Source organism: Bdellovibrionales bacterium (assembly GCA_016716765.1).
In the GTDB taxonomy this organism is placed as follows: Bacteria; Bdellovibrionota; Bdellovibrionia; order Bdellovibrionales; family UBA1609; genus JADJVA01.
Map to the genome: position 1 here is coordinate 1 of JADJVA010000009.1, position 115,343 is coordinate 115,343.

General features: G+C 43.2%; 91 protein-coding genes (1 of these 91 running past the window's edge). 43 read left to right on the plus strand and 48 right to left on the minus strand.

Going from position 1 to position 115,343, the window contains the following annotated elements; translation table 11 throughout:
* Positions 1 to 404: efflux RND transporter permease subunit (locus IPL83_06495; protein MBK9038791.1), on the plus strand; the 404-nt coding region annotated here is incomplete at its 5' end.
* A 19-nt stretch (positions 405 to 423) separates the two neighbouring features.
* Here IPL83_06495 and IPL83_06500 read toward each other — a convergent pair.
* The gene (locus IPL83_06500) at positions 424 to 1,434 is read right to left on the minus strand and encodes a hypothetical protein (GenBank protein ID MBK9038792.1); all 1,011 of its coding nucleotides are present in this window, start codon (positions 1,432 to 1,434) and stop codon (positions 424 to 426) included.
* A 451-nt stretch (positions 1,435 to 1,885) separates the two neighbouring features.
* On the opposite strand from IPL83_06500, the gene IPL83_06505 reads away from it, so the two are divergent.
* Both IPL83_06505 and IPL83_06510 read left to right on the plus strand, forming a co-directional pair.
* Positions 1,886 to 2,263 carry a hypothetical protein gene (locus IPL83_06505; GenBank protein MBK9038793.1) on the plus strand — a complete coding sequence of 126 codons (378 nt, stop codon included), beginning with the start codon at positions 1,886 to 1,888 and terminating at the stop codon, positions 2,261 to 2,263.
* Positions 2,232 to 2,879, plus strand: coding sequence for an ankyrin repeat domain-containing protein (locus tag IPL83_06510; protein ID MBK9038794.1), 648 nt, complete (start codon positions 2,232 to 2,234; stop codon positions 2,877 to 2,879). The genes IPL83_06505 and IPL83_06510 overlap by 32 nt, the downstream gene beginning before the upstream one ends.
* Before the next feature lie 110 nt (positions 2,880 to 2,989).
* Here IPL83_06510 and IPL83_06515 read toward each other — a convergent pair whose 3' ends face one another.
* Complete coding sequence (locus tag IPL83_06515) at positions 2,990 to 4,219, minus strand: hypothetical protein (GenBank protein ID MBK9038795.1); 1,230 nt, start codon at positions 4,217 to 4,219, stop codon at positions 2,990 to 2,992.
* A 180-nt stretch (positions 4,220 to 4,399) separates the two neighbouring features.
* Between IPL83_06515 and selD the strand changes: the two genes are divergently transcribed.
* The 4 genes from selD (at position 4,400) to IPL83_06535 (ending at position 10,729) form a co-directional block, all read left to right on the plus strand.
* On the plus strand, positions 4,400 to 5,458 hold the full coding sequence (selD, locus tag IPL83_06520; GenBank protein MBK9038796.1) for a selenide, water dikinase SelD: 1,059 nt from the start codon (positions 4,400 to 4,402) through the stop codon (positions 5,456 to 5,458).
* 167 nt (positions 5,459 to 5,625) lie between these two features.
* Positions 5,626 to 6,114, plus strand: coding sequence for a hypothetical protein (locus IPL83_06525; protein ID MBK9038797.1), 489 nt, complete (start codon positions 5,626 to 5,628; stop codon positions 6,112 to 6,114).
* Positions 6,115 to 6,159: 45 nt separating this feature from the next.
* Positions 6,160 to 10,284, plus strand: a complete 4,125-nt coding sequence (locus IPL83_06530; protein ID MBK9038798.1) for a hypothetical protein — start codon at positions 6,160 to 6,162, stop codon at positions 10,282 to 10,284.
* A gap of 112 nt (positions 10,285 to 10,396) precedes the next feature.
* Positions 10,397 to 10,729 carry a hypothetical protein gene (locus tag IPL83_06535; GenBank protein MBK9038799.1) on the plus strand — a complete coding sequence of 111 codons (333 nt, stop codon included), beginning with the start codon at positions 10,397 to 10,399 and terminating at the stop codon, positions 10,727 to 10,729.
* A 45-nt stretch (positions 10,730 to 10,774) separates the two neighbouring features.
* Here IPL83_06535 and IPL83_06540 read toward each other — a convergent pair whose 3' ends face one another.
* Both IPL83_06540 and IPL83_06545 read right to left on the minus strand, forming a co-directional pair.
* The gene (locus tag IPL83_06540; protein ID MBK9038800.1) at positions 10,775 to 11,515 is read right to left on the minus strand and encodes a VTT domain-containing protein; all 741 of its coding nucleotides are present in this window, start codon (positions 11,513 to 11,515) and stop codon (positions 10,775 to 10,777) included.
* A complete protein-coding gene (locus IPL83_06545) occupies positions 11,502 to 12,563 on the minus strand; it encodes a cupin-like domain-containing protein (GenBank protein MBK9038801.1) in 1,062 nt (353 codons plus the stop codon). The genes IPL83_06540 and IPL83_06545 overlap by 14 nt, the downstream gene beginning before the upstream one ends.
* Before the next feature lie 109 nt (positions 12,564 to 12,672).
* Here IPL83_06545 and IPL83_06550 point away from each other — a divergent pair, with 109 nt between their 5' ends.
* Both IPL83_06550 and IPL83_06555 read left to right on the plus strand, forming a co-directional pair.
* Positions 12,673 to 14,271 (plus strand): B12-binding domain-containing radical SAM protein, encoded by a 1,599-nt coding sequence (locus IPL83_06550; GenBank protein ID MBK9038802.1) that lies wholly within the window; start codon positions 12,673 to 12,675, stop codon positions 14,269 to 14,271.
* A gap of 48 nt (positions 14,272 to 14,319) precedes the next feature.
* Positions 14,320 to 17,097: a hypothetical protein gene (locus tag IPL83_06555; protein MBK9038803.1), complete on the plus strand. Its 2,778-nt coding sequence runs from the start codon at positions 14,320 to 14,322 to the stop codon at positions 17,095 to 17,097.
* Between the two features lie 26 nt (positions 17,098 to 17,123).
* Here the strand turns inward: IPL83_06555 and IPL83_06560 are convergent, their stop codons facing one another.
* Positions 17,124 to 18,644, minus strand: a complete 1,521-nt coding sequence (locus tag IPL83_06560; GenBank protein MBK9038804.1) for an alpha/beta hydrolase — start codon at positions 18,642 to 18,644, stop codon at positions 17,124 to 17,126.
* 191 nt (positions 18,645 to 18,835) lie between these two features.
* Between IPL83_06560 and IPL83_06565 the strand changes: the two genes are divergently transcribed.
* Positions 18,836 to 19,381 carry a metal-dependent hydrolase gene (locus tag IPL83_06565; protein MBK9038805.1) on the plus strand — a complete coding sequence of 182 codons (546 nt, stop codon included), beginning with the start codon at positions 18,836 to 18,838 and terminating at the stop codon, positions 19,379 to 19,381.
* Between the two features lie 66 nt (positions 19,382 to 19,447).
* On the opposite strand, the gene IPL83_06570 is transcribed toward IPL83_06565, so the two are convergent.
* Genes IPL83_06570 through IPL83_06580 form a run of 3 tightly spaced genes read right to left on the minus strand, consistent with a single transcriptional unit; the run spans position 19,448 to position 25,125 of the window.
* Positions 19,448 to 20,449 carry a hypothetical protein gene (locus IPL83_06570; GenBank protein ID MBK9038806.1) on the minus strand — a complete coding sequence of 334 codons (1,002 nt, stop codon included), beginning with the start codon at positions 20,447 to 20,449 and terminating at the stop codon, positions 19,448 to 19,450.
* Complete coding sequence (locus IPL83_06575; GenBank protein ID MBK9038807.1) at positions 20,446 to 22,701, minus strand: hypothetical protein; 2,256 nt, start codon at positions 22,699 to 22,701, stop codon at positions 20,446 to 20,448. Before IPL83_06575 ends, IPL83_06570 begins: the two co-directional genes overlap by 4 nt.
* Positions 22,702 to 22,743: 42 nt before the next feature.
* Entirely contained in the window at positions 22,744 to 25,125 is a 2,382-nt protein-coding gene (locus IPL83_06580) for a hypothetical protein (GenBank protein ID MBK9038808.1), read from the minus strand.
* 175 nt (positions 25,126 to 25,300) lie between these two features.
* Here IPL83_06580 and IPL83_06585 point away from each other — a divergent pair, with 175 nt between their 5' ends.
* On the plus strand, positions 25,301 to 26,341 hold the full coding sequence (locus tag IPL83_06585) for a hypothetical protein (protein ID MBK9038809.1): 1,041 nt from the start codon (positions 25,301 to 25,303) through the stop codon (positions 26,339 to 26,341).
* A gap of 52 nt (positions 26,342 to 26,393) precedes the next feature.
* Positions 26,394 to 27,653, plus strand: a complete 1,260-nt coding sequence (locus IPL83_06590; protein MBK9038810.1) for a hypothetical protein — start codon at positions 26,394 to 26,396, stop codon at positions 27,651 to 27,653.
* Between the two features lie 19 nt (positions 27,654 to 27,672).
* On the opposite strand, the gene IPL83_06595 is transcribed toward IPL83_06590, so the two are convergent.
* Both IPL83_06595 and IPL83_06600 read right to left on the minus strand, forming a co-directional pair.
* A complete protein-coding gene (locus IPL83_06595) occupies positions 27,673 to 28,917 on the minus strand; it encodes a hypothetical protein (GenBank protein ID MBK9038811.1) in 1,245 nt (414 codons plus the stop codon).
* Positions 28,918 to 29,137: 220 nt separating this feature from the next.
* Positions 29,138 to 30,217 carry a hypothetical protein gene (locus IPL83_06600; protein MBK9038812.1) on the minus strand — a complete coding sequence of 360 codons (1,080 nt, stop codon included), beginning with the start codon at positions 30,215 to 30,217 and terminating at the stop codon, positions 29,138 to 29,140.
* A gap of 404 nt (positions 30,218 to 30,621) precedes the next feature.
* Between IPL83_06600 and IPL83_06605 the strand changes: the two genes are divergently transcribed.
* Together IPL83_06605 and IPL83_06610 are read left to right on the plus strand one after the other, a co-directional pair.
* Positions 30,622 to 32,319 carry a hypothetical protein gene (locus IPL83_06605; GenBank protein MBK9038813.1) on the plus strand — a complete coding sequence of 566 codons (1,698 nt, stop codon included), beginning with the start codon at positions 30,622 to 30,624 and terminating at the stop codon, positions 32,317 to 32,319.
* The gene (locus IPL83_06610) at positions 32,309 to 34,282 is read left to right on the plus strand and encodes a hypothetical protein (GenBank protein ID MBK9038814.1); all 1,974 of its coding nucleotides are present in this window, start codon (positions 32,309 to 32,311) and stop codon (positions 34,280 to 34,282) included. Before IPL83_06605 ends, IPL83_06610 begins: the two co-directional genes overlap by 11 nt.
* Before the next feature lie 3 nt (positions 34,283 to 34,285).
* On the opposite strand, the gene IPL83_06615 is transcribed toward IPL83_06610, so the two are convergent.
* Together IPL83_06615 and IPL83_06620 are read right to left on the minus strand one after the other, a co-directional pair.
* Positions 34,286 to 34,996 (minus strand): RNA pseudouridine synthase, encoded by a 711-nt coding sequence (locus tag IPL83_06615; protein ID MBK9038815.1) that lies wholly within the window; start codon positions 34,994 to 34,996, stop codon positions 34,286 to 34,288.
* A gap of 91 nt (positions 34,997 to 35,087) precedes the next feature.
* Entirely contained in the window at positions 35,088 to 35,591 is a 504-nt protein-coding gene (locus tag IPL83_06620; protein ID MBK9038816.1) for a hypothetical protein, read from the minus strand.
* A gap of 408 nt (positions 35,592 to 35,999) precedes the next feature.
* Between IPL83_06620 and IPL83_06625 the strand changes: the two genes are divergently transcribed.
* The 3 genes from IPL83_06625 to IPL83_06635 all read left to right on the plus strand — a co-directional run bounded on the left by IPL83_06625 (position 36,000) and on the right by IPL83_06635 (position 40,821).
* On the plus strand, positions 36,000 to 36,599 hold the full coding sequence (locus IPL83_06625) for a hypothetical protein (GenBank protein ID MBK9038817.1): 600 nt from the start codon (positions 36,000 to 36,002) through the stop codon (positions 36,597 to 36,599).
* A 406-nt stretch (positions 36,600 to 37,005) separates the two neighbouring features.
* Positions 37,006 to 39,438, plus strand: a complete 2,433-nt coding sequence (locus IPL83_06630; GenBank protein ID MBK9038818.1) for a beta-galactosidase — start codon at positions 37,006 to 37,008, stop codon at positions 39,436 to 39,438.
* Between the two features lie 39 nt (positions 39,439 to 39,477).
* On the plus strand, positions 39,478 to 40,821 hold the full coding sequence (locus IPL83_06635; GenBank protein MBK9038819.1) for a hypothetical protein: 1,344 nt from the start codon (positions 39,478 to 39,480) through the stop codon (positions 40,819 to 40,821).
* A gap of 36 nt (positions 40,822 to 40,857) precedes the next feature.
* On the opposite strand, the gene IPL83_06640 is transcribed toward IPL83_06635, so the two are convergent.
* Positions 40,858 to 41,853 (minus strand): DUF1028 domain-containing protein, encoded by a 996-nt coding sequence (locus IPL83_06640; GenBank protein ID MBK9038820.1) that lies wholly within the window; start codon positions 41,851 to 41,853, stop codon positions 40,858 to 40,860.
* Positions 41,854 to 42,042: 189 nt separating this feature from the next.
* On the opposite strand from IPL83_06640, the gene IPL83_06645 reads away from it, so the two are divergent.
* On the plus strand, positions 42,043 to 43,191 hold the full coding sequence (locus IPL83_06645) for an endo-1,4-beta-xylanase (GenBank protein ID MBK9038821.1): 1,149 nt from the start codon (positions 42,043 to 42,045) through the stop codon (positions 43,189 to 43,191).
* 38 nt (positions 43,192 to 43,229) lie between these two features.
* Here the strand turns inward: IPL83_06645 and IPL83_06650 are convergent, their stop codons facing one another.
* The 5 genes from IPL83_06650 to IPL83_06670 form a co-directional block, all read right to left on the minus strand.
* Entirely contained in the window at positions 43,230 to 44,822 is a 1,593-nt protein-coding gene (locus IPL83_06650; GenBank protein MBK9038822.1) for a hypothetical protein, read from the minus strand.
* 84 nt (positions 44,823 to 44,906) lie between these two features.
* Positions 44,907 to 46,895: an alkaline phosphatase family protein gene (locus IPL83_06655; protein ID MBK9038823.1), complete on the minus strand. Its 1,989-nt coding sequence runs from the start codon at positions 46,893 to 46,895 to the stop codon at positions 44,907 to 44,909.
* 116 nt (positions 46,896 to 47,011) lie between these two features.
* Positions 47,012 to 48,271: a hypothetical protein gene (locus tag IPL83_06660; protein MBK9038824.1), complete on the minus strand. Its 1,260-nt coding sequence runs from the start codon at positions 48,269 to 48,271 to the stop codon at positions 47,012 to 47,014.
* Positions 48,255 to 49,274, minus strand: a complete 1,020-nt coding sequence (locus IPL83_06665; GenBank protein MBK9038825.1) for a tyrosine-type recombinase/integrase — start codon at positions 49,272 to 49,274, stop codon at positions 48,255 to 48,257. The genes IPL83_06660 and IPL83_06665 overlap by 17 nt, the downstream gene beginning before the upstream one ends.
* Entirely contained in the window at positions 49,271 to 50,026 is a 756-nt protein-coding gene (locus IPL83_06670) for a VTT domain-containing protein (GenBank protein MBK9038826.1), read from the minus strand. Before IPL83_06670 ends, IPL83_06665 begins: the two co-directional genes overlap by 4 nt.
* Positions 50,027 to 50,676: 650 nt before the next feature.
* Here IPL83_06670 and mgtE point away from each other — a divergent pair.
* The 5 genes from mgtE to IPL83_06695 all read left to right on the plus strand — a co-directional run bounded on the left by mgtE (position 50,677) and on the right by IPL83_06695 (position 57,451).
* Complete coding sequence (gene mgtE / locus IPL83_06675) at positions 50,677 to 52,005, plus strand: magnesium transporter (GenBank protein ID MBK9038827.1); 1,329 nt, start codon at positions 50,677 to 50,679, stop codon at positions 52,003 to 52,005.
* A 125-nt stretch (positions 52,006 to 52,130) separates the two neighbouring features.
* Positions 52,131 to 54,029, plus strand: a complete 1,899-nt coding sequence (locus IPL83_06680; protein MBK9038828.1) for a hypothetical protein — start codon at positions 52,131 to 52,133, stop codon at positions 54,027 to 54,029.
* Between the two features lie 145 nt (positions 54,030 to 54,174).
* A complete protein-coding gene (locus IPL83_06685; protein MBK9038829.1) occupies positions 54,175 to 55,278 on the plus strand; it encodes a glycosyltransferase in 1,104 nt (367 codons plus the stop codon).
* A 1-nt stretch (position 55,279) separates the two neighbouring features.
* On the plus strand, positions 55,280 to 56,050 hold the full coding sequence (locus tag IPL83_06690) for a glycosyltransferase family 2 protein (protein ID MBK9038830.1): 771 nt from the start codon (positions 55,280 to 55,282) through the stop codon (positions 56,048 to 56,050).
* 27 nt (positions 56,051 to 56,077) lie between these two features.
* Positions 56,078 to 57,451 carry a twitch domain-containing radical SAM protein gene (locus IPL83_06695; protein ID MBK9038831.1) on the plus strand — a complete coding sequence of 458 codons (1,374 nt, stop codon included), beginning with the start codon at positions 56,078 to 56,080 and terminating at the stop codon, positions 57,449 to 57,451.
* Between the two features lie 48 nt (positions 57,452 to 57,499).
* On the opposite strand, the gene IPL83_06700 is transcribed toward IPL83_06695, so the two are convergent.
* Positions 57,500 to 59,716, minus strand: coding sequence for a hypothetical protein (locus IPL83_06700; GenBank protein ID MBK9038832.1), 2,217 nt, complete (start codon positions 59,714 to 59,716; stop codon positions 57,500 to 57,502).
* 169 nt (positions 59,717 to 59,885) lie between these two features.
* Positions 59,886 to 60,158 (minus strand): hypothetical protein, encoded by a 273-nt coding sequence (locus IPL83_06705; GenBank protein ID MBK9038833.1) that lies wholly within the window; start codon positions 60,156 to 60,158, stop codon positions 59,886 to 59,888.
* Between the two features lie 219 nt (positions 60,159 to 60,377).
* On the opposite strand from IPL83_06705, the gene IPL83_06710 reads away from it, so the two are divergent.
* Positions 60,378 to 61,340, plus strand: coding sequence for a cytochrome P460 family protein (locus IPL83_06710; GenBank protein MBK9038834.1), 963 nt, complete (start codon positions 60,378 to 60,380; stop codon positions 61,338 to 61,340).
* A gap of 58 nt (positions 61,341 to 61,398) precedes the next feature.
* On the opposite strand, the gene IPL83_06715 is transcribed toward IPL83_06710, so the two are convergent.
* The 3 genes from IPL83_06715 to IPL83_06725 form a co-directional block, all read right to left on the minus strand.
* The gene (locus IPL83_06715) at positions 61,399 to 61,929 is read right to left on the minus strand and encodes a DUF1003 domain-containing protein (protein MBK9038835.1); all 531 of its coding nucleotides are present in this window, start codon (positions 61,927 to 61,929) and stop codon (positions 61,399 to 61,401) included.
* A 70-nt stretch (positions 61,930 to 61,999) separates the two neighbouring features.
* Positions 62,000 to 63,184: a hypothetical protein gene (locus IPL83_06720; protein ID MBK9038836.1), complete on the minus strand. Its 1,185-nt coding sequence runs from the start codon at positions 63,182 to 63,184 to the stop codon at positions 62,000 to 62,002.
* Positions 63,185 to 63,245: 61 nt separating this feature from the next.
* Entirely contained in the window at positions 63,246 to 63,980 is a 735-nt protein-coding gene (locus tag IPL83_06725; GenBank protein ID MBK9038837.1) for a hypothetical protein, read from the minus strand.
* 214 nt (positions 63,981 to 64,194) lie between these two features.
* Here IPL83_06725 and IPL83_06730 point away from each other — a divergent pair, with 214 nt between their 5' ends.
* The 5 genes from IPL83_06730 (at position 64,195) to IPL83_06750 (ending at position 70,185) form a co-directional block, all read left to right on the plus strand.
* The gene (locus tag IPL83_06730) at positions 64,195 to 65,700 is read left to right on the plus strand and encodes a hypothetical protein (GenBank protein MBK9038838.1); all 1,506 of its coding nucleotides are present in this window, start codon (positions 64,195 to 64,197) and stop codon (positions 65,698 to 65,700) included.
* Positions 65,701 to 65,832: 132 nt separating this feature from the next.
* Positions 65,833 to 66,690 carry a hypothetical protein gene (locus IPL83_06735; protein MBK9038839.1) on the plus strand — a complete coding sequence of 286 codons (858 nt, stop codon included), beginning with the start codon at positions 65,833 to 65,835 and terminating at the stop codon, positions 66,688 to 66,690.
* A gap of 246 nt (positions 66,691 to 66,936) precedes the next feature.
* The gene (locus IPL83_06740) at positions 66,937 to 68,826 is read left to right on the plus strand and encodes a hypothetical protein (protein ID MBK9038840.1); all 1,890 of its coding nucleotides are present in this window, start codon (positions 66,937 to 66,939) and stop codon (positions 68,824 to 68,826) included.
* Between the two features lie 179 nt (positions 68,827 to 69,005).
* A complete protein-coding gene (locus IPL83_06745; GenBank protein ID MBK9038841.1) occupies positions 69,006 to 69,893 on the plus strand; it encodes a hypothetical protein in 888 nt (295 codons plus the stop codon).
* A gap of 103 nt (positions 69,894 to 69,996) precedes the next feature.
* Positions 69,997 to 70,185: a hypothetical protein gene (locus IPL83_06750; protein MBK9038842.1), complete on the plus strand. Its 189-nt coding sequence runs from the start codon at positions 69,997 to 69,999 to the stop codon at positions 70,183 to 70,185.
* Positions 70,186 to 70,394: 209 nt separating this feature from the next.
* Here the strand turns inward: IPL83_06750 and IPL83_06755 are convergent, their stop codons facing one another.
* From IPL83_06755 to IPL83_06765, 3 genes are all read right to left on the minus strand, one after another.
* A complete protein-coding gene (locus IPL83_06755) occupies positions 70,395 to 71,141 on the minus strand; it encodes an ATP-binding protein (GenBank protein ID MBK9038843.1) in 747 nt (248 codons plus the stop codon).
* Positions 71,142 to 71,187: 46 nt separating this feature from the next.
* Positions 71,188 to 72,684, minus strand: coding sequence for an IS21 family transposase (locus tag IPL83_06760; protein ID MBK9038844.1), 1,497 nt, complete (start codon positions 72,682 to 72,684; stop codon positions 71,188 to 71,190).
* An 80-nt stretch (positions 72,685 to 72,764) separates the two neighbouring features.
* Positions 72,765 to 73,085 (minus strand): hypothetical protein, encoded by a 321-nt coding sequence (locus tag IPL83_06765; protein MBK9038845.1) that lies wholly within the window; start codon positions 73,083 to 73,085, stop codon positions 72,765 to 72,767.
* A 73-nt stretch (positions 73,086 to 73,158) separates the two neighbouring features.
* On the opposite strand from IPL83_06765, the gene IPL83_06770 reads away from it, so the two are divergent.
* The gene (locus IPL83_06770; GenBank protein MBK9038846.1) at positions 73,159 to 73,692 is read left to right on the plus strand and encodes a hypothetical protein; all 534 of its coding nucleotides are present in this window, start codon (positions 73,159 to 73,161) and stop codon (positions 73,690 to 73,692) included.
* Between the two features lie 227 nt (positions 73,693 to 73,919).
* Here IPL83_06770 and IPL83_06775 read toward each other — a convergent pair whose 3' ends face one another.
* Both IPL83_06775 and IPL83_06780 read right to left on the minus strand, forming a co-directional pair.
* The gene (locus tag IPL83_06775) at positions 73,920 to 74,465 is read right to left on the minus strand and encodes a hypothetical protein (protein ID MBK9038847.1); all 546 of its coding nucleotides are present in this window, start codon (positions 74,463 to 74,465) and stop codon (positions 73,920 to 73,922) included.
* 102 nt (positions 74,466 to 74,567) lie between these two features.
* A complete protein-coding gene (locus IPL83_06780) occupies positions 74,568 to 75,269 on the minus strand; it encodes an SOS response-associated peptidase (protein MBK9038848.1) in 702 nt (233 codons plus the stop codon).
* Positions 75,270 to 75,460: 191 nt separating this feature from the next.
* On the opposite strand from IPL83_06780, the gene IPL83_06785 reads away from it, so the two are divergent.
* Genes IPL83_06785 through IPL83_06805 form a run of 5 tightly spaced genes read left to right on the plus strand, consistent with a single transcriptional unit; the run spans position 75,461 to position 80,650 of the window.
* On the plus strand, positions 75,461 to 76,609 hold the full coding sequence (locus IPL83_06785; protein ID MBK9038849.1) for an extracellular solute-binding protein: 1,149 nt from the start codon (positions 75,461 to 75,463) through the stop codon (positions 76,607 to 76,609).
* Complete coding sequence (locus IPL83_06790) at positions 76,609 to 78,084, plus strand: iron ABC transporter permease (protein ID MBK9038850.1); 1,476 nt, start codon at positions 76,609 to 76,611, stop codon at positions 78,082 to 78,084. The genes IPL83_06785 and IPL83_06790 overlap by 1 nt, the downstream gene beginning before the upstream one ends.
* The gene (locus IPL83_06795; protein ID MBK9038851.1) at positions 78,074 to 79,132 is read left to right on the plus strand and encodes an ABC transporter ATP-binding protein; all 1,059 of its coding nucleotides are present in this window, start codon (positions 78,074 to 78,076) and stop codon (positions 79,130 to 79,132) included. Before IPL83_06790 ends, IPL83_06795 begins: the two co-directional genes overlap by 11 nt.
* Positions 79,119 to 79,352: a hypothetical protein gene (locus IPL83_06800; protein MBK9038852.1), complete on the plus strand. Its 234-nt coding sequence runs from the start codon at positions 79,119 to 79,121 to the stop codon at positions 79,350 to 79,352. The genes IPL83_06795 and IPL83_06800 overlap by 14 nt, the downstream gene beginning before the upstream one ends.
* Entirely contained in the window at positions 79,349 to 80,650 is a 1,302-nt protein-coding gene (locus IPL83_06805; protein ID MBK9038853.1) for a radical SAM protein, read from the plus strand. The genes IPL83_06800 and IPL83_06805 overlap by 4 nt, the downstream gene beginning before the upstream one ends.
* A gap of 3 nt (positions 80,651 to 80,653) precedes the next feature.
* Here the strand turns inward: IPL83_06805 and IPL83_06810 are convergent, their stop codons facing one another.
* Together IPL83_06810 and IPL83_06815 are read right to left on the minus strand one after the other, a co-directional pair.
* Positions 80,654 to 81,808, minus strand: a complete 1,155-nt coding sequence (locus IPL83_06810; protein MBK9038854.1) for a hypothetical protein — start codon at positions 81,806 to 81,808, stop codon at positions 80,654 to 80,656.
* Between the two features lie 38 nt (positions 81,809 to 81,846).
* The gene (locus IPL83_06815) at positions 81,847 to 82,839 is read right to left on the minus strand and encodes a hypothetical protein (GenBank protein ID MBK9038855.1); all 993 of its coding nucleotides are present in this window, start codon (positions 82,837 to 82,839) and stop codon (positions 81,847 to 81,849) included.
* Between the two features lie 203 nt (positions 82,840 to 83,042).
* Here IPL83_06815 and IPL83_06820 point away from each other — a divergent pair, with 203 nt between their 5' ends.
* Positions 83,043 to 84,251, plus strand: a complete 1,209-nt coding sequence (locus IPL83_06820; GenBank protein ID MBK9038856.1) for a DUF1513 domain-containing protein — start codon at positions 83,043 to 83,045, stop codon at positions 84,249 to 84,251.
* A gap of 8 nt (positions 84,252 to 84,259) precedes the next feature.
* Here IPL83_06820 and IPL83_06825 read toward each other — a convergent pair whose 3' ends face one another.
* Positions 84,260 to 84,724 carry a YaiI/YqxD family protein gene (locus tag IPL83_06825; protein MBK9038857.1) on the minus strand — a complete coding sequence of 155 codons (465 nt, stop codon included), beginning with the start codon at positions 84,722 to 84,724 and terminating at the stop codon, positions 84,260 to 84,262.
* A gap of 339 nt (positions 84,725 to 85,063) precedes the next feature.
* Between IPL83_06825 and IPL83_06830 the strand changes: the two genes are divergently transcribed.
* Entirely contained in the window at positions 85,064 to 87,166 is a 2,103-nt protein-coding gene (locus IPL83_06830; protein MBK9038858.1) for a hypothetical protein, read from the plus strand.
* Between the two features lie 37 nt (positions 87,167 to 87,203).
* Here the strand turns inward: IPL83_06830 and IPL83_06835 are convergent, their stop codons facing one another.
* Both IPL83_06835 and IPL83_06840 read right to left on the minus strand, forming a co-directional pair.
* Complete coding sequence (locus IPL83_06835; protein ID MBK9038859.1) at positions 87,204 to 88,601, minus strand: tryptophanase; 1,398 nt, start codon at positions 88,599 to 88,601, stop codon at positions 87,204 to 87,206.
* A 6-nt stretch (positions 88,602 to 88,607) separates the two neighbouring features.
* A complete protein-coding gene (locus IPL83_06840) occupies positions 88,608 to 90,026 on the minus strand; it encodes a tyrosine phenol-lyase (GenBank protein ID MBK9038860.1) in 1,419 nt (472 codons plus the stop codon).
* 198 nt (positions 90,027 to 90,224) lie between these two features.
* Here IPL83_06840 and IPL83_06845 point away from each other — a divergent pair, with 198 nt between their 5' ends.
* Entirely contained in the window at positions 90,225 to 93,233 is a 3,009-nt protein-coding gene (locus IPL83_06845) for a discoidin domain-containing protein (GenBank protein MBK9038861.1), read from the plus strand.
* A gap of 96 nt (positions 93,234 to 93,329) precedes the next feature.
* On the opposite strand, the gene IPL83_06850 is transcribed toward IPL83_06845, so the two are convergent.
* On the minus strand, positions 93,330 to 94,985 hold the full coding sequence (locus IPL83_06850; protein ID MBK9038862.1) for an ABC transporter ATP-binding protein/permease: 1,656 nt from the start codon (positions 94,983 to 94,985) through the stop codon (positions 93,330 to 93,332).
* A 222-nt stretch (positions 94,986 to 95,207) separates the two neighbouring features.
* Here IPL83_06850 and IPL83_06855 point away from each other — a divergent pair, with 222 nt between their 5' ends.
* Positions 95,208 to 95,795 (plus strand): TetR/AcrR family transcriptional regulator, encoded by a 588-nt coding sequence (locus IPL83_06855; protein MBK9038863.1) that lies wholly within the window; start codon positions 95,208 to 95,210, stop codon positions 95,793 to 95,795.
* On the opposite strand, the gene IPL83_06860 is transcribed toward IPL83_06855, so the two are convergent.
* The 4 genes from IPL83_06860 to IPL83_06875 form a co-directional block, all read right to left on the minus strand.
* A complete protein-coding gene (locus IPL83_06860) occupies positions 95,781 to 97,136 on the minus strand; it encodes a hypothetical protein (protein ID MBK9038864.1) in 1,356 nt (451 codons plus the stop codon). The two genes, IPL83_06855 and IPL83_06860, sit on opposite strands and share 15 nt — an antisense overlap.
* A 353-nt stretch (positions 97,137 to 97,489) precedes the next feature.
* Positions 97,490 to 98,524 carry a hypothetical protein gene (locus IPL83_06865; protein MBK9038865.1) on the minus strand — a complete coding sequence of 345 codons (1,035 nt, stop codon included), beginning with the start codon at positions 98,522 to 98,524 and terminating at the stop codon, positions 97,490 to 97,492.
* 273 nt (positions 98,525 to 98,797) lie between these two features.
* A complete protein-coding gene (locus IPL83_06870) occupies positions 98,798 to 99,424 on the minus strand; it encodes a hypothetical protein (GenBank protein ID MBK9038866.1) in 627 nt (208 codons plus the stop codon).
* Between the two features lie 121 nt (positions 99,425 to 99,545).
* Complete coding sequence (locus IPL83_06875) at positions 99,546 to 100,232, minus strand: carbonic anhydrase (GenBank protein ID MBK9038867.1); 687 nt, start codon at positions 100,230 to 100,232, stop codon at positions 99,546 to 99,548.
* 316 nt (positions 100,233 to 100,548) lie between these two features.
* Here IPL83_06875 and IPL83_06880 point away from each other — a divergent pair, with 316 nt between their 5' ends.
* Entirely contained in the window at positions 100,549 to 101,508 is a 960-nt protein-coding gene (locus tag IPL83_06880) for a CBS domain-containing protein (GenBank protein ID MBK9038868.1), read from the plus strand.
* Here IPL83_06880 and IPL83_06885 read toward each other — a convergent pair.
* Both IPL83_06885 and IPL83_06890 read right to left on the minus strand, forming a co-directional pair.
* The gene (locus tag IPL83_06885) at positions 101,505 to 102,590 is read right to left on the minus strand and encodes a mechanosensitive ion channel family protein (GenBank protein ID MBK9038869.1); all 1,086 of its coding nucleotides are present in this window, start codon (positions 102,588 to 102,590) and stop codon (positions 101,505 to 101,507) included. The genes IPL83_06880 and IPL83_06885 overlap by 4 nt on opposite strands.
* A 252-nt stretch (positions 102,591 to 102,842) precedes the next feature.
* Entirely contained in the window at positions 102,843 to 103,931 is a 1,089-nt protein-coding gene (locus IPL83_06890) for a hypothetical protein (GenBank protein MBK9038870.1), read from the minus strand.
* A 170-nt stretch (positions 103,932 to 104,101) separates the two neighbouring features.
* Between IPL83_06890 and IPL83_06895 the strand changes: the two genes are divergently transcribed.
* Together IPL83_06895 and IPL83_06900 are read left to right on the plus strand one after the other, a co-directional pair.
* Positions 104,102 to 105,292, plus strand: coding sequence for a hypothetical protein (locus IPL83_06895; GenBank protein MBK9038871.1), 1,191 nt, complete (start codon positions 104,102 to 104,104; stop codon positions 105,290 to 105,292).
* A 12-nt stretch (positions 105,293 to 105,304) separates the two neighbouring features.
* Positions 105,305 to 106,600 carry an aminotransferase class V-fold PLP-dependent enzyme gene (locus IPL83_06900; GenBank protein MBK9038872.1) on the plus strand — a complete coding sequence of 432 codons (1,296 nt, stop codon included), beginning with the start codon at positions 105,305 to 105,307 and terminating at the stop codon, positions 106,598 to 106,600.
* A 90-nt stretch (positions 106,601 to 106,690) separates the two neighbouring features.
* Here the strand turns inward: IPL83_06900 and IPL83_06905 are convergent, their stop codons facing one another.
* Positions 106,691 to 108,022, minus strand: coding sequence for a hypothetical protein (locus tag IPL83_06905; GenBank protein MBK9038873.1), 1,332 nt, complete (start codon positions 108,020 to 108,022; stop codon positions 106,691 to 106,693).
* A 346-nt stretch (positions 108,023 to 108,368) separates the two neighbouring features.
* Between IPL83_06905 and IPL83_06910 the strand changes: the two genes are divergently transcribed.
* The gene (locus IPL83_06910; protein ID MBK9038874.1) at positions 108,369 to 109,121 is read left to right on the plus strand and encodes a hypothetical protein; all 753 of its coding nucleotides are present in this window, start codon (positions 108,369 to 108,371) and stop codon (positions 109,119 to 109,121) included.
* Positions 109,122 to 109,164: 43 nt separating this feature from the next.
* On the opposite strand, the gene IPL83_06915 is transcribed toward IPL83_06910, so the two are convergent.
* The 7 genes in view from IPL83_06915 to aroB are tightly spaced (at most 51 nt apart) and all read right to left on the minus strand, a layout consistent with a single transcriptional unit that may run on beyond the window.
* Positions 109,165 to 110,529, minus strand: a complete 1,365-nt coding sequence (locus IPL83_06915) for a 3-deoxy-7-phosphoheptulonate synthase class II (protein MBK9038875.1) — start codon at positions 110,527 to 110,529, stop codon at positions 109,165 to 109,167.
* 1 nt (position 110,530) lies between these two features.
* Positions 110,531 to 110,908, minus strand: coding sequence for a chorismate mutase (locus tag IPL83_06920; GenBank protein ID MBK9038876.1), 378 nt, complete (start codon positions 110,906 to 110,908; stop codon positions 110,531 to 110,533).
* A complete protein-coding gene (locus tag IPL83_06925; GenBank protein MBK9038877.1) occupies positions 110,905 to 111,780 on the minus strand; it encodes a prephenate dehydrogenase in 876 nt (291 codons plus the stop codon). The genes IPL83_06920 and IPL83_06925 overlap by 4 nt, the downstream gene beginning before the upstream one ends.
* Complete coding sequence (locus IPL83_06930) at positions 111,777 to 112,643, minus strand: prephenate dehydratase (protein ID MBK9038878.1); 867 nt, start codon at positions 112,641 to 112,643, stop codon at positions 111,777 to 111,779. Before IPL83_06930 ends, IPL83_06925 begins: the two co-directional genes overlap by 4 nt.
* Before the next feature lie 41 nt (positions 112,644 to 112,684).
* On the minus strand, positions 112,685 to 113,764 hold the full coding sequence (gene aroC / locus IPL83_06935; protein MBK9038879.1) for a chorismate synthase: 1,080 nt from the start codon (positions 113,762 to 113,764) through the stop codon (positions 112,685 to 112,687).
* Positions 113,765 to 113,815: 51 nt separating this feature from the next.
* Positions 113,816 to 114,313, minus strand: a complete 498-nt coding sequence (aroQ, locus tag IPL83_06940; protein MBK9038880.1) for a type II 3-dehydroquinate dehydratase — start codon at positions 114,311 to 114,313, stop codon at positions 113,816 to 113,818.
* Positions 114,297 to 115,343: the 3' portion of a 3-dehydroquinate synthase gene (aroB, locus tag IPL83_06945; GenBank protein ID MBK9038881.1), read on the minus strand. It continues 108 nt past the right edge of the window; the window shows 1,047 of its 1,155 coding nt (coding positions 109–1,155); the start codon falls outside the window, past its right edge — the gene reads right to left on this strand; the stop codon is at positions 114,297 to 114,299. The genes aroQ and aroB overlap by 17 nt, the downstream gene beginning before the upstream one ends.

Below are 115,343 nucleotides of genomic sequence, written 5' to 3' on the forward strand. Positions count from 1 at the left end.
TTATGAAATCAAGCTTAGATCTGTTTTCAATGATCGGCTGTATCATGTTAATGGGTTTAGCGACGAAAAACTCAGTTATTTCGGTTGATTACATCAATCAAAGGCTTCAGGACGGATTGGATTTGACTGATGCAATCGTGAAAGCGGGAACAACCCGACTAAGGCCAATTGTCATGACATCTCTCGCTCTTATCACGGGTATGATGCCAATCGCCATTGGGTTGAATGAGGCCTCCAGCCAGAGGAGATCTTTAGGGATTGCAGTTGTGGGAGGAGTATTTATTTCTACTCTTTTGACTCTAATCGTAATTCCTGCCGTCTTTAGTTATATTGAGCTTGGTCGTCGGTGGATGATTAATAGGGTCGGTTCGAAAATTGTTAACGCAGATGTTGAGACGAAGTGATTTTTTTCGTTGCTCTCATTTATTCACCAAGATCAACACCAAGTCCAAGCCAAGCGCGAAGCAAACGTCGATAGTAGTCGCTTTCATATTCTGCTGGTTCAGTTGAAAGGCCTGAGTTTTGCGAGCCTGCGAGACGCAATGAATCCAAGCCATTGCCCTGTTGAATGAGGTAATCCATTGTTTGAGTGTATAACTCATCCGGGTCATCTATTGCAGCCAAGACAGAAGTTCTAACCGCACTGACTATTGTGACTTCATTTGGATCAAGATCTCTAAAATGTCGATAGGTTAACATGGCAGCATCACCCAATAGATGCGCAATCTTTGCCCTGTTGCCGGATTGAATCAAGTCGCGAATGACTAAGAGATTAAATTGGAGTGCGCCCCTGAGTGAAAGGATTCGATCCGTTGCGTGTTGTTCTCGCAGAGTGTAGGTCGCTTGAACGACATCAGCTTGTCTTTCTAAACTTTGGTGCTCTGGGCTGATGCTTCCATTTTTCCGGGCTAAGGCAAAAGTTGCCCGCCTTATCCGACTAGATATCGGTTCAAGAAAAGGTGCCAGCAAATTAGCTGTCAGAAGAGAAATTTGACCGAAAACGGCCACGGTGAAAGCTGGAAAAAAATCGATGCCCTTATCGTTAACCAGTGCCAAAGTCCCTGCAGTTAAGGCGGAAGTTCCTGCTATACCAGCAACGAGATAAAAATAGCGCTTGCCTCCTGAAAAATTCAATTTCTCAAATGAAGTTTCGATTGCCTTCGTAAGAGTTCTCTCTAAACATTCGTCTCCTTCATGACACTCTTTCAAAATGCGATCACGAATTGAATTCCGTGCAAACAATTGAATGTACCAAGATTTCAAAACGGGCTGCTGGTCCAGCTGTCGTCTTATTTCAAGTTCAAAAAAATTTGATGCCCTGCCATTGAGAGAGCTAGCGCAAGAAGTCTCTTTACCAAAAGACGAAGATCCAGAAAGAAAAATAGCCGTGAGACAAAATCTGAGAATTGAATTTCTTAACAAGCTGGTGGCCACCGTAAAATGCCTCTAAAAAATTTAGGTTGTCGGGTCTGTTTAAATTTGATTGCGATCAAAGTCAAAATTGAAAAGCTAGTTTGAAAATAGACCAAAAAGAAGAAGGACCGAGAAAGGCAAACTTTGGCCCTGATTTTAAATCAAAACTTAATTAGGATAAAACCGCTTTGGTAGGCGTGATATCATACAAAGAAAGTCCACTAAAATAAGAAGTCTCAGCTGATTTTTATGAAGTCAAAGTCTGCTAAAGTATACCTCAAAAAATTTTCTCACCAAATATTCTGATAACAGAGGCAATCATGTAAGGCCCGATAAAGATTTGATACAATTGTCAAAAAATGCAGATGTTTCTGGAGTGTTGGCGCCTCAAGGCAGGGGCCCGAGTAAATGAAGTTGATGCTGTGACTGGACGAACTGCGCTTCATATTGCGGTTGAAAAAACTGTCTTCCGTTGGTAGGAATCCTTCTCAGGAACAAGGCCCGGAGTGACATTCAAGAAATTTCAAAAAACTATACTCCTCTGATGTTGGCGACCGAACTGAACTTGCAGAGGGCCATTCTAGCCATGATGTCAACAGAGACGAGAGGATTGGATAAAGTGGATCATCTCGGTCGCAATCTTATCAACATCGCACTAGACAGCGAAAAGGATCTTGTCGCCGTCTTTTTTCCGAAAAGGGTAAGCCTTCAGCAAGCATTTATCTGGGCTCTTGAGGAGAAACACACTGAACAAATATCCTGGTTCCTCAAGCGAGGTTGTTCTGCGAACACAGTTATGTCCAATGGATTTTCTCCTGATGCGAGCAATTTTGGAGAAAAATCAGGTTGATGTTATTTATTATTTGAGGAATGGGGCCAATCCTAATCTGATCGGTGGTGGAGGAGACCTGGTTTCGACCCATGGAAAGACTCCCCTCATGGTTGCGATTGAGACTGCGGGTGCTGAGGATATCGTATTGGAAATATTGGAGTCAGATCGGACAGATCTGGAAGTGGCCGATCCCCACGGGGAGACAGCCATTTTTAAAGCTTTGAGGACTTTTAACCTGTCGGCCGTGAGAGTTATGAAAAAGAGGGGTGTTAATACAAAAGTAGTCTCGCGCGAGGGGATCTCCTTGTTTCATGCCTCTGTTCAAAGTGGAAAAACGCAAATGGCGCAGTTTATTTGGGAGCTTGGTGGATACAATGTGAATCAACCAGATAAAAAGGGATGGAGCCCCCTCATGTATGCAGCGAAAGAGGGGTTTCTGCCCATGGTAGAGCTATTGCTGACCTATGGAGCGGATCCAGGATATAGATCTCCTCATTTAGGTATAACGGCCGCAGATTTGGCTATCGGAATTCGTCGCAAAGGTCCGAAGGAGCTATCAGTTGAAAAACAGATTGAATTTGATCGGGTTATTAGTATCTTATCAAATGCCATTTCTTCTTCTTCCTCATTTTGATCAGACCTCTTTTAAAAAGGAACCAAAGCCTAGGCATTCTATTTGGGGTCATCCTTAGTTCTCGTCACTTTTAGATTTGTGAGATCCAATTGATTAAGTTCAGTGAGTGCCTATCCGCTAAATTTCCCATCCTGGAGCATTTTACCCTCGATGGCAAATTGGAGATTAAGATTTTCGCTCCATTGCGCTTGAACCCATTCCATCCCTTTTTGGATGTCATCTCCGCCCATTGTGCTAAATGAAATTCGAGCATTTGATAGAATTTCCGATTGGATTCGGGTGGACTGGAGAATTTCCTTGGCTCTGTCTGGATCAAATGGGTAGCAAGAGGACTTTTCTCTGTAATTCTCGGGAAAACTTGGGCAACCTGGTCGGCCGAGAGCAGAGAACAGCCGCTTTAGACCGTCGTAATCAAGTGCCAAAGTCAGGGCACGTCGAAGGTTTGGTTGATCCTTCAGGTCTGGGCCAAAGCCCAAGTAATCAAATCTTGAAAGTGGCAGTTGAAAGAAATCAGATCGTTGGCGATATTTCGACAGCAAAGAAGTGGGTACACGACGAAGAAAATTTAAAAATCCGGTCTCGTAGAGGCGTAGAGCCGTTGTATCGTCATTGACGAAGAGAATTTCTACTTCTGGACGGGCGTCGGGATTTGGGTAGTACGGATTGGGACTCAAGCGAATTGAGCCTGAGGACTTCCAGCTGGTAATTTGGTAGGGGCCGTTGACGATCAGTCGGTTGGCCTGTTGAAGAGGTGGGAATTGCTCCGAAAAAAGAGGGGCTGTCGAAGGGGATGCAAGGCGGTATTCAAATTCAAAATCGGGCTCTGAAAACTCAAACTGCAATGTGAGATCGTCCAGAGCCCTAACTCCCAAATCCTGAGGTTTCAGGTGGCCTGAAAGAATTTCTCGCGCGTTTCTAAGGCTCAACAGCAACTCCGTTTGGGTCGTTTTCAATTCGGGATTCATCAAACGCCGAAAGGCGTGTAAATATTGGTGGGCCGTGACCGGGCTTCCATCGCTCCACTTCATATCAGGTCGCAGAAAGCAGGTGAGACGAAGATCTCCCTGTCGTTCACAATGAGAGGCTCCATCAGGAGTCAAGCCTCCGTTCTTTTTATAGCGAAATAAGGCTCTATAGAGGTTGTGAAAAAGATAGTTTCCCGATGCACCCGAGATTTGGGCTGGATCTAAGCTGATGGGTTCTCCCAATAAATGAAATCGAAAAACGGCCTGCCTATTTGATTCCGCTTTCTTGGGAAAAAAAGCGAAAGAGACCAGCAAAACCAAGCCCAAACCAATTAAAAATTGAATCCATTTTGATGGAAGGAGAGTCGAAAGCATGAACATCTATAACATTGAATACTGATCTGTGGTCTATAATAAAATATTCACGGAAAGGAATCCTCCTGGAACCTCGAATCCAATCGTTGTAGCCTGTGCCGGTTGGATCACGAGAGGTTTTCGAATGCAGCAGTTCTGTCATTTTCTGCTGTTATTTTTAATGAGGTTTTGAGAAATAACATGGAATCATCAAAAACTGGAATTCGTCTTACCCAATCGGTTAAAAAAGGTGGCTGCGCCGCTAAGTTACCTGCTGGGGAATTGAAGCGCATCCTATCCCATCTGAAAATTCGCAGGCCGAGCGAGTTGATCCTTGGAATGGAACACATGGATGATGCCTCTCTTTGGGATCTTGGAGATGGGCGGCTGATGATTAATACCTTAGATTTTTTCACGCCAATTGTGGACGATCCGGCGGATTTTGGTCGAATCGCCGCGGCCAACGCCTTGAGTGACGTTTATGCGATGGGAGGAGCTCCGGCTCTCGCTTTGACAATACTTGCTTTTCCTATGTCTCAGCTCCCGATCGAACTTCTGGAGCCCATGATGAATGGAGCCTTAGAGAAGATCGAAGAGGCAGGAGCGGGCTTGGGTGGCGGGCACAGCATTGATGACGAGACTCTTAAACTGGGCTTTTCAGTGACTGGATTTGTCGATAAATCAAGAGCCTGGACGAACTCTGGTGCGAAGCCTGGTGACGTTCTTATTCTGACAAAGGGGCTGGGCACAGGGGCGATCATTTCGGCCCATAAAGATAACAAGGCAGATGTTTCATGGGTCAATTCAGCGATCGAATCTATGACAAAGCTTAATTCGTTACCGATAATGCTTTCAGACATTGATATTCATGCGGCGACTGACGTAACTGGTTTCGGTCTTTTTGGTCATGCCCTAGAAATGGCACTAGGGAGTCAGGTTCGGATTGAACTGCAAAGTTCCAAGTTCCCTGTTTTGCCTGGGGCTTTAGAGTGCTTGCGTGCCGGTGTTCGAAATCGAGCCCATCGGACGAATAGGGAATATGTAGATCGTTTTCTTCAAACTGCTGAAGGCTTGCCAGAAGAGCGCCTTCTGCTCGGGTTTGATGCCCAAACATCTGGGGGCTTATTGCTCGCCATATCAGAAAATGATCTAGCTCTCGTACTTGATAGAGTCAGGGGCAAGTTCTTTCAATCCCAGTACATTGGGCGCGTGACAGAAATCGATGGAAATACCCAATCGACACTTATCGTTACCGCCTAAACAGCTGCGAGAAGATGTGCTTCTTACACGGTTTTGCAATTATTATATTTTCTGAAAACATGTTGTAAATTCAAACCAGACCTTTCTTAAGGGAAAGGCCAGCATCGTGCTATATGGCTCCTCATTGTAGAAAAATTAATGGCCAAGGCCTTTAAGAGGAGTAACATATGAACATTCGTATTCCTGCGTTTCTTGTTTTATGTCTTGCATTATTTGCGGCCGAAGCTCGAATTCCACAAAATCTCAGGATCGTTCCTGGCTCAGAGCTAGTTGTCAACCAAACCATAGAGGCAGCTCATGACTTAGCCGAGATTCATCGGATTTCCTTTCAGGCTGCTCTGCTTGTCCATTTTGTGAGTGATTTGCAGACAATGGGATCCGATCGCAGGCTGGAAGCAGGGAAGGAGCTAATCGAAAAACTGATAGTGGGATTGGAATCAATGAGAGGGAATGAGGGTGCAGAGTATGTTGAGGACTTAGAGAAGTATTCTGTTGATCATGAAATCTATTATGATGAGGCCATAGTTGCCTTTTTAGTTGACGGAATACCCGGAGATGTTCAAAGCGGAGACTTTTTTGCAGCTCTGGTCCGCCAATTTGTTGCTGATGCCAAATCCTTGATTGAACAGCAAGATAAAGAAAAATTACAAGATTAAAATTTAGAGTAATTAGAATTAGTCTAGACAAAATAGAGTAATTATTTGAAATCACGTTTTGTTCTTTCCTTAAGTCTTCTTGCGTTTTTAACTGGCTTTGGCTTTATTGGATTTTCTCATGCTGATTGGGGCCCCCCAGTCGAAGACTCAATTCAGTTCTATCGAGGAATTGCCAAAAAGGGCAGAGCTCCATATTCTAACAACAACAGCCACAGGGCATTGAGATATTGGTCATCACTTACGTACAATTGGAGGAATCCGCTGGTCCGTCAGTTTTTAGAGAGCAATCTCGAAGTTCTGACTAAAATAAATGAATGTGGATACTGTGATCTAACTCTGGCGGCCTATCTCGGAGGAGATCTCAAAATTCGTGAGAAATCAATCTTCCTCGAGAAGAAAATATACGAAAATGTTAAAGGAACCGAAGATAAAAAAAGGAATTTCTTTCGTGAGAGGATTCACAATTACCTTTACCAATTGGTTCAGCAGCAACAAAATTCGATGCTTCCATATCAGCTTCCTTATGAGGTGATCGGGGACTATTGGCGCGATTTGCATTTTCCTTTTGGGTGGTACGTCGAGGTGTTAGAGGGCAATCTTAACTTTTATCAATCATCAAAAAATATTGAAGAGGCTGTTTCCGGTATTTTTTCATCCTTGCTGGGTGGCAATGAGGCATACAAGCAATGGTGGAAATCGGAGCGCCGTCGAAGAGTAACTGAAACCTTAGCCGCATTGGACAGTTTTGTGAGAGATTCTCCTGTCGCAAATAGCCAGGAAGAGGCAGATCTAAAATTGAATGATCTTCAAAATAAATGGAATCAAACGCGTTTCCTAATGGTTCAGATAGTAGACGAATTGCCTGCGGAACTTCTCTACTCCGGGTATGTGAAGTTGTCCCTGACTCGTGAGTTACACGATCAAATCTCCACCGACATTCTCTATTTTATATCAGCTACAAAAAATCAAAGTATTCTATTGCAAACGAAGAATCTAATTTCTGCCCGCATAGAGGGGAGCGACTCGGTCTACGAAAGAAAAATACGGGAGATAATCGATAGCGGAAATCACCATTACGGTCGCCGTGAGTGGATGTATGACATGTTTGATGACCATGGCTTGGGGGGCGTTCACCGATACCGGAATCCGATCAATGACTTTTACAAAAGACTGCAGGCGCGCAGCACGGATTTTAAAACTCCAGAGGGTAGGAAGAATGTCTTCGTAGACCAGATGATCGATATTTTTTTGAGATTTCGTTTTGAAGGAAATTTGGAATCGAATCGACTATTGGCTCTAGCTGATATCCTGGGAGTTTCCTTTGAGGATCTAGAGATTTTTTTCGATCTTTCCCTCCTTGATCCAAAGGGTCGACTTCAAGGCTTCGCTGGGCCTTTGCTCCAATACTTTAAAAGAGATAAGTTTTTGGAGGATCGTCTCGGACAATTAGAGAGTCAAAGAAAGGAGAAAGCCAAGGAATTTCTAGGTGGAATCCCAACGGACCTCATGCATGAAAAATTCCAGCCAATCCAATCTTATCTCTATAATGTCTATTTGCATTTCAAAGACCCTGAGATTCAAAGTGCCTTCAAAAACAAATGGGAGGCTTTGCGTACGAAAGAAATGTTTCGGCAATTTTGGAAATGGTACACGTTAATGATCGCAGGATCTCAGAATTCTGAATTGAAGCGAATGCTTCTTAAAGAAATTGAAAGTGAACTTGTTGAGACTGAGGGAAGTCAATGGGGTGGTTCTGAAACCTTACCGAAAGACAAAGCTTCTAGGCTAACCGAAGAAATGGATGGATTTCTTAATTACGAATATGGCCTTGTCGAGAATACTGAGAGTGTTAATGAAGTAGATAAGATCGCGCACCTTTTGTCTCAGCTCTCAGTCATGAAGAGAAAGGAAGTTCAGGATGAATTAGTGATGAGAGCAAACCAACAGTCGAGTAATCAGGGACGAATGACAAAAATAAGTTTCTTACGTAGGATTTTAAAATATCTGATGACCGAGGATGAGTATAAGTCTCACTTTTCGAACGATAATCAGAGTGATGAGGATGTCCGAAGGGTCAATTGGTATCAGGAAATTATTGGAAATATTGGCTTCATTGAAACTCTCTTTCAGGAACGATCTGATTCAAATGGCAACCCAAATCAGTTCGAAAATTTGCCAGAGCAGTTTCAAAATATTGAAGCTGAGGTATTTGCTGAACCTGTTCAGAAACTTGTGCTGGAAAAAATGGAAAGATGGACACTCTCGAAGGAGGAAGTTCTGTCTGGATACATCTGGTATCTAACATTGCGTAGCGACAAGGAGGAACTGGTTAACTCTGCTACCAAATTGTTTCGTTTAAGGGTTTTGGGAGATGACTTAGAATTTAACCGCATCTGGGGGCGAGAGGGTGACTCATCTGCTAAACGCTTTGAAATTCTATTTAACCAGCTTATGTCCTCTCGTTTCGGAAAGAAGTGGAATTTAGCGGACGAGGACTTTTTTGTTAATTTTGTTACGAGTCTTCGTTTAGAATATGAATTAATTGGTCCGCATCTCGAGCATGGGTATAGCTCATCTTTGGATCCCCTTTTGAGGAATATTTCGGGCCGAATAATTCATGAAGCAAAGGGGCCAATTTACCTTGAGGGCCTTCCGGATTTGCGAGACCGAAAAAAATTTCTATACGTAAATGGTGGTTATATCGAATTAGCTAACAATTCGACCAATGAAGAGGATCTTAAATCATTTCATTATAATCTCTTTTATGGAAAAGCTACTATCTTAAATGCCGGTGGCCCCGGAGGAACCGTTGTTGCGATCAGTAATGGCCAACAGGATAGAGATGAGACTGGTCTCATTAAGTTTAGTCCAGGCCTGGAGTTAGAAAAACCGTTTTTGGCCGCCACTACAGAAAATCTCAAAATCACTTTAGGAGATATCCAACGCTCGAATCCCTTATGGTTCACAGCTGTTTTTGGTGATCATGGAGGCCCTCAGTCTCTTTCTTTGTGGAATGGAGACTACCTGACAGCTCCCGCGCTCCAAAAAATGTACCGGGAATTTTCTGATCATACTTTGATCAGATCGATTTTTCTTCAGTGTTATGCCGGGACCTTGATTGTTTCGAACGAAAGAAAGCCACCTCCATTTATTTTGGGTCTGCCTAAATTTTTAGATTACCATTATGCTGAGAATCGCTGTGCTTATGCAAATAGCCACCACGATGAGTTGGGAGCGTATTACTCGGAAGGATCTAAGTGGGATGTAAGTAGTTGGAGCAAACTTTTTAAGCTGAAGCCTCAGTTGACTTTGAAAGCCCTTAAGGAATTTATTTTGACAGAGAGTCGAGTTCAGTCGACGCCAGTTTTATCTAGTGATTATTTAATTTATGATGTTGTTCAAACCTTTTGTCAAGAGGCTGAGCTCTTCTCGGAGTTGTCTCGCGATAATGGCGCTGATTTGAGCTCATGGCCAGATGAGGGAAAGAGACAGCTTCGTTTTCTTACATTTCATAAATTGGACCCAACTATCCGAATTTCTGCTCGCGAGGGACTTTGTCAAAGTAAGCTGGAAGTGGAAAGACGTCAGATAGTGGTCGAATATGAAAAAATGTTTAACCTTATCTATCAGGATTTGATGATCCTCGATAATCAGTGGAGACGGGAGATTATCAAGGAGAAATATGAAAATATTTATAATCAAATGATTGAGGGCAATAGACAGCGTACAGAGATTATCGCCAAATATGCCAATGACGGAAACGATTTTGAGGTAATGAACGAAGAAGATCGGCAGAAAGTTCGTGATATCCAAAATCGATATCATTTTCCCTACCAACACCTATTGTTGTCTCTGGACCACAAAAAGGAGTTTGATCTGGTTCTTAACCAAAAGGCGATTGACCATTTCGCAGCAAATCGGGGCAAGTATAGCCCCTTCATTTCCGATGATTTCCTAAAAGTCGATCATTGGCGTCGTGTTATTGACGAAGTTATGTCAAACGCAAGGGGGGCCATGCGTTCAAAACAAATCAGTCGAAAGGATATTGAGAGGCGTATTTATCGGGAGAGAGTTGAAAACCTACGGGTGTTATTTCCCTATCCAGAATTTCGTTTTGTAAAGGAACGATTTGAGAGGTTGCTTGACTGTGAGAATTCTGTTCTTAATTAATCTTTTATATCTAATTTGTTTGCGATTGCGATTGCGATTGCGATTGACTTTGCTTTTGACTCTATTTTTGCTTGGGTGCAGCGGGCAATCAAGCCGTCACCGGGGGACTGTGATGCCGTGGTCTCCCAGTCCTTCTTTTGATTGCGGCATCTATTTATTAAATGGGAAATTGAGAACCAGTGCGAATGGTTTGCATGTATTGGTCATGCGAGAAAAATCGCCTTCAGCCTTTGACGTCGTTCTATTGGGCGGAGAAATGAAAGATGTTTTGGACAGAGAGGGCGCTCACGTGGGGGCTAAGGTCTATTTTCCACAGCCAGTTAGGGATAGTCGAAATTCAGTTGCCTATCTTCAGGGATTCATACAGGGCGACTCTCAACAACAAAATCCGATTGTTCTTTCTCAGGAACCTTGCGGTCAAAGAAGTAAATTAAAAAATAAATAACACACAATAACTGACGAGGTTCCTCTGATACAAAGTAAATGATTCTTAATCACTTTGCTCAATTTTTCCTTTTTCAGGTACTAAGGGGATTTTCCATTTTTTTAATATCATTGCGAGAAAGAGAATTAGAAATAGAAAAAAAACTCCGAGGATACTGCCAAATTCATGAAGACTAAAACCATGAAGTCTTTTAAGTGAGACTCCAATTTGGATCAGTAGGACTATATCGAAGAAAACTCCAAGGGAGGTCGAGGCAAAGAAATGCAGAAGTGGGAGACGAGTATAGCCAAGAGTGATGTTGAGCACCCCGAATGGAATAAAAGGGCTGAGTCTTAAAAGAACCAAATAGAGGAACTTGCGTGCACCTAGCTGGGGGTTAAAGCCAATTAATTTTGATTGACGACCAATTCTGGGAAACGCACGAGACACAAAATTGAAAGCATAGCGTCCTGTTGTGTAACCGAGAGCAGCGCTGAAAAGTGTTATCGCAGAGATTGAAAAGACAGCAGACCAGAATCCCAATAGATAACCGCTGGCGATGTTGATTGGAGTGCAAAAGGGGAGGCTAAAATAGGAACAAATGAGGTGTGCAGTCATTAAGAAGGCAATTGTATAGGCAGGATTTGATCCGGTTAGCTGTGTGAGTGCTTCCAATTGAGAAACAATTTGCTGTTTGGTCTCATCGGAACTCAAAAGCGAAAAACGCCTTCCAATAAAATAGACTGCCAGGCTCAGTAAGAGAGCCAGACAGACAAATTCGGTCGATTTTCTTTTAGTGACTACCAAGCTCGCTTCGTGCCTTCTCTCGATTTTTTAGTTTGTCCATTACGGCCTTGAGAGTGCCATTTGCCTCTGCCCAAATGAGGTTGGTGTCTATCTTTCCATATTTGGATACCTTCCATACGGAAGGGCTCTGTGCGAGGATTCGGAGGGTGGTAAAAAGCCGAGAGGATTTGAGCGCCGCAGATAGAGAGGACCATCGAAATGCAAGACTAATTGTATCATCAAGACTTTCTATGTAATGCCAAAAGTGAGGAGGAACATAAAGGACGTCGCCTGGATTCAACACGACCTCATAGCGATTGACCTTTTTTAGCAACGGATATCGATCAAAATCTGGGGACCTGAAATCCACCTCAGTTTTAAAATAAGCTGTCTTTGTCACTTGTGGGTAAACAAGAGCTGAGTCTTCCATGGACATGAGAGTCCACTTTTTGCGCCCAGAAACCTGAACGTACAGGTTGCACGGTTGGTCAGAATGGAGATGAGTGAAAGAGTTTTTTCCACCTATAAATAAATAGTGGGCTTTTCCAAATGCCGGAGGTGTTACAAAGCTTTCAAGCCAGGAGAAATCAACATCGCTTTTTAGAGCTGGGTAGTTATTAACGATTGGACTAAATCTAAGATATTTATTCCCACTACTGCGAATGTCCTTAATCAATTCGCCAATGGTCATTATATCAAACTTCTTGTTGACTCCGTGTCCCGTGAGGCCTTCCACTTCCACCATAAGGGCATCGGTATTGGAATATTCCTTTTCAAAGAAATCCAAACTCCATTTTTTGCAACAAGGCCAGTTTTTCGCGGCTTCCTTAAACACAACAGGCTGAGATTTGTCGTAGTATCGCGTCAAAAATTCTCTTTTACCCAGATTGTCGATACGCGCGATGGGCAAAACCTTTCCTTCCGGAGCATCCTTCAGTTTTGAATGCAATTCTTCGTAAAAAGCTCTACGCCATGACAAAAATGATTCAGGGCCCGCTGCCAATTGTTGTCCGATAAGCATGCTTGAGAAGTTCACTTTTTGTAGGAATGACAGATCCGAATGTGACATACCAGCTCCTTGTGATCAGAGTTGCAAACCAAAAATGATTGTCGAAAACATAAAAAGCTTAGCTGACGGGTATTGCCTTTGCAAGTTCCTCGCAATATCCTGACACCTTGTGACTGTTTTATTTTTTAATCCACAGCAAGAAATGGGCGGTATTCAATGCCTTTCGGCTTTCCTAAGAAAGCATGGGCATGTAACGCAGCTATTTAATGACCCTAGATTATTTGATAATCCGTGGATACAATTCAAGAGATTCAGTCGGCTCTTTGAGAAATTCAGTATCAGTGAGGGCCTTGTAGAAATTGAAAGGAAAAAGCCTGATCTGATTGCTTTCTCCGCTGTCTCCGATGATTATGAATGGGCTCTGAATTGGTCGAAGCATATAAAATCCGTCTTCGATATCCCCATCGTCTTTGGTAACTGCCATCCAACATTTTTTCCGGAAAAAGTATTAGCGAATTCTTCTGTTGATTTTATTATCCGTGGAGAAGGTGAGCTGACCTTGTTGGAATTGGTCAATGCGCTTGAGTCAGGCGACATTGGTTTTGGCACAATCTTAGGTCTCGGATATAGAGCAAACGGCATTTGCAAAGTGAATCCTATGCGTCCCCTCATTGAGGACTTGGATATACTTCCCTTTCCCGACAAGGATTTATATTACCAGACGATGCCGTATTTAAATCATGGCTATACGACAATGACGGGCAGGGGTTGTCCATATAGATGTACCTTTTGTGATAATAACTCCTCCATTTTGATGTATCGAAAAAATGGAATAAAGCAAAAATGGACTCGTCGCCATAGTCCTGAGCGGGTTGTTGACGAAATTCTTTGGGCTCAAAAACGTTATGATATTAAACATGTCCGATTCAACGACGAGGATTTTAGTTATAACAAGGAGTGGATTCGGCAGTTCTGTGCGCTATATAGAGAAAGAGTGGGGATTCCCTATTTTGCCTGGGTTTACCCAAATACCATCGATACGGAAATCGCTGAAATTTTGGCTGAAAGTGGTTGTGATTCGGTTGAAATGGGAATTCAGTCAGGTTCCGAGCATCTTCGTGTCGATATAATGCATCGTAAAACGAGTGATGCTCAGATATTGAAGGCAATGGAAGCCTTGCGGAATGCAGGAATTCGTGTCACCGTTGATATTATCATTGGACTCCCCTCAGAAACCAAGAACGATTTAGATCGTACAGTGGATTTGGTGCGGAAGGCTCGTCCCTGGCACGTCTATGTCTTTTGGCTTCGTTACTATCCTTCTACTGAGATACTTGACTTGGCAAAAAAGCGGAAACTTCTGTCGCCCGAGCAAATCGAATTTATAGAGACGAATCAATCTTCGCGGGGTCATATTTCTGGTGGCACGGAGCTTGAGAAAAGCAGACTCTCAAGAAGTTATCATGCATTCATCGTTCTTATGCCTCTCATGCCAGATTGGCTAGTTGGTTTCTTCCGCCGATATGATCTCATACGATTTTTTCCGAGCTTCTTAAATCCATTTTTTTTGGTCAATATTACAAAGTCCATCAAGCGGGACAAATACAATGAATTTCGAATTCGGGGGGGGCATATGTTGCTTTGGGAGGTGCCTCGTTTGTTTTTGCGTTTAGTTTGTAAGCGGCCATGGACCTCTTGGAGGAGCTCCGTCGGTCCGATTTTGAAACATGAAGAAGCATGGATTTCAAAAACACATGAATCTTCTTGAGGAAGTCGAGAGGAATAGAGCTCTATCAAAACGATAGCGTGGGAAAAGATGTCAATTAGCCTCGGACGGCTCATAATTACCCTTTTAGCTGCTGTGTTGATCGTTGGCTTGCAATTGGCTTCGCTTCCCATCCTCAGCATTGTCTTTGGTGATATCGACAATCGGGAAAGTTACATTCTATTTGTTCTTTATCTCGGTATGACTGCAGGCCTAATCCCAAACAAATTAACCAATCTTCAGATTTATGTGTTCTCATTTTTTGCTTTCGGATTTGCCATTCTTGGTTGGAATTTGGACTCCATCCTGGGTTTGGCCCTTAAGAATTCACCCTTGAGCTTGGGACTTCTCGCATTTTTCGCGATGGCTCTATTTTGGGCAGGCACCCTCTTGCAAAGGGCGACTTACGGAGTTGGTCTTTTTAAAAATCAATATCGTTACGTAAATATAGCTAACCTCTTGGTATTGGTCGCCTGGGTTGGCTTTTTTCCCGTGCTCGGTTACGACTATTCGCTGATTTTACTTTCTGCACTTATCACACTTCTCGTGTTGGCCAGAAAGTGCTTTCTTAAGGGACAAATCGATGATGGAGGAAGGAAAGTTTCAACAAAAGATTTTGGGGTATTTCAAAACATTGAAACACTGGCTGGAGGGATTGTCTCAGGTTTATATGTTTCCATTTTTTTCGACATTCTTCATATTTTTATGTATCCACTGAAAATCAAGTTTGCCATCTATCTTTTCTGCGCTTTCCTCTTTTTAGGACTTTCCATAAGAACTCAGAAGATTCTAGAGAAATTAAAAATTAGATCCGTCGCCTCAGCCGTTCTCGTCGCTGAATTTCTGTTCATCATGGTCCTGGAATTTCTATTTGGGGGGGTCGGAAATCGTTTCTTTTTCGACCCATTGGCCTTTTCGAGAGAGCTACCTTTGGCATTCAATAACTATCAGTTATTGATCTCTTCCAGCGTGGTATTTTTGATGCTGCCTTACATCATTTTTGCGGCGATCATTCCTCTCCAAGAGAGAAAAAATAGGGGGCTTAATAATCTTTTCTTCTGTACCCTTGGGAACACTCTTGGATTTTTATTTTTTCTTGCGTGTTTAGGTAACCTAACGATTCATAGCAAGTTGGTTATGACGACCATCTTCACTTTCGTGATTTGCTGCTTTCAAAAGAATATTTGGGTCCGCGGTGCCGCCTTAGTTCTAGTCTTGATGATATCATTCCAACCATTCTTGGGGTGGCTCGACCACAGGGTGGTTAGCCAGGGGCTGCGATTTTTTGATATCGATCTTAAGGAGTCAGATTCTAAAAAGGAATTAGCGCTCAGATCAGACGGAGTCTTTAGTTTCGATAGGCACAAGGGACACCAATTGTTAAATTTTAGGATATTTTCTCGTAAGGACCACGAGGTTGGATATATCGCTAGTTATTTCAGGTCAACACGAATGAGACTCGGACTAGGTGGATATAACATTGCTCTCTTCAAATTCCATGACGTCATACGTTCTCTTGTAGCTGAGGAGATGGTTGGAACTAGCACAAAGAATATCCTAGTACTTGGAATTGGAAATCATTTAACCTTGACCCGTTTGGAGAATCTTTTTAAGCGAACCTCAAGGCCGGATATATTGGTTGACGTTGTCGACAGTTTTTCATTGTTCGAGGATATCAGTTTCCTTAATACAGTTGGTAAAGAAGGTGGGTTTTCTTGGCCCAATAGTCAATTTAATGCGATCAATACGGATGCGCTTAACTATCTCTCAACGGTTAAACCGGGAAGCTATGACGTTGTAATTTGGAATTTGACATGGCCTAGTTTTGGAACGAGCGGGAAAATATTTACCAGACAGATGAGTGAATTAGTCGCAAAAGCTCTTCGCCCACATGGCAAATATGTCACAGATGCTTTGGGCAATAAAACCTTCGATTGTAATTTACGATTTGGATTTGCGCATACAATTCAATATCCCATATCCACGTGTTGGCCTTTTTCTTTCCAAGTTAACACTCAGGATCCTGACGACCCAGAAATTGAGAGCGGAATTCTTGCAAATTTCGAAAAGGAAAATGAATGCAAAGATGTTGCCTCACTTAGGCTCGCCAATTCTCAAATCAAACCAAGCCTTGAAAAATTTGGTTTTTCGGTTGACCGAACCTGTGAACCACAAATAGATGTGAACTGGACATCCATCTCAAAGCTGAAGCAGAGTACTCGATTGAGCTTGGCCATGAAAGGGATTGGTCACCCGATTATTTTTTCCCTCCCGTTTACAAATGATAGGGAAGCTTTGGGTACAAGGTTGAGAAATTCTACCGAGCTTTTTTTTGAGATAACTCAAATAAAAGGGTTTTTCCCGATCTATCTTAGTTCAGGAACTGACTATTTCTCTTTGCGGCAGCTTTTTTCGATCATGCTCAGTTCGGAAAGGGGTATATTCTATTTACCTCGTATAGAAAAGTGGACTTCAGATTTGGACTTATTTGCCAACCTGTCCCTCGATGAACTTCAGCCTCTTTACTCTATCGAGCAGCCCGGTGAGGAAGATTCAAAAATACCAGTTCGTAGATATCATGCGTCTGGAGAGACGTTGTCTTCGGATATTCCGGAGAGTAAGCTCAAGAAGAATAGCTGCGATTTTTTTAATCAATACAAAAGGCAATTTGGCATTCCGCCAAATGAGGTGGATTTTCTCAACTACATTGCTTTGCTAAAGGAAGTTCAAAGATTTCTATCTCCGACTGAGGTCAGTCGAACGGAAGGTTTTGTCTTGCGCTACAGTCCGCATTTGAATGAGATGTGTTCTGGTGCTCGTAAACTGTAGGTTTACTTAAACTTCTCAAGGTTAAATTACGTCGTGTAAAATGGATAAAAGACTGCAGCAATCCAGGCAAGTGCGAGAGACACAAAGACTGCAGAGCTGGTTATTGAGTTTGCCTTTCTCTCCAACCTCGCTGCGAAAAATTCAATGATGACAAGGCATGAGAAGAATTGCAGAAGATCTCCCAAAGGAGGTCTGTTGATGTCACGTGGAGGCTGAAGCAGGAACCAAACTGCCAGCAGGAATATCCAAATACCTAGACGAAGTAGGTACGACTGTAAAATCGTTCTACTGATGGTGAGTCGTCGCGTGACGAAGCACAGGGGGTAAAAGGAAAAACTAAATGACCCCCAACGTAGTATCCTAGTTTCTGAAAGAGAGGCGTGAAATAAATAGTGATCAACGTAGGGAGCTGCAAACAAAGCGAGTGGCAAAAATGCCAAAATTCCAATTGAAATCGCCTTTAAGAAGTAATTAGGATTTTTCATTTTAAGTTCTGTTTTCGAGACAACTGAAATAATGGAAATAGAACACAATCCTAGGAAGATGAGGTAGATCAAATATAAACTTTCGCTCGTATTGTGTAATTTTAAAAACGTGATCGATTCAACTCCAAATCGAATGATTAAAGCGGAGACCGCAGAGGCAAAGAAAAGGATTATAAAGGCTGATACTCTCATGCGATATTTAATTGGTTGGCCTTCTCCAAGCTTAGGAATTAGGCCATAAGTCATAAAAATCAATATCAAAAGAGTGAGCATTGCGGTCACTGGAACAGACAAGTGGAATGCAGTCGATTTTTCTGAATTTTCAAATGCTCCTTTCCAATTTCTGTTGATCCAATTTAACACTATTTCAACCACTTCCGAATTGATGATCATGTCAAAATGCGAGATGTTTAATTGAATCTGCTCTCCAAAGTTAGACGAGGGTTGTTTTGTCCTGGCGTGCAATGTCAGTAATTTTGGTCCCCGGTAGATGGTCCCAGCTACATTTCCATCCAAATTAATCAAACCTTTGTCTATATTGGAAAGCTGGGGAGAATTCATGAGAGAGTGACCTATCCTTCCGCCTCCAAAGGAATGGCCAATGAATACAATTTTCTTATTGGAAAGATTCTCTCGATCAATCAAGGCCTGGACAACGGAAATTCCGATGTCAATGTCGCTCCTGTTCTTGTGACAAATGGGCAATTCTAATCCGGGAATATTACATCGGAAAATCATTGAAAAATGGGACTTTCCATGCCCAGGGAAATCAAAGGTATAAGTTCTAATTCCGTTGATGGCCAAGACTCGAGCAAGTGGCGCCATCAATTGGGCGCTACATCGTTTGCCATGAAGGAGAACTGCCACCATATTTGGATTTTCATTATTCTCATTCCGAAAGATTGATACGGTTGACCGATCAGAATTTTTCAATTGTATTTGCTCGATCGTCACCGGGAAGAGGCTCTTAGAAAAGTAAAGCTCAAGGCTGACGAAAGTCACAGCGAGAAAAATCCAACTCACCCAATAGATCCGAGATATTTTGGAAAAAAATGAAATCACATTGAAAGGCCTCAAGTAACATCGAAAAGTGGCTGTTTACATCATTGAATTTTGAAATCCTATTGACACAATTGCAATCTATTCCATATCTTAGAATAAAATGAGATCATCAGGGATGGCTTTTGTTGGCTATTCGATGGCTTTGAAGCCCTGAGATTTTCGTTTCCTAACTCTTGAACTGGATAGTTCAAATGGCAACCGTTTTCACCCATTCTTTTGTTGGCTATACCCTATCTCAGTTGGCTCCAGAGTCAGTCAGAAAAAATAGGAAATTTATCTTTTGGATGTGCTTTCTCCCTATAATTCCTGATTTTGACTACCTAGGTTGGGTTTTACATGTTCCTTACGGTGGCGTATGGGGTCACCGTGGTCTGACGCACTCAATTTTATTTTCATTTGCTCTTAGTGCCCTAGCCTTGGCTAAGATGGGAAAACCCTACCAGATCAACATAGCATGTTTTCTAGGTATTTCTGCTGTTTCGCACGGAGTACTTGATGCTATGACAAACGGAGGCTTGGGAGTCGCATTTTTTTCTCCTTACTCCTTAGCCCGCTATTTTTTTTCTTGGAGGCCCATTGAGGTTTCGCCAATAGGAATCCGCTTTTTCTCCTGGCGTGGATTGGTCGTGATCATAAATGAAATGCAGTGGATTTGGACTCCGTGTCTTATTCTTCTTCTTGCGAGATCGGCAATCACCCGCCAGCTTTTATCCTTTGAAAAAGGGAGAATCAAATAGTCCCCAACTTTAGAAGCTTGGCTTGAGCTGAGTTTTCAATACATCCCAAATTTTTAAGTTTAATCCTCATTTTCCAGAGGGACAGATTTCATATAGTTGGCAAACCAATGGGCTTGCCAAAGGCCCCTCCTTATCGAGCGATTTGAAGTAGTCTGAAAAATATTCCATTACATATTTGTCCTTTATAGGTCTGGACTCCCTGCTGAAATGCTTTTCATTTGCTTCAGTCTTAGCTGCTCCGAGCTTAGCGCTTGGAAAGGTCTGGTCCATTATTGCAGGGAATGTGTGAGTGCCGCCAAAGACAAACATTCTCTCCGGATTTCCAATATAAATAACGGAAGATCGATTATTGATAAAGGACAAGTTCTTTTCATACCACTCTTTCGGGGTTCCCACAAACCGATAGAATGGGTCAATAGCTAGCCATCCTCCCGTTCTGTTTTTGGCAATAGTCACGACATGGTGAGTCCAAGGTCTACCGAAGCTTGGATCGGCTGCAATTTTTCCCACATGAAATAGTTTAAGGACCACGTTTCTGTTCTGGCCCCGCTTTCTCAATTGAAAATAGACATAATCGGCGCGACCATAGCAAAATCCATGTCTTCTCATCTTGATTGTGGAATCAATCGGATCATACTTATCTAGCATTTTTATTCCCACAACCGAATGATTGTAGGCAATTTCCATAATTTCAAGAGCCGTATCTTTGGATATCCCTCCACGAATTTCCTTTCCGACTCTATCGAGAATCTCTAAAGCCAAATTGTTGCGAAGTGCGAGAGTATCTCTGTCAATTGTTGAAAATGGTGATCCTCTGGGTTCCGACCTTAGGGAATCGTCAATATTTTCTGAATAGGAAATTAGGTCGATCAAATTATCTTCAATGTACAATCGAGGAATTTTAAATCGGTGGACTTGTGTCTTTTTATTTCGTAAAATTTCAAGCTCCATCTCAGCATTGAACTTTTCCACAGTGCTGGCAAATGATTGTCCCTTAAGTCCAAGGACTCCGATTGAAATCACACTAACCACTATCGAATTAAAACGACTTACAAGTGAATTTTTCATATCGATGATCTTTCTGGATCGAGTGCTTGGAGGGACTTGGCGTTTTCAAGAGGAACGATGATTTGAAAACCCGGCCATCGCGTCTCTTGCCATGGAGACGTAAAAAACCGAGCTTCTGCACCCAGTCTAATTTCGGTCAGAGATTTGGGACATGGAACTGCAATTGCCTTGGAAAATGGAGCTAGTACCGTTGAATTGAGGAGTTTCCAACCCTGTCTTCGGTTGAATCCTATAGCTTCGGCTAATAGTATTTTTGAGATTCGTTCTCGACACTTAAACTCAACAAATGGAGCAATCCAGGCCGAAGTTCGTTGTGGATCAATCCAAAATGAAGGTTGAGACAAGGCCTCACCAAGAATCGAAACAGTCAAAACTTCAGAATTTTCAAGTGAAGGACTTAACTTCAATAGAAATCCTGCGTGGCAATATGAAACATCTGAACCAGGTTGGCCATCGCAGGAGGAGGTCTTTGCCAGTAGTACATTTGGTTCAACACGCACGATTAGGTCGGCCACGCTGAAGGCATTTTTCAACTGATTTTCCAGTGGAGACTTTGAATACGGGTATCCTGTGTTGTGAAATCGAATAGGAGCCGAATTTGGTATTCTCTCACTCACGAGAATGACCTGCAGGTTTCCAAATCTCGCGAATCTTTCCAATTCCAAATTTCCGTCTTCGATATCTTTCAGAAATACTCTTTCGAGACGGGACTCTTTGAATTCCTTAATCGCATCGAGTCTATCAAGAATACTTTTCGAATTTGAACGGTCTTTACGTGGAATCAAAAAAATGGCGCTCTTAAATTTCTTATCTGGGGTCTTGTAGGTGCACTCTTTTTCGTTCAGAAGTTGCCACGAGATGAAGCTATAAATGTTAATGGAGAAAATTTTTTCCGTCATTTGCTCGGGGGTCCAGCAGGTTTGGTCATGGACGTATTGAAGAGCCGCTCGAAGGTTAAAAAATGATGGCGCGTAGGCACGTCGCTTTTCAACATATCTCGGTACATACAAATATGTCAGTATTCCGGTCAAGAAGAGCGAGGAAAAAATTGGCAATCCCCACTTAAGTGCTTGAACTCGATTCGCCGAAAAGTGGCTCTTTAGAAAAGATCCGATCCAAATAGAGGTTGCTATTTGGAGCGCAAGCATAAAGACAATGCCGTAGCGAAATTTTGAAAAAAGGCCAATTGAAAGGAAAATGGGTGCTGCCACACTTGCTGAAAGGGCAAGTGTCACCAATAGGATTGCGTTAACCCGGGATTGATCTCTTTGAATTTTGACCGAATGAATTTGATTTTTCCATATCCATTTGAAGGGGTGGAACAGAAGAAGGGAGATTGGTACAAAGATCCACACGTTCAATCCCAGTTCAAAAATGCCCGAGGTTACTCCATGAATATTGAGATGAGAAGTCCAAGATTCGATAATTTCATTAACCTGAAAGTTGATCCAGTTTGTTTTTCGACCTTCGCTAGCTGTCGCGTGATATCTATCTCTCAAGTAATAAAGTCGAAAAACGATATAAGGAAGGAACCAAATTAGGCCAAGCAAAAAGACCGTATAGAAATTTCGATTTGAGATCTCTTTGAGGCCAAAGCGTCGGGCCGACAGGTGTAGAAACAATAACAGGCCAACAAGAATTAAGCCGGTTAAATGTAGCTGAACAGTCAGGACAGAGAAAGTAAATGCAAATATTAGACTCCATAGAGATCCTGAGAAGGCAAAGGTCTCGATTATGGCGCAAAGAGCTGCCAAAACAAATAGAATGGAAAAGCTGGGATTCCAAAAATAACTGAGGACGATAAAATTAAAAGGAGAACCAAAGTAATTCAAGAGCCACAGAATACCAACGGTTGAACCAAACCGACGATTGAGAAAAAGCCAAACCGTAGCTCCCCCGAGGGAACCCATGGCGAGCATTCCATACCAACAAGATATCAAATCTCGATTTATCGACAAAAAGCCTGAAAGGAGTAAATAGTAGAGATTTCCGGGGAGGAATCCCCCTCCAGTTAGTTCGGGGCCATGCCATATCAAATGTTTATCCAGTAGTTGGAATGAACGTTCAAGATCGCGTTCCTGGTAGATATAAAGAGTGGCAAAATCTTTGGTAAGGTAAAATAGAAAAGTGCCACCGGCAAACAGACATAGAAAAATGAGAAATTGGCGCGTCCGCCCAGAAAAAGTCGACTTCATTTGAGTGTGTGCCCAAAGTTCCACCAGTTTTGTCGATGGCTTTTTGGTAGTCATCATAAATGCGCTCCAAAAGTATCGCCTGTTACGATCGAGGAGATTTTAATCATTTTTGAGATCAACAAATCGATTGTCACCGGTAATCGCAATTTGAGTCTTTCCTTTTGTGATGAGAGTGTTAGCAACTTCAAACTTCAAACTGGTGGCGCGTGCGGGACAGGGATTCTCAAACCTAAGCTTCATAGGAGCCATGAATGAGTCGTTTTTTGGAATAGACTCTGCGTTGCCGATTTTGCTGAGCAATGGTATTTGGTACGTTCCCAATTTTCCGCAGGAAATTTGCAGTTTTGAGTCAATCCATTGAACAGATACGGGACCCAACGAATTATTTCCAAGATTTAAAGGGGCCCCAAAAAACTCAACAGTTCCATACTTGTTGTTTGCGAAATCGAGAACTACGCCTACTCGGCAAAAGCCAGGATTTACATTTTCACAAAGGCTCCAGATAAGTAAGTATTTATTTTTTGAGAGTTGTATCGTGGAATTGACATTTACCCCTGACTGAGTAGCCCGATCATTTTCAATTAGAAATTGATCCATATGATCTAACCGAGGAGATCTTGCTCGGTTGTGAAAATTTCGAATTGAGCTGCTAGCACTCAGTAAGCGATAGGGAACTAGAACAACACCGAAATTAAAAATGGGATCGTCCAATGTAATTTCATTTGAGAAAATATCCCTCTTGAGCTCAAATGGAAGATTCTGTTCAGCAATCCACTTGAAAATGTCATCTTTGTTATCTTTAAACCCTGGTCGCTCTCTAAAAAAAAGATATCCCGAAGGAACATTCATGGCCTTTAGAGAAGAAGGGTCTACCGAGATTTTATCAGTAGATTTACATATTTCAGAAAAATCAACAGTTTCTTTAATTCGCATTGTTGCGAGCCTTTCCAAAATGTCATCTGATGTCCATCCTGTCCTTTGCTTGATAGCTGCACATGCCCAGCGAATTGCCCTTGCCGATGTATGGGCGTAAATCCGCTTCTCTGCATTGAGTGGCACGGGGCCCTCTAACTCCAAATACGTAGCACGTTCAAGGCTGAAAGCGGACAATCCGAAAGCCGCAGTTATGCTGACCAGATAAATGGCTCGGATACCGGCTGTCGTGTTTGAGAGGCGCCCTCTCAAAACAAATAGGACCAGAACTGAGAAGATGCCAATCACAAGAAGTATCATCATTTCTTTCTCAATGAGAGAGGACTCTCCAAATACCAAGCTTATTAAAGCAATCCATCCCGCAAAAACAGAGAGCTCGCCTCCCTTTGAAGTTTCTTTGAAAAAAAGTTTAAAGAGGGCTGCGCAGAAACAGCCAACAAAGATGACCATAAATAAATGCATGTGAAGGAGATATCGATTCATATACGGATAGGTGCAAAAAATTGATCCAGTACCGATGAGAAAAATGAGGCCGAGAATAAGGAATCTTGTCTGCGTTTGAAGAACGAGATGCTTTTGAAATCTTTTGTAATTAAGCCCTATACTAACGAAACCAACTACGGCCGTCGAAATACTGAACAGAAAAAAGAAATTTGAGGTACCAAAGGTCGTCCATACGCCCTTTAGAAAATTGTATATAAAATCCGTCACTGTTGGTGAGGGTACATAGAGATTAGCGTGCCCTAGAAATCTTTCGTAAACTGTCGTAATAGAATTAATTTGAGAATTTGTAAGGGACCAAATCAAAAAAGGTCCCATTGGCATTATAAAGATGAGAATTCCGGCGAAAAAGCTGAGAGGCTTGAGGCGCGGCAGCCTAAAGAATGGACCAAATAACTGAATAAAAATTGCAAGAGCCATATGAAAGGAGATACTAAAGTGAATCTGGCATCCGAGAGAGCATATAAGACAAAATAGGTACCAGTATGTTGATCGCTTGGAAGGCTTTCGATTGACCCAGACAAGGAATGCCAAGAGCACACAAAGAACGCTGAAAAGCTGCTGATAAGAGGCATTCCAATCTGGAATAGAATTTCTCCTGACCGAAGTAGAATTTAGATAAAGTAGCCAAGACCAAAAACCTGCAAGATTTCCCCAAAAATGTCTGGCGACATACCAAATCACATATCCGGCAAGAGCGGCCATCGTAAGTCGAATGAGCGTGAGGGTCCACCACCCGCCCCCAAGTTCGATAGGAATTGAAGCAAGAATATAGTAGAGGGGGCCAGGAATATATCCACCATAGGTAAATTCGGGTCCATGAAGTACTGGGTTATTCCACCATTCAGCGGCTCTATGAATATCTCGTGCCTGATAAAATGTTGGTACAGTCATGTCTTGTAAGCTAAGAAAAAAAATCAATGAGGTCAGTAGCACAAAGACACCGTATAGTATGTGGATGTGGTCCGCCTCTTTTAAATAATAAAAAAGCGTGATGGCTCGGGTGACGTATGAACGGCTAGGCAGGTAGTCTTTACCGCGAGTCATTTTCGTATGTCCTTTGCGTTTGTAGCTGGTGGCTCAATCAAATCTCAGGCAATGTCATAGATCAAACGAAATGTGGAACATTGACTCGGTGGTTTGAAGAAGGTGAAATCTAAAACTCAGTGACTTGACGGTTTGAGCCGATTGAGGTCTCATTGTCACGAAAGGAAGAATCAGTATGATCAATGTGGCAGCCTATATTCTATTTTGTTTGATAAACGTGCAGAGCAGCTATGCTTTGGATAGATTGTCTTCGTCCAACGAGGAGGCATTTGGTCCTTGGGGGATGGCTTTTTTTGAGGAAGTGAAGGGATTTGTTTCTCCCTTGCCAATGATCCTTGAGCAGAGAGGGCCATCAAAGGCGGGGTTTACCTTGCTCGCCACTGGAGCAGAGATTAGGGCTTTTGAGGAAACTGTTAGAATGATGAAACATCTTCGTGATATTGACAGGCTGCCTATTCACGGCCTTTGGATCGAAAACCAACACATTAGGTTTTCTCCATCAGAAGTTCAGCCGCTTGTTGCGTTGGCCAATGAAGCCGGATTTCATACAATTGTGAGAATTCCTGATGAATCTAGGGTATCCATTCAGGGTTATCTGGGAATAGGAGCAAAGGGACTCGTTGTTCCAATGATTGAATCTCCCAAGCAAATCAAAGAGGCATTTGACAATGTTTATTACGGAGGGTGGAGAGAAATTGGCCTTGAGCCCGACTCAAGAAACCTAAGGGCGAATACGGTAGATGATTATGCTGCCGTTGATAGAGAAAAAATTTTAGCCTTTATGATTGAGAGCGTTGCCGGAGTGGCTCAGATTGAATCGCTTGCGCGAGAAGCTGCTAAGCTAGCAGATCAATATGGAGTGGATAAGAGTCATATTGTTTTTTGGCTTGGGCCGTTTGACGCAAAAAAAAATCACCAAAGGCTCAAAAAAGCTTCTTCTCACGAGACAGAAAAGTGGTGGAAGGCATCTGTGCAAAAGATTTCAAAGGAAGCCTCATCCAAGGGAATCTCAATGGGTGGCAATGTCTATACCCTAGAGGAGGGAATTTCAATGATGACGGAACAGCAGTTTCGAATATTTTCCATTTCTGGCATGACTGGATCTTTCGGAAACCCAAGGGTGCCCTCAACTGGACGATTTTTTATAACCAAGCTAAATACGATTCTTTCCGACTATACAGAGCCAAATATTACTTCTTCGATCACTGGTAAGTAGAGAAGATCCACAATTATCTAGGGAGCGAATCATTTGAGTCGCGATATAAAATATGAAGTATTTATGGGCAACGCTTAATTTTTTGGCCGCCATTTTTGTCGTTTTAATCATCGTAGAATTTGGTTCTGCCTTTTGGTTTTTTGTGGCATCTCAAAACCAGGGTGGTAAAAGATCAATCAACCATCGCACTCCATTGCTTGACATAAGCGACCAAAATCACATTTCTAGGTTTAGGAAATCTGAACTTCACCGAAGGCGAATGGATTATTTTGTTCCAGATCCATTTTTGGGGATTCGCTTTCAGGCTAACGGAGAAGTCTTTGCGGTTGTGCCTGACGACCAGGGCGAAGCTGTCTATTCTTCACATGGTCTTTTGACCGACAAGTATGGTCTGATTTCAAATTCAAGTGACATAGCTGAAAGAGAATATAATTTGGCCGAAATTATATCTGATCCCTCTATTTATCGGATAATTGTTTCAGGATCATCGTCATCTGCTTGGGGGGCTTCCGACAATGCGAGTGCTTGGCCGTCACACCTGAATCGGTTACTAAATGAAGATATAAAATTGCTAAAGAGTCTCGGTTATTCGCGAACCTTTGTTTTCAATACGGGGACCTTTTCCCATACCGTGTCTCAGGAAATATTAAGATTAAGTACGGAGACGAGCTATTGGCGGCCCAATATGGTTATTTCCTTTAACGGTCCTGCGCAGTCTGAACTGGAGTACACGGGAAATGCATTTGATTTTTCAATTCACTGGGCTCTGAAGCGACTGATCTCTCGGTCAAAGATTGACACCATTTTTATGCCTCTAAACGTTCTTCCTTACACATCGATTTTTTTGACAAATCTGATAAGGGGCCCACAAGCTGATATTGTCGGGTATCGCCAGCAGGGATATCCAGTCAGATCTTACAATCAGCTTTATATGTCCAAAATTAGGCAAATGGAGGCTGTTTCAAAGTCTGCCGGCGCTGAGTTTTTGTGGATTCTAGCTCCAATCATGGGAATTTGTCCGGAGGAAAATCTTTTGCCAAGTGAATCTGTCACAAGGGAATTTTTTGAGAAAAAGGTTTGGAAGGTCGATTGGGAGAAATATTTGTCTCAATCAAAAGAGGCCTACGCATCCTTAAGTAGTGAAATCAAAAATGACGATAGTGCTGGAGGCTTTCTTGATTTTACCTGTCTATTTATAGGCCACAAATCACAGGTCTACGCAGATCCAAGACATTTTGCTGACGAGGGCCATAGAATTGTCGCCGAAAAAATATACAAAACCATCAAAGAAAGGGTGAGTTTAAAGCCCTGAAACAAGGCAGCCCTTCTGTCTACTTTTTTACTGTTACTTTTGACTGCACTTTTGTTCCAGAAATCGAGGAAAGTTCACATTCGAGCCTCAGGACACGATCATTTTTAACCAGGTCAATTATTGACCATTCAAGCAATACTGGTGCTTTTAGCTGCGGAGAATAAGCAGATTTGAAAATTCTGATAACCTTGCTTTTGTTGATAACAACAGCTTGAGTATCTACCAAGGTTTGACTGCCAAACTTTGGAACAAATTGCTTTCGCGATGGCCTGACTATCAATGTTGAATCAAGGGTAATATTTTCTTTTTTATTTTCAAAAACGTCAATTGATCCGTGAAAAATCGTGGGAGGAATTCCTATTGAAAAAGTTGGTAAGCGATCAAATTTAAATTTAAATGTTCTGTCCTCCATATTTTTACCTCCGCCTGTCTTTTTTTCTCCCAATCCGAAATAGAACATCCAAATGGGTCCGGTTGAAACATTCTCACCAACCATTGAAGTGAATTTGGCGGTCACGTTTTCGTTCTTTTTATCCATGATCTCCAATTCCATGGCTGGCGTTGCTTCTTTTTTGCATATATATTTTAGTTTTGTACCCGCGTCGGGCAATTGGAAAGTGTGACTATTTGAAGTGGCGATATCTTTGTCGTTCTTAAACCCTTTGAGCAAGCAATCCTCACCCCCGAGAAAGGTATTTTTGGGCCCGACAGCTTGCTTTTTCAAATGTATCCGGTAGGGTTCAGAGTAGCTCATTTTCAATTTTAGTTCCCCTCCCTTTCCATCAATGTTTTTGATGGTTGTTTCGATGGGAATTGCAAAGCCTTGTCCAAGTGCTGAACTCATTTTTTCCTTTGCCATTATCTTTACAGTGGTTTGTGCATCAAATGAATGTGGCGAGTCAGAAAATGTCAGAATCCCGCTGTATTCTCCCGCTTTCAATGAGGCAACCTGCGCCAGATTGCCACTCTTGATGGAGCTTAATCTTGGTACATCACCTGCCCGGCTAAGAGAAGGAATGCCAGCAATATACCCCCAATCTGAAAACAGTCCGCCATCGATATAATCTTGGGGGTTTGTTGAGGCCCACTCCAAAAACATGATCTCATCTTCGGTCGTGCGATAAAAACCGAGAGCTAACTCTTTGGTCTGGGGACCCTTGCAGGAGTAGACAGCAGAAGTTCCGCTCGCAGGAAAACCAGGCCCTGCTAAGACGTAATGAGAGAAAAATACCGAAATTAAGAAAGAAAATACATACCGCAACATCTCGGCTGTCCTTTTTGAGTGTTTATCATCAGAAATGGCAATCATCCATCGGTATGGTAACCAATATTGGAGAGGGAATGCCAGATCTTTTTGGTGGGGATGCAGCACGTGAACACGCGTCTAAAAACCAGACCTTTGACGCGCTGAAAAAATCAGGCCGGTGCCTTAGCTTTCAATGCGGGTTCTGCAGGTTTCTGGCAGGTCTAAAAAGGGAAAAATTCTAGGTGCCGCACATTTTTCTATTTGGATCCCCGAGGTCCAGTCGAATTTGCTTTTGACCCGATTTAAGTAAGATAACAGGGATGTAGTTCAGAATTCGGCCCTCATGGTCCAAGCGAAAACGTCCAAAAAGAGTATCAAACTCTGGGGAATTATTCGGAGTCAGAGGTCTCCAGTCCGAATTTAAGACCTGTAGACCAACTTCCAAAGTTGAAAATAAATAGGCAGAATGAAAGTCTGGATCCAATTTGGTCGACCTCCTAAAATCTGCAGAGAAGGCACAATTTTGATTGGATTTCTCATATGAGACATTTGGATGCCAGAACATGACTCTCGCGGTGTGAGGCCAAATTGCCGTGGGGTCCGAAGGACCGTATGGAATAATTTTGAGCGCTGACATAAAGTGTTTCATTTTTTCCATGTTCTTCATCTTCTGACGAATCGGTGTCCAGATGACTATCCAGTCATTAACGGAAAAGACATCCTGTCCAAGCTCAGAACGTCGTTTCAATTCATCGAGGCTCACCCATTGGATAAGTGGGCCCTCGCCCATTTCGGAGGAAATCAATCGATTAAGTTCTGCCCGGGCTTCCAATAGATATTTGAGTGTGAAGTCAAAAAGGACCACCACTCTTTTCGGACCTGATTCGGTTACCAGTAATCTCTTAAAGACCGTTCGGAGATAGTCCCTAGACCTTGGAAAGACCGATACAGTGGGAAATTTTTTATCGAACTCGGGCGAAGCAGTCACGCAATTGAGATAAAAAGAAGATTTTCTTCTGCGAAGGACGGCAATATCAGAAAAGTATTCTTCTAGGAGATCTGAGCTACATGGTGCAAGCGTCATCGATTCACTATTGATCTTGCTCTTAATTTGACCAAGCGATCCCGCAATTTCCACCTCATTTTTTCGTGTCTTTGACCAAAATTCAAATGATGCGTTTATAAGGAGCTTCTTCTGCTTAGAACTGAAATCCTCAATTTTGTCAGAAACTTCCGTGGAAATTGCAATTGGACAGTACAAGATGAGTTCTAAAAATAATACTAACGAAAGGAGTTTGACTATTTGCAGCCGTGCCATTAATAGCAGGTCCTCATACAAGTCGAACAATGTTCATCGAGATTAAACTTCTATTTAAAATCAAACACAACCCAAATGATCGAGCTTAGTCACGCCCAGGTAGTTGCGCTCATTAGTTACATACAGCGATCAATTGAATTGAATAGGTTTAAATTTGCCCGACTTTCTACTCATTCTTCATTTGGGTACGTATGTAAGCACGCCGAGTTAAACCGATGTCATGGGATTATGTGACGAGGGGCGAGTTTCCTCGGAGGAGCGATTGTTTCAATCTGATACGAAGGGCGACATTGACTTGTGCTTGAGGGATTAATTGCCATTTGGCAGCCTGGGGATCCATCTCCAGCAGGCTTTTCCATTTTTCTGCTTATATAGAAGACGGAGGAGATGTATGATTTTTATAGATGAAGATTTCTCTAAATCGGGTCCTTGTATATTTGTCGGTGTCACTAACTGTTTTAGGTGGGGTCATTTCCTTTCAATTTTGCAGCGATGTAAAATTGCATAGAATAGATAAGGCAAGCGTTCGCACTCAAGGAATTGGTGAAATTTGTTTAAAAGGTCCCTCCAATCTTGAGAATCCTCAGAGAATTATTTTTTTTTTAGATCAATCTGAAAGCATGCAGGGAATTGATCCGGCAAGTGCAAATCCACTCACGAAGGCCAAAAGGGTCGATGCGCTTCGTGAATTAATTGATTTCTATAAAGCTGAAGATAACTTTTATATCAGTTTCGGCTTTGTAATGGATCGAACCGCAGGATTCTTGAGTCATACGGAAGGTTTGAATGGAGTAGGGGGGCAAGCATGTCCCACCCAGCTGTTTTACCATCCCCGAAATCAGGATGACTATGTAAAAATACAGACCATATTGGATAACCAAGACATTTTAAGCCAAAGAGCATCCGGTGGGACTTCCTTTTCAGATTTTTTAGTCGGCGCAAAAGACTGCATTTCTGCGGATATGGCCATTCATCCTGACTCTTCTTACAATGTTGTTTTGGTAACAGACGGACAAGACAACTACTCGTCTATGGATACCTTAAGAACTCTGGTTCAGCAACTCATCACTTTGGGGAAAGTTTCAGGTCAAAAGCTAAGCCAGGCGAATCTTTTCTTCTACCTGATCAATAAGGATCCAGATGTCATTTCCTATATGGTGTCTCTTTTAAATGAAGCTCGAAATATAGGAGGCTATTTAAGCGAAGTCTATCCCTACATTGAAGATGATCTTTCTAAATTGAATTATTTGGAAATGAGGATCTTCAATCGAAAGAAGTATCGCATTCAGAGATTTTTTGCCACAAATATGAATGCGGCAGTTTCTGATCTTGACGGATTCATTATGGCTGATTCGGACGGAGATGGCTTGGCAGACGAGGACGAATTAAATCCTCCGTACGGAAGGCTTGCCACAAGTCCTCGTCATTTTAGCACCCAATTCTCGGTAAAGTCTCAGGATTTGAAATCTCAATGCTCAGACAAGGTTTTTGTTAAATATGGATTTTGTCCGGGATCTTGCTTTTCAGGGGAGGCCTTAGCAGATACGGATAGTGACGGTGTTAGCAATTGTGATGAATCTTCAGAATACCACACGGAAAAAGCAAACCTTGAATCTGATGGCGATGGGATTTTTGATGGACTTGAAGTGAGAATTGGATCCAGCCCATCAGAAAAGGATGATACGGCTGATGCCAGTGGAGATGGGATCGATAACTATCACAAAGCACTCTCTCAAATCAGTTCCAAATTCAACAACAGAGGTGTGAAACACAGATATCTAACGAGAACTGAATTTAATTTCACAAGAGAATTGCAAAATATGAACTGCTATCATCTGTCGGTTAGCGATTTGCCTCTTTTTAACACAGCTGCAGTTTTGGGGAATGATACGACTTCGAATACTCTGACCGAACTTAGGCATGACTCCGGTGGTAATGCCATTAAATTTCTTATCTATATGGTTCCTGAAAATGAGCCAAATTCTAATCCCGAGATTCTAGTTTCGCGCAAACCCCTCTTGTTATACTATCAAGACTTTGGAGAATACGTGCGAAGCTTTACGTCTCTTTCGGAGAGGGATTTTAGACTTTATGAAAAATAGATTTTTTTTGAAGTTTGGCCATCAACAATGGTTACGAAGTTCTAAGAGCTTAGCTTTTAAGCTTTCGTTGAGTATTGCTTCTCTGAGTCTTACCCTTCTTGTCTTTTATAATGCTTGTTCTGAACAGAAGAACGCACCGAAGAGCAATGGCTCCAGGACTGTTGTTGGTCAATCTTTGCAAAAAACAAAGGGAATCAACGTCGGGGAGTCAAGGGACATCTGGGCCGCTAATTTTGTAGCCTTGGGAGCTGAGGGTGATGCCACTTATTTTAATATCTACAAATTGGCATTAAATGTTGAAAAGGGTTTTCCAATAAAGACGTGGAGGCTAAAAACTCCTAGTTTTATGAATAGTGTAAGCGGGTCGAGGACCTTTGTGAGTGAATGGGGCTTGCTAGTGGCTCGTTCAGGTACGGCATCGCGTCCTGATATTGGAGAGCATCCAGATAACGAAGTAACACTTTATTTGATTCCCTCGGATAGTACATTCGATCTCGTTCGAGACCAATCGAGTGGTATCAGAGCCATATTCACAACGGGACCTCGGGTAGATAGTGATTATGCACCGCTTTACCGAGATGAATCGGCTGATATCAAAGGAGTGAAAAATGCTCAACAATGGGGCAGGGCCTCTACTCTCTCCTATAAGGTTACAGTTGATGGGCGGGATTACAAATATATTGGCGTTATTTGGCGGTTAAATCGAACAACTCCCACTCTGCGATTGGAAAGATTCTTATGGAATGAAACTCAAAGAACATTTGTTCGCGTGCGTCCCTATGAGTTTACACCCCAGGAAGATAACGTGGCTATGGCCGGAGTCGGAGTTTATACGGGCGCATTAAATCCTTGTGATCCTCATTTGAAAGTGAATAATATCTGTATTCCAGCATATTATGGAACTCCCTTTGGAGCTGTTTTTGGAGTCAAACTCAATGGCGATGTCCCATCTGTCCAGTACAACGATAGTCAGAAGGGTCCTGTCTTTAATGCGGATTCCTATCGATATTTGCCGCCCAACGTAAGCCCGCGATTTCAATCTACCTCCCATCCCTCAGCAGGAGGAGGAAGATTTGGAAGTATCAACGGAGGTGTTTATTCAGGCGCGGTGGATACAAGTTCAGAAGAGGGTGATCAGGGTGCTGGGTCTTTAATAATTACAAGCCAAAGCAGTTTGAGGAGAGATGAGTGTTGCAGCACCCATGTCGCCTTTGATAGCATGAACGACTTGGTTTTTTCGACATTTCGAGAAAGTGTGCTGTCTCAGCCGCCTGGAACTCCTCCTACCACCGGAAGAAGTATTGTATCTGTCTTTAGGAAGGAGTGCTTTTTTAAGACAGCGGATTGCGGGCCTGATACCAATGGGTCGATTGCTTCAAAAAAGGACCGATTTCGAATTTACGAAGACGTCGGGGCCAGTTTAGGGCCGATTTCCGATCTGGGAAATGGTTGTTTAGCTGCTCTTGACTTAAATCGACCCCTTGAAGGGCTCAAGCAGTTTAGTGGCGTATATCGTATCTGCATCAATGATCCAAAAGATTTGTCAAAGGGTGTGGGTTCCCTGAAAATCGCTGATTTGCAGGGGAACGCTTATATGTATAATGATTTTACAGCTGCCACCCTGTATGATCTTCCGATCATATCACATTTTGACTTCTGGGCTGAGAGTCAACTTCAGGAAGTTAAGAATGTTAAGTTTTACTGGGAACCAAAGCAGGCCTACCCAGTCGAAATGTTTGGCCTCAGGGTGTCTTACCGATGTTATGCAAACGGAACGGTCGTGACTGATAATCTTCCGGCATTCCAGCCCATCTCAAGCGAAAATATCCCAAAGGCATTTGAAGAATCCACGCCATTGGAGGCATGTGGAGGTCCTGAAATTAATCAGGTAGATTTAAAACTCGAAAGAATAGGTCGTCAAAGATATACGCGCTTTCAGATGATAAAATTGTCGTCTGATTGATTTTTAGAAAAGAAACTTATCAAAATCTGCGGGGGCAGGGCATTCAATTGTTTGCCCTTTTATTTTAAGGAAAGAACAATGTAAAAACATTCGTCTCGTTTGATACCGATCCTGAATCATGCGATTGTATTTTAAATCGCCATACCGAGAATCGCCGATCAAGGGATGTTTAGCTAAGGCCGTGTGTTTTCGGATTTGATGTTGTCTCCCAGTAATCAAAACAAATTTACAGAGAGAAAAATAACGATTAAATTTCAGAACTTGGAATTTAGTCTCACAGGAAACCCTATCCCTCACGATGCCCTCAGGATTCCTACGACCCTCAGCTCTGTCCGTGAGCGGGCTGTTCCAAACACCCTCGCAAACAGAGAGTTGGCCTCGGATAATACCAGTATAGATCTTTTCTACCCTTCTTCCTTGAAATTCATCAGCTAAATCTCTCGCGCAATCTTTGTTTAAGGCGATAAGCTGGATTCCACTTGTTTCTTTGTCGAGTCGGTGGACAGGAAATAGAAGAGAAATGCCCATTTCAGTTTCAATTGTTGACAACAAGTTGTCTGTGTCTTCGCAATTATGAACAGATTTTCCAGCACTTTTGTTTACGGCAAGAAAATCATTATTTTTAAATAGAATTTGTACGTTGCTCATAAGGAACAATAAATGCCGCAAATATTTGAATTTGGCAACAAGGGCCGCATTTGACATTTGAGTCAAGAGAACGGCCCTCTCATCTAACCTATCGTTTTGCCCACATTATTATTAGCTAGGAACCGGGCATAAAGGGTAACTGTAACTAAGAAAAAAATTACTTGCAGTCCGGCACATCAAAGGACTTCTTAAATAACAGCTTCTTTGAAGCGGCGTTACCGACGTCGCCTAAGACAGGTATTTCAAAGTGAAGAGACTGCTTGAAGGTCTTCTTTTCCCAGTTAATGCACTCGCCAAGGCCTTTATCAGATCCCAAATCCTCCAGATCGGTACAAACTTCCGTTTCATAGCTCAAAGGTAACCTGATGAGTCTTTTTCCATATCTGACGCATTCCAATTCCTGCACATTTTCTTTGGTTGCAGTATGAGTGACATATGATTCACAATAACTGATAGGTTCAATAGTTCGAATAAAATTATCTTTTTTGCACGTGTTCAGGAATCCGTGGCTATGGGCATAATCGCCAAACCTAGCGATAGGATCGTTGACTGTAACATTAGGCGTACTAACTATTTCACTCCAGTCACTACTCGGGTTAATATAGTCAGCTTGCGCACCTGCGATTATAACGAAACTCATTAAAGTGATCAGCTTTTTCAAAACTCCTCCTCTTTGTTGGTAGTTGAAAGACTAATTCATAAAGAACGTCTATTTGTGGGACGCACTCGGTTGTTGAGTCAATCAGACGGTCAAGTATTTCAATGAAGAAATGAGGTCAAATAAAATTGAAATTTATAGAGAGAAAGATGGAATAAAGGATGAGTATTGAAATTATAATCCTTTCGTATCTGAATTGACGATGTAAAAAATGTATTTACAATATTTGATTAGACAGAAATTGGAATGGTAGGGATCTATCATGTTGATCGGTGAGACAGGCTTAGGCAAAGTCAGAGACTGTTTTCGTGAAATGTTCCATTTGGTATTTTTGCGGTCAGAATTTGAAATAAAATTGATATATTTTTTTAGTATAAGAGCGCCGCAGTTGAGAGAAGGGTTGGTTGAAAAATGATAAAGAGAGGCTCCCTGTTGGTTCGTCTTGTTTTGATGGTTTGGCTTGTTAGTTTGACTTCCTGCCGATGCAATAAACCCGTCATCCCAGAAAACCTACTCATAGAATTCTCGAATCAGGACCTATATGTTGAGGGATCTGATCAAACTTCGATTTTAGCGGGCTCTAATTTTACGACTCGATTTCATGGGTCGGATTCGAGGTTAAAGGTCATCCAAAATCATAACATCGACGAGGCAGAGGCTGAGAGCCGTGCACGAGATCGCATTTACTTCGTAACCTCGCTCTACAAGACTCAAGTATCACCGTATCCGGACCGTCTTTCGAATGTCATTTCTTGTGAGAGTCTTCCAGTGACAAATTCGCGCGAGATTGCTGGAGGTTGGATTAAGCGCGTCCAATTGTGGGCTAATGAGCGATATACATTTGGAAGTTGCGAGAAGGGTCAGCAAACGCAATTAGCCTTGGTGATGATGGTTTTTTGCAAGGAAAAGAGAGCCTATCTTGATTTGGAATACTTCGTGGGAGACAAGGATCATACCGATGCTAATTTGAGTCGGGCAAACGCCTTTGAGTCTTCAATAAAGTGTCGTTGATTGAACCTTGAGTTTGCTCGCTTTCATTTTAGCCAGGTCGGTTTAGCGAGGCTTGGTATTGTTGATCTGCAAAATTCGTCTCTTTAATCTGATCAGAATATTGAACTTAGCAGGCACAATTGATAATGCATAACGTTATTTCGGATAATCAAGATATAGCATTTTACTCTGCGTAAATTCGATGCGTTATAGTTTTTTTGGACCCTTTTCGATTGTCACCACTTGTTGTATTCGATTTCAGCGAATTATCGCTAGATTTGGTCTCTTTTGGCAGGCTTTTGCAACTAACAGCGATACAAATCAAAATCTAACCAAATTCTAAAATGGGAAATTAATGTCTTGATCCTCGCAGAGCATTATATTAACCAATAAAAGAGGGAAAAATTTCATACTAAGGGGGTAAAAGGTGCAAATAGTAGGCATCTTTTTGGGTATTGCATTGACTTTTTTTAATAATGGCGTTTTTGCCGATCAAAAAGTAGAAATCAAAAACAATCGACTTCATGTGGGTTCCAATCCGGAACCATTTCTGTTTGGAGCGGAACTTCAATATTTCAGGCTACGGGCCGGCCACGGTGCGAATATTCCGGCAGATAAAGTTTACCAATTGTGGGAGAGCGCTCTCGGACAAATGCGCAGGGCAGGAATGAATTCCTTGAGTTTTTATATCCCTTGGGATTTTCATGAGTATCGCGAGGGCAAATTTGACTTTAAAGGGACTGTGGACGAGGACCAAGATGGGAATCCAGACTATCCCTCTCGCAATGTTGTCTACTTCATAGAATTAGCTAGAAAATATGGATTCAATCGAATCATGGTTAGGCCGGGACCCTATATCAATGCTGAATGGGGATTTCTGGGTTTCGGTGCCATTCCATTGTGGTTTCATGAAAAATATCCTGATTCCCACATGCGGAATCCATTTGGTCGTCGCACAAAGCTTTATGATTACCACAATCAAGACCTCCTTCGACTGACGAAGAAGTGGTTTCAGGCCGTCTATGATCAGGTTCTTAAGGTGAACCTGGGCGATGACAGTCCGATTGTTTTTCTTCAGTTGGATAATGAAACAAATTTTATGTGGCAATCCATTTACAACCATGACTACAGTCAGGCATCGATGGATCGCTATCGAAAATACCTGGCAGATGAATATTTGGTGATTGGAAAAATTAACGAGATTCATGGCCGAAATTATCAGGATTGGAACGAGGTTTTCCCTCCTGTAAAGCCAGGAAATAATATTGCTGAAGATGCTGATTGGTACCGATTCAATGACTGGAGCATCTTTGCCTACTTAAAAGAAATTCGAAAGATGTGGGAGGCAATTGGGATTCATGAGCCACAGCTTCTCTTCACTCTTGCAGAGAGCTACAACGCAACCGAAAATGGACTTCTTCCGAATTTTAAACTGCGTTCTTGGCCTGGAAAAACAGGAATGATCACCGTCAATCTCTATCCTAAGACCTATGAATCGGGTCAACTATTAAATCTTCCGTTTAAGTCAGACATTGACGTTAAGTCTATGGTGCAAGCAAACAAGTTTTACGTAGGAAATCAAGAGTGGCTATTAGGACCTGAAATTCAAGGAGGCTGGTGGCGGGGAATTGGCGTTTCGGAAGCCGCTCGCACTCAAACCTATTTGACGACGATAGGCCATGGTCTTAAGGCACTCTATGTGTACTATTTTACCGAAGGCCAAAACTGGCAACATGATTGGGCCTATCACCAGATCCGGCCGATCTTTGACAGACTGTTGGCCGATCAGGGGTTTGAATGGGTACCATCCGGGCAGCTGCCAGATTCATTTTGGGAGGAATTGCAAAATCGTGTAGATGACAACATTCTCGTTGGATTTAATGCTAAGGGCATCATATTGGATGGCCCTAATGCCGGCGCAGATTTGTATTTCGATGCTCCACTGGATGCCGAAGCCAATCCTCGGCCGCACTTTCATATTTTGGAAGACATTGGTAAGAAAGTCGCCCAGCCATTTGGAGATTTTTTAGCTGGAGCCATCGAGGTGTCCGATAAGATCGGGTTGTTTAAAGATGTAAATTGTCATGCTCCCTCTCGAGCAGGCCAAAAGGACAATGTGCTATTGAATTCCGATTGGGCTGGAGGATTATTGGGCTTTTTGCTGCAAGCGGGATACAACCCGCTTGTTCTTCATGCTCATTTGCTAAATGAGAAGTCCTTGAAGGACCTAAAGATCATATTCCGTCAGGATTGCGGAGTGAGCAGTCATTTTTTGTCCTCGCAGCTTAAGAATTATGTCTCGCAAGGTGGCGTCCTTGTCAATTTTGCCGAACAAACTTTTCTTGACGAAATAAAAAGCCAGGCCCCGTTGCTTTGCGAGACCAAGGAATTTTCGGCTTTGAAGCTTCAATGGCAGGTTTGCACTCTGGGCAAGGGTTTCATCCTTCAAGTTAAAGATCCTTTTTACAGTCGAGTGAATTCTGACGACTACGCATCCCTAACCAAAATGATAGATTATCAACGATGGATGAAGGCTGAAATACCAGCTTCATGGCCAGATCCACGACTATCTATTGTCGGTGGTGGAGATAGAACGGTGGTTTTTGGTCGGATTTCGCCTTCAAAAAAGGGACTTTGGATTACCGTTAAAACTGGTCAAAAGGCAAAACAGGCTGTTGCATTTCGTATTAGCTCCGAAACATTAGCTGCTGCTGGCTTGGCTCATTCAAAGCTGACCGTTCACAACGTATTGAGCGGCGAAAAAATGAAACAACTCATCAATAAATCCGGAGATATTATCGTCAATATTGATCTTCAGTCTGAGGACAGTAAGGCCCTATTTGTCAGTCAAGAATTATAGAAGGGTAAATACAAATCAAATAACCGGGAGGGTTGTTCTATGCGCAAAGGAATTGTGCTCGTTGTATTGTCACTTTTGTGGTTTGACGCTTTAGCGGGACCTGAACTGCTATCAATGAGAAGGTACTTCGTTTCGACCTACCAAAGCTTAGAGTGCATGCGTGGGCAGGATGGACTCCTCATGGATAAGGTTTTCTTAACTAACGAAAATAAGCCTTGTCCCGTTGTTCGTGCGCCATATGTGGATACGTCGCCCAGTAATATTGGATTTGATCTTCTTGTTCAGGCCGAAGCCATGCGTGATCCCGTTCTGTATCGCCGCGCTCTTGAGAATATTAACACCACTCTGAATACGATCAGTAGAATGAGCTACCATGTCGATAGTGGTCTTCTTTTCAATCGCTACAGGGTCGATGGCACTCTCATTCCAACGGACTTGTTTGTTTCTTCGGTAGACAATGTTCATCTCTATTTGGCCCTTTGGACTCTCAGTCAGCCACCCTACTCATTCGAAGTTGCTAGGCATATTCTGCAACGAATGAACCTTTCTGTTTTTCACGAGCCAAACACGGATCTGGCCTACGGAGGGATTGAATATCGGCATGGTCAATGGAAATTGGTTGGATGGGGATATCGTTACTTGGGAACTGAAGCTCGAACTATTTATGCATTAGGGAGAGCTCTCCAGGTTTTTCCCACCGCACGCACATCCGACAACGTCGTCGCCGAGCTTTTTGTCCATCCTAACTTAGGTGAACTATTTGGACTTTGGGACGGTGGTACGTTCCAACTTCTCCTGCCGGAACTATTACTTAAAGAGAGCCATTTCTCAAAGAAGTTCAATCAATGGTTTCATAACTATATCAATTTCGTCGAAGCCGAAAAAACAAGGAGGGGTCTTGCCGTTCTTCCGGCGCATTCAGCCTGTCAGATCAGGGCCATACCTGATGATTACAATGGACATGTTGGTAGCCTCAGTTTAGTCAGTACATTTAATTTGGATGCTTTATTTCCAGCTCTTCGGGAAATTTGGGAACAGGTCGTCTCTCCTCATGCTTTGTTTCTTATGGCTACCGTTGATTCACAGCGCATATTCCCAGCAATAAGGGACATGGAATCTGTTTCGGATGGGTACAAAAAACTATATCATGAAGAACTGGGCTGGTTGGATGGACTTCATGTGAATGGATCAGCGAATGGGCATATTGTTCCGGCCTTTCTCGCCTTAGATCAGGCAATTATTGCTCTTTCATTGGCTCAATCAATGTCGTCTGATGGTCTACTGAGTTCGGCGCGTTTACTTCAGCAAGACCCGGCTCGCGTTGAGAGGCTTAAAGATTACTATGGGGAAATAGAGCACTTGATGTCTCGCCGCCCTCAGTAGGATTTGATTTAGTATGCAAGTGACTGAAAGACATCTCTATTTGTGGCTTTTTTTGGGTGCTACTGAAAGGATTTGATCAGTTACTTCTTTTCCATTTGATAATATTTTTGCCTCAGATAATCTTGGTATCAAGGTTGACCAATTTCCTTCTTTACTAAAAATGACTTTAAAGAGAGGAAGTGATTCAGCGACCCTTTTTGCATTCACTAGGGAAACCGCATGCCAAAATTTCATTTCCAGATTTTCGGGAAACATTTTTTCTGCCTTTCCATAATGACTAAGAGCTTCTTCAATTTTTTTCTCCTCAATCGCCAAGTCTCCCTGATTCATGTGTTCGTACGCCTTGTGTAAGGAGTAGAGACGTCTGAGTTCCATAATTGGATCTGTATTGTCTTCAACGTGCAGATCAACGAGACGGCCGCTCGCCGATTGGGCTTGTGACAGCTGCCCCGATACAATCAGGATGGCTGCAGATTGCTTCCCCCTCAAGTCACCACCCGTGGCCTGTGCGGCCTCTAATGCTTTGAGCAATCGCTCAGCCAAAGGACCTTTGCTCTCCAGAAAAGCTCTCTCCATGACTTCAGGAACACCTTCTTTTATCATCAGATTTGATTGAACAGAGTAGTTATCCCCGGAGCGATGTCCGGCGAATTTGATGCATGACTTTCCGGAATGGGTGGCAAGGTTTCCCTTAGAATCAAGCATTGCAACTTGCCGAATCTCCGGATGAGGATCGGCAGCCTTTATCGCCTGTAGCGCCTGCTTTGCTGACCACCCTTCTTCCATCAATTTTATTCCACTCGTTCCGTAGCGCGTATCTATAAAGGACTGAGTTGCTACGACACCAACGCCTGCTTTGCCCCAAGGCACAAGTGAACCAATAGCAAACCAATGTGACTGAACAGCCACGCCCATCTCTCCCGTTCGGGGGTCTCGTGCGACAATGGAATAGGTGTGTACGGGTCTCGATGGCCTTGGCCTTTCAGCCACACTGTCTTCAGTTAGAAGCAAAAAGTGAAAGAGGCACAGAATTGAAATATAATAGATAATCCTTTTCACAAATTGCTCCACTGCCACTGGGTTATCAGGAATAATCGAAGGAGACTACAAAACGGCCAATTGTGAGTCAAGTAGGGCTCGCTATGTTGTATTTACAGAATATGCAAGATAAATTACAGGCTTGTTAGATTTCCTCCAAAGTCTTGAGCAATGGTGAATTTCATGTGCGTCACTCGTCTAAAAGCAGCCAATTTTGCCTTCATATTTCTTATTTCTATCAAGTTGATCGCTTGCTCACCATCTCACTCTATTCGATTTCGCACCGCTGAAGAGGTTTCGAATCTTCAAGAAAGGCCTTCGCTGAGGATCTTGGCCAAAGGACATAACCGACGAATTGGCGTGGGAGCCATCAATTCCATATTAAAATATTCTGATTATTCTCGAAAGCTGATTGCGGATGAATTTGACTTTCTTGTCTCAGATTACCATATGAAATGGAAATGGATTCACCCTCATCGTGATTTGTGGAATTTCGATATTTCTGATGACTTGGTCAAATTTGCTCAGTCGCACTCACAGCAGGTGAAGGGACATGCATTGCTTTGGCATCGATCTCTTCCCGACTACGTGAAGAGCAGTCCGATCAGTTGGAATGAGGTTAGAGAGCATATCGAGACCTTAATGATCAGATACAGGTCTCATTTGTCTGCAAATGGAGACAAAACTCTCTTTGCTTGGGATGTGCTCAATGAAGCTATTGGTGACGTCGATAAAAATGGAAAAGTGGCCCTTCGTGAGACAGACTTTAAGCGGTTTTTGGGTGCTAACTATGTGGACAGAGTCTTCGCATTGGCAAGAGCAACTGACCCAGATGCTCTTTTGATCTACAATGATTTTGGCATGGAACTTCCAGGTCCGAAATCGGAATTCGCATTAGCTTGGCTTGAGGAATTGAAGTTTCGAAAGGTGCCAATTGATGTCATCGGTTTTCAAATGCACATTCCGTTGTGGAAAAAGGGGGCTCTAGAGAAATTTGAAGCGAATTTGAAGAGGTATTCAGATCTTGGGTTCCAGGTAACTCTGAGTGAAATCGACGTGGCTTTGTTTTCATCTGAAAAGGAATTTCGTTCGATGAGCGATGAGGAGGTGAATCAACGTCTTGAGCAACAGAAGAAAGTTTATGCGGGGCTAATGAGAATATGTCTAAGGAATTCAAAGTGTATCGGACTCAGTCCTTGGGGACTAAGTGATTCCGACTCTTGGATCAAAAGAACCTTTGGCAAGAGTTACGAAGCGCCCCTGCTCTTCGATGATAGACTCCGAAAAAAGCCGGCCTATTGGGGGCTTCATGAAGCTTTGGAGTCACCTTAGATGACTTGGCATTTCTGGTGTTTTTTGGATCTGATATTTCAGAGTTTCTCGCAATCTTTGGCCACTATTGACTTTGTTTTATTTCCCAGAAGATCCAATATTCGGTTTGCGACCTCCTGTCCTACGTAGCAAGCTCCCTTCTGTGAAAGATGCTCGAAATCGGTTTCAAAAAGATCTTTCAATCTTACTTTATTCATCACATCTAGAATGATTGATCTTGTTGAAAGGAGGCTAGCGGGGGTCGATCCCAATCCTATTTCGAGAATCTCATCTCTCTCGTTTGGATATTGAAGGACTAATACTTTTACACCCTTCTTGTGAGCAAAAGCGACGAGTTCCTTATAGGCATCGAAAGATGGTATGGCGGCTCTGCGTTTTTGGAAAATTCCCTGATTACGAAAGACCTCGTTGAGCATGGAATCGTTGTTAGAGAGGGCATAGAGTGAAAGTTGCCCTTTGTAAAGAGCGCGATCATCGGGAAGTCTCGTGCCTAATTGTTCCATGATTTCTTTGGCTTCATTCATTTTTCCTATCGCAACATAGAACTGTATCAAGGTAATAGTGATCTCCTCGGGAAGCTTAACTTTGCCATAGAGTGATTTTATGATTTCAAAACCCCGATGTACTTGATGTTTGGTAAAATAGCATTTAATGAGAGCGTTAAGCTGGTTTTTGGTAATAACTCCGAGCTGCATTGATTGTTCAAAGAGCGGAACAGCTCGGCATTTTTGGAGGGCATAAACCGCCCAGGATTTATAGACCAAGATAGGGCCAGTACTTTGTAAGCTCTCAGGTAGAGACTCAGCGAATTCAATTACCTTTTTGGACATTCTTAGCCAGGAGAGGGATCTGATATAATCAGAGGCAATAGCTTCATCAATAAGAAATTCCGTTTTCTGGTCAAGATATCTCAGAATGTCTTTTGCCTCTTCATCCTTTCCAATTTTTGCGTAGAAAGAAGCCGCTCTTGCCTTTATCTTGCCAAAAGAAAGAGGGTCCCATGGTAAGTCCTGAAGTTCGTGGATAATCGACAGTGCGGCTTCAGTTCTTCCATTATTTGAAAGAAGTTTAAGGTAGGCCAAACATCTATCTGGCTCCTTCAAGGCGTTCAGCTTAGTACAATCGCTCTTATTTGAATCTGAATGAGAGAGTAAAAGCGAAAGTGCATTGCCAATGCCAGAAAAGCTCTCTCCCAAGCGATCCAGGTGATCAAGGAAAAAGCTTAAAACCCGTGAGCGAGTAATGATGTAACTAAATATTGGTGTCGTTTGCTTTCCAGTTTCTGATTCAAGGTCAGATTTTCCGAGCATAAGCACGATGAGGGCAGGATTGTACTTTTCAATATCGCGACGAATACTTTGACTGACCTCTTCAGTTCTGAGAGCTGCCTTGGTCATGTCGATCAAAGAAATGTTCAATTGTGAAAGACCGCTTGCCATGAACTTTGTTGGATCAACAAAAATAGAATCGCCATAGACCAAAACTTGCGAGTGTTCCTCTGGGAGCGAGGAATGTTTCCGAATCAGAACTCGAAAATACAATCCGAGTTCTGTAGCCAGAAACAGAACAGTCAAGATCAAAACAAATTTAGCCAATTCCTTGGATCTATTGTTTTGGCTAAGTTTTTTCATTGGTCCATCCAATTATTTAGTGAAGGCAAAGCATAGCAGTTCCCTGGATAACGGAAAAGCGCGGAAACAACGACTGATCAAATATTATTGGATAATTTCCATAAGGGGTCTGCCTTGAACTGTATCTGGGATCTCGACGTCCATGAGCTTGAGAAGTGTGGGCAGCTGATCAATTTGCTTGATCGGTGCCGAAAGTGAGTGAGCCCTCCTCACTCCAGGTCCCATAATCAGAAATGGCGTCCAGGTTGCCTTGGTAGAATCCTTCTTTATAGCTTGCTTATAGCCCCCCTCAAGAGGGACAGAAAAAAACGAGAGATCTTCAGTCATGTCCTCAGTCCACCCGTATCCCGGATTATTTGATAAAATTAGATCGCCCACACGGTCCTTTGGCAATTCAAGAACATCCTCTACATCTTCCCACTTGGTTATTGCCCCAAAAGGAGATTTGCCATCGTCATCGCGTACTTGCCCTAACACCTGAATGACTTGCTCGCGAAGTTGGTCATAGTCTGAGCCTTTGGCCCTGTGCCAGTTCCCACTCAAACCCTGAGGCCCAAGAAATATTCCGTGCATTTGCAAAAACACAGCTTGAGATTTCTCCCAATTGACAACAGGCTCTCCCGTGTTTGGTTCTATGGTAAATTTTAACAGACCTTTACTAGCCAGAATGTTATTAATTCGAACGCTTTGATTGAGGACATGTGCTCCGTGATCTGAGCTGAAGACAACTAAGGTATTTTGATCCGAGTTTTTGATTATCTCACCCAACATCGTATCGAGTCTTTTATACATTCCAAGCACTTCCGCAAATCTGCCTTCCCTCTCTTTAGCAGACGCGTGTTTATATTTAGCGCCCATTGGATCAACATACTGAATCCACCATCGGGATGTAAGCATTTGATTGGGATTGTAGACGTCATGAATGACTGCATCCGGGCTGTAACGTGTTATGACTTCTTTGATTGCTTTTGTGTGCCAATCAAATGAAAATCCCATTTCATCCAAAAATGTGTTTCGGTCCTTGGGATAATAAATCAACTGAGGCGGGAAGTTATCAACAAAGTCGACCATAGGACCTATGCTAGCCTGAAGGTCATCCGAAATTTGAGGAGGAGATGTTATGAAATTATTCAAATTATCATAGAGCACGCGAACCCGGAAGAAACCTTCTTTGTTCATTCGGATAACATGAAAGCGCACATGGGATAAAAATGAAATATCTTCGACTTTCAAATTTGCTAAATACCACTTTCCCCAATCACCCGGTTTAAGGTCGTCAAGAATTTCTTTTTTATCATGAGAAAAAAGAATTTTGTCGTAGCCCTTTTCTTTTCCATCAATTTTGTTCCCGTAGACGTAAGCAAAAAACTGTCCTCCCCAATCTTTAATTTCAAACTCGACAGGTGGTACGGAACTATTTATTTTTAGACTCCAGCCCTTTGCAGGTTTTGCATCGACATATTGAACTAGTTTTGGTCCTTGTGTAAAGAGCTTGGCACGTCGTCCTTGTTGGAATTGCAATTTTCCGTCACCTCGAGATTCATAGTTAACAGAATGTACATCGGCACCCCAGCCGCCCCATCTTCCGCGGACGACAATTCCCTTTTCAATTTCAGGAGGTGTTGAGCCCGGAGTTGAAATGATCGCCACTTTTCTCCCTGCGCTTTCAAGCATTGACCAAATAGCCGGGATCTTTCTTGCTACAGACCGAAACCCTCCGACTGAAACCTTATTTAAGGGTTGGCCCTCTGTGTGCATTGGACCGTCAGAAACACCATTTGCCTTTGGTGGCGCTCCGCTCAGCAAGGCAGCAAAATTCACTGGGGTGTGGGAGGGGAAAACTGGTATGGAATAGCCATAGGATCCATTATCCATCATTATCTTAAAATTAGGAAGATCTCCCCGTTGAGCCCATTGATACAAAGTAAATGTGTCGGGTTCGGCGCGCACACCATCAGGAATCAACCAATACAACTTAGTTTTCTCATTGGTCTTTTGAATGTTCTTTCGTACAAAATAGCCCACAAAAAGTGCCAAAATAAGAAGGCCACAGAGAGACAATAGCTTTTTCATTTTCAGAGATCCCCTTCGTATATCTTTTGGAATTATAATTAACCAGTTTAGATACACAAGAAAAAAAATGTAGGGAAACCTCAGCCAGGAGATAACTTTTCAAAATAAGTATTATGTCACTGCATCTCTATCCATTTATCTACCAGGTGGTTTGGCAGCCACTCAGCGCGGTAGATTTGTTTTGAGAACCACTCAGCGCGGGGTGCTTTTTTTGGCAACTCTGCATTTCCATTGGTTGGCCGTGGATACCGCCATTTCCACAATATTTCGCCATTTGAATCAATTTCAACAATAGAACTGTTTTCACATCCGTAGGAAAGAAGGGTGTTTCCGTTGCCTCGCCTATGAACTGATCCGAGCCCCCTGCAACACATACCGCCAACAGGAGGTTCGGTGTAACTCCAAATTACCCTTCGGGATACGGGGTCAATTTCTTCCACATAAGACGCGACACCGGGGGCATGATATTCTTCTCCTCTATGACAAAGAGATATGAGTTCTTCATTTGAAATGGTTGGACTTGTTGCGCTTCGGTTGGAAAATATTAAAATTCGACTATTTGCCAACCAAAGGGCGTTATGAAGTCCGCACTTAGATGCAGCCTGAAAGGCCCATACAACTTTTTTGCTTTCTCTATCGAAAATCAATGTAATTCCGTTGTAGTTGTCTGAAATAAGTACGTTACCAGCTCGAAATTCTGGATGCTCCTTCATCAAATTATTTGGTGGAATAATTTCTACGGAATTGATGTGAAAACGACCAAATGATCCATTTTCAATCGTATCTACTTTGTACTCACTAGGCTCTTTCAATGGCCCATTTATCAATGAAGTAATTTCTTCTAAATGATCGTCAGGACGCCAACGAAGAATTTCTTCGCCAGACTGAGAGATGTTGACAATAGTATCAATTTTAATACGCCGGTTTCGCCTATTTTCAAACTCAAGGTTGATATACCAGATAGATTGATCTATTGGGGAAATGGAAATGTCATGAGATACGAAATTTGGAACTTCCCAAATTCTATTGTAGTTTCTCATCTTTACAATGGATCCGTGCAATTTGTCTTCGGTAAGGGCCGTGATTAAATCTCCATTTTCAAGAATGTTGCAATGCATTCCGATGAGTTTTCGTACAAGGGACCCATCCCTTTTAATGAGAGAACATCCAAGTCCAAAGGACTGAACCAATATGTATCCATCATCTTCGGGAATCTTTGTTTGGTTCCAAACTAAAACTCCGTTTTCTTGTGCGTGTTGTGAGAGCCTTTTTTCTTTGGACTGGCCATAAAAAAATTGAACACTGGCCAAAGCGGCAGATAAAATCAAAACAAATACAAAAATCTGCAGTGATTTTCGTCTATTCTTTTTGGGCATTTGGAATCCATTTAAGCCACTTGGAGCTCGACTCCCTTGGGTTGGCTTCAAGATATCGACCTGTCGTGGCTATGTTTTGATGCCCTAAGGTCTTTTGGACGACGTGAATGGGGGCCCCATTTTCAAGAGCATGGGTTGCCGATGTATGACGAAACCAATGTGGACTAGGAATAGGATCGATTTTAGCTCTAATTGCTGCCATTTTTATGATTCGAAAAACTTGCGTTGTTGATAGAGAGCCGTAAGGCTCTTTTGTGGACATAAATAGAGGGGATTGCACTTCTACTCCTAGCTTATGTTCAGCTCGGTAGGTCCATATTTCCTCTATGATGTCATTAGGGACTAGTAGGTTGCGGATAATACCTCCTTTGCCTAGAATCTGGATGAGAGAGTGCGATTCCTCTTTTCGTCGGATATCTCCAATTTTAAGAGAACAAAGTTCGCCGACTCTCATGCCAGAAAAGTAGAGAAGCTTTATTATTGCACGATTTCTAGGACTTAATTCAAGATCATACATTCTCATGATCTGCTCGTTAGAAAGAATTTTGGACCCAATTCTGTTGGGGACTCTGATTGGAGATAAGCTGATGGCTGGATTTTTCTCCAAAAAACCAGTTTTTGTGAGAAAAGTGAGAAAAGAAGAAAGGGAATTTTTTGTGAGATTTTGGGAAGCGGCTTTGAGGTTGGACTTTGATTTTAGAAATACAACCAAGTGTCCAATTTCTATTTCCTTGAAAGATCGGATGGAATTTTCAAAAAGGTCAAGAAACTCAACCCAAACGCGCTGATAATAGCGCCTAGTATGGGGAGCTTTCTGGTAAAGCCAAGAAAAGAGAAGGCCTTGCTCCTCGCTTGGCATGTAACCGAAAGTTTGGCGGTAATTTTGAATCTTATGGATTTCCCTTGAATCGTGAGAGATCTGTGGGATCAGAAGCTTTGATTGAAGAGGATCCTGGCGCACGGAATCTGATTTTTTTCCTGGCATTTCTGTATTGGTACTCATCCTAATGGAACTCCTTCAGATTGCTCGATATCTGTGCGGAAGGGAGAATTAGCACGAGCATATTTCCTTTTAAATATCATCGCAAGATAGAGAAATAAAAATAGAAAGAAGATTGCGAGGATACTTCCGAATTCTTGGATGTCAAAGCTCTGAAGATTTTTAAGTGAAACTCCAGCCTGGATCAACAGCGCTATGTTGAAGAAGACACCCAGGGATATCGAGGCAAAAAAATGCAAAATTGGGAGCCGAGTATAGCCAAAAGTGATGTTGAGCACTCCGAAGGGAAAGAGAGGGCTAAGCCTTAAGAGAACCAAATAGATAAACTTGCGGGCCCCTAGCTCTGGATTAAACTGGATTAATTTTGATTGGCGGCCAATTCTTGGAAACTTATGGGAGATAAAATTAAAGCTATATCGCCCTGTCGCGTATCCAAGACCGGCGCTGAAAAATGTTATGGAAAAGATCGCTAAGATAGCAGGCCAAAATCCCAGTAAATAACCACTTGCCACATTGATGAGAGCGCAAAAAGGAAGGCTGAAATAAGAGCAAATGAGGTGCGCGGCCATTAAAAAAACAATTGTAAAAGCTAGATTCGATCCGGTTAGCCGGTTGAGAGCTTCTAGTTGAGTGGTAATTTGATGTTTAGTGTCCTCGGAACTCAAAAGCAAAAAGTGTCTGATGATAAAGTAAAGCACCAGACTCAGCAAAAGAGCCTGGCAGACAAATTCGATATGTTTCCTTTTTATGACCACTTGAGACGTCTTGTTCCTTTTCTCGATTTTACAGTTTGTCCACTACGGCTTTGGCTGCCATTTGCCTCGGTCCATTGGCCAGGGAGGTGGATGGCAACTATTCCCTAGCATCGCAAAGGAATGTCAGGCTTTCAACTCATCAATTGAAGAAGATTCAACGCAGACGCAAAAAAGTGCGGAACGGACAATAGGTGCGGGATCAATGCCATCACGGATGACATCAAAATCTCAGAAACAAATTGCCGGAGAACTCCGAACTCACTGAAGATAGATCCAATTTTCTTCCGATCGGTTCGTCGATTAGCAATCTCGGTCAGTTTTCCGATAGGAGATGCTGAAGGGGCCAGATCTGTTCAGATAATTTGACAACATCCACATCAAAAGTATAAACGGTAAGAGATTTCTCTGCCAAAACTTTCGACAAAATAGAGGAAAATGGACGACGACCCCGGTGGAAAAACTGAAGTGAAGTCTCATAGTCAAGTTTGGGGTTAGGTCCTGTTGTGACTCATCCGCACCTTCGCTTTGAGCTTCGAGGCGGACGTGATGCGAGAATTGCTTGTTTCGTATGACTTTCCGATAAAATCTGATTTCGATCCAGCGGGAGCGCTTTTGGAGTGGTTTTTGCGTGCCAAGTAACGGAGGGCATTATGGAGTTGAACCCTGGTGAATTGGATTTAGGTAACATTAATGGTCTTCGCGAGCAGTGGGCAGAATTTGATTCTGAATTGCGGAAAGAGATCTTTTCAAGGCTTTCGCGTCCTGATGCTGAGGAGCTATTTCTAAACCTCTCCGTTGACGATCAGTTGGAATTGATCGAAAACCAGTCTTTGCTTGAGAAACGTTCCTGGCTTCGGCTTTTAGCTCTAGACGATGCGGCTGATTTAATTCAAAAATTTTCAAAAGAACAGCAGGCCGAAGCGCTCAACGTATTAGATAGTCACACTCGGAGGGAAGTCATGGGACTTCTTGCCTACGAAGAAGACAATGCTGGGGGATTAATGAACCCTCAGTATATTCGACTTCGACCCGATATGACGATTGACGAAGCAACTCAATATCTTCGTGCTCAGGCTCGCACGCCTGTGGAAATCATCTACTACGCCTATGTTTTGGATTCCGAACAGAGGCTGAAAGGGATCGTGTCCTTTCGTGATCTCTTGATGGCTCCACGTGAAAAGTTGATTAAAGATATCATGACATCAGAGTTGGTCACTGTATCCGAAGACATGGATCGAGAGGAAGTTTCTCGAGTTTTTACGCAGACTAACTTTGCGGCAATTCCCGTTGTCGATAGCAATCAGCGAATGAAGGGTATAGTCACATACGATGACAATGCGACAGTTGTTCAGATTGAGGCAACCGAAGATATTCAAAAACTTGGAGGTATGGAGGCTCTGGATGCGCCCTATTTCAAGGTGGATTTTTTGAGTATGATTAAGAAGAGGGCGGGATGGCTAACCATCCTCTTTATCGGAGAGATGTTCACGGCCACTGCAATGGGGTATTACGAGGATCAAATTCAAAAAGCGGTTGTTTTGGCCTTATTTATTCCCTTGATTATCAGTTCAGGGGGTAATTCTGGATCTCAGGCTTCGACTCTTATTATCCGCGCATTGGCTTTGAGAGAAATTCGGCTAAGAGACTGGTGGAGGGTGTTGATACGAGAGATCGGCTCAGGCTTGACGTTGGGGGCAATTTTGGGAGCCATCGGGCTTTTGAGAATCACCCTCTGGCAGCATTGGAGCCCCATTTATGGAGAACATTATCTGCTTGTGGCATTTGCAGTTTCTTCAAGTCTGGTAGGTGTGGTGCTCTGGGGTACAACGGCGGGATCTATGCTTCCGTTTCTTTTAAAGAGATTGGGCTTTGATCCTGCCAGTGCTTCTGCTCCATTCGTTGCGACCCTCGTGGATGTTACAGGTCTTGTGATCTACTTTACCCTTGCGAGTCTTATCTTAAGCAACACACTTCTTTGACATGGCCGCGTCGAAAAGCGAATGACCCGATAGCCTAGGGCACTTGGTTTGCAGAGAAAGTTCGCTCGTATCATAAGCGAAAATATTTAAGACGATAATGGCAACTGGGGTCAGGAGACTAAGAAATGGTTAGTATTATTAATCGTTTAGCAATCATTATTTGGTGTATTACTGCTTTCAGTTTGGCTGAGGCAGCTTCGCGCTGTCAAAAGAGATTGGTGCACGTTTACAGTCTGAAGGCATTGGATTCCATCTGGAACGAAGCCGAAGCTGGAAAAAATTCATTGGTTCATGAAAAAAGAAACGCAGTTTTCGGCTCTGGAGAAGAACTTAAATCGGTCTATTTACGAGCGGTGGATTCTGCCGAAGTCAGAATAAAATTGAGGGTTCAGGCTATTTTAAACGAAGTTGCCAGGGGAGGCATTGCGAGTTTTGGAGGAGTAGACGCATTGATTGTAGGTGCCGGCGCTCAAACGTCAAATTTAGTCGGTGGGGCAGTTGATGCCTTGCGCACTGTGAGAAAAGATGAATCGGGAAAATTGGGAACCACTGGCGGACGGTTTTCAATTTCTCAAACAACCAGATTTCCCAGGATTTTAGTGGCAAGTCCGGATGGGGTGGCACCGGCATTGAGGCTTTCGCCATCGGCGACCCAGGTGCCAGTTATTTGGCGCCGCGGCCAATTGAGAAAGATAGAAAGTGGCAAAGATCCGTTCCCATTTCCAGGATCGCCTTTCAGAACGGCTGATTTACTCGGCTTAAGTGAAAAAGGGACTGGATCTGATGTGCTCCCTCGTTCGGGCTTCATTTCGCCAGGAGTTTACGAGTCGAAAGGACATAAATTGCCTGAGCTTAATCCATGGCATCCATTGTTTAGGCGCGACTATCCATCTGATAAAGGGGAGTTTTCGGCACCTGAGGCGGGATTGCTCTTTATCGATAATCAGCGGCTATATGAACAAACGCTACTCACTCTCGATGAATCGGGTATTCCACTTTTGGATCAAACAACCGTAACTTCTATTTCATGGGATTTTAATTCACAGATTGCTCAGGTGGTAACAGGCCAAGGTCTTACGATTGAGGCTCGGTCTGTGATTTTGGAGACAGGCTTGAGAGTTCCCAGAATTCCATTTCAAGATTTGAAAAGCCGTAGACTTTTGGGCCGTCAATCAACAGATTTTAGAACTGGACAAATGCCGTTGTCCTTTGGAATTGATTCAGATGTTTATTTAGCAGCTCAGCAAGAGGGAAGATCCTTTCTTGATAGGATTCGAACAGAAAGAACACTGATCATAGGCGACGGAAGCGAAAGCCGAAATTTGATTGAGTATATTTTGGGTCTTAACCCGAGAAAACCAGAAAGTGCGGGCCTGGCGAATTTGGGTCAGTACAAAGGTTCTATCGTTTGGGCTGGGAAAGTATTTGGAAACGAGTTCGGTTTTCTAAGTGACCTTCGCCTTTCTTCTGGTTTGGCGAAGGTCAGGGGCGAGCCTTTGAATTACTCGCGGTACTCAAGGTTGGCGGGCGCAATTGAGACTAATCAGTTGCAGCCGATTTTTCCCGACGTAGAGACCGTGAGTCAGCAGTTATTTGGTGGATATATTGTTAAATTCTCTGATGGCTCAACTGGAAATTTCGACAATGTTTTTGTTGCGGCAGGGTCTGAAGATCGAACTCCGGATGTTCTCAGAACTATTTCACACGGCGCAAACCTTGTTCCAGTGATGGGACGTATTCCTTCGGATTCTGAAAGTGAAAACCACGGCAAGGAAGTTCAAGTTGCCGCTCAGGTCGAAATACCGGTCAATGGGGGCGAATTCCAGTTATTGCCTATTTACTTGGTCGGTGAGGCTATGGTTGGTCACATTCCTCCTGGATTAAATGAAAATTCGGAAGCAGTCGGCCCGTACCCCGATAGTTTTGTTGACCCCAACAGGTACTCGCTTGCAAACCTCGCTTACCGTAGCTGGCAATTTGGAAGAAAATGGAGTCTCCTTTTAAACCAACCGAGTTCTCCCTGAAACGAAATCGAGATATTTTTGAAATATCTCCCCAAAGTGACCTTGAATAATCGGTCCTTTTGTTAGAGAAGAGGGAGTAGCTCAAAAGGGGTTAAATGTGAGGTCTTTGGACCTTTCCTTTATTAACTAAAGGACGAGTGAGGTCGTGAGAGTTCTTCATATTGGCAACGAAAGTTCATGGCGCGGAGGAGAGAATCAAATTCGGCTTTTGATTCAGGGACTCAATGCAGCTGGGATTGAGAACTATGTCGCCTATCCCGCAGGGACGCCAGGGTACGAGCGTCTGAAATCATTAGCGCATCGTGCTATGGCACTTCCATCAAAAAATCCACTTAACCTTAAATCTATCCTTCGCCTGGTTATGTTTTGCAGGAGCAACAAGATTGATCTGATTGATGCTCATTCTTCAGGCGGCCATTCATTGGCAATGTGGGTCAAGAGATTTTCTCCCCAGGTGAAGCTGGTTGTTCATAGACGGGTTGACAATAAAATTAAAAGAAATTTCTTCTCTGGTCGCAAATACAGAAGTCAATTGGTGGACGAATACATTGCAGTTTCCGAATGCGTCCGAAAGATCCTTATTGATTACGGAGTTGCGGAGAAGAAAATTCATGTCATTCGTGATGGTGTTGACCCCTCTCCATATGAAGAAATTGATAAGAAAAAGGCACGCCAGAGTCTTTTGAAGACTCTTAAAATGGACTCCGATTCTGATATCTTTCTCATGGGAAATGCTTCGGCCTTGACCCATCAAAAGGGGACAGACACCCTGTTGAGGGCCGTGAAGCACTTGAAAGAAGAGGGCCTCCATTTTCATTGTATCATCGCCGGGGACGGTGTCTTAAGAACTCAGCTTGAGAAAATGGCTCAGGAATTGGGGGTCGATGACCGGGTGACATTTCTCGGGTTTATTGATTATGTTCCTGAATTTCTTTCTGGTCTTGATTTGTTAGTTATGCCCTCAAACAATGAGGGACTTGGTAGTCTACTGCTAGAGGGCTTACTGGCCGGCTGTTTTGTTGTGGCCACTTCAGTGGGGGGGATACCCGAAGTCATTAAGGACAGCGACATTGGATTGCTTTCTCCCAAAGGTGATGCACAGGCCCTCGCCCGAAATATCATGATGGCAGAATCTCGTAGACAGTCTATGAGATCTGGAAGAAGCTACGTGCTAGAGAATTTCGATTGTCGAAAAATGGCTCTTGAGACTCACTCAATCTATTTGAATCTCGTTGGTAGTCGAGTTTAATATGGCCACAATTTCAGCAGTGATCATTACAAAGAATGAAGAGAAAAACATTTTTCGTTGTCTTGATTCTTTGCAAGGCCTCGTCGATGAAATTATTGTTGTTGATTCATTTAGTTCAGACGGCACACCACAAATTTGTCGCGCCTTCTCCGGCGTTCAATTTGTTCAGACGGAGTGGCAGGGATATGGAGAGACAAAGAACTTCGGAAATAGCTTAGCTCAGTCAGACTATGTTTTATCCCTTGATGCTGATGAAGAGCTGTCACCCGAATTGCGTCAGGAGATCCTCCAATTAAAGCCACAGCTTTCGGGTGTTTTTGCCTTGAATCGGTTGACAAATTATTGCGGGACTTGGATTCGCCATACTTCGTGGTTTCCCGATTACCAAATGAGGCTTTTCCCTCGCCGGTTGGGTCAATGGAACAAATCTATTGTTCATGAACATCTCATTTTTACTGAACCCTTGGAGATTAGCAAGCTCAAGGGGCTACTGTTTCATTATTCCATAGTCTCTCTTGAGCAGCACATCCTGACAGTAAATCGTTACACAACTTTGGCGGCTGAAAGATTGGTCGAAGCCAAGGGACGTTTCTTTCTTTTTAAGGCTGTCACTCGTCCAATTTTTCATTTTTTTAAATGCTACTTTCTTAAATTTGGTTTCTTAGATGGATTTCATGGTTTTTGTATTGCTGGAATTTCTTCGTTTTATGTTTTTTTGAAGTACATAAAAGCTTTTCAAATGAAGAGAGAAAGAGGCTCTAGATTGCAGTGATCTCTTTTATCGAAAATGGGAGTAAGAGTGGGGGAAGCAGAAGACTCTGGAAGCGATTTTGATTCTAAAACAGGAGATCGGGTCTCTCCAACATTTTGCGTTTTGCCTTGGGCTCATCGTTTTACAAATATCGGCGGTGAAGTGCAGGTTTGTTGTGTGAGTGAGGAATACGATAACAACAACAGAGACGAGAATGGTCACAAAATTAATGTAAACAGGATTCAAGATGACGAGATTCTTATGAATACCGAGTTCATGAGAAAGCTTCGTGTTCAACTCATGAAGGGAGAGTGGCCTCGCTTTTGTGAGAGATGCAAACAAACAGAGAAAGGCGGAGGTTTTAGTCGTCGCCAAATTGAGAATTTTGCAAACAAAATGTTTATCACCCGAATGATCAATGATACCCAGCCGGATGGAAAGACCAAGGTCAAAATTAGATCCGTAGATTTTCGTTTGGGTAACACGTGTAATCTGGCCTGTCGGATGTGCAATCCTCGTTCTTCCTCCAAGTGGATCAAGGATTGGCCAAAAGTTGATCAAAACTGGTTTGGTAAATCTGATGAGGAATTGGATTCATTCCGTCGGTTCAAATATTATGAAAACCCAGAAGTCTGGGGGCACTTTAAAAGGCAAATACCTTCTTTGCGGCATCTTCATTTTGCAGGTGGCGAGCCAATGGTTGTTCGGCAAATGCTTGAGGCAATGAAGATGTGTGTCAGCGAAGGTTACTCGCGCAGCATTTCAGTTTCGTATAATACGAACGTGACGACAATACCTGATGAAGTTAAAGAACTCTGGCCAAAATTTCATCGAGTGCGTGTCTACGCTAGTATCGATGCATTTGGTAAGTTAAATGATTACATTAGACATCCATCAAACTGGGAAACTATCAGAAACAATCTGAACGACTTGGAAGAAAATTATGATAAATATCGAATGGGCCACGTTATGGTAGCATGTACCGCTCAAGTCTACAACATCACGCAGGTGCACCACCTATTTAAATATTTGGGGGATAGTTTCGAACGTGTGATGCCAATTCCTCAGTTATTCAATCTTTACCATCCCTTTCACTATCGAACTCAGATACTTCCTCCCCAGCTCAAAGCTTTGGCTAAGAAAAATTTGCTAGAGGCAAAATCATGCGCTGAAAAGCTGATGCAGGATAGACCAGTGATGAGAAAATTTCTTTGCTATTTGAACTCAGTGGATGAGGCCATTCATTTTATGGAGATGGAGGATCGACAAGATTTATTGCCAGAATTTCTGCGTGCGGCGCTGTCAAAGGATAAATTTCGCAAAGAAAATCTGTTTTCCTTGCTGCCTGAATTCGAGCTATTGCGGAAAAATCAGCCCTCTCAGAGGGAGCAGAACTCTTCCGCCCCTTCCTCATGCCTCTGATCGATGTGTTCGGTCCTTCCATTGTTGGCGTGAGGCCATGTTCTAGAACTATCGAATAATCAGAAATACATTGGAGGCTTCGGCAGATCCTCCGCAATCGAGCTGGCGCACACGTACGGTCGTCGGCACTCCAGTTTGAAAATTGCCAGATACGTCAATGTAGGGGACTAGAGCTGTTCCACCACTTGCGTAGGATTGGAAATTATTAACAGGCTGATTGTTTACAAGTATCGGTCCAACCGCAGTCTTGTTGCTGTTGGTCCATGGTTGAGCATCCGCCGTTCCGCGTGCGAGTCTTTGTGGACTCGATCCCTGTGGAGTGAACTCAACGAGAAAGAAGTTGTCAATTTTAAGTGGAGACATAGATCCATCTGCAGAAGCTGTGCTCGATAAAGAAACGATTCGAGGACCATTAACCAAGAAAGTCAGCTGACTCTCGCCCATAACAAATGGGTGAGAAGGTGTGGCCGAGTTTGAATTGTGGTCACGAGAAAGGACATCCATGGCGCGAAGCTCACCGGCAGATCCAGACGAGTGATGATTGACAGCACTGATTATCTTTTTGTAGTAGCATTTACCAGTTTCAGCCAAGGAGGGAATGACAATTTGATTTGCCGTAGTGTCAAGCTCCACAAATTCCCGGCATTCGGTAAATGCTGTATTTTGACAAATTCCGTCCACGATACTTTGTCCGGGAGGGCAGCCTATAATGAAACTCACTGTCTGAGATTGAGACTCATGGCCAAGCCTGTCGGTGGCTTTGATGTAAAACTGGTAGATGCCTGGAATTAAATTTGCGTACTCGATACTAGTGAGAGTGGTGCAGTCGGTAGAAGCCAGATCTGTCGTCTGATAGGCTTTGTAACAAGTGGCATTCTGCAATCCAGATCCGAGGTCTGAAATGCGAAATTGAATATTTATTTTCTTGAGCTCATCTGATTTGGTCGAACTGACAATATTAATAACAGGTCCTGAGGCATCAACTGTGAATGGGAAATCAGGAGCTTTTTGTTCAAAACCATTTCGATATGCCGACACGCGAGCGACGTAATTGCTTCCGTCAGCTAGCGAGCAACTCGGAAGCGCTGCTATCAGCGAAGCTTCTCCGACGACAGCGAGAGGTCCACAAATCGTGCTAGATAAATCGTTGGTAAGAACGGATACCTGATAGGATTGAGCGCCTGCCGACTTGGTCCAATTTATGTTTGGTGAAGCAATGACTGAGAGATAATTATCAATTTTCGTGTCAATTCCTCCGGTGATACCCAGTACAGTGAAAAGACCAGAAGGCTGCGTGTCGACTATAAATTGATATTCGGAGACAGCGGATTCCCAGCCAACTTTGTCGATGGCTTTGACTCTGAGAGTGGGGGTGCCGTCGCTGAGGTTGTGTACGAGTGCCGGAGACGAACAGTTCGAGATTTCAACATTATCAAGGGAGCAGTAAAAGCCCAGAATACCTGCGCCACCCTGATCAGCCCCTTGAAAGGAGACGGCGCCTGCTTTTACAGTCAATGGTGAGGTCAAGAGAGGCGCAACTATTTGTACCGTTGGCGGCGTGAGATCTATAAACCAAGAATAGAGAGCCAGTGCGGATCTATTTCCCGCTTTATCAGTCACGTAGAAAGATAGCCCTTGCGAACCCTCGGCCAAATTTTGAATCTCTGTTTGGGTATTGCACTCAACGAAAGTGGATGAGCCAGGATTTTGGCAATAGAGTCTATCAATCCCGCTGACTTCATCAGTCGTGTGAAATAAAAAGCTGGCTATAGCTGTATTTTCCAAGTTTCTGGGTCCGCTTGAAACCTGAATGAGGGGGGCTTTACGATCCAATACAATAGCAGCACTGATACAAGAAGAAATGATGCCAGTGTCTCCCTTGAGAATGAGATAAACTTGGCTGCTGCCATCGATATCAGCTAGTGACCAACTAATCTCTGGGGTGAAGTCTTGCCACAAGGCTTTGTCTGGATCCGGGCACAGCCCATTTTCCAGTGCCATAGAGATTGCTCCTTGGGCCATGATCTCAAGAAGCACCTGTTGGCTGTTCGTGAATTCTGCGCTCTTATTGATAGAGAGAGCCCCCTTAGGAGTGATGTTTCCAAAGTTTGCATTAACGGCGTTATAGCTTAGAGGAATGCTTTGAAAATTAACATCCCCGCAGTTCTGAAACAGAAATGGAAGAGGGATTAGAATCAGTGCGACGGTCAGTTGCCCTCTCAATCTCCAGATCAAGTTCCAAATTCTCTCAGAATTATTGCTCACGCCACCACCCCCACTTGAACGTGATTGATGCAATGTTTATTCCGGTGAAGAGTCTGATCTCAGTTGGCTACAAAAGAAAAAATCTTTTAGATTTCAATAAGATCGGATCAATTCTCTCAGCGTCAAAATGATCCGTTTCGCTTTGATATGGACAACTTTTAGATCTTGTCTAAAAGCTCGTCTTTGATTGATTTTCCAAATTTGAGACTTCATGCGGAGAAACTGCTTGGGCCTTCTTGGATTTACTGCGAATCCAGAGGTAAATCGTCAAACCGACGATGCCTCCAAGAAGACTACTGATGCTCTGAGCCAGAATGAGCTTGCTCATGACCCATGTAATAGCTCCGTCGCAACTGACGCCAATTGGGACCGGCGGACTGGCATACCAAGAAAGAAACTTGGGGGACAGCCAACTGCTTATGCAGCTAAATAGAAAACTCATCGAGAATATCCAGACCATTGGTTTTGCCATAGTGTGAGTAATATTTGTGATCTTTCAGGAAAAGGAAATAGAAATATTGAGGGAGTGAAATGATTTTAATGATTTTTTTGTCGAACTTGCTGGAATTGGAAAAAATGGCTTGTAGTTTGAGAAAAGCTGATTGGTATAATCTCAGGCAGAGGATTGAATCGAGCGTTATATGCAGGGTGGGTGGGATTGATGACAAAAATGACAAAAAAATTGAGTGTTCTGTCAGCGGTCGCTTTTTTTACTTCTTTTTTGGGTTTTAAGAAGCCTGCGAGTGCCTATTTTGAACCCGGCAGCAAAGTCCCAGGCAATCAGACCATGAATGGAATAGGGCTGGATCAGTACCCTCATTTTGAAAAGAGCTGGCAGCTAGTGACGGTAAGGTACAGGGAAGACAGTGGAGAATTAAGGTTTATTTATGCAAACGAGATAGCCTATAAGGCCATGCAGAGTTTTACTCCGATTTATCCAGACGGAGCCGTATTCGGAAAAATTGGGTTGATTACTGAAGATGACCCAAGCTTTCCAAGTTCAAAAACTCCTGGTGGCTCTAAGAGGTATCAGTTCATGGTCAAAGACAAGAAGAAATATGCGTCGACCGATGGTTGGGGTTACGCTCTTTTTAATTCTGAAGGACAATTGTTTGATGAGGATCCAAAGGCCAAGACAGAAGGCTGTGTTGCATGCCATAGACTCGTGCCGGAGCGAGACTATATTTTTGCGCGCCAAATGGTTTTGGGTGTAAATCAGTTAGGTGCGGTTAAGGGCCATGCTGCAAAAAATATTGATTCCTCCGTTTTAAACAATTCTAAGAAATTAGAAGAGAAACAAGCGATTGAATTCGAGCAAGCTTCTCGCCGGTCATTGTCAGCCGAAATTCAGAAGCAGATGGGAAAATATGATATCGCTTATTTGGTAAAAGGTGAGATTCAAAGGTCAGCCTTTTCGGGCACCCTGGATGAAATTGTTCCTGCACTCATTAAAAAAGCAATGAGCCATCAGGGTCCAGCCTTACTCGTCGCTAATAACAATAATTTTACTGCTGTGGTGCCAGTGGTGAATGGAGTCCCTTGTCAAAATAAAATTCAAACGCGCCTCTTGATTCATGTCACTTACAATTCAAAAACTGTTAGACATTCTGAGATTTGTCAGTAGCGGTCATTACATATTTTGGCTTTTCTGCTCACGCCTCGATTTTAACCGACGATTAGATTTATTGTATTGATTTTTCAAGTTTAAGCAGCACTTCCATTTGCGCCTGTTGAATCTTAAATAAGGAGCTCATTTGTTCGGAGATGAGAAGATCCAACTTACGGTGTAGATTTCTAACTTCCATTTCAGCCTTTAAATTAATCATATAATCACCTCGAGCCCGTCTCCGATCCTTTTCTTCCTGTCGATTCTGACTCATCATGATGACGGGAGCCTGAATGGCCGCAAGACAGGAGAGAACTAAATTAAGAAGGATAAATGGATAGGGATCAAAAGACTGACCTCTCAAAAAAATAATGTTAAGAAGAATCCAGCCTGATATCGCTATAAAAAAAATAATGATGAAGATCCAGCTGCCGCCAAACTCGGCCACCCTGTCAGCCAGCATCTGTCCAAAACTCAATTCTGAATCATGTTCAATTTCAAGCAGACGTGATGAAAGTAACTGTTCTTCTTTGATAGCATCGGTAACTAAATCGGCTAATCGTTGTAGCTGGAGGCTTTCTTGCTCTACCATATCTCTTAGTTCCATTAGATCCTCGCTATCTACATAAGATATTGTCTCTGATTATTGTTCGGTCTTACATAATAAATTCCAGATCTCAATCATAATTTCTAACACAGCTCTCATTTGTAGAACAGAGATTCTGGATTTCGTGTAATATGGCATTTTCCATTATCTTGTTTCCCAAGTCGTTAAAATGACAGCAGTTGTCAATGTAGAGATCTTGTAGTTCATTTTTGAATATCCACATGAGATTTTTAACAGGCAGTCCAGATTTGGCCAATTCATCAGCCGCATCGCTCAACATTTTCATTCTTGGATTGAGAAAAGCCGCCCATGACGGATTGATGAAATTTTCAATTTCCCTGTTTGAAAGTGGTTTGGCCCCCTCTAGGTATTGGTTAGGTTGAACAAACGATATGTATGGGAGGTTTCTGCTTCGTGCGACCAGGGCCGATAGGGATTGATACTTCTTCCAGACGGCAAGATTCTTTTTTCCGATAGATTCCACATCATCTGGAGATCTCATCAACTTTCGCCCTTCATTGAGTCTATTTCGATTCAATCTCTCGAGACGACTAAAACTATTAAACAGAATATTCCTTAGGTTCGTCCAGAAAAAATAATAGGAGCGACTGCTTGAGAGATATTCGAAGCGCTGGGGCAAAAAATTGATGAGCTGGTATAAAAATCGAACTGCCGATTGTGCAGCAGGTAGGCCATAATTAAATGAATTTTCGGAAAAGTACCGATTCCAAAAAATGGGATATTCAAGCGGAAAATAAAAATCGTCGTCATGGCTCATCAGTTCATTGAATCCATCAATATTGATAACAAGATCTACTTGGTCAATAAGGTAGCTTAAGATAAAAAACTGCTGTGGCTGCTTATATCCTCCAGTGGCTAGGTTTAGGAGTCTAACATCCAGATTTTCCAATCCAGCAATTCTCTGCTTTAAGATCGTGTCAATATGAGTCCAATCGCCAAATATCTCCGCAACTGAGCCACCTAATAGAAGAATTCTAAACTCATTATTAGGGTGATGTTCTCTTAAGTCTCCAATGAGAGACAAATTCTTTTCACGCATAAATCCAAACAAAGGATGCGGCTTCATGTCCTGGGCCCATTGGAGGATTTCCAATTGACTGTCGAATTTGTAAGTGTCTGTGTGGAAAACAGTCAGCGGCGTCCCGAGGTATTGGGAGACTATTCGAGCAACACCTTCACCGACAGCTAAAGCTATGATCAGGACCAATGCAGAGAGGCAGATCGAACGTACCATCCTATAAATCCTAACAAATCAATCAGAATTTATGAAAGGGAAAAATTCGGTAAAGACCAGGCTAGTTTTCGAGCGCCCCTGCATTGATCCAGTCTCTTAGTGCGTTCAGTTGACTTGTATTTAATACCGAGCCATTCAGAGGCATAGCCTGAGAGAAGCACTGTGTGTAAAGCTGACTCGCTTGGGCATCTCCGGCGGTGACCTTTCCGGTGCTGACTGTGGTGCTGTAATTTGAATAGTCAGTTTGGGGCCGTCGCGCACCGGGGCGATGGCAAGACAGGCACTTTGGAACCAGAATATTTTGGTGAATATAAGAAAAAGTGGCTTTTACAGATGGATCGCTCTGATCATCTAAGCTGCCTAATTGTCGACTCCAATCGGTAATAGCGGATCTTAGATCGTTGGATAGGTTGATAGGGATTCCCGAATGCCCGCCTGAAATCTTTCTAACTAACAGCGACTGATCAGGAGAAGGAAGGTTTACCAATTGGGAGTTTAGGAGCACACTGTGTGACGACCCAGGATCGTTGACTGCAAAAAGTGGACTCTGTTGTGTCCCATGGCAGGCAGCACAATTACCGGAGACCAAAGGATAAAGAGTTTGCGTGTATATGCTGAGCGAGGACTGACTGGTTTGGCTCAAACTCTTATCGTTGTGAACTGGTGAACAGCTTTGGTACAAAGATGAAAAGCTCAAGATGATCAACACAACGAGGGCTATCAATTTTAGTGTTCCACTCAAGTATTTCACAGTGGCTCCCATAAATGACGGCGAATCATCAAAGGAAATTGCCATCTCAAACTCTATCGGACATGAGGGCTCCCTCCTAAAGTGCGCTTCCACTAGTGGATACAATGGATTGGGCCTTTTCAAAAATAGGTGTTGAGTTTTTAGTCAGTCGTTGGATTTTCTCAAATAGGGTCAATTTTAACTTCAACTGGACGGATTCAGATAGGCATATCCGTTGCAATTAAACCGGAGAGTATTGGGAAAAATGGGAGAACGATTGATGTTCCTGATTGAATTTCTAATAGCTAAATCACTATCAAAGTCAAGATTTGGCTCATTAAATCTAATTTCACAGGCATCTCTGGTGGTGATTTTGCTTTCTATTATGGCATGCAGTCCTGCCCTAAAAACCTCTTCCTCGCTCAATCTTGACGAATCAGGGAACTCATTAATACCCTCGAGCGGGTTGAAACTTGAAAATGCCCTCGACGATCTTCCTAAAAATCAAAAGTCACTTGATGTCATTTGCGCTAAGTCAGGATCTGATAAGTTTCGGAAAACCTTCTGTCAGCCGAATCGTCCGCAGATCAAAAGCCTGAGAGACCTTTACTCAATCCTAGGGATTTCGATTAATGACAGCAACTTTTCTTGTACCACGAACTCAGTTTCATTGGTGCGAAATGATGTAAGTGTTCTCAATCCAAGATGTATTAGTTTTCCCCGCTTTCAGCAAGATCCCGAGGCATTGGCTATTGGATACCAAAGAGGGGAGTTAACTTTAGTTGAAATCATTGCAAGAGATCCTCAAAGCAAGGAATTAGCATTCTATTTGCTCGACTATGAACTTCCTTGTGAAAAGAAGCCAGGTGGCTGTCAATCAGGGGAATATTTTGTCGAATCGTCCGAGGCCGGATGGGTTAATTTGTCTTTCTATGAGGATGTTTCTCTTGTGAACACAGCTTTTGATTGTACAAACTGTCATCAGCCTAAAGGTCACGGGACAGAAAAGAAATTGAGAATGGCAGAAGCAAGTCTACCTTGGACTCATTGGATGAGCTCCGATACTGATTGCGGCAAGTCTTTGACTTCAGATTTTGAGGCTGCTCATGGCGGTGAAGGATTCTATGCGGGAATACCGCTTCAACGCTTTCCTCGAATGAAAGCGGAAAATTTGGAATTTTTCGTTAATAACAATGGATTTAAAGGAAGAACTCATGGAAACGACTTTTACAATTCATTTCAAATTGAATCGGAAATCACTGAAAATCCGGACGTCCTGAGCCCCACTTGGTTTGAAGAATATGAGCGAAGAAATTTATTCCTGGGTCTGGATTCCTTTGGAGGAGTTTCAATGCCCTACTCCAAGTGTAAACAGAGCGACCCCGACCGCCTCAATAGTTTCACAAAAAAATATCGAGCGGCAGTTTCAGGTCAAGCCTCCTTGGCTAGCGTTCCCTTCCTGAATAAAGTTAACAAGGATTCTGAGATAGATTTGCGTGATCGCGGGTTGCTGGCTGCGCAACATTTAGATGATAAACAGCTTTTAGAGAGAGCCTGCCTGCCTTGTCATAACTCAAAAGTTGATTCATCTATTAGTAGGGCAAAGTTTAATGCGGAACTGCTTGGATCAAACTCTTTGGCAACAATTGATCGAGCAATTGAGCGTGTCAGAATGGCGAATGACGATCTGGAAAAAATGCCTCCCAAACTATTTTTGAATTTATTGGATACAGAAAAACAGCGGCTCATTAATTACTTGGCTTCAGTAAAGAGAAGGGGGAATTGATCAACGGGCCGTTCTTATTTATCTGAACTGAAAAATGGTGCGTTTGCTCAGTGGTTGATTTGATGATTATAATTATTAATTGAGCAATTGCATGCTTGATGATTCAGGCGACAGTTGACGAAGGAGAGTAAAATGTCTATTCGAACGATAAAAACAGTTGTGGCATCAGCAGGCCTGATGATGGTCAGCCTTGGCTGTTCAGAATTTAAGGTGTCAAAGTCAAAGTTAGAGAGTTTCCCATCAAACATATCCTCGGACAAAGGGAAGATGAGCCAAACGGATATTGCTTTGTCGGCCGTGACCCAGGTGTTAGCGGATCTACAGCTCAGTCAAATTGACGGTCTTATGGCTTCTCAGGAAATGAGACAGCTGGCCTTTCAAGGTGAAAATGATGGTTGGGGCGGTGCCGCTGCTGAAAATTCATTGCAGGCAAGTCAAGGCTCCGGTGGCTGGGGCGGCGGTGGTGATGCAAATGATAGGACAAATCCCAAGGATACATTTAAGATAGAGCGCGATTGTGATTTGGGTGGAAAAGTCTCGTCCACTTTTAAAGCGAAAAATATTAACACAAACGGACTCGCCGCCTTTGCTGAGGCTACAACCACTCCAATGCAGACTCAGACCTTGGAATTGACACAGGATTTTACGCAGTGTCGATTTTCTGATACATCTCATTCCATTTACGTAGTGAGTGGACAATTGAAAATCCCAGTCCAGGCGACTTCTTCTGGAGTTTTTACTGTAAAGAAAACTGTATTCGGTTTGTCAAGTAATGGCGGTGGCGAAGTGAGTGGGCGTCTGAAGATTACCTTGTCAGACATCGAAACAGTCAATTGCGAATTGCGGGTAGGAGCTGAGGCTGTAACGGCGACAGGAGAAGTCCAGCGGGCCCAAAGAAAAGGTATCATATCTTTGCAATCAGCATTTTCTGGTCAAGTCTGTGGAGAAGAAACGCAGACTGATACAGTATCCGCAAAGGTAACTTTTTAAATTAAGAGGGAAGGAGAGGCTGCCTCTCCTTCGATTAAAATGGGCGGGCCATGGCCCGCTTCGAAGGATTGACGTTCCAATTTTACCGACCAATCGTTGACCTAATTTCAATTTAAATGGATTCTGTACCAGGAGGTTCCTCTCCTTTTTTCAATTATTGGATGGCGATTTTAGATTCGATTATCAAATGATAATCACCTCAACTGCATTATTTTTGTAGGATATGAAAGGTTGGGGGGGGTAGCGATGAGCAGGAAAATTTGTTCTTTAGTATGGCCTATGATTGCCTTTGTAGCAGTTGTCATTATGGCAGTCAATCTTCAGGGCTTTGTTGGGGTTCGCTTTTCGCTCGGAGGGGGTATCGCACAAGCTCAGGATCAATCTGTATTGATGGAGTATGAAGCCTGGTTTGGTCCGACGGGCATTAAAATAAAACCCAATTCCCCAATTAAACCGATTCTAACCTCGAACAATATGATCCGTTTTGGCGGTGGCTATGATAGCAAAGATGAGTCTGTTATTGAGCAACACTATAAGTGGTTTATTGAAATGGGAATAGACGGTGTTGTATTGGATCACACCAATAATGTTGCTTGTACTTTCTCTTCGGATACCTTTAACGCAGAAATTCCAAACGCTATTCTGGATTCGTACCTAATAAATGGAAGAAGTCTCTCTCCTGAATATTCTCTATATTTTGGAAATCTGGGGTGGATAGGCAAAATGGATTCCTTTTCTAAGGACACCTATGGGGATCAGCAATTGCTAAGGTTTCTTCAGAATGCTCTTGGATGTCGGGTGGGTGATGAATTCCAGGTAGCGATGGAGACGATAAAATCCAACAATGAGAACATTTTTCGCCTATTTAGTCAATTTGCCACCAAATACGGAAAGACCATCAAAATTGTTATACTTGCTGGAGGCTATGAGCCAACCGCCTGGGAGTCCTTGCCATCTAAGGGAGGATTGTCAGGAATGGATCTGCAGGTTGAGTTTTATGGTTCATTGTACCGACGATATCCGCAACTCAAATTGATGTATCTAGGAAAGCCTTTGTTATTATCCTATTTTGCCGCACCCACAGCCACTGAACTGTTTAAACATTTTGAAGAAAGGGTCAGCAGTTTAAGCTGGCAAGACTTCACCTTGAGAAAAATGGGTGGTTTTATGTCAAATCAGCTCAATGTGAGTGGATTTTCCGGAATTGGAGAGCTTGGATTACCCCGGTTTACTCAATTGTGGACTTGGATCGACCGCCTGCGCACAGATCCGCCAGTTGAAACACTTGGTCCGTCCTATTCGGTGAATGATCCAGCTTCCTTGGGTGTTGAGGCGTTTACAGTAACGATGGCAAATCCTGCTGTCGATGGCTGGGGCAATGTTGCGACAAGAACTCCGACAACGCGCGGTGATTTGCGCAATGGGGGAGAAACGTTCAGAAGTTTTATGAGGCTTGCGAAAGAATTAAATCCTCGATTTTTGATAATCAATCAATTTAATGAATTTGCCGAACCCGATCAGGGTTGGGACGAACAAACATCGAATGATATTGAACCCACAAATATTTGGGGCAATAAATATCTAGATCTTGTAAAGGAGGAAGTTCGGATTTTTCGCTCAGGTCAACCCGAACAGCCTGTTGAAGAAGAATCTCCACTTTCTCCTGGTGAATCAGTCGTCAAGCCAATTTCTGCTCGTTCCCTTACCGATATTCCGGGATGGCCCGCCACTGCAGTTTTAGACAGTGATGTTTTTACTGTCTACAGCAGTTATCCGATTACAGATATGAATTATTTGACACGCGAATTCTTGGCAGTTTGGCTTCCGGGAAATACGAATCGACTTCCTCACTTGGTGACACGTCTTCGCCTTCAGTCTCGTTTTGCCAGCCAGGTCGTTTACGGGTTTCCTCGCCGTTACAGAGTCTATTTAACTAACGAAAAAAACACAGAATGGACTTTGATCGGTACCTTTTCGCAACAGCCTGTGAACGGCTGGGTGGAACTCAATATGAAGAACGGGACTGCGCCAAGAGAGAGCTGGGGAGCACTGATAGTCCCTGTCGAGCTGGACCCCGCTGATCCGGCTGGACCCTATTTTCAAATGTCTGGTGTGGAATTTGTAACGACAAAATAGGTGGAATGGAGGTCCTGGTGATCTGCATTTGGAAGCTTTCTTTCTTGGCTTGAGTGGTTCTATTCGTTTATAATTTTTGAGTGATAACCACACGAATTAAATTGATTACTTTCTTTTTGGCGATGGGGATTGTTTGTCGTATCCTGGCTGAGGATGGCAGAGTTTCGTGGAGTCAAAAAATGCGGGAAACCGCAAAGGTCTTGATTGATGGGTTCCCGTATTTATATTCTAAACTAGAGTTTCAAGACCCAAAGAACAAGAAGAGGATAACATCCTATATCCAGGGCCTAAAAGAGAACATCCATGAACTTCCGACAGACGATGGAAAGAGTCTTCTGGGATCAGATCCTCTAATAGATCAATTCAATAGGGAAATTCCACAGACCCTGAACAAAGCCTTAGATTCTTTTTCGCTCAAAAACTATGAATTGGCTCAACAACAGGTTCGAATGGCTATTCATAAATGTGTTGCCTGTCATACCGCGTATCAAATGGGCCCCTATGATGGCAAAACCAATGACGAAGTTGTGGGAATTCCTCTGGATTCTCTGAGTAAATTCGAAGTGAGTATTGCTCTTCGCCAATTCAATTCGGCCTTGTTCATTCTGGAATCTGAGATTGGTGACAGTAAACGTCTCAATCAATCAGGCGCTCTGGCTCTTGTTTACTTGCGGATGCACCTTCTGGTATCGGTTCGTTCTTTACAAGACAATGAGAGAGCCTTACGGGCAATTGACTCATATGCCAAGAATCGGAAGAATTCCTCAATTGAAGAAACACGATTGATAAGCCTTTGGAAAAAGGACATTGCGTTTTGGCAATCACTGAAAGGGGCTCCAAAAGAAAAACTCTCCCAGGTTGAGAAGCGTATAGGGAGCGGACATTTGGCTTCTGTGAAATACGGTGACTACGTCCTGCGGCTCTTGCAGAGCTTTATGCTGCATCAGTCTCTCGTAGAACAGAAGGATTTGAAGGAGAAAAAACGGGTTTATAAAGCACTGGGCGAATCTTACCGAGCCTTGGATTTGCCTATCTTGTCTGATCTTTCGGTTTTGTATGGGCGTTAAATGAATTGCCGCTTTCTATAATAAATTCAGCGGCTAGTTTACATATTGTACACCCTTCCCCTTTGCGCTAGCCAGGTTTAATAGAAATTCCTGGGGACTAGCAATGAAATCTATCAACAAAGTCGTAGTGGTACTTACTTCGGTCGGCCTTTTCTGGTGCCAAGAGGTTCTGGCTCTCAAAAATTGCTTGCAAGAATTGGATATTATTGGGCAGGCTGATATTTTTCGGTTTCCCAATGCCTTTCCTGTTGTTGACGATAAGGCTACCGACCCAAACACCTACGCCTGTTAGGCGACAATCAATTTTGGCCACTTTTTTTGTTCGGCGCAAATTAAATTTGGCCAGTTGGTGACGCAGATGTATCTACATCTTGTTTGGCTGTCAAACTTGTTTCCAGGTTTTTATTTTTTTCAAGAGATGCTTGGTTCTGCTTTGCGAAGGGACCCCCCGATCACGATGATCGGGGGTAACAGGGTGTCTGAGGGATAGAGTCCCTCAGGTCAGGATGACGTTTTGATGGAGGGCTGTACTTTCTTATCCGCCAGAGTTGCTTTTATTTTTGTTCTTTTTTTTGCCTCTTCCGCTCTCCAACTCGGGCCCTTGATGTTGAAGGTTTCGCATTTATGAATGATTCGATCGATGGCAGCTGCTGTGTTTAATGGATTAATAAACACCCTGTCCCATTCGGAGAATGTGAGATTGGTGGTAATCAAAACGCTTTTTCGCTCTGCTCTTAGCGATAAAATTTGGAAGAACAGATCCGCTCCATCTTGGGTTTGGGCAATGTATCCAAGCTCATCGCAAACCAGCAGGTCGTACCGGTCGAGGCGTTTGAATAGGTGTTGCAGCATGAGATTTTTTTTTGCTTCCAGCATTTGTTCAATCAGGCCGTGAGTCGAGACAAACAGGCAGCGCACATTCTTTTTTACTAGCTCCTTGATGAGCGCGATCCCTAGATGCGTTTTCCCGACCCCAAAGCTGCCATAAAATACAATGTTGGATCCGTCTCGAACAAAATCGCCTTTTGCGAGACGTTTAAATTCTCCTTCGGTGATACCTTCTCTTTGGGTAAAATCGAAGTGTTCGATCCGCTTCTCCAGAGGAAGTTTGGCCTCTTTACTTAACCGCTTAATTCTTAATTCGTATTTGCTGTTCAGCTCCTCATCGACAAGGCCCGCCAGATATTGCTCATAGGTCAATCTGCCCTTTTCCGCAGCCCGCGAGGCTTCGTTATAGCCTTCGGCCATGGTTGCAAATTCAGCTGTTTTAGGCCATTGCTGAGTTCTTCATTTGTCATCCGGTTACTCCTTGTTGGTTGGGAATGAGTTGATCATAATCTTTTAAATTTGGACTTATCGGGGTTTGGCCAAACCGTGTGCTGAGATCGATTACCAATGCCTCGGGTCTGCGCTCAACAAGAAGCAGGTCTTTGACTTCCATGAAGATGTTCATCACGCCCACAGGCTGGCCAAGAACAATTTCTAGCGCACATTGGATCTCGCTTAACGGCGTGTGATGGATGAGATTCATTATACGTAAAAACTCGCGTTCGGATGCCCCAGGAAGGTTCTCTTGGCTTTTGAGCCGACGATAAAGATCCCTGAATATTTTCTCTGGGAATAAAATTTCACGGTGTTTCCATCGGATCATCGCTTGTGGCTTGCGGAGAAGGCTTTTTAAAATATGCTCAAGCTTTATGCTATGCTCACCCTCAGACATTCGAGGATGGACAACGATGACATCACTGCCCTTGCGCGTGATTCGTGTCTCAAAAGCACCAGCCACGACTCGGCACTCTAATCCGATCCATGCATCCGCAACTGAGTAAGTGGTCTTGGCGACGCGAACCGTGCCATGCGGAGACGCACGAGTCTCTTCCACGCGGCAAAGCACATCCTCGTCTCGCGGCAACAGCGATCTCAACTGACCACACTCTGTTTTCAGCAGTTCAGTGACGGCTTCGCTTTGCTCCTGTTCACCGAAGGCCTCGAGCTCGACGTTGAGGTGGGAAAAATCCCGGAACCTGATCCCATGAACATTTACGTGATTCCTAAATCTCCTCGACCAGGTTTGAATGTCGCGCTCAACATCACCTTTTTCATTGCCTCGGCCTGGAGAGCAGGGAAGAACTCCAAAATCGTAATATTTGATCGCCCTATTAAACGCATCCGTGTAGTCGCGGCCTCCGTCTTTTTTCACCCGCTTCACGCATGGACTTAAGTTGTCGATTCGAATATTTTTTGTTTGACCACCAATTTTTTCAAAAAATGAATGGACGCCATCCATGAAACATTCATAGGTCTTGTGTGGGAAGCCCTTGATGACGCAAGCGTTAGAAAACGGCAAAGTACCAAAATGTAAGTGCGCAATCACCGGGCCCGATAAAAATGGCAGTTCGATTGATTCTTTAAAATCAAACTGTGCCTGCTCGCCAGGGGTATACTCTTGCTCAAAAAAGCGCTCTTTTGGCTTTCCCTCGCACCACGATTTCATTCGCCTTTGAATCGTGCGTTCGCTACCCAAATAGCCTAGCGGACGAATCAGCGCATAGATCTCGCCGGCCGAAAGTTCCGGGGCGATAACGAGCTTCCCCCGAACAAAACCCTCAAACTCGGCAAAGAAATCCTGCCTTGAGGGAGTGGATCTTGGTCGATAGCATGGGGGAGCTGTCGATTTGAGGTACTTGCGCACAGTCTTTCGATCAAGATCAAGCTCCCGCGCAATCTTGGACTTGCTCTCGCCAAGGTGATCAAGAGCTCTTATTTTATGAAAAATATCCATTGTTATCACCGGCTAAAGCCTCCTCAGTCCCGTCGTGGGACACGAGGAGTGATAATGCAGCCTCGGCTCCAACGCCAAGGTGGGGAATTTTAATTGGCGCGCGACCGACCTCGCAATTTTCCCAATGCCTCCAGCACGTTACCAAGATTGCCAGAGTCCAATGCCTCCAGAAGCTCCCAAACCTTGGCATTGCCCGAGCCGCTCCAGACATCCAAAGCAACGCGAATCCATTGCTTCTCGCCGCTCGAAAAACACGCCGCATGCCTGCGCATTTCCATCGCTTGAAAACGAATTCGCGGACGCCTATCTTCGAAATAAAATTCCAACAGCTTGGGATGATTACGGAAAATCACCGCAATCACTTCGTGAGTAAATCGATCGGGATCTGTAGCCGATTGCCAGCCATCCATAAAGGCCTCCTTTGGCCCCGCCTCGGCGGGGAAAAAGTGGCCAAATTTAATTTGTGCCGGTGGCCCTTTTTAATTGGCGGCTAACACTCATTTCGAGGCCCTCAAAAAGCTGCTTTCGCCTGAACGTTTTTTTCCAATTGTGGGCCTTAAGACCGAGCAAGTAAACGAAATACCAGAGGGATCAATTGATTTGTTCTCAGATGTATTTGCGGCCGGAAGCTACTCAGATCGCCCTGATTTGGTCTTCCTTAATGCTATCAAATGGCTGAAGGTAGACCATGAGGCCTATATCACTCTGACTACCGACACGTATTTGAGCGAAGAGACTACTGAGGCGACATCAGTTTTTCCGTTTTTTTCAAAGAAGAAAGTGAAGAAGAGATGGCGAGACCGATCTTTCCTTGAGTTTTTTAAAAATATTCGAGGTGTTGATTTAATGTATTCAATAAAAGAACTAGGCCAGGGTGAGTCTGCATTGCAACTGAAACTTATCAAACGTGATATGCATTTTTCAGTTCCGGAGCTTCGTCCTTTAGAAATTGATAATTCTTATCCACCCTTAAGAAGATTTGAGAAAACTGGAAATATTTTAGTTATTTCCAAATAGGGCTAAAATGAAATAGGAAAAATTTTCGAAGACTGCAGGCAGTCTATAATAGAATTCTATCTGCGATGCGCGTGGCAAACCAAGGATATAGATATATTTGTTAAAGATCTTGATCTTTCCGAAATATTGGAAAGAGAAAAACAACTTAGGGCGGAGAAAAAACACTAGAAAGTGTTTTTTCATTCCGCTCCTCAGTTTTCTAAACAAAAAGAACTTTATTTTGAGACTTACTCAAAACAGGAAGAAATCACAGGCACTGATTCAATAGAATGCGATCCGTAGGTCTCAAGATCCTGAACTTTCACCCCATAGTATTTGACCTCGACAGCGCTCTTATCTGACCCCTGCGGAAGCATCACACGAATATAACCAGCTCCTTCGACCTCTTCACCGCAAAGATTTTCATTTCGATAGGAAATTTCTAAGTTGACGGGCAGGAAAAGAAGATATTTATCCTTGCGCTTAGCTAAGTGACTAAATGGAACTTCGTAGGGAACCCACACGTCTTCGAATTTCACAGTGCCATCCACCTCTATAAGTTGCAAAGTCCTCACCTTGAGGACGACTCCTAAATCAATTTTGTAAGGGTTAACCCAACTTACGGAAAAATCCTTTGAGATCAAATAGTGGGAAAGATTTCTAAGATGTTCTATATTTGATGTTTCTTCTCGAACCACAGGGTCAGAGGAGACAATTGAGAGGCTTGGCGGAACCAGCGCCTTTGACTCAACGGCCATATATAGAGCTACTAAAGCAATAAAAAAGTGTTTCATGTACCCTCCGTTTAAGAAATTTATTGGGAAGATTTGAACCTGGTAGAAAGGCCCTGTCAACCTCAACCGGAGACCCCTAATATCTCATCTCGGTCATTGTTATTATGGTGCTTTTAACAGTGCTAACAATAGCTCTGGTCGATTGTTTCGAGGATTATTGACGAGATTGGATATTTCTCGTGCTTCCAGCCAATCAGACGGGCATGGATTAAGGAGATTTTTCAGCGCCAAGATGTCATGGTTATGGGGATCAAGCCAATCTTTCTCCCCCAATCGAGAAAGTATAGCCGGCATACGGTTGTGTATCTTGGCTACAAGTGAATTAGCTGACGTAGTGATAATCGAAAATGAAAATACCTCTTCGTTAGTGGTCTTCGATTTCCAACACTCCCACACTCCTGCTAAACTCATGATGGGATCGCCCTTCAAAGATATTGCGTAAGGTCGCTTCGGCCCCCCATCGGTGCGTTGCCACTCAAAGAAACCAGAGAATGGTACAATGCACCGACGACGTAGGAAGGGCTCTTTAAAGCTGCGCTTCTCGTCAATATCCTCAGCCTTGGCATTTATAAGGCTATACTTATCGGCCGCCTTAACATCTTTCGCCCAAAAAGGGACAAGGCCCCATCGAAAAAAACCAATTCGTAATTCGCCATCTTCTCGAAAAACGATGGGTGATTTCTGAGTCGGCGAAAGATTGTAGTTAGGAACAAAGCCGTTCAAAGGGTTATTCTTGGCCTTCTCATTTAAATAACGAAGACGGAGTTCCTCTTCAGAATAGGTTTGATAGGCTCGACCGCACATATCAGAAGCATAATAGAATTTCCGTGTCCAAAGGCATTGATAATTTTGCTAAATGGCATTTTTTTAAAATGATTCCGTATTGACGCGGCATAGAATTCAAAATAGAGCAAAATTCGAAGTTCCCTCACATCTGAACTCACTTGGATGTTGTGCATCTGGGATAAAAGGTCTTGCAAAAGATGTGGACCCTCTTGAAACTTATCTTTTGTATTGATCTCAATCGACTCAAAAAAAGCGGGGGGCTGGTGCGCATTCACGCAAAGCAATTATTGTATGTATTTTTTTTGAGCTGCTTTAGCTTTCAGAGTAATTGCAATAAAGCGGCTCTAGCTAAGGCAAAGAGAGAGACCAAGCTCGAATCGCAGCCCAAAGTGCTTCGGATATTGAGCGACAGAACTCAATCTCACCTCTTACCTATCTTTGAACGGTATAAGGAGCGAACGGGAATTGAGATACAATCCCTATTTGTCGAGAAAGGTCTTCTTGCTAGATTACAGACTTCGCCAAGAGAAGCAGACATCGTGATCACGAAAGATGCCGATTTGATGGAGATTGCAAAAGAAAAACGCATCATATCTTCTTTCCGCTCAGATTATATCGAAAACATAGTTCCAAAAGAATACAGGGACTCAGAAAACTTCTTTTTTTCTGATTCGTATAGGGGACGGGTTATTTTTTATTCAAAGGATCGGGTTAAGGCGAGCGACTTGGTATCCTACAAGGATTTGGCTCATTCAAAATGGAAGAAAAAAATATGTATTCGCTCCGGTTATGATGATTATAATTTAAATTTGTTTGCACAGTGGCTGATAATTTACGGTCGGAAAGAGGGAAAGGAATTAATCCAGGGCCTTCATGATAATCTTGCACTCAATCCTTCGGGAAATGATCGTCAGCAAATTAGAAATATCTTGGAAAAGAAATGCGATCTTGCATTAGCCAATTCCTATTACATGGGAATCATGCTCAATACTACTGACCAAAGGAGTTGGGGGTTGTCATCGAAGGTTTTCTTTCCAGACCAAAAGCTATCGGGTACCGCCATTCTTCGCTCTGGTCTAGCCCTAACAAAAAATATCGAGAATCGGGAAGCATCGATAAAATTTTTAGAATATATGGTTAGTCCAGAGGTTCAGAAACAGACCTCTGAACTTACCTTTGCCTATCCAGTGACAAATGCGGTTGGTTTGCCAAAAGAGAATGTTCAGCTTGGAGAGGGCCAAGTTGAGGTGAAAGGTGGAGTTTTCAAAATTAATAATGTACCTCTTTCCGAGATTGCAAAGCTGAGACAGGAAGTTGCCCAATTTCTTGATCAGATTCAATTTGATAAAGCCCCATAGTGTTTAGTTTTAACTTTTATTCCAGTCTTCTTGACGGTCTCTTAAATAGCTCGATTATATTGGCCATCACCTTTTCTGTCGTTGTGCCTCTGGCCTATTTTAATACAAGAAATATTGTAAAATACAAAATACCCTATAGCCGAATGCTTGGTGTTCTTTCGATTTCTCTTCTCATTGTTCCAAATTTTATCTTTGCCAGTATCTATCGAGAATTTTTTTCGACGACTGGACCTCTAGAAGATGTTTTGTCCAGCGAGGTGATTTTACCATTGGGCAATGTCCCGATCAATTCTGTTGTTGGGTATTCATTTTGTCTGATGCTTTCAATTTACCCTCTTTCCTATGCCGTTTTCAAGCCACTTCAAATTGCTCACCTGAGTTCCAACGAGTTAATAGGCCAAACGCTATCTCTAAGTAAATGGACAGTCTTTCGTAAAATAACTTTTCCCTTCTTCACTCCCGCAATTCTATTTATAGCCATAATGATAATTAGTTCCATTCTTGGCGATTTCACCTCGGCGCAGGTCCTTGGCGTGCGGACATTGTGTACGTTCCTATTTAATTCATGGTTTTCGACTTACGACTATAACACGCTTATTCGCTATTCATTGGTTGTACTGGGCTTAATATTTTTGGGCTTTATGTATTTTTTAATTAAGAGTTTGATCCGTCGCCGTTCTTTGCATTTTTACAATGTTAGTGCGAGGTCAAGAATTTCAATCTCTGGATCAAGAAAATATTTGCTCCTATTTCTCATTTGTCTCCCTCTCATTTTCGGGCTGGTCCTACCTGGCTCAGTTGTTCTAAAGTGGGCAATAGAGTCCATCGCCCGTGTTAATCTGAATCGTCTCTATGAATTCACCGGAGAGAGTGTCTTTATCTCCGTCACAGTTACATTCATTTCTATTCTTATCTCTTTTCTGCTGATTCTCTACCAAAGAAAAGGCCATCTAGGCCGAACTGGAGAGACGTTAATTTGGATTCTATCGGCGGGCTATGTCATTCCATCTCTTAGTTTATCATTTCTAATTGTTTGGTTTTTAGGGGATACCTCAATTGCGGTGAACTCAAAGCTACCAAATCTTGTTCTTATTGCCCAAGTTATAAAATTTGTTGGTCCTGCGGTGATTATCTTGAATTTGAGAAGTCACCAGATACCTCTGCAATACGAAATGACGTTGAGTTTATTTAGAGTTGGGCCCTTAGGGAGATTCAAAAACCTCTTTGTGCCGCTTTTTGGAATGTCCGCGACACTTGCCTCAAGCTTTGTTTTTATCGAGTCACTTCGTGAAGTTACTTCTCCTCTGATCTTAAGGCCATTTACGTACTCAACATTATCTGTCGAAATATTCACCTTGATCTCGCGAAATTTGATCAAGGAGAGCTCCTTGCTCATTATCTGTCTATTTATCTGCTGTATTTATCCAATGAATTTGCTTATTCGATCCTTAGGAAATGAAAACTATGAGAAGTGATATTTTTAGGGTTGGGGATATCGTAAAAACATATAGAAAAAAGTCCGTCCTCGACCATGTCTCATTTGAGATGAACTCAGACGAGTTGATTTCAATTCTAGGGCCAAGCGGTTCTGGCAAATCAACTCTGCTAAAAATACTGGCTGGCATTGAGAGTCCTGATAGCGGGCAGTTTTCATTCGTTAAAAGCGAAATTGACCAAATCCCCTATTTTGATAACTCAAAGAATTTCGTTCCGATTGGTCTACGTGGAATTATGTACGTTTTTCAGGAGCCATCCTTGTTTCCCCATTTGACGGTACAAGAGAATCTAAGTCTTGGATTGGTCGCCCCTAAGTCTCCAGAATCAAAGAAATGGATAGAAGAAATTATTTCATTCTTTCTCATAGGAAATCGCCTTTCTCGGTATCCCCATGAGTTGTCCGGAGGTGAGCAGCAGAGGGTTGTGGTGGCCAGGTCATTGGTCGGCAAGCCGCTCATGTTATTGCTCGATGAGCCGTTCAGTAATTTGGATGATCATCTCAGGTATAAGATTCTCATCGACTTAAAGTCCTTTCTATCAAAAAATGGAATCGCCGCTTGCCTCGTCACGCACAACCAAAATGAAGCATTTCTATTCTCATCTCGAATTCTTATTTTGAAAAACGGAAAATTAATTCAACAGGGATCTCCCGTTGAATTATATACTCACCCAAAAAATGCAGATGCTGCTCAGATTGTTGGCCTGAGCAATCTATTGACAACAGAGGAATTTGGGATGCTTAATACATCAATTGAGATTCCTCGCTTGCCAAAGGGTGAGATATTTTTATTTAGACCAGAGGACTTGATAGCATCTGTATTCCCAATTAATGAAGGGAAATCACATGAGGTGGAATCGCATTGGTTTTTTGACAATAGGAGCATGGTTTCAGTTGTACTCCCTACTGGAAAGCAAATTTGGTGCTGTCTGAGTGGCACAACCATCACTTCCAGTTCTCACCGAAAGGTTTGCATTGAGATAAAGAAGTATCTCCAGATACAGGAAAGTTCTTATGAAGATACTTAAATTGAAGAGAGGCTTTACAACAAATTCAAGTGGAACCAATGAATGGGTTTCGACACAGAATAGCAATTCAAACAATCTACCGGTAAATTATACTTGGAATAATTTAGGTAAGTTGGGCATGCTCGTTGTTCTTGTTTCTATTCTTATTTTTGTTGATCAACTTGTTCGGAATATTTTATCATTTAGGAAAACAGAATCTTCTAATGAAGGCGAGCAGTGACCTCCAATTTTCAATCAACTTTGATTCTCAGACAAGAGTACTTTGGGGGAATTCTTTTTAATACCAAAGACGCAACCTATATGGAATTGGATCATGAAGCTTTTGATATGCTACAAAAGTATCTAACCCAAACTCCGATGCAAATGATCAAAGATATATTGGCCCTGAAAACTGAAGGAATGAAATTGTTTCGAGAGCTACTGGTAAGACATCTTCCGAGAGGTCACCAGAAAATTAAGCTCATAAGGAATGCGAAGTCTGATTTTTTGTCCGCACCCACACTTGTCGATCTCCAGGTCACTAATCAATGTTTTATGGATTGCCCGCATTGCTATGCTTCGTCGCATCCAGCGGGCCTTCATGCCGATTTCGAATCGCTGAAGTCCATCATCAGTGATTGTTCTCGTATGGGTGTTTTCCAAATAGCGATAGGAGGCGGTGAACCTCTATTGCACCCTAGAATTTCAGAAATCCTCTATCTTATTCGGGAAAATGGAATAGTACCAAATCTTACTACCACTGGGCACAATTTAACATTGGAGAACCTCAAGGCCATAAAGGAAACTTGTGGAGCTGTCGCACTTAGTTTAGAGGGCCAAGGAAGGAATTTTTCAATTCATAGAAAAACTGGATGGGATTTCTTTCTTAAATCACTGAATAAATTGAATCATGCGAAGATTCCGGTCGTTTTTCAGGTTACTCTGAGTAAAGAAAATTTGGATAATTTGCCTGACATAGTGAATTTTGCTTTAGAGGAAAGAGATCTCTACGGCGTCATTTTTTTGGCCTACAAACCTGTGGGACGCGGAAAATTCTACAATCACTCTTTAAGTTCGGTCGATTCTGTTATGCTTCATGCTCAGCTGAAAGATACTTTTCTGAGACTCTCTAAACACACACGTGTTGGTTACGATTGCTGCTTAACTCCTGGGATTGTGGGAATCGAAGAGGATTTTGGCATGGTGGAATTTGAACAACTGGAGGGATGTTCGGCCACGCGCAGTAGCCTTGGTCTAACAAACGATTTTGATGTTTTGCCATGCACATTTTTGCCTGAACTCAAGTTTGGAAATTTGAAAACGCAATCCTTGTCGGAGGTTTGGTTTAACTCAAGAACGGTTCGATTTCGAAATCGGCTCATCGGTCAAGCCGACAAGAAACCAGTTTGCAGAGGATGTGACAGCAAGGCTTCATGTCTTGGTGGCTGTCCGATTTGGGATTTGGTCAATTGCAAAAACAATTACCTCGACCATAAGCCACCAGCTGCGGAAAGTAACTTGGAGCTAATTGAATCCTAAGGCCTATTTCGTATTTTCGAGCCACTGATCCACTAGTTCCTTTTCTAACCATTCGGCTCGGTAAATTTGAATAGCCTGGTCAGTCTTGGAAACTCCAACTGGAACCTGCCACTTCCACACGACATCCCCCCATGAATCCACTTCTATGATTGCACTTCTGTTGCAACCGTAGGAGATGAGAGTGTTCCCATTTTTTAATCTCTGAACAGAACCGTAGTGTTTGCAAGACATTTTTCCAATTGGATTTTCCGTAAAATTCCAAACGACATCTCCGGTGAGAGGGTTAATTTCAATGACATGAGAAAGTATTAGACGATCTGGTATCTGATCGGCATTAACAAAAAGGAGAATATTGTTGTTTTCAAGCCAACGGGCCGAATGAACTCCATGGCCACTTCTTACACGGTAGACCTTGACGGGCATTCGGGTTAACCGATCTACAATTAAAACCAATCCACTCATCGCATCCGACAGAAGAATATTCCCCTCTCTAAATTCAGTGTGGTTCTCCATGAGGGAATTCTTTGGTATAGATTCAATCTTATTAAAATGAGTGAATCCGATTGATTCGTGATTTTTGTTTCCGTCTCCCTTTTTGTATTTATGTGGGCCATTTAATGGGTGATTGATCAGCCCAGCTATTTCGCGCAAGTAATCAATGTCTCTCCAACGAAAAGTTTCCTTTCCGTCTTTGTCTATTTCAACGGCGATATCAATTCGCTCATATTGTTTCCCCCTTTTTCTGGAATCTAAACTGAAATACAGGATTGATTGCTCGAGATACGACACTGACATATCGTGGGTCACAACTGAGGGGACCATCCACTCTTTTCGAAACGGGGTAAATTTGGAAATTCCGATTTCTTCGTGTGTTAAAAATGAAACGGCCTGACCGCCTTTTAGAAGATTGCAATATGAGCCAGGTATTTTGGCTACTGTTCTTCCGTCCATTTTAATAAGAGAACATCCCATTTCAAAGGTAATCACCAAAATATATCCGTCGTCGTAGAAGATACTATTTTGTTTTAGCATCAATACACCCTTGGCTCTTAATTGTGCCAAGGTTCCATTGTCTGTCTCATAGTGATCAAAGGATTGCAGCGCGACAGCTGCAACAATGAAAAAAAGTCCCACAATAATTGTTTTTATTTTTGGCAAAGACGGTTTCTGAATTGAGAACATATGTATCATTTGAGTTAAGAGGCGGACTGCCAATTTGGCAGAAATTGTTCTCGGCTGACCTTGCTTTTGAAAGTCCAAATAGCGAAATCGATATAGTAGTGAACCATCATAAAGCCAACCATCAAATCGATGGGGTGAAACTGCCGTTTTTCCATCAAGAGAAAGCAGGCGTAGGTTGCCAATCCACTCAGAGCTATCAGCGGGAGCATGAAACCACCAAATTTAATTGCCCATTTTCCAAATTCAAAAGGGCAACTAATTTTATTCATTTTCATCATGAACACCAAACCAAGGTAAGCGATGCTATGATGAGCATTGAAGACGTAGAATTGGGAATATTTCGGAAGATCTGCGGCGAACGGCCATGGTATGGTAACGATTAGCGCCGTTGCAAAAAAAAGAAAGAATGGCAAAGAGCAGACACCCTTGCCAATCAGGTAAGCGAGATAAATGACAGAAGAAATTGCGACAATCAGACTGAAAATACTGGAAATATTCTGGGCAACTGGAGAACCTCCCCAGGCATCAACCGCCACACGCGCAGCTATCAATAGACAAAAAATTAATTTCTCTACATATCGTTCTAGATTAAGAGGAGTGGTTTCGGACTGCTGTCGATAGATCTGAAGAATCATATAATTTTGCATGCTCAGGTGAATGTTAGCAACGATCAAGGAGAACTTAAAAAGAGATACCCATTGCCAGCTATGCCTTCCCTCTATGAAAAATATCGGAATCGTAAATCCAAGAAAGAGAACGATGGGAAGAATTAAGCGAAGAGCATAGTTCGTCATGGCAAGTCTGATCCGGTCCGCATGATCTTTTATCATGACAAATGTTGCCAAAAAATGAGGAAGTCGAACAAGGGGACCGTAAACAAAAGCTAAAAATGAGAGATCTCCAATGGTAGATCCAAATTGGCTAACAATGATGGCCGACGGAATCAGTATCCAAAAGCTAGAAAAGAAAATCAAATCAAACCTCGGTGCCAATATCCAAGATTTCATCTCAAGATGACTCCATTTAGTGACAACTTTAATGTTGCCTTAAGAAGTGCAATTGTTGAAAGTAAAAAAATAATACATTGCATTATTTGGATTGAGTGATTTTGATCCTTTGCTTTTCATCGGAGTTGAATCCGCCTTTTGCCCTGAGATACAATTCATCGTGGGCTGTGTAGTTTAACTGTGTAGTGGGGTGGATGGTGGGAATGAATCGTCGTCAAGCTTTGTATGCAATTACTGGCGGGCTGGCATTGAGCAGCTCAGTGGGGATTGGGATACGGTTGTTTCGACGCCAGTTTTCTCGGTCGGGTGAGGCCTCAGCCATTACACTGGGTAGCGACAGAGCGACGAAAGATACTTTTCTAACTGAGGCTTTTCTCGACTCTCATAGAATACAACAAGTTGAATTGCCAATGAAGGAGGGACATTCAGCCCTATGTTTGCCAGAGAGAAAACTGGTGTGCATCGGTCACAAAAGTACCACCAGCCTGTTTATAGATAGTGATAATAAGGTGATAAAGAAAATTGAGGCTCCTAAGGGATATATGTATGGGGGCCATGGGCTTGTCTTTCTAAATCAAAAGCAAGTTTTACTCACTGCACATGCTGAGATTGCTGCTTCAGAAAAAGATGCTGGTTTAATACAAGTCTTTTCGCTGGATAAAATGGAACTCATTCAGCAGTTTTCCAGCCATGGCATCCATCCACATGAAATCAGATTATTGCCAGATGAAAAATCGTATGTAGTCACTCATTATGGCATGTTATCGGAGGAGAATAATCCGAACCCTCAACACTTCACTTTTGGCGTTTTGAATCCGAAACTCAGTGTTTTTTCAGTTGAAACAAATTTGCCAATTGTCCATCATCCTGTGACTCCAAGCTATGCTATCTTTACCCACATGGACGTCGGACCTGATGGGTTGGTCTATGGTGTAAATAATCAATATTGGCACACGGATTTTTTCAAAAAAAACCGTCCGGAACATGAATTTGGCGATAATGATTTCAATCTAGATCCTCTTGAGGAAATAAAAGATCAAGTAGCTGTTCCACTTCCCTTGGTCGTTATTGATCCAGCAACGGGCAAGCAAAAGGACATATTCACATCATCAAAAACTCAGCGGAGATCTCAATCAGTAGCAACAAATTTTCTGATGAAAAAGGTAATTGCAACTTATCCTTATTCACATACGATTTTGATCGTTAATCAAGATTTTTCAGCCTCAACTGTCGATACTCGGTCTTTTGGAATCTCCGGAGTAAGGGGCGTCTGCGAAATTCCCTTTACAAGCAAGATCGTCATTACTGGAACAGAGGAAAATATCGCAGTGATTGATTTGAAATCCATGGAAAGAATCCAGTTTTTCCCTGCTAAATTGAATGCGTCCATTCATGTTTCAATTCGCACGTAATTGCGAAGTCACTTTTTTTCCCGTAGGCATCGATGAATGACGAGGTCCATAGTTGAAAGAAATTGAGAACGACTTTCTTTTTCCATCGCTTTTGGTCCGGTATTTTTGTGACCAAGGTCTCTCAAATGTGAATTTAGACTTCTTATGGCCAACGCACTTCCAATGTTTTCTGAATCAAGTTCACGTCCTTTTGGCCCGACAACGCGGGCTCCACGTTGGATACATCTGTCAGCAAGCAGAAGATCAGAAGTGATCAAAATGTCACTTCTCTCGATATTTTCAGCAATCCAATCGTCGGCGGCATCAAATCCGCCTGACACCACTTTCATTTCAATAATGGGCTCAAAAGGAATATTGAGATATTGGTTGGCCACAAGGATCACCTTGATTTGGTGGCGTCGAGCAAGCTTGTAAATTTCTTCTTTTACAGCACAACCATCCGCATCGACGTAGATAATCAAATCTGAACTCAATGGATCCACCCCTGGTACAAAGATAGAATCCAGTAATTTGATTTATATTCCATTGAATCCTCGGCATCGGATTATAAGCTAAATGAAAACGAAATGTACCGCAAATGCTCCTTCACTTCCAGCTCGAAATCAGACTTGGTTTGCCCAATCGATTTGCAGCTGTTCGTTCATACGTATAAGTTAAGAAACCCTAGATTTCACAAGAAGCCATAGGAATATGGAAATTTTTATGAGCAAATACAGCTACTTAGTATGGAAGACAAAAGACCTTACTTCAGAGGATGAATTGATTGGCCGATAAGACTTTAGGCGAGTCAACATTCATGGGATATGAGCACAATGAAACTTCGAACCTCTTTTTTCTCTAGGCAATCTGCCATAGCTTTAATTGCGTTGTGTGGGATATATTTCTTTTATGCAAACTGTGGATTTCGATCCAATCGTTTTCTAGGAACGGCTGACGACGACAGCAATTATACCTATACAGGGGCCAGAACTATATTGGACAAACAAACAATTGTTATTCATCCGTTTGATCCAGGAGGGGGTGAAGACGAGCCTGAAGCCTTTGCTCGTGAGTTGGTTAAGACATTTGGTGATTCCTCAAACTGGACAGGGATGAATTTGGGTTTTTCTCTTCTTTTGAGTCCGATGCAGGAAAAGGATGAGGCAATGGTCCTGCGTATCGATAAAGCCTTTAAAGTGGCTCAGGAATTGAAGATTCGTCTTCTCATTCATATTAATCATGAGTGGCTCTTTGGCTTTTTTCCATCTTATGATCCTCAGTATGGAAATCTAATGATTCAAACCATCACGGGCGTGAAAGCTCTCGGTTTTAATGATTATAAAAGAGTCGATAGCTCTTCTGAAATTGTGAAGCATGTTGAATGGAAGAGTTGGACAGAGCCATATTCCAATTATCACCTCTTTTGGGGATCTGAAAGTATTCAGCCACCAAAAATCAATTACAAGAGTCCCTACATTCGCACTCTTTTGACCCAAAAATCGATTGTGATAAAGGAGGCGATCGCGCAAGGATTGGCCAAATATATGTCCGAAGATAATTCATTGTTTTTGGGGCTTGACCTCGGGTGGGAAACATCGCTTGATGACAATGATAGCAACGACGGCTTAGGCCCAATCGGGTACAGGGCACTTATTGATTCCGGCTATGGCCCCGGTCAGCTCAATGACCAGGAAGTAAATGAATTCTTGGGAAAGACGGCAAAGGAGTACATTGATTTTGCTGCTTCTCTCTATGCATCACTATATATTCCAAAAGAAAAAATGTTTTCTCATTACTTGCTTCTTGATAGGGATAGACATTTTCCTGGATACCGATACGAGCGATGGATTCGAAATCCATCTCATCTGGCAAAAGAGCAATCCATGATGATTCCGGGATTTAGCATGTACTGTACCACTGTTGACTGCGCGGAAATAAAGAATGAACTTCAGTCTGATGCTCCAAGCGATTGGGTGGTAACTGAGAGTGGTCCAAGTCTACTTCCAATTTTGATTAATGGATTTCCGGAATTGAACATTCGACCTCCTCGCTTCATGACACTTTATGCTTTTGGAGCGAACATAAAAAATGATAGAGAGATGATTAAAACTATTTCTGATTTGTTGCGAAGAGCCCCACCAAAACCACCAGAGGAGGCTCCTGGTCTCGCAATTGGGTATATCGATGGAGTTGGCGAAGGTCCTAACGGCACAGTCGGAGTAGGTGGTTGGGCCTGTGTTCCGAAGAATGCATTGAGTATAAAGATAAGAATCTACGCAGGAGGAGCTGCAAATCAAGGAGGTACCTTGATTGCTGAAACGCTGGCAGATAGTGTGCGAGATGATGCTGGAGTGCAGTCTCTCTGTGAGACGAATTTCACAAGATATGGTTTTGCTTATCTCATCAGTCCTCAAGATAGATTGATCCATGCAAATAAAAAAATCTATGTTCATGGTGTTTCGACGGACTTCGGTGGTAGGAATGAAGAACTCAAAAATTCAGGAAGGTTTTCGGTCATAGCACCTGTGGAACCACCGCCAACCATTCAACCATTAGTTCCTGGTCCGGCAATCGGGTATATCGATGGAGTTGGCGAAGGTCCTAACGGCACAGTCGGAGTAGGTGGTTGGGCCTGTGTTCCGAAGAATGCATTGAGCATAAAGATAAGAATCTACGCAGGAGGAGCTGCAAATCAAGGTGGTACCTTGATTGCTGAAACGCTTGCAGATCATGTGCGAGATGATGCTGGAGTAAAGTCTCTCTGCCAGACGAATTTCACGAAATATGGTTTTGCTTATCTCATCAGCCCTCAAGACAGACTGATCCATGCCAATAAGAAAATCTATGTTCATGGTGTTTCGGCGGACTTCGGTGGTAGCAATGAACTGCTTGGACATTCTGGAGATTTTTCAGTGCCCCCGACCGTCATGCACTAGTTTTTCAGATTTTTAAAGTAATTTCTGAAAAAGTCGATTATCTGTTCACAATAGAAAAACGCGAGGTAAAATGCCTTAAAAATGGAGGTTCCCAGGTAATCTTCATCCCTCGAATTCCATTTTTGTTCTGAGCTAGTTCGGCCATGCCTTCAAGAATATAGTCAAAATGGCTCTGCGTGTAGACCCGGCGAGGAAATGCAAGTCGCACCAGTTCCATCGGTGCAGCTTGAAATTTCCCGTCCACCGTTTTGCCAAACATTACCGAACCGATTTCACAAGAGCGGATTCCTTCAGCTAAGAACATTTCACAAACTAAAGCTTGCCCCGGTAGTTGATCCTGCGGAATATGTGATAGAAAACTCTTGGCATCGATATAGACAGCATGCCCCCCGGCTGGTTGCATGGTCGGAATTCCCAATTTATTTAATCCTTCAGCCATGTATCGTGATACAGCGATACGATAAGAAAGATAAGATTCATCGAGAACCTCTGTAAGACCGACAGCCAAAGCTTCCAGGTCCCTCGCAGCAAGACCTCCGTAGGTTGGAAAACCCTCTGTAAGAATAAGCGAGGCACGCAGGGAGGCTAACCAATGATCATTCTTCAGTGCAATAAAACCGCCGATATTTGAAAGAGCATCCTTTTTCCCGCTCATCATGCAACCATCTGCCAGAGAAAAGGTTTCTTGAGCGATGTCTCTTACAGAACGAGATTCTTGCCCTCGTTCTCGCAATTTTATCAGATAGCTATTCTCAGCGAATCGACAAGCGTCCAAAATAAATGGAATTCCATATTTCTTATAAATCTTTGAGGCTTCTCGAATATTCTCTAAAGAAACTGGTTGGCCCCCGCCCGAATTGTTCGTGATAGTCAACATACCACACGGAATTTGGGTCCGATGTTCAGAACAAAAGGAATCAAGCTTTTCTAAATCAATATTTCCTTTGAAGGGGTGCATTTTTGCAGGGTCTTTTCCCTCTTCAATGACCAAATCGACGGCTTCTGCACCAGATTGTTCGATGTTGGCACGAGTGGTATCAAAGTGATTATTAGACGGTATCTTCATTCCTGGTTTGAGAATGACTCCAAAAAGCAGGCGCTCGGCTGCCCGTCCCTGGTGAGTGGGGATAACATATTGATAACCGGTAATGTCACGGACTGCATGCTGGAATCGTTCAAAGCTGGTTGAACCTGCGTAGCTCTCATCAGCGACCATCATTGCGCCCCATTGAGCGGCACTCATGGCGCTCGTTCCGCTATCGGTCAGGAAATCGAAGGTCACATATTTTGCTGCAACTAAAAATAAATTGTATCCCGCTTCCTCAAGAATCTTCTTTCTGCTTGCACGAGAGTGAAACGGAAGGGGCTCTACCATTTTAATTTTGAATGGTTCTATTATGGTTCGTTGGCGTTTTGGTTGATTTTCAAGTTTCATTTCGGATTATTCCAAAGGCTTAAAACGTGCTTGAAAAAATCGCAGATACTTTGGTTCATAAATCATCTGAAGGCCCACTAAATTCTTTCGGTCCTCATAAAGAGCTACCACTGCATCCACCGTCACGTCGCAATGAGACTGGGTATAAACACGACGAGGAAAAGTCAATCGTACAAGTTCCAGCTCCGGGCAGTGGTCTTCGCCCGTTTCCTTATCTCGACCCGCTGAAACAATCCCTCGCTCCATTGAGCGAATTCCAGCTTCTAAATAGAGCCATGCTGCTAAGGCCTGGGCCGGATATTGGGTCTGTTGAAGGTGAGGCAGAAACCGTTTGGCATCTAAAAATACTGCGTGTCCACCGATGGGACGTACGATTGGAATCCCAGCCCGCTCAAGCTTTTCTCCGACGTAAGCAACCTGCCCGATTCGCGCCTGAATATGCTCATACTGCACGGCCTCGACAATACCACGAGACATGGCCTCCATGTCTCGTCCCGCCAGTCCTCCATAGGTATGAAGTCCCTCGTACAACACAACCATGTTGCGTGCTTCTTCAAAAATATCCCAATCATTAATCGCCAAGAACCCACCGATATTTACCAAAAGGTCCTTTTTGCCACTCATCGTACAGCCATCGGAGAGAGAACAAAATTCAAGAAGTATTTCAGCAATGGTTTTGTTTTCAAAACCTTTCTCTTTGGTCTTGATGAAGTAGGCGTTCTCAATTGCGCGAGTCGCATCAAGCATCACCTTTATGCCGTGCTTAATGCAAAGTTCGCGAACCAGTCTCATATTAGCCATTGAGATGGGCTGTCCACCGGCCATATTTACAGTTGCGGCAACACAAACATAGGGAATCCGATTGGCACCAACCCGTTTTATCAGGGACTCCAGTTTACCTAAATCAATGTTGCCCTTAAAGGGAATTTCACTTTCAGAATCATGAGCTTCGTCCACAATGACATCGACAAACGAAGCTCCCATTAGTTCCTGGTGCGCTCGCGTGGTTGTAAAATACATGTTTCCTGGAACAAAATCGCCGGGCTTGATTAAAATGCGAGACAAAAGATGTTCGGCTCCACGTCCCTGATGGGTAGGAATGAGATATTTATAGCCATAGTATTTTTGTACATTGCGCTCCAAATTATAAAAGTTTGCACTTCCTGCATAGGCCTCATCCCCGAGGATCATTCCAGCCCACTGACCATCGCTCATAGCATTTGTTCCACTATCAGTCAGAAGGTCAATATAAACATCGTCACTCTTCAAAAGAAAGGTATTGTACCCGGCCTCCTCAAGAGCAATTTTGCGATCATCTTTTGTTGTGGTTTTAAGAAGTTCGACCATTTTGATCTTGAAAGGCTCAGCCCATGCTCTCTTTTTTTGTTCGCGGGAATGATCATGAGGGGAATTATTGTTTTTCATAGGCTCCAAATCCACAAATGGCTCAATAGTTGAAGAATGATCTGAGTTGTACTAAGAAAAGCTACGGCAAGCAAGTAGGCGGCTTTTTTCATCTCATCTAGACCTGTTAGGCTAAGGAGTAGCTGCGTCACAGAATCACATTTGCAGTTTTTATTATAAAGCCAAGCAATGTAACATATTATTTGCAGATAGGAAAGTATGTCTCATATAACTCTAGATGATTTTGAAGATATCACCGGCTGGACCATGCACTCCTCAGGACAAGCAAACCTCAAATTAACACAAAGTGAAGGCCTCAACCGCAAAGCCTTAAAATTAGACTTCGACTTTAAGGAGGCGCGCGGATTTGTGACTGCTCGGAAGGAGTTTTCCTTTTCAACTCCCGATGACTACATCATTTGCTTTGATTTTCGCGGAAATCTTTCAATAGAAAAGTTCGAATTAAAGCTGATTGATCAATCCGGCCTAAATGTTTGGTGGTACAACTCTCCCCATCTTGAGATTTCTGATAAATGGCAAAATCTGTCGATTAGGTCCCACCAGATTGAATTTGCCTGGGGTCCCTTAGGTAGTAACAGTGATCCCATAACCGAAATTGGAGCAATTGAACTCGTTTTTTGGGCTGACTCTTCAGAGCGGGGATCAATGTGGATCGACAATCTCAGACTCATTGACAAGAAAATCCAAAATCCTGCTGTTGTCACTGCATCGAGTTCGCTTGCAGACCATCGTCCAGATTCTTCTTTGGACCCATCATCTGAAAACGGTTGGAGAAGCACGACAGCCAAAAAACCGCAATGGTTAGAGATCAATTTTGGAGAGGTGCGAGAGCTTGGTGGGTTAGTCATTCATTGGGATTCTTTGCACCAAACTAAAAAATTTGAAATACAATGCTTGAGTGAAGGGGCCAACGAGTGGAAAACGATTTATTTTGCTGAAGCTGTGTCTCATGTGCGGAGTTACATATATCTGCCGGGAGCGTCATGTCGTCAGCTGCGTTTCAATTTTTTGGAAAATTATGGATCAGAGAGTTTTGGACTTAAGTTCCTCGAGATAAAAAGTCATCAATTTTCCCGATCTCAAAGTTCTTTTTTTAAAAACGTCGCTCGTTACGAACCAAAGGGAACCTTTCCAAAATATTTCTATGGGGAACAGAGCTATTGGACCGTGATTGGGACTCCTGAAGAAAATTCCTTCCAAGCACTCATTAACGAGCAAGGAATGGTGGAGATTGATAAGGGTAGTTTTTCTGTAGAACCATTTCTGTTAGCTGAAGGAAGTTTGGTGACTTGGAACGATGTTGAAGTGACCCAAACTCTCGAACAGAGCTTGCCCATCCCCTCAGTTCATTGGAAAAGACATGACCTTCATCTTCAAACTACCGTCTATATGGATAGCACAGAAAAGAGATCGATTGTTTACATTCGCTATCGCGTTCAGAATTTGGGAGAAATAAGTCAAAATGTTTCCTTATTCGCCTTGCTGCGACCATTCCAAGTGACCCCTCCCTGGCAGAGTCATCTCAAGTTCGGTGGAATTTCACAAATTAACGAACTGATTGCAGTAGAAGGGGCTATTCAAGTAAATAGAGAGAAAATCGTGATTCCTCTCAGTAATTCTGAATGTTTTTCCTTTTCTTCTTTCGATCAGGGACCACTCAGCCCAATCATTCGCAATGAACCGCCGCCTGAAATATCACAATTGGTGGATAGTTACGGATGGGCTTCGGGCTCAATGAAATTCAAATTTGATTTGAAACCGAATTCAATTAAGGAGGTTTATTTAGCGATACCCAGTGACAATTGCTCAAGTGAGAAAAAGACAATAAAGGAAATCTCACAAATGTCTGGTTCTGAAGCCTTTGAGAAAGTTGTTCAGAACTGGAAACATAAGCTCAGCCCTGTTGAAATCACCTTGCCGGATTCGGAACAGCATTTTATTGACGCTCTTAGAATATCTGCGGCACATATACTTATCAATCGTGATGGTCCTGCCTTGCAACCTGGCCCTCGCCGTTATGCATGCAGCTGGATTCGTGACGGCGCCGTGATGGCGGCCGCTGCTCTTCGTATGGGATTCAATGAAGAAGCAAAGAATTTTATCAAATGGTACGCTCAACATCAAAACATGAAAGACGGCCAGCTCCCTTTTGCTATCGACCATGAAGAACATTTTGAACCACCCGAGCACGACAATCTGGGTGAGTTCATTTTTACCATCGCCGAGTGTTTCCGCATAACAAAAGACATGGAGTTTCTAAAATCTCTGTGGCCATCCGTTCAAAGAGCAATAGGCCAAACTGAGTTTCTGCTCAAACAGAGATTAACTGCGAAGTACTTGCAGCCTGAAACTCAGGCTTACTACGGACTGCTACCTGAATCAGTTAGTCACGAGGGGTACCTATTCCAACCCGTTCATTCCCATTGGGATAATTTTTGGACCTTGCGAGGTTTGATCGATGCCGCCTTTTTGGCCAGTGTTTTGGGAGATGTTCAACAAGAAGCTCATTTTTCCGAACTGTGCAGATCATTCAAAGAAAGCCTCATGAACTCTCTGAATTTGACGATAAAGGAAAGAGGAATTGATTATTTTCCTGGCTCAGTCGAGCTTGCCGACTTTGATCCCTCTGCCACCGCCATCGTTGGATCTCTCCTCAATGATAATCAATTTTTTACAAATGAGGTATTTCGAAATACCTTTGATAAATATCTCATTGATTTTGATGCCAGTCACAGACGACAGTCAGGAAAGTGGATTAACTTCACTCCCTACGAAATGCGCATCATAGGAACACTTGTGAAAATGGGAAGAAGAGAAGAATCCTATAACCTTCTCAAGTTTTTTATCGACGAAAGAGCCCCACGTTCCTGGAATCAATGGCCAGAAATTGTTTGGCGAGACCTTAAGGCTCCGGCTCACATCGGGGATCTGCCCCATTCATGGGTGGGGGCAGAATACATTCTTTCCTTTTTGTCCGTTTTCGCCTACGAGAAACTTGACTGTCAGAACCTCGTTCTGGCGGCTGGCATACCAAGAGATTGGTTGAGCCACGGGGAGATATCAGTCAGAAATCTTCCAACCTATTTTGGGAAAGTAAGTTATACGCTTCGAAAATCTGGGGATAGGCTTTTAAAGATGTCGGTATCTATGGATTCATCTGACTCTCGGCTCAGAATTGTTATTAAGCCCCCTCTCTTGGCCGCATGATCGAGGTTCAAGTAAATTCGAGGAAACTTTCAAAATTTGATCCTGAAAATTTAATTATCTACGATTGTCCGGCAGAAATTCTGATCAGGTATTCAATTAGTGATTAGAGCTGTTTAAGGAACGAACCGTCCATAATCCATCCCTTTTTAATTCTAGAATTTGATCGTGAAAGGGAAGCAGCGCCGGATCGTTGGTTGTGCTGATGTAGGTGATCGAAGACTCATGAAGAGCCTTATAAATTATCTGTCGGACCTCTGGAACAAGGGTGCTGATTGCTTCATCTAAAAAAGCAAATTGAGGCCTAGCGATGAGCAACTGTGCAATCGACAAAAGCTGAGACTCGCTTGTCGAAACCCGTGTGGACCAGTCTTGATCAGCGTCGAGCCCCCCAACTCTGTTTAAGAAAGATTCCAACTGAACAATTTTTAAAACATCTATTAAACGTTGATCTTCAATACTATTATCTACACAAGGATAGGTTAAAACAGACCGCAAAGATCCCCGCTTCAAATAGGGGTGTTGAGGTAGAAACATGAGTTGCTCTTGCTGCGGCCTTCCAATTCGACCCTTGCCGGCTGTCCAGATTCCTGCAGTGGCATTAACTAGCAAGCTCTTTCCCACGCGGTTAGGCCCGAGAATTACCAGCCGTCTTCCCCGAGAGATTTCTAAGTTCAAGTTGAGGATCAGCGGCGCTTCATTCTCAGGTCCGAAAATTGTGAGGTTTTCGTATCTAATCGAATCGCTTCTATCAACAATCTCAATGGTTGGTCTATGAGCTACTGGTTTTTTTAACATCGCTTCATTCAGTGAATCTAAACGTGAGACAATTGCTACAAAAGAGGAGAGCCTCTGAAATTCAGTGATAATCAAAGAAAAGGCACCCAATACAAACACAAATGCAGACGCCGCTTGAGTGATGACTCCAAATTCTCGATTGCCATCCAAATAAATGGGCGCTACGATGATGATTGGGACAAGCTGAGCCCAATAGTTATATCCAGTAGTAAAAAAGCTGAGATTTCGGTTGACTGATATAATCCGCTTGAGATTATCGACGACAATCGCCAAACCTTTTTGAACTCTCGTCAGCTCTTTGCTCTCACCACGATTTAAAGCGACAGAATCGGCATGTTCACGAATTTGAATCAAATTATACCTTAAATCTGCCTCCTTTTTTAACTGAAGAAAATTGAGATGGACGAGGCGATATCCAATTAAAAAAGTGATTGCAGAACCAACTGTGGCGTAAGCCAGGGCCCCGTAGACTAACCAGGGCGTGATCGACCATAGGATGCTTGCAAATCCAATGAATGCGACCACAGAGTTAAGAATTATGAGAAAAAAGGACAAAGTTGTGGCAGTAAACGTTCGAATGTCCTCTGTGATTCGCTGATCAGGATTATCGATATCAGGTTGTTCATTTAGCCTGCAATAAGCTCTATTGCCTAGATACTCACGCAAGAAATAATCTGTTAGCCACTGCCTCCAGTACAAAGCGAATCGCTCTTCAATGAAACGAAAAAAAACAGCCACCACCGTAATTATTCCGACTATTCCAGAGCACTGAAGGGCCAAGAGCAAAAACCTCGTGGATTTTCCATCGGCTAAGACCGTCATCATGTCCCGATTGAGATAACTTGAAATAATATTTAGTCCATTTATAGACAAAGACAACACAACCAGCAAGCCAAGGAGGCCAAGTGCCTTTCCGCCTTCGGAGGAGACGAAAAATGGCCGTGCTACAGAGTACAACCGAACCCAGAATATTCGCTTTGTAGGCCCTGTTGATAATTCTATAGAAATAGTTTCCTCCCATCATTCAAATTCAATTACTATTCCTCACGTCTGAGTTTATTCTATCAGATTTATTTCCGTTTGGCAGCCAACTCTTCCTATCTATCAAATCTATCGGAACTACTGAAAAGCCCATTTGTTGGCCTTGCTCCGGTTAAAAATAGGGAGTATCTAAAAGAGATGAAAAAAGCAGATCAGACGAGAGCAAAAATAATCAAGTCAGCCGCCTTTTGTCTGGCTCACTTGGGCGAGCGGGAAACGACATTTCAGGCTATTGCCGATCATTGCGGAGTGAGCCAGCCTTTGGTTGTAAAGTATCTGAAAAATAGGGAGGGTATTTTTTCAAATGTTATTGAAGAAATGGTGGAAAAAGCCAAATCTGCAACTGTCGAAGTCCTCAGCCAGAGTTCTTCTGCAACAGACGCCCTCACCAAGTATTTATTTGTTTCTTTAGAAAATTTTGAAAAAGATCAGACAATACCTAGAATTTATTTGATGCTTTATTATTTTGCAGGAATTGATCCAAAATTCAGAGCAATAAACTCAGAAATCAAAAGAGGGGCAGTGGATAGAATATATAACATTCTTGAGGCTGGTATTGAATCTGGCGAATTTCGGCGCTCTCTTGATACCTATGGTTTAGCCCGTATTATTCATGATGGAATAGTTGGGATATTACTAAGCTCAATTACAGAAATTGGAGCGCCTCCAACTAAAAAGGTCGTCAAGGATTTCAGTGAAGCTATTCAAGCACTAGTTAGGGCTTGATCTCAGGCGCCTTAGAATTTCATGAGCTACATCAATTGGTATGAAAAATGAGACATACTTTGCCTGAGAAAATTGTACTTCATCTAGATTAAAGATCGTTCCTTCTGAAGGTGGCTCTTCCATTCTCATTTTCTGAAGGCCTCCGAAAGCATTTTCAAAGGCATAAAATATCCAAACGGGGTCCCTCATACGCTCCAATTCTCGAAATTCCTCTGAATTCACGTCAACATGGCGGTAATTTCTTGGCAAGGTTCTCATTTCAATCGCCGCAAGTGAGTGAGGAGAATCATTAGGGATTTTCCACGAAGTGCTCTGCTCTTTTGACGTCAACGCAACCAAACCCAAATCGATAAGTGGCTCAACTTCAGGCGGCGTCAGGAGAATCTTAAGTAATTTTGGATCCTCTCCAGAAGAAAGAAACAGAGTAATAATTTGGTCTAACTGGCGGGCAGATACGATGCGATGCCAATCTCTGATGAGATCCTGATTCAGCTCCAGGACATGTTCCGTTACTGTATTTATTTTACCTTCAACCTCATAATTTTTGTTAAATGTTCTCGAAATAGCTCGATCAATTGGCAAGCCCTGTCTCTTCAGAGCTCTCAGGACGGGAGAATTGACCTGAAAAAACACTCGATTGACAATGTTGTTCTGCCTCAACCAAACAAACAATTGTCGATACAGATACAACTCCATAAATTTAATGTCGTGGCCCGTAACCAATGAGTCATTTGAATTTTTAGAGAGACTCAAGCGGCCCGCTTCGGCGATCACTTCTCCGGGTGATCGCTCAATAGGGCCTATTTCGTCTTCAACATGAAGAGGCTCACTTTTATTTGATGAAAGGAGCACCTGGAGATGGAGCAGCGGCTGGGCCTTGTCAATAAGCCTCTCAGGATCGATTGCAGCTAAGACGTATTCTCTCAGGTCACTGATAGAATAGTAATGAACTAAAAAGTGAATGATACGTTCGCTTTCCGTTGAGTCCTGCTCAAGAATTCGCGGCAATAAGGTCGTCCTCTCGGGACCCTGAAGCGAAAAGCTTTGGTAGAGATTCTTTAATGCTCTTTCCTTCGCCGAAACAGACGGATTCAAAGGCCATTTTGTGGCTGTGCCAATATGGTCTGCCGACAAGTATCTTTCAATTTGTATTTCGGTTGGATGATTCGTGCCTCTGATAACAAGCACCCGAAAAGGAGGTATCGGAAAAATTGTTGAAAACTGCTTTATGATTGCAGAAGATCTCTGCACATAAATAAGGCGAGCAATTTTGTTCTGAACTGGCCCATTCAGTAATCTCAGACAAGAGGAAAATGACAAGGGCTGCGCTCGCGCAGCCATACTAAGAAACCCTGCCACTAAAAAATAGACCAACTGCCCCATGATGCAAGTTTTCAATTGGTCAAAATTTGATCTATTTGAGTTCTTATCTAATTGAGTAATGTTATCCTGGAGCAACAAAACCACCCGGAAAAGTGAACTAAATTTCAGGATTCGAAGAATCCAACTCTCATACTCGAACCAGGAACTAAAATACAATATAAATTTTATAGATTGCGCTAGAAATTTTGTGGCAAATCTACTCTAACAGGAGGCAATCACTCAAAGAACCTCCGCAGCTTGCCTGCTACGGAGGTGATAGCTTTCGAAACAGAAGATAACTTGTCCTTATGTTTTCTCTTAACTTTATTTGTTTAGATCTCTTCGCTCAGACTTCGATTGTAAATCTCACTTTTAAGATAGGCTTCTACCCCAGACACAAATTCTTTGAAGCGAGGGTCCTCAATCATTTTAACAGCTTCCTGCGGTTCTGCCTTTAGGTATCTTACCAAATCCTCATTGGAAAACCCTTCACTGAGAGATTCAATCCTCGCTTGAACGCTCTCATCCCTCGGCAAAGTCGGGATAGCAATCGATGCAGCCATTCCCTGTGGTGTCCTTCTCAATACCATCAAGAGGGTCGCAGCAACTAGTCCCCCCACTCCGAGCTTAGCTAGTCCATTGCCTTCGGTACCACTCTCCAACATTTCGGACGTCACATTAAGTCGGGAAAGGAGACCCGAAACAGATTCTCGAGGGTCTGATTCCTGTTGAACCCTCGCGCGAGCTGCCGGACTGGACGATCGCTCTTCGATTCCTTCCCTCTCATGCGCGGAAGAGACAGCTGGCACCGAAGAGTGGAGCTCCTCTGGACTGACTGAGGTGCACACAACTGGAAAATATTGCCAAACAAAGCGAGTCACCTGGTATTGGTAGGGAGGTGCTCCAACCATGGTCGGCACTGGGTTTAAATAGAAAAAAGTCCCAGCACCCTTCCCGAAGTTTGTAACTGCAAGGTCGATCCACAACTTTGCACCTTGTCCCGATGCAAAACTTACGATCTCATACGGGTACCCCCCTGGCCCACCTGATTGTTGTACAACCTGTCTATCGGTTAAGCCCGAACCAAATGTGCCAAGAAAAGTTTGACCATGAGTTCGTGATGGTTCAGGAATGAGTTTAGCCGAATACTCCTGCGCTTGCCCTCCAGGAAGCGTTTGGACGGACATAATTCGTTCTGGACCAGTTCCAATGAGTTGAATATTAATTTCATCAACTCCTTGCCACGGGAGAGCTGCTCCGACACCAGTACAAACAATTGCTCCCGCGCCGGGCTGATCCTGAGCAAAACTATTTAGTTGCCCCATAATTACAAACCCAAAAAGAAGACTGAATACGCCGACTCTCATGTTTCCTCCCTTTAATCTAATAAGAATTTTGGCGGACACTATATCAATGACCCGCCAACTACAAACAATATTTTTGAGTATTTACTCACCAATATGTTTACAGAACACATAAGCATATAAAACTAGGTAATATCAATATATTAAGTAGTTTTATGGCAGATTAAGAATAATATATTTTGAGTATAAACTAATTATTTGTGACTCTGTCGGGACAGATATCGCGCGAGAATAGCAGAGTCGAAAAATTCAAATTTACTTAAGTTAGGATAGAATTCAAATTTGGGTTTTCAAAAATTCAATTTTTCTTCTCAGGGTTTTTGCATCAATTTCAAGGAGTTCCAGGCTTGTCTTTTTTTGCAAATACTCAGCATTGGAAATCGCTCTCTTTTGAATGAGCTGATGATATTTTTCTGACAAAATTGAGGCGTGAGACAATTGGTTTTCTATTTTTTTTAAATTAACAATCTCCGCATCCAGCGCCAGACGTTGCGATTTTTTAAAGAGCTCGTTGATTCTTTCTTTGTCCTCAGAGTCGCCGCCATTGCCTTTAGATATAATCTGCAGAAGGTCAGTGATGACATCGTACCTGAGAAGTTCCATCCTGTTGATGTCCTCCTCGAACATCTCAGTTTCCAGTTTAACTTGCGCCATTAATAGTTCGATTTGAGAAGAAAGATCAGATTGAGAGAGTCGACGATAGCGTTCCAAAGAGGATCTCAAGTAGGAAATTTTTTTGTGAAGAGCTTCCGTCCTTCCTTCGCCTTCAATCTTTTTCTTGATAACATCAATGTACATGAACTTCAGATCCATAGAGGAACTGGCGTTTAAAGACCGAAGCTCCTCTGACGCCCGTACATTAAACACACACATAGCCATTAAAAGGACAGTCAACGATCTCATGTCCCCCCTCAGCAACCTCTCACCACGCCATCACGTTACATGACATTATAAATTTAAAAAAATTAAAAAATCCATTTTTATTTAGCCGCTTTAGTCCAAGCGAATAAGAGCGCCCCCAAGTTCAGACTGACGCAGAATCCAAATGAGCGGATTCGTTGGCCACTCTAGGCCTGGTCCTGGGTTGTTCTTCTCCAATGAGAACAAACTCATTGGATTCCCCTTCATGGGCATAGACATTTGCAGTGCTCAGTTCGAACCACCATCCATGCAACCTGACATTCCCTTGATCCAATCGCTCTCGTACAATCGGGTAGGTCTGCAGGTGTTCTATTTGCTGTAGCACATTTAACTGCGAGAGTCGGTTACTTGGACTCAGTCTTGAACTCGCTATAGAAAGCTTTTCCAATGATGGCTCACCGTGACGCAACCACGATCGCAAGTTTGGGGCCGCAAGGCTATTTCGTCCTTCCAATAAAGCATGCATGGCCCCACATTCGGAATGACCGCAAACAATGACATCCGACACATTCAAATTCATCAGCGCAAATTCGATTGCCGCCCCTTCCGACACATCACCCGAAGAGTGGCCGTCCTTCTTACACATAGGAATTAAGTTTCCTACGTTCCTAATAACAAAAAGATCGCCAGGATCAGTGGACGCAAATAAATTCGGAACAACTCGGCTGTCAGAACAGGCAATGAACAGGGTATCTGGAGATTGCCCCAAGGCTAACCGAGAGAATTTTTCCCTATACTCCGGCTGTAAATTCCGGCGAAATTCGATAATCCCATCCACAAGTTTCTTCATGGTAACAAACCTTCTCGATAAACTCGATTCCCGGCGAAACTGACAAGGTTCAAAGTGACACTCCCCACTTTCTAACCATGGCCCCTCCGATCGATATCAAAGACATATTGCACTATCCCAAGCTGCGACTGGCATCCTTATCATGCAAGCTGGAGGTACGCAAGAGAGGCCTTATCTCAACCGCCTAAGAAAACACCCACTCCAAAAGGAAGACAAAAGGCGGAGCAAGTCTAGATTATAGGGTTACTCACCACAAAAATTTGCTAACTCCAAAATGACCTGGATTTATGCACCGACATTGGGTCAGAATAAAGCCATGAAAACAGCTCAAGACCTTATGACTTCGCAAGTATATTCAATCAATTCCTCAGATGAGTTGGATACTGTCATCAGAGATTTTCTCCAATATGGAGTGACCACGGCGCCCGTGCTTGACCATATGGGTGACGTTTTAGGTATTCTGTCTGAGCTTTCACTCGTGAAGATCTTTGTTCGCCAAAGCCTAAAGGAGTCGAAGGTAGTTCGAATTGGACAATTTTCTGATATTCTCGAAGAACCATTTTTTGTTAGCCTAGACACGCCTATTGCTGGAGTCATGAAGGCTTTGGTTCACTCGCCTACACACCGCGTGGTTGTCCAGAATCTGGGAAAACAAATGGTGGGGGTTATTAGTCCAAAAGATGTACTGAGATTTCTTTTGGGCGAATTTGACGAATCTAAAAATTTGAACAGTCAATTAGAGAAAGCACATGAAAAACTAAAGGAAGTCATGTCCCAACTTAAAGACACAAAAGAAGTCTTGATTCGCTACCAAAATTTTTACGAAAAAACTCCGGTCCTGATGCACTCGGTGGACGCGGAAGGCAACATTGTAATGGCAAACCACTGTATACATCAGGCACTCGGATACAATCCCGGCGAACTAATTGGTAAACATATTGACGACCTTTATACCAAAGATCATGTTGCTGACGCCCTCCGAGGGCTAAAAAATATTGCTAACAATGGTTTTCACAAGAGTACTTACACAACAATGATGACCAAAGAAGGGAAACCTTTCAGAGTGGATATAGCCTCGTCCGCGATCAAAACTCCGGATGGAAATTTTTTTGCGACTATTTCAGTTTCACGACCGATAAATTCGGATACCATTCTCAGAGCACTCCGCGGATTGCTTCATCAAGAAAGCCTTGGAGAGGAAGACCTCAATGCATTTTTACAGGAAATACAAGCGATGGGACTGTCTCACTCTCCAAAACCAATCTCAAAAATTTAGTTGCCAGCTGACGAAGGCTGCGGAAATTTTTCGACGATGAGCGTTTGGGTCGGATACGCAAATTCAATATTTTCTAATTGAAATTTCTTGAATATCCCAATGAGAAGCGCCTGTTTCAGATCCATATAGATCTGAAATTCTGGGTCCATGACCCAGAATACAATCTCGAAATCAAGCGACGAATTTCCATAATTTGAAAAATGACAGCGCTCATATCTAAGATTATTGATATTCTCCACAATGGCTCTGATCCAAATTGGTATCATCTCCAACTTATCTGCTGGAGTCGAATAGGTAACCCCAATATTCAATACACCACGACGTTCAGACATTCGCTTAAAATTTTGAATCCGGCTTTCCAACAAGTCCTTATTTGAAAAAATTAGCTCCTCTCCCGAAAGGCTGCGTACTCGGGTCGTCTTGATTCCAATGTGCTCCACTGTACCCTTCTCATTTCCGACATATATGAGATCCCCTATTACAAACGGCTTATCAAATACAATTGATAGCGAAGCCAACAAATCTCCCAATACATTTTGAGCAGCGAGAGCTACGGCGATTCCTCCGACCCCGAGTCCAGCAACCAAAGCTCCAACATCCACTCCTATGTTACTCAAAGCCAATAAACTGGCGACACAAATCAAAAGTGTCTGGGCTCCCACATAGATTAATCCTATTGCCGACTTCGAGGAACCATTACTGGATAACTTCTTCGAGAGAATATGTTCTCGCCACCTGCTGAGCAGCTTCAATCCCCAAATGCAAAATTGATAGGCAGTGAGTAAAACGACCGAAACATGTAGAATGCGGTTCATGGCATCAGTGGTATTAAGAGTCTGAGCCAACAAACTGAACATCCACGTAAATATAACGAGCTTCCTAAGTCCATCAAAACAGTCCCCGATCAACTCATGAAAGACTCCGTCCTTGTTTTTTGTAAAATGCCGCCAACGATCAGATACAAGGTTGAGCGCGATCTTTATAAAGGCCGTCAAGCCAATTGCCACGCTTATCGCAAGCAGCCATTTGATTTCGCCCCTCACCGATAAGACTTCACTTAACTGCTCAAACCAGGAAGTCACAAATCTCTCCTTTTGTCATAGGACTGCAATTTCTAAGATATTCAAACAAAAAAATCAAATTGTTACTGAATACAGTTTATCGACACATACAAGTGACTGTCATTTGAGTTCGGACCAATCCCTTGCTATTAAGGCCCTTTTTTGATCTCCTGCCCAGACGAAGGTCTGCCGACAATGATCTCGTGAGAATTTTTGAATATTGGTAGCTCTATAAACTGTGAGAGGAGGCACTTTATTGCCCTCACATTCTATTCAATTCGAATTTAACAAAAGTTTCATCGATGCTTTGCGTACGGATTTGTCACGCATTTTAAATATCATGGAATCGATGATAATATGGAGAATATTTGTGGCCGCATAGATGGACCAACTCCAGATAATAAAATCACTCTTCGGCCCTGACCCCATCGAAAGAAAGTAATCTGCCATTCCATTCTTTCTAAAAAGAAGAAGAAAAAAATAAAGAGTAGTGATACCAATAACAAAAATTGAAGAATACATCACAACACGTTCTTGCCTAGATCTCTTGATTTTTTTCCATACAAGGAAATATTCATAACCATGAATGATTCGAACACCCGAAACAGCGGCCATTGAAAATGCGTAAAATGGCCACACAAGATATCTGATGGAAAAAATCAATTTAATAGGCAGACCCAGCTTAAAGCATCTGTATCCTACAAAAATAAGTCCAGCCGACACGCACAAGGAAAAAACGACAGCAATAGTCTTGTAATACATTGCGTAGGCCAAGAAATGTTCGTAGCCGTCCAAATATCCCCTAAAAACGATTGTGCTCAAAACGACACTAAACAGCAACATTCTAACGAGATTTCGCTCGATTTCCAAATACCACTTCAACCGATTCCGAGTTCCCTCCGGCTCGGAGGATGCCTGAATAACTTTGTTTGAGTGAATGAAGGATACTCCCATACTCTGATAGATCATATGGAAAGATGAAAACAACACCGAATCCAAAAAATAAAAAGAAACAAGCAAAAACGATAAAAGTTGATTGTCAATTTTGAGCTTTTTAAACGACGCTCCAAAAACCACAAGAAGTACGGCAAAAATTAACCCAAACGGTACCCAAAAAAGAAATGGCTTCCCATTTGTCTTCGTATCAATCCAAGCCTTTATTTCAAGCACAGTTAAAAGAAGAGAGAGCGAGAACATATGATGCGCGGCCGCCAAAGTTGAGAGCGCTAGGATGAATCCAACCAAGGACAAGGGCCTTAACAGCGTAAGCTCAGCAGCAGACAAAGCAAGAAAACCAAAAGGAAGCAGCAAATTTACCGATTCGTCAGTCAGACCAAATGTCGAACCCAAAATTCGCGACATACACCGACCCCCCAAGACCTCTCTCACTTTTTGCTACTTACAGTAAAGTTACTATATTAAGCTGGTCAAGTGCAATCGGCTTAGAAAGAATGTAGGTAAAAGTTATGCATTCCAATCAAGGCAATTCTTGGCGCAATTTAACGGGTCTCTATTCTTTGAAGGAGAATTTTTTGCATTTTTTTCGACAAGAAAAAGTTGGAAACAATTTTTTTATCAGTGCTTCACTCTTTGAGAGCCAACTTGAAAAATTGAACTTGGCTATTCCCTTTATTTGGATCCCTCTTTTTATATTTGAGCTCTTCATCCAGCCTGGTCTTTACAATCTTGGTTCTGACATGTTCTGGAACTTCATTCGAAATATTCTTTTTCTCAATACTATTCATGTTCTTTTGACCTACATCATGATTTTTCGAAGTGTAGAAGTCAGAGCCTGGCTCAAAGAAAATCGGATTTTCAGAAAACTAGGATTTATGACAAGTGTTGTTTTTGTTCAGCTATTTTTTATAGCATTTTTTGTTGTCCAAAAAACAAGTTTTCCAATGGGCAGAATCTTGGACTATAGTTTGTATGCTGGAATACTGGTATCATTTGTTGTTTTCGGACTCAAAGTGCATCATAGTCTCTCGCAGGTCAGATATCTCGCCAGATTATACGACACAAAGTGTACGCCAAATGTGAATGGACTTAGAGACGAAACGCAAATGACAGAGAAGGCTCAGAAAGTCGAACAAAGACTATTTATTCTTCTTATCGCATCCTTTTTTCTCATCGGATCTGTTTGGTACGCTCTCGTGGGAGAAAAACTTCCTTTTGAATATTCCGAAATGGCAAAAATTCTCTCTTTGATTCTTTTCATCCCCTGCATAGGAATACTTATTAATTTCTTTCGATATCCGAGGCCCTGGAATATCAATAAGGGCATTTATTTGCTGAGGCTAATTGCCTTCCCGCTCTTTTATATTACCCCGATCACGACCCTGGTAATGAGTTCCTGCCATGGAATGGAATACTGGTGTATCTATAGCACTACCAAGAAGAAATCAGTAAATGGGGTTCAATGGATGAGCATTTCAACATGGATGTTGTTTATTCTCGCCGTTGGTCTACTGTTGACCCCCTATAGCAAAATGCCAGTCTTGAACTGGCTTTTTCCTGATTTGAGTGCCTTTAGCTCCTCCGTATTAATAGGAGTTTCAGTGAGCTTTTCATTTACTCACTACTACATCGACGCACTCCTAATTAAAATGGTCCGAAATGGAAATCAGGAGAAATCCGCTCTGGAGGGTTTTCTAGAAAATAGCGGTGAAAAGACCGAGACTTCGCGGTTATCTTTAAAATTAGCACCCCAAACTACTGAGTAGGAGGATTGGGCAATGAGCTCATATAAATTTAATCGAAGAGAATCTTTAAAGGCTTTGGCATTAGCGGCAGGGTCTTTCACTCTCTCAGCATGCACGCATGGTAACTTGCAATCTTCAAATGCAAGCTCAGAACCTGACATACAGAATGATTGGGGTGCTGTCAGAGATCTTTTTAATCTCGATCGAAAAAAACTTCACTTTGCAAGCTTCGTACTGACGTCTCACCCTACGCCCGTCAGAAGGGAAATCGAGCGTCTTCAGAAGCAATTCGATTCGGACCCCATGGCCAGCAAGGAACATTTTAGTGTTTTCATTGAAAGAATGCACAATTCCGCTGCAACCTATCTAAAGACTGATTTTAAAAATATCGCCTTTACAGACAGCACAACAATGGGTCTAGGTTTATTATACAACGGAATTAAACTCTCTCCAGGCCAAGAGATCTTGGTGTCTGACCATGATTTCTATTCGACCATAGAAAGTCTAAGGTTGAGAGCCAATAACACTGGCGCATTGGTCCGTAAATACGAGCTCTACAAATCGATAAAGCAGGTTTCTGAAGACGAAATACTTACTAATATTCGCAAAAATATAAAGCCGAAAACTCGCGTTTTGGCGACCACTTGGGTTCAATCAGATACCGGGTTAAAAATTCCAGTGAAAGGAATTGGTGAAATTGTTGCTGATGTGAATCGGAATCGTGACTCTAAAAATCGCTTGCTCTATTGTATCGATGGAGTTCACGGATTTGGAGTTGAGGAAATGACTCCAACCGAAATGGGTTGTGATTTTTTTGCGGCGGGGACTCATAAGGCAATATTTGGCCCCCGTGGCACCGGCATATTATGGGCTAAGGATGCCAAATGGCCAAGCCCAGACATTGAGGCAACAATCCCTTCTTTTTTTGGCACAAACTATTTTGGCCAAGCTATGTCCCCTGGCGGAATGCACACTTTTGATTATCGTTGGGTCGTCTACGAAGCCTTTGATCTACATTTAAAAATTGGCAAAAATAGAATCGAAAAAAGAATCCACTCTCTAGCCACCCAGATGAAGCAGGGTCTGCTTAAAATTCCCCATGTTGACCTTATGACTCCTTTGGACGAACGTCTTTCTGCTGGTCTTATTGGATTTGAGATTGCTGGCATGACTCCAGAGAATGTAGTGCAGGCCCTTGCCAAGGAAAATATCGTCTCCAGCGTGAATTCTCGACTGAAAACAACGGCTCGTTTATTTCCCAGTCTTCTCACTTGTGAGGCAGATGTAGAGACTGTTTTAAAAGTGATTCAAAACAAAATTAAGGCATAAAAATATCTCAATACCTCGCCCATCTCGTGCCAACTCATCGTGCACTCGCGAATTCAGGAGCAATTTCAATTCCCTTTTGCTTTTGCTTCTTTATAAGGTATTGAACGTAGCGGTGAATGAAATTTTCTTTGAGTCCTTAAATCGCCACCACCCCCGATATGTATTTGAGGGAAATGTGGAAATGGGTAGTTGACTCCTCCATACCGACGAGGAAGCGTCGTAAGTCCAGGGTGCCGTCTGAGTCCACTTTGCTTGATCATCACATGACCTGGTACCTAACACTTCAAGACAAGCTTCGATATTGCTCGGACTGGATCCCGCATTCTCAGCTTTTGAATACAAAAATCCACCCCTCGAAAGAGGAAAATAATATTGAGCAGGTCCATTGTAGGAATCAGAAAAAGTCAAAACCGGAGCCAAATCCAGACCACTCGCCATGGGGCAATTGTATAAATCGACGGGCTGTTTTAGAATCACAGCCTGATTGAAAATCGTCGCAAAGCACTTTCCCAGAGCGAACTGACCAGTTCCATTAAAATGCCAAGTGTCGCTCAACACAAAGTTATCCGTAGATAATAGAAACGTATTTTTTACTTGTCTCGCCAATTTTTCCTGGGCAGATCGAACCCCAACAACTGATTCAAGCGGCAAGTGCGCATAACGGTAAATTCGCCCAAAAATAAATGCCAAATCCTTCTCAACTAAATCGGTACGAATCTTTTCAATGAGGGTGAATAGGTTGGTCTGGTACATTTTTCCAATGGATGAATATTCGAGGGCATCGCTTTCTCCCTGCATCCAAAGCATTGCTTTGTACTCAACGTCTCTCTGATTTACCGCGGAGCGAATGTAAGCCAGCAGATTTAAATAGAGAGGATTGTTCTGCGTGACGGTCTGTCCCTGATTATTTTGGTACTTAGGTAGCCATTGTGCCAGACTGGTCCCATTGACCGCATATTTGATGCCGATAATTTTTTTTCCAGGAAAAAGACGACCAATTTCAGATATGAATGAAATCTCAGGACCGAACTCAGAGACACCGTCCTGATCCAAGTCCTGCTGATGGTCCCAGTCAGCCACCCTCCTGTTCGCAACATAAAATTCCACGTTTGAAGGAATCTTGGTCAATTTCTCATTTTTCAAATAGCTATAGAGCTGACCCTGCCCAGCCATATTTGATTGTCCTGCCAATACAAAGACCCAGGGCTTATTGATAGACTGATTTCCTCCGGAGGTATTATTTATACTGATGCCGTTGTCAGAATTATTCTCTGTCTCTTCCTTCGTTTGATCATCATCTCCGTCCTTCAAAGGAAGAAAATGATCGCAATTAACAAAATGAAATAGTAAAATCCCTCCGGTTAGCACAAGGGCATATCTAGTTGATAAAATGAAGAGACGGCGATTTATATTCAATTGCAAAAGCACCTCCTCGAATACAATCTGTATCTCGCAAAAGGCATGCCGGCTCGATCAAGTAAATCACTTTGAATTAAAACCAATTAGTTTGAGTCATTTCAAGTTATTGTGGCGACATCTCAACCCATATTACCAAGCGGAACTGTGCCCAAGCATTTGGCAGGTGGCGACACGCCTCCTCCAATTAAGAAGCCCAACTCCTGTCTCAAATTGAAACAGTCGACCGAAGACCCATTTCGTTTGTCTGGTTGAGTTGTCTTTGCAGATTCTGTTCGAACGTATCAGTTTGACATATGTCCATCAAAAATGGGATCAGGAGGGTTACGGTAATTCAAGCCTGTGACGATAAATGGGCATGGTTTTGATTCTCTTTCTTTCCTTAGCAATTCCCAGGTCAATTCCCGTAGGAGCAGCTTCCTGTGAAGAACTTAAGGTTGGCGAGGCTCAAAACATCATAGGACAAACTGAGCACGGGGCGAATATCCGTAGATACCGTCTTCACCGCAGAAGCGAAAATCGATACGAAGTCTTGTTTAACCCAAAGTTTTCCCATGTCGAACTTTCGAAGCAATTCAATAAGTGCTTTCAGTCCGGGCATCTATTGGAAACGCCAAGCGGTAAGCAAGTCCGCATTATGGCGAGTCCTTTGGCGCCTGAAATAGAAATTAGAAGAAAAGATCGGCCTGGGCCGGCGACAAGAGATCGGTGGGATTCGGCTATGGACTGTGGATGGATGGCTCATGAGTTATTGCATTGGGCTGGGTTGTGCGACGAGTACCGACATTCCTTGAAAAGAACTTCTGCATCAGATAGCACCCATGCCTCGAGCTTTTCCTGTCGAAGAGTAAGAGAGAATAATCTTATGGGCTTAAATTCAAAAGACACACAGAATGTGCTCCTAGATGATCAATTCAACCAAATCATTCTGCCAGGCTGTCCCGTCAACTCGACCTATACGGAATGTGCGAAACAGGCATATTCTTTCCGATCAAGCGGATGCAAAAAGGGTGGCGAATGCAAGGACGTCCTTTCGAGACCGATCTCTGTTCAGCCACCAATTGAAGTGGAAGATAGAGGATCTGAAGCCACGGGCCAGCGTTAGATCCGACATTGTTAACTGTAAATCTGCCGGGCCAGATTGGGTTCTATTTGCTGATTTGAAAAGCCAGCTCCAGCGCCTGACTTGCGTTAAGTCGTGGATCGCAGAGCGTTTCGTAAAGCCCCTCAGCGAGGTGCTCTTCCAAAATGGCCTGATCTCCGCCAATGCACTCCACAACGTCTCTGCCGGTTAACTCAAAGTGCACTCCTCCAGCCACGGTGCCAAAGGATTCATGAACCTTGAAGAATTTTTTGACTTCAGAAATGATCGCGCCGAAAGCCCGCGTTTTGTAACCATTCTTTGCCGTAATTGTATTGCCGTGCATGGGATCGCAACACCAAACAACCTGGCGGCCCTCTTTCTGAACATGCTGAATCAGTTTTGGCAAAAACACATCGATTTTTTCAAAACCCATCCGCGAAATAAGGGTCAAGCGTCCCATTTCATTGCGCGGATTGAGAATATCCATCAGACGTGACAGCTCGTCGGTTGTAATTGAGGGCCCGCACTTCACCGCAATCGGGTTGTTCACACCACGTAAGAATTCAACGTGAGCTCCGTCTGGCTCTCTGGTGCGATCACCAAGCCAAAGCAGGTGCGCTGAACAATCATACCAGTCGCCTTCGTAATCCTGCTCGGGCCTCGCTGTGGTGCTATCCCGCCGAGTTAAGGCCTGCTCATAAGGCAGCAACAACGCCTCATGGGAGGTGTAAAACTCGACCTGATGAATCTGTGGAGTATTTTCGTTGGTAATACCACAGGCTTTCATAAAAGCCAGAGCCTCGTCGAGACGACTGGCAATGTCCTCGTAAAGGCTGCTCTGGGCCGTGTTTTTTTTCACAAAATCAAGATTCCAAGCATGGACTTGTTTCAGGTCGGCATAGCCCCCATGGGAAAATGCGCGCAGAAGATTTAATGTGGCGGCAGCCTGCACATAAGCCCGCTCCATCCGCACCGGATCTGGAGTTCGTGCGATCGGGTCAAAATCACTGCCGTTGATGATATCTCCTCTGTAACACGGGAGCCTCACTCCATCTCGAATCTCTACATCGCTACTGCGAGGCTTAGCAAACTGCCCAGCCAGCCGTCCCACTTTGATGACCGGCTTTTTCCTGACATAAGTCAAAATCACCGCCATCTGTAAAAGCACGCGAAACGTATCACGAATGGTATTCGCACGAAATTCATTGAAGCTTTCCGCACAATCGCCACCTTGAAGTAAAATTGCATCACCTTGACCAACCTCGGCCAAACGCTCTTTGAGACAACGAGCCTCGCCGGCAAACACCAGCGGCGGGTAAACAGCCAAGCTGGCTTCCACTTCTGCCAACTTTCCAGGATCGGGGTACACAGGCACCTGGGATACCTTTTTGTCACGCCAACTTCTCGGAGTCCATAAAGCCTGGTTCATTTTACTGACCTTTCACTTTCACTACCCTACGACCTGATTTTTGTACCGAGGGCGCCTTTTTCTGCTGAAAAGTAGCCTCCGCCAATATCATTTCAAAAATTCCACGAATAAAACTTTTTCGAAGACCCATTTTTGCCCCAAGCTGAGAGCGGTTATGCAAGACCTCGACCTCCCGCTGATTCTGGACAATGCTGCGACGACCCTGCCTTTTCAATTGACCGACTTTTGCTACGATCCCGAATCTCCGCCGCAAAGCTACCAAAATTTGCCGATCAGCCTTGTCTATGTCCCTCCGCAAAAGCTGCAGCCGTCGATCAAACGAATCCTTTGAAGCCTTAGAGGTTTTAAGATTTTTTCTCCTTTTACGAGCCTCACTCATGGTGCCGTACCACGACTGGCCTGCCGAATATTCTGTAAAACTCGGCGTATGCCATTTGCATTTTCCATCAAAGCCTTTGTTTCATCAAAGCTCTTATTCAGAAGTGATTGCTGAAATATTCTCAAATTTTCCATATAAGCCTCCAGCGCGGCAAGCACGTGTTCGCGGTTCTGTTCAAAAATCGGCAGCCACATCGCCGACGAGCTTTTTGCCAAGCGTGATGTGGATTCAAATCCTCCGCTAGCCAGATCAAAAATAGTGCTGACGCTATTTTCCTTATTGAGCACCGTGTTTGCCAAAACAAATGAAATCGCGTGGGATAGGTGAGAGATAAATGCCGTGTGCAAATCATGCTCATCCGCCGCCATATAGACCGTCTTCATCTGCAATACTTCGAACATCTCATCAACTCGACGCAAATGGGATGCTGCCGATTGCTCCGCTTCACAAATAACGGCAGAACGATTCGCAAACAACCCACGGAGCGCAGCCCCAGGCCCAGAATGCTCTGTCCCGGCCATGGGGTGAGCCGCTACATACTGAGCTCTTTTTGCATGCCCCGCCACAATTTCGCAAATCGCCTTCTTGGTCGAGCCCATGTCAGAGACAGTGGTTTCAGCACTTATCTGGTCCAAGACTTCTGGCAAAAGTGAAATGATCTTATCAACCGGAACCGCCAACACCACCAATTCTGCACCACTCAGGGCTTCCTTGAGGGGCGCAATTCTGTCAACGATCCCGCGGTTCAGTGCCAATCGGCAATGTTCAAGATTCACGTCAACGCCAACAACACTTCTCGCTAAGCCTTTTGCCCTAAGATCCAGCGCCAGCGATCCTCCAATTAATCCCAAACCAATCACGGTAAGGTTCATAGCCAAGGTCTCTCACTTCGTTTGTAATCGCCAAATTGAATTAAATTAATGGTCTTGGCTTTTAGCTCATTCAAAGCCAACTGATAATCACCCATATTCAGCCACTCAAGATCCACATGAAAGGAGTATTCATAAGGCCTGCCCAATACGGGAACCGACTGCAGCTTTGTCATATTCAGATTGTGCGTTTCAAAAATTTTTAACACTTTTAGGAGACTACCGGACTCGTGTGCGATCTCAAAGCGAAGAGAAGCCTTATCAGGTGTAACGACTGGTAGACCCCAGTCACGCAAATCCTCTTTATTATTGGCTAGGATCAAAAAGCGGGTGTAATTCAGTTTATTCGTTTCAATTCCCGCTTTTAAGATCTCCAAGCCGTAAACTTCAGCCGCGCCTTTACCGGCGATCGCCGCGTTTCCGAGCAGCTGATCGACGGCAATTCGCCTGGCACTTTCCGCGGTATCTGGTCCTTCTAAGACCTGCAAATGAGGATAGTTAGCAAGAAAATCCTCGCACTGCAGAAGAGCCATGGGATGCGACTGGACAACCAATACATCTTCGATTGTCTGACCTGGCAATGCCATTAAATTCAGTTCAATGCGCAAGTAAACCTCACCGACAATTTGCGATCGAAACTTTTCAAGCAATTGATAGTTCGGCAAAATGCTTCCAGCCAGGGAATTCTCTATTGCCATCACGTTAAAATCGGTTTCGCTCCCCCGCAGAGCCTCGGCCAAGCGCCTAAATGATGAACATTCAACTAATTCGATGGAACGATTGGTGAAATACTCGCGAGCCGCCGCATCGTGAAAGGCGGCGCGAATGCCCTGGATCCCTATCTTGGGGTTTTTTTCATTTTTCACTTTCTCGCCTCACTTGCATATCCTCAACCAGCTTTCTTCTATCATATTCTCGCAGACCTCTGTCGCAACAAGTGATCCACCACAGTCAAAGCGGCCATGGCTTCAACAATAACTACCGCCCGCGGAACCACACAAGGATCATGTCGGCCGCGCCCGGCCAACTCAAGGCTTTGACCGCTCTTGTCGATGCTGGTTTGCTTTTTCATAATTGTCGCTACGGGCTTAAACCCGACACGAAAATAAATATCCATACCGTTCGAAATTCCACCCTGAATTCCTCCAGAGTTGTTGGTGCGTGTCCGAATCTGACCGTTGACGACCTCAAACGGATCGTTATGTTCTGAGCCCTTCTGAGTTACGCCAGCAAAGCCAGAGCCAATTTCAAATCCCTTCGCTGCATTGATACTCAACATCGCCTTAGCTAAATCGGCATTCAAACGATCAAAAATTGGCTCGCCCAATCCAGCTGGGCAGCCACGCACAAGACCGGTAACGACTCCTCCCAAGGTATCTCCTTCTTTGCGGACATCCTCTATAGCACGAATCATTCTCTCGGCCGTAGCTGAATCTGGACAACGTACAGGATTTTCATCCCTTCGCGACAGATCCAAATTCAAGTAGGTTTTGTCCAAACACACCTCTCCCACCTGTGAAACATAGGCCGCCACTTCGATGTTATGCTGGCGCAAAAGCAGCTGCGCCACGGCTCCAGCAAAAACCCGGGCTGCCGTCTCCCGAGCGCTAGAACGGCCTCCACCACGGTGGTCACGCAAACCAAATTTGGCATCGTAAGTATAATCAGCATGCGATGGACGATATGCATTGGCAACATGGTCATAATCCTGTGCGCGACTGTCCTCATTGGGAATCAATGCCGCCAAGGGTGTGCCAAGACTGACATCATTGAGAACGCCAGAAACAATTCTCGCCTGATCACTTTCTTTGCGTTGAGTGGTCAAATGCGACTGCCCGGGTCGACGACGATCGAGCTGCGCCTGAATAAAACCGTGGTCGATTTTCAATCCAGCTGGGCATCCGTCAATCACCACACCCATCATCGGACCATGGGATTCGCCAAAGGTCATGATACGAAAAATTTGGCCAAATGTATTACCGCGCATAAAAGTTCGCCTTTCCTTTCCGCTTCTCTTCTGTGCTCTTCTTTTCTGTTCTCACTCTGGCCTACGAGACAATCTTGATCGAGGCGCTCTTGAGCGAGACAGAAAATGTTGGATCGCCTTTGCATAGGAGTTTACGCCAAATCCAGAAATCTGCTTCACACACACATCACGAATAACCGAAATTCTGCGAAATTTTTCTCTTCTGTGTATGTCGGTCAAGTGAACCTCATAGGCTGGCAAATCCACAGCTGCCAAGGCGTCTCGGATCGCATAGGAATAATGGGTGAAGGCGCCGGGATTGATCACAATTGAATCAGCCCACTTGCGTTGCGCGTGGATAAAATCAATCAGTTTTCCTTCATGATTAGATTGAAACACCCGCAATTTATACCGACTTTTTCGAGCGTCCGCTCTTAATCCTTTATTCAATTCAGCAAGGGTCATGTGACCGTAAATGTGCGGCTCACGTTGACCCAACAAGTTGAGATTCGGGCCATGAATAATAACAATATTCTTCTCAACTTTCTTCTCCTCAACTTTCTTCAGCATGATGGCCTCCCACTAACAGTTTTCTGTAAGCCTTCTCAAGATCATTGCGAGTCACCGTCACGTCTAAAACGGCTCGCCCCAGTCTTTTGAGCAAGACAAAACGAATCCGGCCCTCGTGCTTTTTTTTGTCTTTGGCCATCGCCTGTGTCAGCTGGTCAAATCCAATGTGCTTCGGCAGAGCCGGCACCTCGATCATATTTAGAAAAGCCGTTATGGTTTTTGCCTGGTTCAGTGATAAGTGACCCTTTATTTCTGACAAGCAAATAGCAAAACGCATACCCCAGATAACTGCTTCCCCGTGTTGAAATATTTCATAATCTGTCACAGCTTCGAGCGCGTGTCCAAATGTGTGCCCAAAGTTTAAAACCTCGCGCCGACCCTTGCGATCCCATTCGTCGGCAGCTACAACCTTAGCTTTCCAAGATAGAGATTCATGAACCAGTTTGCTTAGTACTTTGGCATCCAAATTCAAAGCCGCTCGCCAATGCTTGTTCAGATAGACAAAAAGCTCTTTGTCATAGATGAGCGCATACTTGATAACTTCACCGAGGCCAGAAATAATCTCGCGAAGGGACAATGTTTTCAGAAAATTTGTGTCACAAACAACAAGTGCAGGTTGATGAAATGTTCCAATCAAATTTTTCCCTAGAGAATGATTGACGCCTGTCTTACCGCCAATGGAACTGTCAACCTGCGCCAGAAGAGTCGTGGGAATCCCCACCCAACTCACTCCGCGCAGGTAAGTGGAAGCGAGGAATCCTCCAGCATCACCAAGAGTTCCTCCACCCAGTACAAAAACCGTGGAAGAACGATCAATCCCAAATTTGAGAAAATCGCCATAAATCGGCAAAATGCTCGAAAAGTCCTTTAAGGATTCACCGGCCGCCAGTTTAATTACGTCCATCTTCCAGCCTGATTTCCTCAAAACCGCCAACACCTTTTTCGCTGGATGCGCTAGTCTCTCATCAGCGAGCAATATCCCTCGTTTCGACCGGATACAACCAGTTGGACTCTGCAACTGAAGAAGCAC

Excerpts from the sequence above, each read along its gene's own strand:
- IPL83_06510 (MBK9038794.1), top strand. The coding sequence starts at position 2,232 with ATGCGAGCAATTTTGGAGAAAAATCAGGTTGATGTTATTTATTATTTG.
- IPL83_06515 (MBK9038795.1), bottom strand. The coding sequence starts at position 4,219 with ATGCTTTCGACTCTCCTTCCATCAAAATGGATTCAATTTTTAATTGGT.
- selD (MBK9038796.1), top strand. The coding sequence starts at position 4,400 with ATGGAATCATCAAAAACTGGAATTCGTCTTACCCAATCGGTTAAAAAA.
- IPL83_06525 (MBK9038797.1), top strand. The coding sequence starts at position 5,626 with ATGAACATTCGTATTCCTGCGTTTCTTGTTTTATGTCTTGCATTATTT.
- IPL83_06535 (MBK9038799.1), top strand. The coding sequence starts at position 10,397 with ATGCCGTGGTCTCCCAGTCCTTCTTTTGATTGCGGCATCTATTTATTA.
- IPL83_06545 (MBK9038801.1), bottom strand. The coding sequence starts at position 12,563 with ATGTCACATTCGGATCTGTCATTCCTACAAAAAGTGAACTTCTCAAGC.
- IPL83_06555 (MBK9038803.1), top strand. The coding sequence starts at position 14,320 with ATGTCAATTAGCCTCGGACGGCTCATAATTACCCTTTTAGCTGCTGTG.
- IPL83_06565 (MBK9038805.1), top strand. The coding sequence starts at position 18,836 with ATGGCAACCGTTTTCACCCATTCTTTTGTTGGCTATACCCTATCTCAG.
- IPL83_06570 (MBK9038806.1), bottom strand. The coding sequence starts at position 20,449 with ATGAAAAATTCACTTGTAAGTCGTTTTAATTCGATAGTGGTTAGTGTG.
- IPL83_06575 (MBK9038807.1), bottom strand. The coding sequence starts at position 22,701 with ATGATGACTACCAAAAAGCCATCGACAAAACTGGTGGAACTTTGGGCA.
- IPL83_06580 (MBK9038808.1), bottom strand. The coding sequence starts at position 25,125 with ATGACTCGCGGTAAAGACTACCTGCCTAGCCGTTCATACGTCACCCGA.
- IPL83_06585 (MBK9038809.1), top strand. The coding sequence starts at position 25,301 with ATGATCAATGTGGCAGCCTATATTCTATTTTGTTTGATAAACGTGCAG.
- IPL83_06590 (MBK9038810.1), top strand. The coding sequence starts at position 26,394 with ATGAAGTATTTATGGGCAACGCTTAATTTTTTGGCCGCCATTTTTGTC.
- IPL83_06595 (MBK9038811.1), bottom strand. The coding sequence starts at position 28,917 with ATGTTGCGGTATGTATTTTCTTTCTTAATTTCGGTATTTTTCTCTCAT.
- IPL83_06600 (MBK9038812.1), bottom strand. The coding sequence starts at position 30,217 with ATGGCACGGCTGCAAATAGTCAAACTCCTTTCGTTAGTATTATTTTTA.
- IPL83_06605 (MBK9038813.1), top strand. The coding sequence starts at position 30,622 with ATGAAGATTTCTCTAAATCGGGTCCTTGTATATTTGTCGGTGTCACTA.
- IPL83_06610 (MBK9038814.1), top strand. The coding sequence starts at position 32,309 with ATGAAAAATAGATTTTTTTTGAAGTTTGGCCATCAACAATGGTTACGA.
- IPL83_06625 (MBK9038817.1), top strand. The coding sequence starts at position 36,000 with ATGATAAAGAGAGGCTCCCTGTTGGTTCGTCTTGTTTTGATGGTTTGG.
- IPL83_06635 (MBK9038819.1), top strand. The coding sequence starts at position 39,478 with ATGCGCAAAGGAATTGTGCTCGTTGTATTGTCACTTTTGTGGTTTGAC.
- IPL83_06645 (MBK9038821.1), top strand. The coding sequence starts at position 42,043 with ATGTGCGTCACTCGTCTAAAAGCAGCCAATTTTGCCTTCATATTTCTT.
- IPL83_06650 (MBK9038822.1), bottom strand. The coding sequence starts at position 44,822 with ATGAAAAAACTTAGCCAAAACAATAGATCCAAGGAATTGGCTAAATTT.
- IPL83_06655 (MBK9038823.1), bottom strand. The coding sequence starts at position 46,895 with ATGAAAAAGCTATTGTCTCTCTGTGGCCTTCTTATTTTGGCACTTTTT.
- IPL83_06660 (MBK9038824.1), bottom strand. The coding sequence starts at position 48,271 with ATGCCCAAAAAGAATAGACGAAAATCACTGCAGATTTTTGTATTTGTT.
- IPL83_06665 (MBK9038825.1), bottom strand. The coding sequence starts at position 49,274 with ATGAGTACCAATACAGAAATGCCAGGAAAAAAATCAGATTCCGTGCGC.
- mgtE (MBK9038827.1), top strand. The coding sequence starts at position 50,677 with ATGGAGTTGAACCCTGGTGAATTGGATTTAGGTAACATTAATGGTCTT.
- IPL83_06680 (MBK9038828.1), top strand. The coding sequence starts at position 52,131 with ATGGTTAGTATTATTAATCGTTTAGCAATCATTATTTGGTGTATTACT.
- IPL83_06690 (MBK9038830.1), top strand. The coding sequence starts at position 55,280 with ATGGCCACAATTTCAGCAGTGATCATTACAAAGAATGAAGAGAAAAAC.
- IPL83_06705 (MBK9038833.1), bottom strand. The coding sequence starts at position 60,158 with ATGAGTTTTCTATTTAGCTGCATAAGCAGTTGGCTGTCCCCCAAGTTT.
- IPL83_06710 (MBK9038834.1), top strand. The coding sequence starts at position 60,378 with ATGACAAAAATGACAAAAAAATTGAGTGTTCTGTCAGCGGTCGCTTTT.
- IPL83_06715 (MBK9038835.1), bottom strand. The coding sequence starts at position 61,929 with ATGGAACTAAGAGATATGGTAGAGCAAGAAAGCCTCCAGCTACAACGA.
- IPL83_06720 (MBK9038836.1), bottom strand. The coding sequence starts at position 63,184 with ATGGTACGTTCGATCTGCCTCTCTGCATTGGTCCTGATCATAGCTTTA.
- IPL83_06725 (MBK9038837.1), bottom strand. The coding sequence starts at position 63,980 with ATGGCAATTTCCTTTGATGATTCGCCGTCATTTATGGGAGCCACTGTG.
- IPL83_06730 (MBK9038838.1), top strand. The coding sequence starts at position 64,195 with ATGTTCCTGATTGAATTTCTAATAGCTAAATCACTATCAAAGTCAAGA.
- IPL83_06735 (MBK9038839.1), top strand. The coding sequence starts at position 65,833 with ATGTCTATTCGAACGATAAAAACAGTTGTGGCATCAGCAGGCCTGATG.
- IPL83_06740 (MBK9038840.1), top strand. The coding sequence starts at position 66,937 with ATGAGCAGGAAAATTTGTTCTTTAGTATGGCCTATGATTGCCTTTGTA.
- IPL83_06745 (MBK9038841.1), top strand. The coding sequence starts at position 69,006 with ATGCGGGAAACCGCAAAGGTCTTGATTGATGGGTTCCCGTATTTATAT.
- IPL83_06750 (MBK9038842.1), top strand. The coding sequence starts at position 69,997 with ATGAAATCTATCAACAAAGTCGTAGTGGTACTTACTTCGGTCGGCCTT.
- IPL83_06755 (MBK9038843.1), bottom strand. The coding sequence starts at position 71,141 with ATGGCCGAAGGCTATAACGAAGCCTCGCGGGCTGCGGAAAAGGGCAGA.
- IPL83_06765 (MBK9038845.1), bottom strand. The coding sequence starts at position 73,085 with ATGGATGGCTGGCAATCGGCTACAGATCCCGATCGATTTACTCACGAA.
- IPL83_06775 (MBK9038847.1), bottom strand. The coding sequence starts at position 74,465 with ATGAAACACTTTTTTATTGCTTTAGTAGCTCTATATATGGCCGTTGAG.
- IPL83_06780 (MBK9038848.1), bottom strand. The coding sequence starts at position 75,269 with ATGTGCGGTCGAGCCTATCAAACCTATTCTGAAGAGGAACTCCGTCTT.
- IPL83_06795 (MBK9038851.1), top strand. The coding sequence starts at position 78,074 with ATGAGAAGTGATATTTTTAGGGTTGGGGATATCGTAAAAACATATAGA.
- IPL83_06800 (MBK9038852.1), top strand. The coding sequence starts at position 79,119 with ATGAAGATACTTAAATTGAAGAGAGGCTTTACAACAAATTCAAGTGGA.
- IPL83_06815 (MBK9038855.1), bottom strand. The coding sequence starts at position 82,839 with ATGAAATCTTGGATATTGGCACCGAGGTTTGATTTGATTTTCTTTTCT.
- IPL83_06820 (MBK9038856.1), top strand. The coding sequence starts at position 83,043 with ATGAATCGTCGTCAAGCTTTGTATGCAATTACTGGCGGGCTGGCATTG.
- IPL83_06830 (MBK9038858.1), top strand. The coding sequence starts at position 85,064 with ATGAAACTTCGAACCTCTTTTTTCTCTAGGCAATCTGCCATAGCTTTA.
- IPL83_06835 (MBK9038859.1), bottom strand. The coding sequence starts at position 88,601 with ATGAAACTTGAAAATCAACCAAAACGCCAACGAACCATAATAGAACCA.
- IPL83_06840 (MBK9038860.1), bottom strand. The coding sequence starts at position 90,026 with ATGAAAAACAATAATTCCCCTCATGATCATTCCCGCGAACAAAAAAAG.
- IPL83_06845 (MBK9038861.1), top strand. The coding sequence starts at position 90,225 with ATGTCTCATATAACTCTAGATGATTTTGAAGATATCACCGGCTGGACC.
- IPL83_06855 (MBK9038863.1), top strand. The coding sequence starts at position 95,208 with ATGAAAAAAGCAGATCAGACGAGAGCAAAAATAATCAAGTCAGCCGCC.
- IPL83_06860 (MBK9038864.1), bottom strand. The coding sequence starts at position 97,136 with ATGGCTGCGCGAGCGCAGCCCTTGTCATTTTCCTCTTGTCTGAGATTA.
- IPL83_06865 (MBK9038865.1), bottom strand. The coding sequence starts at position 98,524 with ATGAGAGTCGGCGTATTCAGTCTTCTTTTTGGGTTTGTAATTATGGGG.
- IPL83_06870 (MBK9038866.1), bottom strand. The coding sequence starts at position 99,424 with ATGAGATCGTTGACTGTCCTTTTAATGGCTATGTGTGTGTTTAATGTA.
- IPL83_06875 (MBK9038867.1), bottom strand. The coding sequence starts at position 100,232 with ATGAAGAAACTTGTGGATGGGATTATCGAATTTCGCCGGAATTTACAG.
- IPL83_06880 (MBK9038868.1), top strand. The coding sequence starts at position 100,549 with ATGAAAACAGCTCAAGACCTTATGACTTCGCAAGTATATTCAATCAAT.
- IPL83_06890 (MBK9038870.1), bottom strand. The coding sequence starts at position 103,931 with ATGTCGCGAATTTTGGGTTCGACATTTGGTCTGACTGACGAATCGGTA.
- IPL83_06900 (MBK9038872.1), top strand. The coding sequence starts at position 105,305 with ATGAGCTCATATAAATTTAATCGAAGAGAATCTTTAAAGGCTTTGGCA.
- IPL83_06910 (MBK9038874.1), top strand. The coding sequence starts at position 108,369 with ATGGGCATGGTTTTGATTCTCTTTCTTTCCTTAGCAATTCCCAGGTCA.
- IPL83_06915 (MBK9038875.1), bottom strand. The coding sequence starts at position 110,529 with ATGAACCAGGCTTTATGGACTCCGAGAAGTTGGCGTGACAAAAAGGTA.
- IPL83_06920 (MBK9038876.1), bottom strand. The coding sequence starts at position 110,908 with ATGAGTGAGGCTCGTAAAAGGAGAAAAAATCTTAAAACCTCTAAGGCT.
- IPL83_06925 (MBK9038877.1), bottom strand. The coding sequence starts at position 111,780 with ATGAACCTTACCGTGATTGGTTTGGGATTAATTGGAGGATCGCTGGCG.
- aroC (MBK9038879.1), bottom strand. The coding sequence starts at position 113,764 with ATGCGCGGTAATACATTTGGCCAAATTTTTCGTATCATGACCTTTGGC.
- aroQ (MBK9038880.1), bottom strand. The coding sequence starts at position 114,313 with ATGCTGAAGAAAGTTGAGGAGAAGAAAGTTGAGAAGAATATTGTTATT.